The sequence below is a fragment of the Bradyrhizobium sp. C-145 genome (genome assembly GCF_023375135.1).
Taxonomy (GTDB): Bacteria; Pseudomonadota; Alphaproteobacteria; order Rhizobiales; family Xanthobacteraceae; genus Bradyrhizobium; species Bradyrhizobium zhanjiangense.
The window spans coordinates 3965661-4075961 of the sequence record NZ_CP088150.1 but is presented as its reverse complement, the minus strand read 5'-3'; the positions used below and the strand labels follow the sequence as shown (position 1 = coordinate 4075961).

Sequence of the window (110301 nt, the reverse complement as noted above, 5' to 3'; positions counted from 1 at the left end):
GCCGGTCCCCGATCTGGCGCGGCTCGCCGCGGCGCCGCCGCTGTCGACCGCACCAGGCTTCCTCGCCTGGGAATGACCCGACCTCGCCCACAACCAGCCTGACAGGAGAATTCTGCCAATGCAAAGCGCGATCGTTCTCGGCGGCGGCATGATCGGCGTCAGCGCGGCGCTGCACCTGCGGCAGCGCGGCTGGTCCGTCACGCTGGTCGACCGCAGGGAGCCGGGCCGCGAGACCAGCTACGGCAATGCCGGGATGATCCAGGCGGAAGCGGTCCGCCCCTATCCGATGCCGCGCGACCTCGCCACGCTGCTGAAGATCGCGACCGGCCGCACCAATGACGTGCGCTACAGCCTGTCGTCGCTGCATCTCCATATCGAGCCCCTGCTCCGCTATTGGTGGCATTCGGCGCCGAAGCGGCATCGCGAGGCGATCGAGGCCTGGGCACGGCTGATCGCCTATGCGACGGCGGAGCACGACATCCTCATTCGCGAAGCCCATGCCGACAATCTCATCCGCCGCACCGGCTATCGCATGCTGCATCGCGATGCTGCGTCATTCGATCTCGCGATCAAGACCGCGGAGGAAGACCAGCGCGAATTCGGCGTGAATTTCCGCGTGCTCTCCGGCAGCGAGCTTGCCAAGGCCGAGCCGATCCTGCGCGACGATCTCCCCGGCGCGATCCATTGGCTCGACACATGGACCGTGTCCGATCCAGGTGCGCTCGTCACGGCCTATGCCGAGCTGTTCGAGCGCCTCGGCGGCACCATTGTTCTCGGTGATGCCCAGAGCCTGCGGCAGACCGCGACCGGATGGTCCGTCGATACGGACCAGGGACGTCTCGACGCTCCCCACGCGGTCGTGACGCTCGGGCCGTGGTCGCCCGATCTGTTGCACAAGTTCGGCTACCGCATTCCGCTGGTACGCAAGCGCGGCTACCACATGCACTACAGCGGCGGCGCCTCGCTCGACATCCCCCTCGTCGACAAGGGCGGCGGCTACGCCATGGGCCCGATGGCCAAGGGCATCCGCATCACCACCGGCGCGGAATTGACCGGCATGGACGCGCTCGCAACACCGGTGCAGCTCGCCAGCGCCGAGGCCTCCGCACGCGAGCTGATCGATCTCGGCAAGCGGGTCGAGCCGGATCCGTGGTTCGGCACGAGGCCCTGCACGCCCGACATGCTTCCGGTGCTCGGGCAAGCTCCGCGACATCCGGGCCTTTGGATGAATTTCGGTCACGGCCACCAGGGTTTTACGCTGGGGCCTGCGACCGGACGCCTGCTCGCCGAAATCATGAGCGATGAGACGCCGGCGATCGATCCGGCGCCCTACCGGCCGGAGCGATTTTAGCGGTCGACGTTCCGATCTGAGCACGACGACGCGCGCCTTGCGCGGATGCACGCCGAAAGAAAAAGGGCTGATCGAGGATCTCGACCAGCCCTATCAGTTCGAAGCCTGACGGTGCGTCGCACCGATCAGTCCGTCGTGATTGCCGTCTCCATGTCGGTCGGATCGATCTGCTTGGAGAGGTTGGCGTTGAGCTTGTCGCGGTCGAGCTCGCGCTCCCACCAGGCGACGATCACGCAGGCGACGCCGTTGCCGCACAGGTTGGTCAGCGCGCGGCACTCGCTCATGAACTTGTCGATGCCGAGTACGATCGCCATGCCCGGCACGAGGCGCGGATCGACCACTGCGAGCGTTGCCGCCAGCGTGATGAAGCCGGCACCGGTGATGCCGGAGGCGCCCTTCGAGGTCAGCATCGCCACGACCAGGATCGTGAGCTGCTGGCTGAAGGAGAGATCGTAACCGAGTGCCTGCGCAATGAAGAGTGTCGCCAGCGTCATGTAGATGTTGGTGCCGTCGAGGTTGAACGAGTAACCCGTGGGCACGACGAGGCCGACCACCGACTTGGAGCAGCCGAGCCGCTCCAGCTTTTCCATCAAGGATGGCAGCGCGCTTTCCGACGACGAAGTGCCGAGCACGATCAGCAGCTCATCCTTGATGTAGACCAGGAACTTGAAGATCGAGAATCCCGCCACGCGCGCGATGATGCCGAGCACGACGAACACGAACAGCGCCGCGGTGACGTAGAACGTGGCGATCAGCCCGACCAGGTTGAGGATCGCGCCGGTGCCGAACTTGCCGATCGTATAGGCCATCGCGCCGAACGCGCCAATCGGTGCTGCACGCATGACGATGGAGATGACGCCGAACACCGCATGCGCGGCATCGTCGATGAAGCTGCGGATGGTGTGGCCGCGCTCGCCGAGGCTCATGATCGCGAAGCCGAACAGCACCGAGAATAGCAACACCTGGAGGATCTCGCCTTGCGCGAAGGCGCCGACCACGGTGTCGGGAATGATGTGCAGCACGAAGTCGACCGACTTCTGACCGGCAGCCTGCTTGGCGTAATTTGCGACGGCCGCCTCGCTTGCCGCGCCACTGCCGAAGCCCGCGCCGGGCTTGACCAAGTTGCCGATGATGAGTCCGATCACCAGCGCGAAGGTCGAGACGACCTCGAAATAGACCAGCGCCTTGACGCCGATGCGGCCGACCTTCTTGGCATCCTGGATATGGGCGATGCCCGAGACGACGGTGCAGAAGATGATCGGAGCGATCACCATCTTGATCAGCTTGATGAAGCCGTCGCCGAGCGCCTTGATCCACTCATTGGTGGCGAGCTGTGGCCACAGCCAGCCGACGATGGCGCCAAGCACGATGGCGATCAGGACCTGGACGTAGAGGATTTTGTACCACGGCTTGGCGGCGGGCGGCGCGACCGGCGCTTCCGCCATCGTTGTCGTCGTCATCGTTTCACTCCCCCTCAAACTATCGGGCCAGCCAAGATCAACTTGGCCGGCCCTGTCAATTGGAACTGCTCGTTACTGCGGCGTTTTACCCGCGGCGATCGACGATCCGGCGCGCTGCCGGCATCAACGCGGCGCCGAGGGCGTTCTTGACCAGCGAAGCCGCAATAAACGGCACAATGCCGACCTGCCAGGCCTTCGCAGCGCCGAGGCCAAGGCCAAAGGCCAACCAGCCAAACCCGGCAGCGAGAATGACGATATGGCCAACGGCCATCGCCGCAAACAGCAGCACCACGCTGCGATCCCAGCCGCGCTCGGCGAGCCAGCCGGTCACGAAGGCCGCGGCAATGAAACCAAACAGATAGCCTGCAGTCGGACCAATTAGCGGTGCAATGCCGCCCAACGGACCGGCAAACACCGGCAGGCCGAGCGCGCCCTCGGCGAGGTAGGCGATCATGGTTGCGCTGCCAAGGCGCCAGCCATAGGCAGCGCCGATCATCAACACCACAAGCGTTTGCAACGTCATGGGCACATAGGGCAGCGGCAGGCTGACCTTGGCTGATAGCGCCATCAACGCGGTGCCGAGCGCAATCAGCACGAAGGCGCGCACTGCGCCGACGGTCTCGCCCGGCCGGGTCGGCCACATCAATGTGGCGAGAGGAGAATGCGACGTGACGACGGGCGCAGCAGATCGGTCAGACAAGATGAACTCCGGAAGTGGATCGAAAACTGGCGGCTATTTAAGCCAGTCAGCGATCCGGTCAACTGCCTCGCGCATCTCCTCGGGCGAACGTGCATAGGAAAAACGAACGAACGAGCGTCCATGGATGGGATCGAAATCGAGGCCGGGCGTAGCCGCAACATGAGCCTGTTCCAGCATCTGCTTGGCGAACTCGAAACTGTCGGAGGTGAAGTCCGAGACGTCGGCATAAAGATAGAAGGCGCCGTCGGCCGGCAGGAACCTGGTCAGGCCGGCCTTGGGAAGTCCCTCGATCAGAATGCGCCGGTTTTCCTGGTAGCCGTGCTTGATCTCCTCCATCTCGGCCGTGCCCTCGAAGGCGGCCTCGGCCGCGATCTGCGACAGCGCCGGCACCGAGATCGAGAGGTTCTGCTGCAGCCGCTCGATCGGCCGCACCAGGATCTCAGGCACGACCATCCAGCCGACGCGCCAGCCCGTCATGCAAAAATACTTCGAGAACGAGTTGATCACGAGTGTCTGGTCCGACAGCGCCGCCGCCGTCACTGCCGGAAACGCATAATCCAGCCCGTGATAGATCTCGTCGGAAATGAAGCGGATACCTGCGTCCTGCGCGGCCGCGATCAGGCCAGTGAGCGCCTCGCGGGACATCATGGTCCCCGTCGGATTGGCGGGGCTGCCGACCAGCACGCCTTTCAGCGGCGCCTTGCGATGGGCAGCAAGCAGAGCCTCGCCGGTGAGCGCGTGGCGCGTCTCGTTGGTGGTCTCGATCAGCACCGGCTCGCAGCCGAGCGCGGTGAGGATATGACGGTATGGTGGATAGCCCGGCACGGTCACCGCGACGCGATCGCCGGGCTCGAACATCGACAGGAAGGCCAGGATAAATCCGCCGGAGGAGCCGGTCGTCACCACGATCCGCTCGGGGCTGACGTCACAGCGATATACATCGCGATAATGTCGCGCGATGCGCTCCCGCAGCGAGGGGATGCCGAGCGCGGAGGTATAATCGATCCGCCCGGCCTCGAGCGCAGCATGGGCGGCTGCGATCGCGGTGCTGGGCGCGCCGGCCGCGGGCTGGCCGACCTCCATATGGATGACATGGCCGCCGGCGGCCTCGATTCGGGCCGCCGCGGCCATGACGTCCATCACCATGAACGGGGGAACATCGCTGCGGCGGGAGGGCTCGAGCCACTGTCCCAACCGGTTCCTCAATGTCGCATCGTGCATCGATTTCTGCTATTCGCTGGCAGACCGGTCCGTCCGGTCCGGAACACGGGGGCGCTTGCGCCCCAGACTAGCCGCATTGTACGGCTCATAAGGGGTAAGGCTCACAAGGGCATATCGCGTATCCGGTCCGCCGCCAATCGCCAAAACCAATCACGAAACTGCTTGACCAAGACGTTTGACCCAGACCGCTTGATGTTGCTCCAGATCGCATTGCGCAAGAAGGCTTCCGCCCTCACCGCCCTCGTTACGGCCACGGCGATCGCGCTGACGCCGTTCTCGGCTGCGCGCGCGCAGGCCAAGGGGCCGCCGGTCCTGCGCGACACCGAAACCGAGCAGCTTCTGCGCGAATATACCCGCCCGATCCTGCGCGTCGCCGGTCTGGAGAAGCAGAACATCCAGATGGTGATCATCAACGACGGCTCGTTCAACGCGTTCGTCGCGGACGGCCGCCGCATCTTCGTCAATTGGGGCGCGATCCTCCAATCGGAGACGCCAAACCAGATCATCGGCGTGCTAGCGCACGAGACCGGGCATCTGGCGGGCGGCCATCTGTCCAAGCTTCGCGAGCAGCTCGCCACGGCGCAGACCCAGATGATCATCGCGATGCTGCTCGGCGCCGGCGCAATCGCCGCGGGCAGCACCCAGCGCAGCAGCGCCGGCAATAACGGCCTTGCCAATGCGGGGGCAGCCGCCATCGCCGCCCCGCAGGAGATGATCCGCCGTACGCTGTTGTCCTACCAGCGCCAGCAGGAGGAGAACGCCGACCGTGCCGGCGTGAAATTCCTGACCGCGACGGGGCAGTCGCCGAAGGGGATGTACGAGACCTTCAAGCGCTTCACCAGCGAGAGCCTGTTCGCCGCGCGCGGCGCCGATCCCTATCTCCAGTCGCATCCGATGCCGGCCGAACGCGTCGCCGCGCTGCAGGAATTCGCAAGCTCCAGCCCCTATTGGGACAAGAAGGACGATCCCGCGCTCCAGCTCCGCCATGACATGGTGCGCGCCAAGATCTCCGCGTTCATGGAGCGGCCGGAGACGGTGTACCGCCGCTATCCCCAGACCAACGACAGCTTGCCGGCGCGCTATGCCCGCGCCATCAGCACCTATCTGCATGGGGATTTGCGCAGCGCGCTCTCCCAGATCGACGCGCTGATCCAGGTCCAGCCGAACAACCCGTACTTCTACGAGGTGCGCGGCCAGGCCTTGCTGGAGAGCGGCAAGCCTGCCGAGGCGATCGCGCCCCTGCGCAAGGCTGTCGCACTTTCGAACAATGCCCCCCTCATCGAGATGTTACTTGGGCAGGCTCTGGTTGGAACCGATAATAAGGCCTACACCGACGACGCCGTTCGGATTCTCCGCGCCGCGGTGGCACGGGAGCCCGAGGCCGCTCTCGGCTATACCCAGCTCGCGATGGCCTATGGCCGGAAGGGAGACTATGCCGAGGCGGATCTCGCGTCGGCGCAAGCCGCCTACTTGCGCGGCGACAACAAGACCGCCCGCGAGCTCGCCACGCGCGCGAAAACCCGTTTCGCCGTCGGCACGCCCGGATGGGTCAAGGCCGACGACATCGTGGCGGCCAAGCCGCCGCGCAACTGACGCAACGCAAACGACGCCCGACACCACGACGTCACGACATCGAGCTTTGAGTCCGCCGCGACGTTTTACCGAAACCTGCTTTGGATAAGAGGATTTGACCATGCCTTCGCTGCGCCTGCTTGCTCCCGCGCTGTTTGCGCTCGCCATGTTCGGCGCAGCCGCGCCCGTGTTGGCCGAGAGCTTCTCCGACAGTCAGCGCACCGACATCGAGGCGATCATCAAGAACTATCTCGTCAGCCATCCCGAGGTGCTCGAGGAGGCCATGACCGAGCTCAGCAAGCGTCAGGCCGCGGCCGAAACCCAGAAGCACGAGGCCAGCATCGCGCAAAATGCCGACGCGATCTTCAACTCGCCGCGCCAGGTCGTGCTCGGCAACAAGGACGGCGATGTCACCTTCGTCGAGTTCTTCGACTACAATTGCGGCTACTGCAAACGCGCCATGGGCGACATGCTCGATCTCATGAAGAGTGATCCGAAGCTGAAGGTCGTGCTGAAGGAATTTCCCGTGCTGAGCCAGGGCTCGGTCGAGGCGGCCCAGGTCGCCGTGGCCGTGCGCATGCAGGATCCCTCCGGCAAGAAATACCTCGACTTCCACCAGAGACTGCTCGGCGGTCGTGGCGCAGCGGACAAGGCGCGCGCGATTCAAGCCGCCAAGGAGGCTGGTCTCGACACCGCGAGAATCGAGAAGGACATCACCAGCCCCGAAGTGCGCGCCACCATCGAGGAGAACTTCAAGCTCGCCGAAGCGATGGGCATGAACGGCACGCCGAGTTACGTGATCGGCAAGCAGATCGTGGTCGGCGCCGTCGGCGTCGAAGGCCTCAGGGAAAAGATCGGCATCGCCCGCTGCGGCAAAGCGACCTGCTGATCCCACATTTTGCGATACTGAAAACGCGAAAAAGGCCGGCAGGAAAGCCGGCCTTTTTCTTGTGCCAAATCTTGGCGCGCCTCTGCAAAATCGTTCATCCGGCGTTCAACAAACAAAGCTCGTCGGAACCTCCTGGATTTCGGAACGACCGCGCTCTCCTTTCGTTGTCGGCGCGGGCAATGACGCAAAGAAAGCACGTGAGGAGAGGTTCAAATGACTAATCGCTTTTTGGTCTCGGTTGCAGCCTTGGCGCTGATCGCCGGCACCGGTTTTGCCAATGCGCAAGGAACCGGAACCAAAGACTACGGGAGTGGCCAGCAGACCCAGCACAGCACGCAGCCTTCTGGCGAGCGCAGCGGCTCCATGGGCAAGCAAGAGTCCATGGACAAGCAAGACAAGCATGAGAAGGGAACGGTCGGTCAGGCCGGCGGCATGAAGGATCAGAAGGACCAGCCGAGCGCTCATGACAAGTCGACTCAGTCCGACAAGATGAACAAGGACCAGCCGGGTGCGACGCGTGAGAAGTCAACGCAGTCGGAGAAGTCGTCGACGGTCGGCCAGAGCCCGCGGAGCGACGAGAAGTCCAAGGGTAGCATGAGCAAGGAAACCGAGACCAAGGGCAGCAAGGACATGAAGACCCAAGGTCAGGAAGACCGCAGCGGTATGAATGCGCCTGGCCACCAGGGTTCCCAAACCCAGACCCAGACCCAGACCGGGACCGAGCGGTCGCAGACGACGACCGGCCAGGCTGGCGCGGCCGCCAAGCTCTCGACCGAGCAGCGCACGCAGATCACCTCAGTGATCCGCGAGGAGAAGGTGGCGCCCGTGACCAATGTGAACTTCAACATTTCGGTCGGCACCCGCATCCCGCGTGAGGGCATTACGCTCCACGCCCTGCCGTCGAAGGTCGTGACGATCTATCCGGAGTGGCGGACCTACAAGTTCGTCCTGATCCGCAACGAAATCGTGATCATCGATCCGGATACCTATGAGATCGTGGCGATCCTGAACGCCTAAGGCCGGATCACGGCAACCTCAGGGGGCGGGCAGCGATGCCCGCTCCTTTACGTTTGCCGGCAGCCATGCTTTGGACCGGTTAACAAGCAATTTCCGCAGCTTCCACACAGGTTTTTGCGCACTGGATGAGGTCCTTGAAGCCACCCGGGAGGCCCTTCAAGGCTTCCCCTCACGCGCTTTGTTACCTATAACCCCCGCCACGCCGAAGCACCTCTTCCGGGATTGGAATGGCTGAACCTGCAACCGACACGATCCTCGTCCTGAACGGGCCGAACCTCAACATGCTGGGGACGCGCGAGCCCGAAAAGTATGGCCATGCGACGCTGGCCGACGTCGAGGCGCTGTGCCGGGAGACGGCGGCGGCCTTCGGCCTCAAGGCCGACTGCCGGCAGTCTAACCGCGAAGGCGAGCTGATCGACTTCGTCCACGAGGCACACGTCCGCAAGATGAGGGGTATCATCATCAATGCCGGCGGCTACTCCCACACCTCGATCGCGCTGCACGACGCGCTGCTCGCGGTGCAGATCCCGACGGTCGAAGTGCACGTGACCAACATCCACGCCCGCGAGAGCTTCCGTCATCACTCCTACACCGCGCGCGCGGCCTTCGCCTCGCTGTGCGGTTTCGGCATCGAAGGCTACCGCCTCGCCATCCAGGGCCTTGCCGCCAAGCTCGGCATCAAGCCCAAAGCCTGACGCCCCCTTCCAACAGAACATTCGGATCAAACAACATGGCGCGCCAGCCAGACGACAAAGCAGCCGCAAAGTTTTCCAGCGAGGATTCCGCGCTCGTCCGCGAGCTGGCCTTGCTGCTCGATGAGACCAGCCTCACCGAGATCGAGATCGAACGTGCTGGCCTGCGCCTACGCGTCGCCCGCAACGTCAGCGTTGCCGCGACCATGCCGATGCCGGTGGCAGCAGCTCCCGCGGCCCTGCCGGCGGCCGCAGCCGCGGTCGCGCCGGCAACTGCTGCGGCCGACCTGTCGAAACATCCCGGCGCCGTGACCTCGCCGATGGTCGGTACCGCCTATTGGGCGCCGGAGCCCGGCGCAAAGCCGTTCATCGACGTCGGCACCAAGGTCTCGGTCGGCCAGACGTTGCTGATCATCGAAGCCATGAAGACGATGAACCAGATTCCGTCGCCGCGCGCCGGCACGGTGACGCAGATCCTGGTCGAGGATGGCCAGCCGGTCGAGTACGGCGAGCCGCTCGTCATCATTGAGTAACGGCCCCCGGCGGCCAACCGCCCTCACCGCTTCCTGCGCGCTATTCGTCCCTTAAGGGCACCATGTTCGACAAGATCCTCATAGCCAATCGTGGCGAGATCGCTCTTCGCATCCTCAGGGCCTGCAAGGAGCTCGGGATTGCGACCGTGGCCGTGCACTCCACCGCCGACGCCGACGCCATGCATGTGCGCCTGTCGGACGAGAGCGTTTGCATCGGGCCGCCACCTTCGAAGGACAGTTATCTCAACGTCCCCGCGCTGCTCGCCGCCTGCGAGATCACCGGCGCGGATGCGGTGCATCCCGGCTATGGCTTCCTGTCCGAGAACGCACGCTTTGCGGAAATCCTCGCAGAGCACAATCTGCATTTCATCGGCCCGAAGGCCGAGCACATCCGTCTGATGGGCGACAAGATCGAGGCCAAGAAGACCGCCAAGCGCCTCGGCATCCCCGTGGTGCCCGGCTCCGACGGCGCCGTCGGTCCCGATGACGATGCGATGGCGATCGCCAAGAAGATCGGCTTCCCCGTGCTGGTGAAGGCTGCGGCCGGCGGTGGCGGCCGTGGAATGAAGGTCGCCCACAGCGAGGCCGACCTCCAGGTGGCGCTGTCGACCGCGGCCAACGAGGCCAAGTCCGCCTTTGGCGATGCGTCCGTCTACCTCGAAAAATACCTCCAGAAGCCGCGCCACATCGAGATCCAGATTCTTGGCGACGGCCGTGGCGGCGCCATCCATCTCGGCGAACGCGACTGCTCGCTGCAACGCCGCCACCAGAAGGTCTGGGAAGAAGGCCCCTCGCCCGTCCTCGCCGCGGCGGCGCGCGCCAAGATCGGTGAGACGTGCGCCAAGGCAATGCGCGAGATGAAATATCTCGGCGTCGGCACCATCGAATTCCTGTTCGAGGACGGCGAGTTCTACTTCATCGAGATGAACACGCGCATCCAGGTCGAGCATCCCGTCACCGAGAGCATCACCGACATCGATCTCGTGCTGGAGCAGATTCGCATCGCCGCCGGCGGCGATCTGCCGGCCAGGCAGGACGAAGTCCAGGTCATCGGCCACGCGATCGAGTGCCGCATCAATGCCGAGAATCCGCAAACCTTCCGCCCCTCGCCCGGCCGGATCCTGCAATACCACTCGCCCGGCGGCCTCGGCGTCCGCATCGATTCCGCCGTCTATCAGGGCTACACGATCCCGCCCTATTACGATTCCCTGGTCGGCAAGCTGATCGTGCATGGCAAGACCCGCGCCGAATGCCTGATGCGGCTGCGCCGGGCGCTGGACGAGATGGTGGTCGAGGGCATCGAGACCACGCTGCCGCTGTTCCGCGCGCTGGTGCGCGAAGCCGACATCATCAACGGCGACTATCACATCCACTGGCTGGAACAGTATTTGGCCGGCCAGGCGGAACCCGCCCCGCGATAATCTTCCTCCTCGTGGAACCCTTTGTCCCTAATTGCGTTCAGGAGCGTTGGGGCCAGTTCCAAGGGGGGCGCTTTTGAACTCCACTGAAATAGACAGGTGAACCGTCGTGAAGGCTGAAGGCCATCGACGGCTCGCATTCTGGCAAATCCTGCTGTTCTCGGCGGGCCTATTGGTGCTGACCGTGATCAGCGCCGGCTCGGTCTACCTCGTCAACAAGGCGAGGGGAGACAGCAAATGGGTGGTCCACACCATCGAGGCGGAGAACCAGATCAACGCGTTGCTGCTCGAGGTCCGGCGCGCCGAAAGCGCCCTGCGCGGCTACCTCCTGACGCTGGGACCCGAATTCCAGACAGATTACGAAAGGTCCGTTGCGGCGATCATTCCCGCGCTCGACAGGGTAACGCGCCTGACCCGCGACAACCCCGCGCAGCGTGAGAACATCGAGAAGCTGAGCGCGGCGATTGAGACTCGTCTGGGCCAATTCGCGCGCGAAATCGCTGCCATCAAGCAAGGCCAGCCGGACATGGCGACGGCACTGTCACGGGAGGCGGCGGCCCAGGGCGCCACCACCACGATCGGCAATGTGGCGGAGGCAATGATCGGCGAAGAGGAGCGACTGTTCCGGCTCCGGTCGGCGAATGCCGACAGCAGCCAGACCCTCGCTGCATCGATGACCGGCATCGGCTCCGGCCTCGTCGTGCTACTGGCGCTGATCTCGATCTGGCTGGTGCGGCGCTCGGCGCGCGCCCGCGACGAGGCCGAAGCGCGCCTGCGCGATGCCAACGTCAATTTGGAGACCGTCGTCGATGAACGCACGGCCGACTTGCGCGAAGCCAACGACGAGATCCAGCGCTTTGCCTATATCGTGAGCCACGATCTGCGCTCGCCGCTCGTCAACATCATGGGCTTCACCAGCGAACTCGAGGAGCTCGGCGGCGACGTCTTCCGCCGCATCGGCAGCCTCACCCATGTCCCGGCCGACGGACCGCCACTGGCGCCCGGCGCCCCCGGCGAGATCGCGCTCGAAGGCGCTGACAAGCGGCTCTCGGATGACTTCTCCGAAGCGCTCGGCTTCATCAAGACGTCGATCGCCAAGATGGATCGGCTGATCTCCGCCATCCTCAACCTCACCCGCGAGGGCCGACGCGAATTCCAGCCGGTGAAGATCGACACAAGCGAGCTGATCGGAGCCATCGTGTCGACGCTGGCGCACCAGGCCGCCGAAGCGCAGGCCGAGATTCACGTCGAGCCCCTGCCCAACCTTATCAGCGACCGCCTCGCGCTCGAGCAGATCTTCTCCAACCTGATCGACAACGCGATCAAATACCTGAAGAGCGGCGTGCCCGGCGAGATCAGAATCCGCGGGCGCACCAAGCTCGGCTATGCCATCTTCGAGATCAGCGACAACGGCCGCGGCATCGATCCGAAGGATCACCAGCGGATATTCGACCTGTTCCGCCGCGCGGGAACCCAGGACAAGCCCGGCCAGGGCATCGGTCTTGCGCATGTACGTGCACTTGTGCGTCGCCTCGGCGGCACCATGTCGGTATCATCGGAACTGAACGCGGGCAGCACCTTCACGATCACGCTGCCGATCGCCTGGAACGTGAGTAACCGGAAGGCAGATCGATGACCAAGCCTGTGACCATCATCATGATCGAGGACGACGAGGGCCACGCCCGCCTGATCGAGCGCAATATCCGAAGGTCCGGCGTCAACAACGAGATCGTCTCCTTTGCCAACGGCACGGACGCGATGAAGCACCTGTTCGGTGCCGACGGCAGCGGGCTCGTGCAGAAGGGCAATGCGCTGCTGATCCTGCTCGATCTCAACCTTCCCGACATGACCGGGATCGACATCCTGAAGCAGATCAAGGAGAACAAATATCTGAAGGCTTCGCCCGTGGTGGTGCTGACCACCACCGACGACTCCCAGGAAATCAAGCGCTGCTACGAGCTCGGCTGCAACGTCTACATCACCAAGCCCGTCAACTACGAGAATTTCGCCAATGCCATCCGGCAGCTCGGCCTGTTCTTCTCGGTCATCCAGGTCCCGCCCGCCGCCTCATGAACCAGCACACGCCAACACTGCTCTACATCGACGACGACGAGGCGCTGTCGCGCCTGGTCGATCGCGGCCTGACGCGACGCGGCTACAGGGTCATTCATGCCGCGAGCGGCGAGGAAGGCCTCGAGCGGATCCGCCGCGCGGGCGCCGAGGGTGGCATCGATGTCGTCGCACTCGATCAGTACATGCCGGGCCTCGACGGGCTGGAGACGCTCGAGCAGATCATGGCGATCCCGGACGCGCCGCCGGTCGTGTTCGTAACCGCGTCCCAGGACTCCAGCATCGCGGTCACCGCGCTGAAGGCCGGGGCGGCCGACTATCTGGTCAAGGACGTCCAGGGCGACTTCATCCCCCTCCTCCACGTCGCCGCCGACGGCGCGCTGCGCCAGGCCGAGTTGCAGAGGGCGCGCGAGGAAGCCGAAGCCGAGATCCACGCCTCGCGCGACCGCTACGCCGCGCTCGCCGCCGAACGCGAGCTGCTGCTGCGCGAGGTCAACCACCGCGTCGGCAATTCGCTCCAGATCATCGCTTCGCTGCTGCATCTTCAGGCGAGCTCCGCCGCGCAGGAGGAGGTGAAGGCGGCGCTGACCAATGCCATGGGCCGCGTCGCCGCGGTCGCGCAGGTGCACCGCCGTCTCTATACCTCGCAGGACCTGAAGAGCGTGGTCCTGAACCAGTATCTGGACTCGCTGCTGGAGGACCTCAGGCGCTCGGCCGAAGGCAACCGGATGTCGCGCCTGACGCTGGAGGCCGAGCCGATCGAGATCGATCCGGACCGTGCGGTCGCCGTCGGCATCATCGTCAACGAGCTGGTGATGAACGCGGTGAAATATGCCTATCCCGACGGCGCCGGTCCGATCCATGTCGAGCTGATCTCACAGGGCGAGGATCTCCTGCTGTCGATCACCGACAACGGCGTCGGAGACAACGTCAAGGCCGATCCGCGCTCCACCGGCATGGGCCAGCGCATCGTCGCGGCCATGGCCTCCAAGCTCGACGCGTCCGTCGAGCGCGACCCCGCCCATAGTGGAACCCGCATCGTGCTCAGGTTCCGCCGCGCGCCTCCGGCCCCCGGCAAGACCAACGCCGCCGCCGCGAGCTGACGGGCGCGAGGCTTTGTGCCACCCATCGCAACCGCATTGCGATCCTGCTATTGTCGCGCGCCATGACGTCTCGCGACTCTGCCTCTTCTGAAATCACGCCGGCCGTGCTGCTGCGTGCCTATGCCTGCGGCATCTTTCCGATGGCGGAAAGCGCCGACGATCCGACCCTGTTCTGGGTCGAGCCGGAGCTGCGCGGCGTCATCCCGCTCGACGGATTCCGCGTCGCCTCGCGGCTCGCGCGCACGGTGCGTTCGGATGCATTTCGCGTCACCGTCAACACCGCGTTCAAGGCGACGATCGCCGGCTGCGCGGCGCCGCAAGCCGGGCGCGAGGATACCTGGATCAACAAGCGCATCCGCGACCTCTATGGCGGCCTGTACGAGCTCGGCCATTGCCACAGCGTCGAGGCCTGGCAGGGTGACGACCTCGTCGGCGGGCTGTACGGCGTCAGCTTGGGGCGCGCCTTCTTCGGCGAGAGCATGTTCCACACCGCGCGCGATGCCTCGAAGGTCGCGCTGGTGCACTTGGTCGCGCGGCTCATCCAAGGCGGCTTCGAGCTGCTCGACACGCAATATGTCACCGAGCATTTGAAGAGCTTCGGCGCGGTCGAGATCTCGCGGCGGCGCTACACCGCGCTGCTCGACAGGGCGCTCGCGGGCGAGCCCGGCGATTTCCTGAGGCTCTCTGCCGGTGAGGCGATTCCGGGCGCGCGCGCGCTCGAGATCATCTCTTCGCGACAATGATCGATAGCCGGACTTAGCGGCCGAACCCGGGGATACCGAACAAACCAGGCCGCTGCTCTGGTGGCGGAGGCGGCGGAGCCGGTTGCTGCTGCTGGATTGGTGGCAGAGGCTGCGGCGGACGCTGCTGCACCTGCTTGGGCGCGGCCTTCTTCTGCGCAGGCGGCGGTGGCGGGGCCGGCTTGGCCGCGGGGTCCGGCGCGGCGGTGGCAATGGTCTGCTGCGGCTCTTTGCAGTCGGTGAGCCAGATATCGTAGATCGGATGCTCGACGCCGTGCAGGCCGGGGCTTGCGGCATACATCCAGCCCGAAAAGATGCGCTTCACCTCGCCCTGCAAGGTGATCTCGTCGACCTCGACGAAGGCATCCGTGTTGGTGGCCTCCGTTGCCGGCCGCGTATAGCAGGCGTCGGTCTTGACCCGCAGCGCGCCGAACTGGACGGTCTCGCCGATCTCCTCGTCGAAATTGATGATGCGTCCGGTGATCTTGTCGAGGCCGGAGAAGGTCGCCTTCTTGTTCACGATCTTCTGGGCCGGCGGTTCGGTCACGACCTCGTCGCCCGGCTGGAGGCTCGCCGGCGTCTGCGGGACCGTGCTAGGTGCGCCCTTCTGCTGGGGCTGGCGCTGACCGGGCGCGCCTTGCGGACTGGGCGGAGCGATCGCCGCGGAGGGCGGCTGGTTTGGCGGCGCGACGCTGGAGCCCGGCGGTGGCGCCAGGGGCTGGGTCTCGACCGGCCCGGGCATCACATTGCCCTGCCGGCCCGGAGGCGGCGGCATCGGGCGCGACGGCAGCACCCGGCCCTGCGGCGGCAGCTCCGGCACCTCTTCGTCGTCGTCGGGAATCTGCTGCGGCTGCGGCTGGCCGCGCGGAATGTTGCCGGGCGGCCGCAGCGGCGGCGGATCGGAGAAAATCGTGCCGATCTGCGCCTGCGCCGGCGTCGCAACCGTGAGCGCGGTGGCGGCCAGCAGCGCCGCAAGGCCTGTCAGGGAAAGGGTTTTGAACATCTCGCGCGGCTTCAACAGCGAATCGGGCTTGTTGGACATTTTACAGGGGATACCGCCGCTCGCAGGCCCTCCGGTTAACACGGCGAATACGGCGGGGGAAGGGCGGCATCCCTGCCCCGCCCGGCGCCGACTGGCCAGACCGGCTCCCGGATGGGATAGTCGCAAAGACCCTTCCCCGGGGCCGCGGCGGGCTTCGCCCCCGAAACGACGGTCCAACCATAACTGGAAACCCTGAGGCCGCCCCCCATGCCCGTCGTGCTCGATCCCGATGCCGCCGCCGTCTACAAGGCGTTCCAGGAGGCCGGCCGGCCCGCCTATGAAACCCTGACCGCACCGGAGGCGCGCGCCTACTACTCGCAGGCGCGCTTTGCCACCAACCCCGAGCCGCCGGAGCTTGCCCGCGTCACACAGCTCGCGATCCCGGCGCCGCATGGCGTGATCCCTGCCCGCCTCTACGTTCCGAAGGAACCGCGCCGGCACGACGGCCTGTCGCCGGCGCTGGTGTTCTTCCACGGCGGCGGCTGGGTGATCGGCGATCTCGACTCCCATGACGTCGTCTGCCGCCAGCTCGCGGTCGAAGGCGCGCTGATCGTGATCTCGGTCGACTATCGCCTTGCGCCCGAGCACAAGTTTCCCGCCGCCGTCGAGGACGCCATCGCCGCGACCAAATGGGTCGCCGCGAATGCGCACGATCTCGGCATCGACGCCGCGCGCCTCTCGATCGGCGGCGACAGCGCCGGCGGCAATCTCACCGCGGTCGTGGCGCTGGCCGTGCGCGATGGCAACGGTCCCGCAATCGCGGGCCAGGTCCTGATCTATCCAGCCACCGATTTCGCAATGACGCACGGCTCCCACAGCGAGCCCGAGACTAGCGTGCTGCTGACCCATTCGGTGATCCGCTGGTTCCGCGACCACTATCTCAATGGCGCGGCCGACATCCACGACTGGCGTGCCTCGCCCGCGCGCGCTGCGAGCCTCATTGGCCTGCCGCCGGCCTATGTGCTGACCGCCGGCGCCGATCCTCTCCGCGACGAAGGCAACGAATATGCCGAGCGTCTGAAGCAGGCCGGTGTGCCCGTGACTACCAAGCACTATCCCGGTCAGTTCCACGGCTTCTTCACGATGGGAAAATTGTTGCGAGAGGCCAACGTCGCCGTGCGCGAGATCGGCGCGTGGCTGAAGGCGCTGGGCTGACGCCGTTCCGCATGCCCTCCGTTCTTCAAACCGTCTTCGCTCTCCCCCTGCGCGGGCTGACATGGCTCGGCGGTCAGGGCACGCGCGCGGTGGCGGCCATCGCCTTCATCGCGGTCGCGGTGCCGCCCCTTGGTGCGCTGCTGCGTCCCTATGTCACCGAGGCGATCTTCCTTCTGCTCTGCATCTCCTTCATGCGGGTCGATCTCGTCGCGCTGTACGGACATCTGCGCCGGCCGGCGCTGGTCGCGGCCGCCACGGCCTGGACCACGATTGGCGTGCCGCTGATCGTCGCCCTCGCCGCCTACGCGACCGGGCTCACCACGAGCTCACCCGGCTTGGCTCTCGCGCTGATGCTCCAGGGCATGGCCTCGCCGATGATGGCCGCGCCGGCCCTTGCCGCGCTGATGGGCCTCGATGCCACCTTGGTGCTGGTCACGCTGGTGACCTCGACCGCGCTCGTGCCTTTCACCGCCTCGCTGTTCGCGAGCCTCTTTCTCGGCGGCATGCTCAGCATCGCGCCGCTGACGCTCGGCCTGAAGCTGCTCGGCATCCTCGCCGCATCGCTGCTGGCCGCGACGATCATCCGCCGCCTGTTCGGCACCGCAGCGATCCAGCGTCACAAGCGGCCGATCGACGGCATCAACATCGTCATCCTCCTGGTGTTCGCCTCCGCGGTGATGGGCGACGTCGCCAGCGACCTCATCACCGATCCCCTGTTCACGATCGCCGTCGCGCTGCTGGCCTTTGCGGTCTATTTCACCCTGCTCGCCGTGACGACGCTGATCTTCCGCCGCGTCGGCATCGAGCGCGCCTTCGCGATCGGCCTGATGGTGTCACAGCGCAATCTGGGCCTGATGCTGGCGGCAACCGCCGGTGCGCTGCCGGCGACGACCTGGCTCTATTTTGCGCTGACGCAATTTCCGATTCACCTTGCGCCGTACCTGCTGATGCCGATCGCCCGACGCTTGACCGCGCGCGCAGAGACGTCGAGCGGGGCGGCGGCAAACAGCACGACCTAAGCAGTACTCATAATCCAGGATGTCTGCTTTCGAGCGTCATCGAACGGGCGGTTCCAACTCGGAATGTCGCCGATGGAACCCGAAGAGTCATGCGGCATTCAGACACAATGCCGGTTAACTTTGGTTATCTTTTTAATTTTAAATGGAAGATAAAATATTATATCTTTAATTCGCAGGCTGCTTGGCGGGGCGCAACCTAAGCGCAACCTTAGGAGAGGAGAGTATCCCATGAAGATCCCTTGGGGCGTTCTTTCCGCAGCAGCATTTGCGTTCACTCTGGCGATGACGATCGTGCCATCTGCCTCAGCTTGCAACGGCAATGGGAATTGTCCCAGTGCGCCCGGCCAGAATAAGCCGGCCCATGTCAGTGGAGCCCCCGGACCGATTGCAGGTGCCGGCCTGCCTATGCTCGCGATCGGTTACGGCGTGTACTGGCTGGTAAGACGGCGGCGGACTCGCTAGTTGCGCAGTCATCGCGATCGCTCATATTCGAGCTGATCTGATCGTCAGCTTCCGGACCCAAGGCGGACATTCGCCTTTGCCTCGTTGACATCCGCTTTTGTGAAGGGTTTCGGATGCCGGCCCAATGATTGACGGTGCCGCGGGCTCCGAGGGTCGGCGTCCGAAAGCCTCCAAGGGAGGAAACCGCGGGAGGGGATACGTTGGTGGTGCGGCGTGCGCTATGGGGATTTGAGCGCCGCGGGCGGAGCGTGCGATTGGGATCGAGCCGACGCAGCAAGCTGGCTGACGATGCCGCGGCTGATGGAAGAGCGACAGATTGCGTCGAACGCAGCAAATTGTCGGGCGATTTTAGACGACAGCTTTACATCTGAGTGCACTCTGCCGTGGCCGGTCGAGAGCCGGCGCGTGTAACGAGCAGATTTGTAGGACTTTGACGCGGTCATGAGGTGTCGATCCTGATGACGCTCTGAGGACCTGTTGGCTGGTACCGTGACGTTGCACCGCGCGCGAAGACCTCGATGACGATCATGCGACCGCCGCAGCACGGACAGCTCGGCTTGCTGGGATCGATGGCGGCAGCGGTGGGCTCATCTTGAGGTTTTGCAACGGCGAGCAGCTCACGGGCGCGGGCGATGTTATCGGCGCAAGCGCCTTTGGCGAACAGGCCGTAGTGGCGGATGCGGTGGAAGCCGCGTGGCAGCACGTGGATGAGGAAGCGGCGGATGAACTCGAAGGTCCCGAGCGTCATCTGCTTGTAGCGATCACGGCCCTCGATGCGATAGTCCTTCCACTTGAAGGTGACGCCACGCTGGTCGCAGGCAATCAGGCGGCTGTTGGCGATGGCAACACGGTGGGTGTAGCGCGACAGATAGGCCAGCACTGCCTCGGGACCGCCGAACGGCCGCTTGGCGTAGACGACCCACTCGGCCTTGCGCAGCGGGGTGAGGTAAGCTGCGAAGGATTGCGCCTCGGCGAGGTGGGCGTAATCGCCGAAGAAGCTGAGGCGGCCGGCTTGGTGGGCAGCGACGAGCTTCTCCAGGAACACGCGCCGGAACAGGCGGGAGAGTACGCGCACCGGCAGCAAGAAGCCCGGCCGGCACGATATCCAGCGCTTATTGTCCAGCGAGATGCCGCCGCCCGGCACGATCATGTGCACATGCGGGTGATGGGTGAGCGCCGAGCCCCAGGTGTGCAGCACGGAGGTAATGCCGATCCTGGCCCCCAAATGCTTCGGATCGGCGGCGATCGTCAGCATGGTCTCGGCCGAGACCTTGAACAAGAGGTCGTAGAGGACGGTCTTGTTCTGGTAAGCGATGTCGGCGATGGCCGCCGGCAGCGTGAACACCACATGATAGTACGGCACCGGCAGCAGCTCGGCCGCGCGGTCGGCAAGCCATTCCTTCGCGGCGGCGCCCTGGCACTTCGGGCAGTGCCGGTTGCGGCAGGAGTTGTAGGCGATGGTCGTATAGGCGCAGTCCTCACAGCGCGCGACATGGCCGCCGAGGGCTGCCGTGCGGCAGCGCTCGATCGCCGACATCACCTTGAGCTGGTGGAGGCTGACATGGCCGGCATGGGCCTTGCGCCATGCCGGGCCATGGTCGCGGAAGATATCCGCAACCTCCAAAGCCGGGCGCGACACCGCTTTGGCGTCAGCCGGGCGGCCGGATCTCCTTGAGTTTGAGCGCGATGTGCTCCAGCGGGCTCATGACCTCGCTGATCGTCTTGGTCGCGACGCGGGTATACAGCGCCGTGGTGTCGAGCTTGGCATGACCGAGCAGCACCTGGATCACGCGGACATCGATGTTCTGCTCCAGGAGGTGGGTAGCGAAGCTGTGCCGCAAGGTGTGCAGCGAGACGCGCTTGTTGATCTCCGCCATTTGCGCAGCGGCGTGACAGGCGCGATTGAGCTGGCGCGTGGTCATCGGCTGCGCCGGATCGCGTCCCGGGAACAGCCAACCCTGCGGACGCGCCGCCTTCCACCAGGCCCGCAGCAGGTCCAGCAGGCTCGGCGATAGCATGACGTGACGGTCCTTGCCGCCCTTGCCCTGCTCGACGCGGATGATCATGCGCTTGCTGTCGATATCGGAGACCTTGAGCGAGACCACTTCAGTGGCGCGCAGGCCAGCGCCGTAGGCCACGCTCAAGGCCGCCTTGTACTTCAGCCCCGGCGCGGCATCGAGCAGCCGCGCCACTTCCTCGACGCTGAGCACCACCGGCAGCTTGCGCGGCTCGTGAATGACATGGGTGTGTTCGACGATCTCGTGGCGCTTGAGCGTGACCCGAAAGAAGAACCGCAGCGTCGAGACGGTCTGGTTGATGGTCGGCACGCCAACGCCGCTTGCCGTCAGATGTAGCTGATAGCGGCGCACGTCCTCGAAGGTCGCCGTATCCGGCGAGCGCCCGAGAAACGCGGCGAAGTTCTTGATTCTTTGCACGTAGTCATGTTGGGTCTTCGGCGCGAGCTTGCGGATCGTCATGTCCTCGATCATGCGCCGGCGCAACGGGCTCATTGCCTCGTCGGTCATGGGGATGCTCCTGTCTTGGATGAAGGTTGCGAACCCCTCATCTCAAGACAGGACGCCCCGTCGCGCTATCGTCTTGGCTGTGTCGCCAGCCCCGGGGTCCTACCGCGCGAGCGGTTTAGTCCTCTGTGGCAAAGCGGACCTAGCCATCCCGCACAAACGAGCGCACGCCCTAGCCTGCCCGCGCCGCGCGACGCAGTGCCTGAGGCGGTTGGCCGAAGGCGCGGATGAAGGCGCGCCGCATTCGCTCGGGGTCGCCGAATCCGGTCGTTTCTGCAACGAGCTCGATCGCCTCGCGCGAGGACTGCACGCGCTCCCGCGCGACCTCGAGCCGCAACCGCTCGATGGCCTTCGACGGCGTCGTGCCGGTCTCGGCGGCAAAGGCGCGGGCGAAATGTCGTGCGCTCATGCCGGCGCGATCAGCGAGATCCTCCACCGTCAGCGGCGCGTCGAGATTTTCCCGCGCCCAGGACAACAGCGCGCCGAAGCGCCCGTTCGGCGTCTTCAGCTCCAGCAGCGAGGAGAATTGCGACTGGCCGCCGCTGCGGCGGTGATAGAGCACGAGGTGCCGCGCGGTCTGTTGCGCGATCTCCTCGCCGTGGTCCTCAGTGACCATCGCGAGCGCGAGATCGATGCCGGCGGAGATTCCCGCCGAGGTCCAGACATTGCCGTCGCGGGTGAAAATCTGGTCCGGCTCGAACTTCACCTTGGGATAGCGCGCGACGAAATCGCGCGTCCGCCCCCAATGGGTGGTGGCGCGGCGGCCGTCGAGCAGTCCCGCTTCGGCGAGCACATAGGCGCCCGAGCAGACGCTCGCGACCCGCACGCCACGCTTTGCCAGGCGCTGCACGAAGGCGCGCGTGATCTCGCAGCGCGCGGCATCCGCAACGCCCGCGCCGCCGGCCACGACCAGCGTCGTGATCGCGTTCGCCGACTTGAAATCCCGCGCCATCATCTCGACGCCCGACGAGCTGCGCACGAGTCCCGCCGTCGCCGCCAGCACGCGAATGCCAGGCGCCTTGCCGGTGCAGCGCGCGGCGACCTCGAATGCCGAGATCGGGCCCGCCGCATCGAGCAACTGGAAATCCGGGAAGATCAGGATGCCGATCATGGTCATGTCCGAAAGTGAGGGAATTATGCCATTCCGGACAGAAGGGCATCATGCCATCCTGCCGGCGTCAAGCTCATTTTTCGGAGGCTCCCATGTCGTTACCGCTTCAGATCGGACTGCTGGTGTTTCCGCGTGTCACCCAGCTCGACTTCACCGGCCCGCTGCAGGTGTTCGCCGCCGTCCCCGGCGCCAAGCTGCATTTGATCTGGAAACGGATCGAGCCGGTGCCGAGCGATTCCGCGCTCATCGTGACGCCGACCACGACATTCGCCGATTGCCCGCAACTCGACGTGATCTGCGTACCCGGCGGCCGCGGCACCGACGATCTGCTCAATGACGAGGAGGTGCTCGAATTCCTGCGCCGGCAGGCAGAAGGCGCCAAATACGTCACCTCGGTCTGCACGGGATCGCTGGCGCTCGGCGCCGCCGGCCTGTTGAAGGGCTACCGCGCCGCCACCCATTGGAGCGCGATGGAGATGCTCGGCCGGTTCGGCGCCACGCCCACCAAGACGCGCGTCTGCGTCGATCGCAATCGCGTGACGGGCGGCGGTGTCACTGCAGGAATCGATTTCGCGCTGACGCTGGTGTCGATCCTGGTTGACCGCACCGCGGCGGAGGCGATCCAGCTCGGGCTCGAATACAACCCGGCGCCGCCGTTCAATGCGGGCTCGCCCGACACCGCGCCCGCCGAGGTCCTTGCTCGCCTCAACGAGCGCATCGCGCCGAACCAGGTCCGCCGTATCGAGGCCGTCGAACGCGCGGCGGCGCGGGTGATGTAGACGTTCCGCCTTCGGTGGTGGAACTGAGTTTTTAGGGGAGGAGTTAGACCCGCACGAAACTCACAGCATCCGGAGCACAATCATGGAGCATCTCCACTACCCCAATGAAAGCACTGAGTATCGTGCCGCGCGAAATGCGCTGCTGGATGAGGAGATTGCCCTCCGAGCTCAGATTGAGGCCGTTGCCGCCAGGCGTCGCGCGCTACCGCTCGGCGGCGAGGTGCTCCAAGATTACGTCTTCGAACGCATCGGCAAAACGAGCATGCCAGAACAGGTCAGGATGTCGGAGCTGTTCGGCCCTCATGAAACGCTGGTTCTGTACAGCTTCATGTATGGGCCGGAGCGCGAGCTGCCCTGCCCCGGCTGCACCCATTTGCTTGACGGGCTCGACGGTGCCGCACGGCATGTCGGCGAGCGTGCAGCGCTTCACATCGTTGCGAAATCGCCGATCGCGCGTCTCGCAGCCTGGGCCCACGAACGAGGTTGGGAACATCTGTCGCTGCTGTCCACGGCCGGCAACACCTTTGATGCGGACTACTTCGGCGACACCTCGAAGTTCTCTAAGGATATGCGCGCGCAGCACCACGTTCCCGACGGGCAGAATTGGGACGAGACGATCTTCAACGTCTTCAGGAAGGCGAATGGCAAGATCAGGCACTTCTGGGGCTCGGAGATGAGTTTCGCGCCGCCCGCGCCGAAGCAGCATCATCGCGCCGGTGATCTGGTCGATCCGCTCTGGGGCCTGCTCGACATGACGCCTGAAGGCCGCGGCGACTTCTTCCCGAAGGTGCGCTACGACTGAGGCGCACAAACCGGCTGACGAAGTGCCTCAAAGAAAAAGGCCGCTTGGTTTCCCAAGCGGCCTTTCCTGTCTTACGGCGGCTGCACATTCCATCGGGCGATTTCGGAACTTCCAGACCGGGGGCCTATCTCCCGATCGAGTCCTTACTCGGCGGCCGCTGCATCTCGGGACAGTCGCGAACTGTTGCCCGAACCGAACGCGATGGTCTCCCATCTCCGTAAGATGGGACCATTGAGCCGCATCGCTGGCGTGAGCACAACGCCGGCGCATGCGGCATCCCCGCTGTTCCCGTTGTCCACAGCGGTTGCGAGGCGGATGCGTGTACATCCAGTGGCGAGGGGACAGACCTCAGTTAGCCGGGGTCCAGGGCTGATAGTCGCCGGTCGCCTTCGGCCGCCGGCCGCTGGCGAGCGTCGAGCCCGAGGGACGGTAGGCCTTCGCCGTACCGGTGAGATTCGGCTGGTGCGGCTTTTCCCACTCGCGCGGCTGGTAGTTGGCCTCGGTCGGCGGCACATCGACGACGTGATGAATCCAGCCGTGCCAGGACGGCGGGATGCGGCTCGCTTCGGCATAGCCGTTATAGACCACCCAGCGCCGCTCGAAGCCGAGCGTCGGATCGATCGCCCCGCCGCGGGTCCGATAATAGAGATTGCCCTGCTCGTCCTGGCCGACCAGCTCCCCGTATCGCTTGGTCCAAAGTTGCGTGCCAAACGTCTGGCCATTCCACCAGGTGAAGAACTTGAGGAAGAATTGTTTCATGCGGCAAGGGCCCTGCTTCGTCGGGTCCTGATGCCATCCGGGCGCAGAAATGTCCAGTTCGGCAGGGACAGCCGTGCTCTCCGCAAATGAGGGGCCCCCGGCACGGGCCTGCCGCAAATCGGACGCGATCTGTTCATCCCGGGTACAGCGCTCAGGTGAGACGCTTCCTGCACGCATGCAAACCGGCGTGATCCAGGAACCACTGCCATTTCGCAGGGTTGGCTTCCGGGAAAGGAGCTTGATCATGAAAAGTCTGAAAGTTTTGAGTGCCGCCGCGGCTATGGCGCTGGTTCTTCCGCTGGCGAGCCCGAGCTTTGCTCAGAATCGTCCTACCGTGGGCGGTGGCGCCCATGTCGGCGGTGGAGGCGGTGCTCACTTCGGCGGAGGCGGCGCACGCATGGGTGGCGGTGGCGGCGGCAGTTTTGCGGCTGGCCCCGCGGCGCGTCCAAGCGGTGGCAGTTTCGCAGCTGGCCCCGCGGCACGTCCAAGCAGTGGCAGTTTCGCGGCCGGCACCGCGGTACGTCCAAGCGGCGGGAGTTTCGCGGCCGGCACGGTGAGCCGACCCGCGATCTCGCCGACCTTCAGCGGCACCCGCAGCGTCGCAACCGCCCCGTCCGGCACCTGGAGCGGCGGAACTTGGAGCGGCGGCTGGCGCCATCATCATCGCGGTGGCTTCTGGCCCGGCTTCGCGGCAGGCGCCGCGATCGGCGGCCTCGGCTCGTACGCCTATTACGGCGGCGGCTATGGCTATTACGACGACCCCTACTACTACGGCGACAGCTACTATTATGATGAGCCGTCAGTGGCGGTTGTGCCGGACAGCGGCGGCGACTCCGCGGCCTATTGCGCGCAGCGCTACAGATCGTACGACCCGGCTTCGGGCACCTACCTCGGCTATGACGGCCTGCGTCATCCCTGCCCCTAAGCCGATCGATGACATTTGAAGCAAAGGCGTCGCAGCGATGCGGCGCCTTTCGCGTGTCGATCGACCCTCACGGGCTTTGCGGAAACGTTACTCGCCGACTGTGACGCCCCTATGCGACGACGCAGGCGGACCTTTATGCACTGCGCCGTGCATATCTACGTTGACCCAATCCAAAATTGACCCGACCCACGATTCGCGGATATCACAAACCACAGTGGGGACTTCGATTACTGGGAAGTGTCATGCCGCGTATTCTCGTGGTTGATGACGATCCGATGGTCGGCGCGACCATCGAGGTCCTCCTCCAACGTCAGGGCTTCGACGTCACGTTGACCGACGGCGGAGAAGCGGGATTGGCTGCGCTCGAAACACAGACTTTCGACGTGATGCTGGTCGACATCTTCATGCCGCACATGCGCGGCTTCGAGTCCATCCGCATCTTTCACGAGCGGGCGCCCGCCACGCCGCTGATCGCGATGTCCGGCTACGCCTTCGCCTCGTCCGCCTCGCCTTCCCCCGACTTTCTCCGCATGGCGCTGGAGCTCGGCGCGACCCGCTGCCTGCGCAAGCCGTTCACGCCGGACGCGCTGCTGACCACGATCCGGGAATGCCTCACCGGCGCGGGCGGGAGCGCACAGCCGAAGGACAAGAAAGAAGCCCCTTGATCCCAACGCAGCGCGTCATTCTCGGTGCTGGACTTGCCATCCTCCTGATCATCACGGCAGCCTCGATCGCCCTCGACGTCAAGTCGCGGTCCGATGCGGCATGGGTCAATCACACCGTCCAGGTGCAGAAGAAGATCTCCGATCTGCGCGTGCTGATGCGCCGCGCCGAGAGCGCAGCGCGCGGCTACGAGCTCTATCGCAGCCCGGGCTTCAACGACGAGTTTCAGGCGGTACGTGCCCAGATCGCGCCGGCCCTCGCCGACCTCAAGCGCGAAGTGCGCGATAGTCAGGATCAGGTGGCGCTATTGGAGGGCACCGAGCCGCTGGCGCTGCGCCGGGTCGAGATCGCCGCCGCAGCGATGCGCCTGCGTGCCGAGAACGATCAGGCCGGCATTGCCGCGCTCAACAGCAAGGCCGAGGGTCGCGGCCTCATGGACACGGTGATGGGCAATCTCGACCATTTGAGCGCCCAGGAAGAGCGCCTGCTCACAGCGCGCTCTCAGGATTCGCGCCGCACCGGGACCGTGCTGCTCGGCATCGACGTTGCAGGCGCCGTGCTGATCCTGCTCCTGGTCGCGCTGGTGATGCGCGAGAGCCAGCGCGCCACGGTACAGCTCCAGAGCACGCTGACAGAGACCACGGCCGCCAAGGAGGCACTCGAGGCGGCGGTGGCCGAGCGCACCGAGCATCTTGTCGCAGCCCATGACGAGCTGCGCCTGTCGGTCAACGTGCTCCAGAGCACCTTTCGCAGCATGGCGGAAGCGGTGCTGGTCATCGATACCGAGGGTGCCGTCCTGCTGTCCAATCCGGCCGCCGAGCGCATCTTGTTACATCGCGCTGGCATGAATTTGCGCAATCTGCGCGCGCTGTCCGACGTCTATCACGGCGACGGTGTCACGCCGCTGAAGGCCGACGAGCTGCCGTCGACACGCGTGCTGCGCGGCGAGCACTTCGAAGAGCTGGAGATGATCGTCCGGCCGCACAGCGGCAATCCTCCCCGCCATCTCATGATCAGCGGCCGGCCGATGCTGGACGGGCAAGGCAATATCTCGGGTGCGGTGCTGGTCTATCATGATGCCACCACCTCGCGCGAAACCGAGCGGCAGCTGTACCAGTCGCAGAAGCTGGATGCGATCGGCAAGCTGACCGGCGGCGTCGCGCACGACTTCAACAACATGCTGACTGTGATCTCCGGCAATACCGAGACGCTGGTGGAGAGCCTGAACGGCCAGCCCGAGCTCCAGCGCACGGCACGACTGATCGACGATGCCGCCGAGCGCTGCGCCGAGCTGATCCAGCATTTGCTGGCGTTCGCGCGGAGGCAGCCGCTCCAGCCGCGCAACGTCGAGATCAGCACTGCGGTCGCGGACATCGCAAAACTGCTTCGCCCTACCCTCGGCGAGCAGATCCAGATCGAGACCGTGCTGGAACAGGGGCCGATGACGACGCACATCGATCCGTCCCGGCTCACCAATGCCGTGCTCAACATGGCGATCAACGCCCGCGACGCCATGCCGAACGGCGGCAAGCTGCTGTTCGAGGCCCATCGGGTCGTGCTCGACGAGGCCTATGCGCAGAACAATCCGGACGTGCGGCCTGGTCCTTACGTGATGCTCGCCGTCAGCGATACCGGCACCGGCATGCCGGCCGAAGTCCAGCAGAAGGCGTTCGAGCCGTTCTTCACCACCAAGGAGGTCGGCAAGGGCTCGGGCCTCGGCCTGTCCATGGTCTATGGCTTCGTCAAGCAGTCCGGCGGCCACATCAAGATCTACAGCGAGGAAGGCCACGGCACCACGATCAAGCTCTATCTGCCGCCGGGCGAAGGCACGGCGGACATGGCGGCTCCCGTCGCGCCGCAGGCCGAAGGCGGCGCCGAGACCATTTTCGTGGTCGAGGACGACACGCTGGTGCGCAACTTCGTCACCGCGCAGCTCCAGAGCCTCGGCTACAAGACGGTGGCCGCGCCCGACAGCCGGGCCGCGCTGCAATTGATCGAGGCCGGCCAGCCGTTCGATCTGCTCTTCACCGACATCGTCATTCCCGGCGGCATGAGCGGCCGCGAGCTCGCCGAGGAGGTGGCCAAGCGCCGGCCGGGCCTGAAGGTGCTCTATACCTCCGGCTACACCGACAACGCGATCGTCCACCACGGCAAGCTCGACGACGGCGTGATGCTGCTGACCAAACCCTACCGCCGCAACCAGCTCGCCGAGATGATCAGAAAGGCGCTGAATGGCGGGGTGGCGGCGAGCTAGCGCGTCGCCAGCACGACGGCTCCAAGCGTGAAGATCAGCGCCGCGATCTGCCCTGGCCCGAGCGGCTCGCCGAGCGCGATCGCCGAGGTGACGACGCCGATGACAGGCACCGCCATGGTGCCGATCGCGGCGACCGAGGCCGGCAGGCGCGCCAGCGCGGCGAACCAGCTGACATAGGCGATACAGAACTGCCCGACGACCGAATAGACCAGCAGCCACCAGCCGACCGGCGTCACCTGCGAAAGATGCGTGGTCTCGACCAAGAGGCCGATGATCGAGATCGGCAGGCAGCCGATCCCGATCTGCCAGGCCGCGGCAGTGATCGGCGGCAGGTGGATCGGGTACTTCTTCGAGAACACCGTGCCGACGGCAAAGCCGAGCGCGCCGCACAGCGCCATGATGATGCCCGGCAGCTTTTCTGCGCTGGCAGCAATGCCGTTACCGCCCATGATCGAGGCAAGGCCGGCAAAGGCCATCACCAGCCCCAGCGTGCGCAAGACCGTGGGCCGCTCACCCAGCACCGGCCAGGCGATGATCGAGGCCCAGACCGGCATGGTGTAGGCGATCAGCGCCGCCTCGCTCGCCGGCAGCCAGAGCAGCGCCAGGCCCATCAGCACCATCCAGCCGGTGACGTTGAGCACGGCGGCGGTCAGCAGGCGCGGCCAGATCGCGCCTTCCACCCGCAAGCTCTGCCGGCGGATCACCGCGAGCAGCGCCAGCAGCACCGCGCCGAGCACGCCGGTCACCCCGCGTAGCGTCAGCGGCGGCAGCTCGGCGAGCAGGAATTTCGTCACCGGCCAGTTGAAGCCCCAGCCGATCGAGGTGATCGCGAGGAACATCAGGCCGGCGGGGGCGATGCGCGGTCGCTGCACCGGCCTCGTCGAATCATGCATGGGGGCAGTCCGGCAAAATCGGGCTCAGCTTGGCGCGGATTCGCTGGGCAAACCACCGCCTCGGCGGGCATGCCTGCCCTCACCTTCCGTAGGGCTACGTGAGTCCCGCTGACGCAATCCCATCGCCCAAAAATATAGCTGCCCTGTGAACAGCGGGATGAAGCGCCTGCTGCATTACGGCATGCAAATTTTTTCGGTTGGGAATCCCTGAGGACTCACTGATACTTGGCTCCACAACAGGCGCGGCCGAGACCCCTGTTATCCCCCACAATCCACCATATTTAGTATTTGATTCAGGAACTCGCACTAGTTCTTGACGGGCGCAACGGAGAGTCCTAGCTTTCGGACCGTTCGGCGCGAGTGAGTTTGCGTCCCGCCGGCACTCCCCCAAAGGGTCTCGCAAATCTCAGCTCCGCCGGCCAGCCAAAGGCAGCGGGATGAGGGCTTGTCTGCCCTCGGATAGCGGACTTTTCGGGCGCCAGAACGGGCCGGCAACAGGCTCGGAAGGCAGACTTCACGGTGGTGCGAAGTAGCACCTGCGTGAAGTGAGAGAAGTAGAGGCGGTGTGGGCGTTGAACGCATGTCGGGCGCATCCCCTTGGGGGCGGATGGGTCTGGGCATGCCGGCGGATGTGAGGTGCGTGCACCGAACAATCGCGCCGGGAGAACAAGGGCCGGGTCCACCGGCTGAACTGCGATGCCCAGAGGCCGAACGGCCAAAAGGACTCGCGAAGCGAAATGTGACCGGGACGCCTGAACGGAGGCGGTTCGGTCAAAGATAAGGACGGGGCAAGACCATGCGGATTGAGCGGCGCCACACCACGGTAGGACAGTCACCTTATGCGGGAATCGATTTCCGGCTGACCACGTCGGAGATTCGCAATCCCGACGGCTCGGTCGTGTTCAAGCTCGACAATGTCGAGGTGCCGACCGAATGGTCGCAGGTCGCCTCCGACGTGCTGGCCCAGAAATACTTCCGCAAGGCCGGCGTCGCCGCGCGCCTGAAGAAGGTCGAGGAAGAGTCCGTCCCCTCCTTCCTGTGGCGCTCCGTGCCCGACACCGAGGCGCTTAGCCTCCTGCCCGAGAAAGAGCGCTATGTCAGCGAGCTCAGCGCCAAGCAGGTGTTCGACCGCCTCGCCGGCTGCTGGACCTATTGGGGCTGGAAGGGCGGCTATTTCTCCACCGATGGAGACGCCCAGGCCTTCTACGACGAGCTCCGCTACATGCTCGCCATGCAGATGGTCGCGCCGAACTCGCCGCAATGGTTCAACACCGGCCTGCACTGGGCCTATGGCATCGACGGCCCCGGCCAGGGCCATTATTACGTCGACCCCTTCACCGGCAAGCTGACCAAGTCCAAGTCGGCCTACGAGCATCCGCAGCCGCACGCCTGCTTCATCCAGGGCGTCGGTGACGACCTCGTCAACGAAGGCGGCATCATGGACCTCTGGGTCCGCGAAGCCCGCCTGTTCAAATACGGCTCCGGCACCGGCTCCAACTTCTCGCGCCTGCGCGGCGAAGGCGAAAAGCTCTCCGGCGGCGGCCGCTCGAGCGGCCTGATGAGCTTCCTCAAGATCGGCGACCGCGCCGCCGGCGCCATCAAGAGCGGCGGCACCACGCGCCGTGCCGCCAAGATGGTCGTCGTCGACGTCGATCACCCCGACATCGAGACCTATATCGACTGGAAGGTGAAGGAGGAGCAGAAGGTCGCCGCCCTCGTCACCGGATCCAAGATCAACCAGAAGCACCTCAAGGCGGTGCTGAAGGCCTGCGTCAACTGCGAAGGCTCGGGCGACGATTGCTTCGACCCCGAGAAGAACCCGGCGCTCCGCCGCGAGATCAAGCTCGCCCGCCGCAGCCTCGTGCCCGACAATTACATCAAGCGCGTCATCCAGTTCGCCAAGCAGGGCTACAAGGACATCCAGTTCGAGACCTACGACACCGACTGGGATTCGGAAGCCTATCTCACGGTTTCGGGTCAGAACTCCAACAACTCGGTCTCACTGAAGGACGACTTCCTGCGCGCCGTCGAGACCGACGGCGACTGGAATCTCAACGCCCGCACCTCCAAGAAGGTGACGAAGACGCTGAAGGCGCGCGACCTCTGGGAGAAGATCGGCTACGCCGCCTGGGCCTCGGCCGACCCGGGCCTGCACTTCAACACCACGATGAACGACTGGCACACCTGCAAGGCGTCCGGCGACATCCGCGCGTCCAATCCGTGCTCGGAATACATGTTCCTGGACGACACGGCGTGCAACCTCGCCTCCGCCAATCTGCTGACGTTCTACAACACCACGACCAAGCTGTTCGACGTCGCGGGCTATGAGCATCTCTGCCGGCTCTGGACCCTCGTGCTCGAAATCTCGGTGATGATGGCCCAGTTTCCGTCGAAGGCGATCGCCGAGCTCTCCTACGAGTTCCGCACGCTCGGCCTCGGCTACGCCAATATCGGCGGCCTCCTGATGACCATGGGCCTGCCCTATGACAGCAAGGAAGGTCGCGCGCTCTGCGGCGCGCTGACCGCCGTGATGACCGGCATCACCTACAAGACCTCGGCGGAGATCGCGGCCGAGCTCGGCACCTTCCCCGGCTACAAGAAGAACGCCGCGCACATGCTGCGCGTGATCCGCAACCACCGCCGCGCCGCGCATGGCGAGGCCTCCGGCTACGAGGCGCTCTCGGTCAACCCAGTGCCGCTCGACCACGCCTCGTGTCCGCAGGCAGACCTGGTCGCGCATGCCAAGGCGGCCTGGGATGCGGCGCTCGCGCTCGGCGAGCAGCACGGCTATCGCAACGCCCAGACCACGGTCATCGCGCCGACCGGCACCATCGGCCTCGTGATGGATTGCGACACCACCGGCATCGAGCCCGACTTCGCCCTGGTGAAGTTCAAGAAGCTCGCCGGCGGCGGCTACTTCAAGATCATCAACCGCGCGGTCCCCGCAGCGCTGCGCGCGCTCGGCTATCGCGAGAGCGAGATCGCCGAGATCGAGGCCTATGCTGTCGGCCACGGCTCGCTCTCCAACGCGCCGGGCATCAACGCCTCGACCCTCAAGGCCAAGGGCTTCACCGATGAAGCCATCGCCAAGGTCGAGAAGGCCCTGCCGACCGCCTTCGACATCAAGTTCGCCTTCAACAAGTGGACCTTTGGCGAAGACTTCATCCGCGACCAGCTCGGCATCGGCGCTGAAGCCATTGCCGCGCCGGGCTTCGACCTGCTCCAGGCCGTCGGCTTCACCAAGCGCGAGATCGAGGCGGCCAACGTCCACATCTGCGGCGCGATGACGGTGGAAGGTGCCCCGCACCTCAAGGCCGAGCACTATCCGGTGTTCGACTGCGCCAACCCCTGCGGCAAGGTCGGCAAGCGCTACCTGTCGGTCGAGAGCCACATCCGCATGATGGCGGCTAGCCAGCCCTTCATCTCGGGCGCGATCTCCAAGACCATCAACATGCCGAACGACGCCACGGTGGAGGACTGCAAGTCCGCCTACATGCTGTCATGGAAGCTCGCGCTGAAGGCCAACGCGCTCTACCGCGACGGCTCCAAGCTGAGCCAGCCGCTCAACTCGCAGCTCATCAGCGACGATGAGGACGAGGACGAGGCGGTCGAGCAGCTCTACGAGAAGCCGATGGCCGCACGCGCGACCCAGGTCTCGGAGAAGATCGTCGAGAAGCTGGTCGAGCGCATCATCGTGATGCGCGAGCGCGAGAAGATGCCGGATCGCCGCAAGGGCTACACCCAGAAGGCGGTCGTCGGCGGCCACAAGGTCTATCTTCGCACCGGCGAGTATGACGACGGCCGTCTGGGCGAGATCTTCATCGACATGCACAAGGAAGGCGCGGCGCTCCGCTCCTTCATCAACAACTTCGCCATCGCGGTGTCGCTCGGTCTGCAATACGGCGTGCCGCTGGACGAATATGTCGACGCCTTCACTTTCACCCGCTTCGAGCCGGCGGGCCCCGTGCAGGGCAACGACAGCATCAAGTACGCGACCTCGATCCTCGACTACGTCTTCCGCGAGCTCGCGGTGAGCTACCTCTCTCGCTTCGACCTCGCCCACGTCGATCCCAACGAGACGGGCTTTGACGCGCTCGGCAAGGGCGTCGAGGAAGGCAAGGAGCCGGACGAGGACGGCGGCCACCACGCGACAAAACTGGTCTCGCGCGGCCTCACCCGCTCGCGCACGGACAACCTGTTCGTGATGCGCGGCGGCTCGACCGCGGTCTCGCAAGGCAACGACAGCGCGCCTGCCGGCGGCAATAAGGTCACCGCCCTGGCCTCGCACGGCACGTCAGCCCGCGTCGGCGACGCCCTCGAAGGCGCCGTCGCCCTGAAGCAGGAAGCCAGCCACGACCTCTCCCCGACGGAGAAGCTCGAGCAGCTGCAGTGGAGCAAGGCCGGCACCGCCGCAACCGCCGCCCCCAGCAAAGCCGAGCGCCGCGCCGAGGCCAAGGCCAAGGGCTACGAGGGCGAGATGTGCTCAGAGTGCGGCAACTTCACGCTGGTGCGGAATGGGACCTGCATGAAGTGCGATACTTGCGGCAGCACGACGGGGTGCTCGTGAGGCGTGAGCCCATCATCACAATAGTCGTTATCGAAGGGCGGCCGAGAGGCCGCCCTTTTTGTTGCTGTGACCACCTCCACATCGGAAACGTCACTTGACGTCTTGCGCCGAGACAAGCTCAACTAGAGCAAGAACATGCACGCCGACCTCAACTACATTTCGCGAAACAAGACATTACCTAAAAACGTAACTCGGCAGCACCATGATTGATCTTCCTGCTCTCAAACCCACCACGAAGCGCCGAGTCATTGATCTGGTCAGTGAGACCGGCATCGATGTAAGCGAATGGAGCAACTTCAAAGGCGACAATCCCGCTGAAAATCCGAATTTTTGCTATAACTGGTCATTCCGAAAGCCGGGCGCGCACATTGTTGCGCTGTTCTTTCATGAGGACCTGACTGTCGTCGACGATGAGATCGTTCACGACCAGAACATACGCCTCCGAGACGGACGGCTTGGTGGTAGAGGCGCCGCCCAATGGAAAAAGCGCGCAACAGAACTCGATGAAAATCTGCAGCTCGCTTATCGCGAAGGTCTGCCGGTAAGAGCAATAATTCTCGACGGCAACAAGCGCGACCATCTAGATTCTGAAGCTGAATCTTCAAAAGTCGCAAAGCGGCTACTGGACTCAACACCATGGGCTGTCACTCAGTACGACATGGCAACCGGCCGATGCGTGGTGGTTCGCGGTGCAATACCAGCGAATTCAGCCGAACAAGACGACCCTGAGATTGAAGGTTTCGAGGGTGACGAACGTAAGCGCTACATCCTTCACCGCCGAAGAGAGGCATCTCTTCGAAAGAAGAAAATCATGGCTGCGCTCTACGAAAATGGGGGAGTGCTGAAGTGCGAAGTGCCCCGTTGCGGCTTCGATTTTGCCAAACAATACGGAGTTCTTGGGAACGAGTTTGCACACGTTCATCATCTGAAGCCCCTTAGCGAGGCTCCGCCCGAAGGTCGGCCAGTAACATTGAAGGAGCTGGCGATCGTCTGCGCCAACTGTCACGCAATGATCCATCGAGGTGGAAAATGCAGGCAACTGGATGAACTGATCCCGATGGCCCAATCCCGAATATCCGACGGATGACGTCTGGTAGATCGGCTCTGTCGAAATAGTCGATTCCTCGCCCCTCGCTGCTGCTCATGCGCAACTGCGGCGACACCTGGTGGACGGCCGCCGAGATCCAGAGCTTCCTGAGCAGATCAAGGGCCGCGAGGTCCCGATGGCCAGCATCTCGCCGAGAATAACGGCGTAATCACCCGCAGCGGCCACGAAATCGCGCTGTCAGAACGCGCGAGGGAGGACGTCTTCAAGTGATTCCGGCAGTAAACCCCCAGTATCCCTGTTCATTAGTGGAGGAGAACGGCTGAGTCGCCTTCCGGTGACTCTTGTTTTCTTGATAACTTGCGTTTTGTGCGACCACCGATTCGGACTGGCCCCCTCCCTTCATCACAGGTTTGGGCGCTGCACTGCTAGGCCCCAAGGGGCGGCGGCCTATTCCGCCATCGGTGACATAGGAGGACCTGATGAAGGTTTGTCCGTTGCACATGCCCGTCCGGGTGACCGCCTACGTGCGGTTCCGGTTCGGAAGGTGGGAGCACGTTTGCTCGCACTGTAGGGGACTGCCGAGCCGTTGAAGCCGGCCCGGCAGAACTTCTCCTAAACCCAGGGGTCGCCTACGGGCGGCCCCTTCCCATTTCTGGGGGTTGCCCAGAAATCCAAGCCCCGACCAGGGAAAAGGTTCGGTCGGTAGAAACTGAGTGTGAGTTCAATGGCGAGTCGCTCTCGCCAGAGCCTCGCTGGGGACATGTTACCATCTGGTTAAGATGGACCACCGTACGTCCTCCGACTGCGTTGACTCATCGAGTCGGTCAACTTGTTGTTGACTCGTTGTAGTGCGGCTTTTCCACCGGTACAACCCCTGTACCAGCCTTTCCAGAAGCCTTTGACACCACCCATGAGACAATTATGGGCATTCTGACACCATTTGGTACCACGGCTGGTGCAACCTACCTATGAGCCCTGAGCCGCTTGATGATGTCCTTGGTGCTCTCCCCGCGGTCCTTGAACAGGTCCTCCAGAGCACGCTCGTACAACTGGTAGGTATCGAGCATTGCTGCTTGTGACACCTTGGAGCTGTGTACACCCAGGTTTCCGATAGTACGTAGTGCATGCAGGGTCTCCGAGTGCTCGGTGGTGCCAACCTTCTTTGCGAACATGTCGATGCGTGCAGAGAGATCCAGTGCACGCCGCTTACCAAGCTTCGATGGGTCCTTCTTCTGGATGCGTGTCTTCGCGACACTGAAGTGGTCCATCATTCGCTCCAAGCTGGTACGCAGGCGTGATGCACACACGCTGTAGTCCACCCAATACAGCCCGTAGGATGGGTGGAGCGTAGCGATACCCATCATTGCCCGACGCCAAGTGATGGGTTTCGCAAGGGCTCAACCCCTCCTACGCGCTGGATCGACGCCTTTTTTGCCGGATGCATCGAAGATGCAGCGGCAAAATCTCACCACACGGCCGCCACGTAAGCGACAGCCCACAATCGCGATTTCAGCGCAAACGCGACGGAGGCTCGCGGCTTCAGCGATATTCAGGAGCCATTTGCAATGTTGAGTGCGGTAGAAAACAAGCCAACGGGCAAATCCGGCCGGCGCGGCGGGAAGAAGAAGGCCAGGCAACGGTCCGGGGCCGACGAGCAACACGCAACTGCAGCGCATCAATTGCCGGATGCCTCGGCGGGGATCAGCCAAGAGAACAGGCAAGAGACCAAGCAAGAGGTAGAGGCGAGCCGACAGAGCAGTGCGGAGGTACCCTCGGCTGCCGCCTTGCCGTCCGGGATGGAGATCGTTGCCAGCGCGCCCGTCGCACCGGTGGAACCCTCCCAGGCCAGCCCGCAGGCGATTGCCGATGCCTATAGCGGCTACGTCAGGACCTCCGTTGAGCACGCCTGGGCCTTCCTGGGAAAGCTCGCGACAGCGCGCTCACCCGTCGAGGCCTTCGAGCTTCAGATGGAGTACGCGAAACAGGCGTGTGAATCGTTCGTCGCCGAGTCCCAGAAGATCGCCGGGTTGCATGAACAAATGACCAGACAAAGGGTCATGCATTTTGAGGGGTTCGTGGCCAGGCTCACCCAGACGACGCTCGAAATCCGCGCGACGCGTCACTAACGACAGCTGCGTATTTCGACGGTGCGGGGACAGGATGCCCGTACGATGGGCACGTTGATCGGCTTCGCTCCGCTCGACTCATACTGCGAACTGCGCTTTGCGCAGTCGCGGTACTAGCCCCTACGCGCTCACGCCCGCCCCGCTCCCGCGCCCGCCATAACTTTTCCTTTGCACACGCGTTGTGTTGGACAGCGGCGAGACCTATCCTTCCAGTGATCGGACTGCCTCCCATTGACGGCCGACCGGATGGAGAGCGCATCGGTGCCTGAAACGAACGACCCCAAGCCTGAGACCGACAAGCCTGATACCGCCAAGGCGGATGCGCCCAAGCCTGACACTGCCAAACCGGATGAGGTGCGCGCCGACGGCGGGCTGACGCGGGCCTACGACCGGATCAAGAGCGCAGAGGAAGACCTGGCGCGACTGGACCGGCTGGTTTCCGGAATGGAACGCGACAGCGAAGGCCAGCGCACCTCGCACGCAACCGCCGGTAGGACGGCAGCCGCAACTTCCGGAAACAAGGCGCCGACGCCGGATGCCAAAGTTCCGAATGCCGGAGTTCGCGATCAAGGCTTGAAGGGAGATCGGACCATGGTGCGCGCTTTGGTTGGCCTCGTGCTGGCGATCGGCCTTCTCGGTGCCGCCTTCGCTTCGCAATATCGCGATGAAGCCAAGTCGATCAGCCAGTCGATCATGGCGCGATGGGCTCCGCCGGCTGTAAGCCCGCCCCAGCAAGCGTCCGCGGTGGAAAGTCCGGCGCAGCCGCCGACCGTGCAACTGGCTGCTGCGGATGAGCCGAGCCCGGTGCCCGCGCCGCCGGTCGCCAAGGACACGGAAAGCGCCGCAAAGCCTACCGCCACAGCGCCAGCGCCAGACCCGTCATCGTCTGATCTCGCGCAATCGCTCAAGGCCATCACGAGCGAGCTTGCGAGCATCAACGGGAAGCTCGAGCAACTGAAAAGCCGCAACGACCAGACCCTGCGCGAGCAGGCCGACACCATTCAACAGCTCAAGGCGGCGCAGGAGAAGGATGCAGCGGACAATGCGCGCCTCGCCGCGCAGGTCCAGGCGCTGCAAACGCAACTCACCGCGTCATCCGCGGCTGCAGCCACCAAGCCCGTCGCGCGGAGCGTGATGAACAACGATGCGCATGCCCGGCCGCACGTACCGGCGGCCGAACCCCGGCGGCCCAGACCGCCACGAGGCCCCTGGATGCCTCCGCCCTATATGGCCGACCCTTACGGCTATCCGGATTGGTGAACCCGCAACGCGCGGGCTTGTTTCCCGAAGCCGCGATTGGATTTGAAGCCCGTAAGGGGGTAGAGCCCTTGCGAAACCCATCATTCGATGATCGACGTTGATGGGTTTCGCTAGAGCACACCCCATCTTACGAGCTACCGAAGCATTCGAAGCGGCTCGAATGACGTACTCAGGCTGACGAACACAGGCTCGGGAGTCAAACTGGTGACACCAATTCTGAGTTCGGGAAAGTAAATGTGAAACATGCGATCGGTCTGGCCGCTCGTGACATCCGTGAACTTGACCTCGCCGCGGTACACGGCAAGCGCACACGATCCGATCGTCGTTTCCCCGGCCGAAACGAACGTGTAGTCGACGCCCTGCTCGACCTGCCGCGCCGTGCCGTTCCGATACTTGAAGGTCCAGGAGACCTTGTATGATACGCTGTGCCGGTGATCGTTGTCCTCGATCACGATGCCGGAGTACCTGTGCTGCGCTTCCTGATCCGGTACCTTGTCCACCGTGGATGTTAGGGAGGATGCGATTCCGAATCCGTTGATGGTTTCCGCCTTGCTGATGTTGATGCCATGCGGTGTGGTCTGCCGTGTCCAGAGCACCGCCGTTTTCCCGGCTTCCCTGTAGACCTGATAGGCTTGCTCAAATCTGTCGAACCTGACGACGAGCTCAACCGGGACTGTCGTAGACTTGATCTTGCTGCAGTCCATCGACTGCGCAAGGACCACCGTCGGCACCCCGAACAGCACCAGAGCGACAACGTTTACGGCAAGTCGCCTGTGCAAATGAGCTCCGCTTCGGTTTCCGGGAATAGCGCGCAAGTCTACCTTCCAGCCGAGCGAAGGTCTTCTGCGACGCCGTCGAATGCGTTCTGACTCGCGACGGCCCCACCCTGCTGCGCATCTGGCACTGCAGATCGCCGGCGCGCGCCGACCCCGAAAATGTCGTGCACCAGCCCAAGCTTCCCCAGCCCCAGGATGATCAGGCCGTTGATGTCGATCTCGTACCAGGCGTGCGAAAGGTAGGCGTCGCGCGGAAAGCGGTGATGGTTGTTGTGCAGCCCTTCACCAAAGGTGAGGATCGTGGTCACGAATTCGTTGGTCGTGCCATCATTGGTTTCGAAACGGCGGTAGCCGTAGCGGCCGTCGCTGTGGCAGACCGAGTTCACCAGCGAGGTGGCCATGGTCATGATGTAGCTGCGGAACAGGCCGGAGAACAACACGCAGCCGATCATGCTGTGCACGCCGCCGAACGCGTAGCCGATGGCGCCGGGAATGATCACCGCCGACAGCGCGTACCAGTACCAGCGAGTCCTCGTGAAGAACATGGCGATCGGGTCGGCCAGAATATCCCTGGCGTAGTGTGCGCCATCGGTGGTGGCCTGGTCCCACACCCAGCCGCCTTGCGCATGCGACATCCCCTTGAGGAAGCTCGCATAGCGGTTGCCGAAGCCGTCATAGTAAGGGCTGTGGACGTCGCCGGGCTTGTCGGAGTGAAGATGGTGCCGGCGGTGGTTGCTCACCCACTTCAGGATCGAGCCCTGCACCGCCAGCATGGCGATCGCGGCGAGGATCGTCCGCATCACCGGACCGCAGCGAAAGCTCCGGTGCACGAAGTAGCGATGCATGAAGCCGATCCCGACCGTGGTCAGCAAGAACATGCCGACGAACACCGAAACCTCGACCCAGCCGATGCCTTGCCAAAATGCCCAGACTAGCGCCGCGATCGAACCACCGATCATGAAGCCGAACGCGATGTAGGAATCGAGAAACTTGGCGTCGACCAACGGGCCTTCGACAACCACTCCCGGTGGCATTTTCGGGTCCGCACCTGCCTCCGGCACCACGCCCTCGATTACGGTCATTTCAGCCGATCCATTTACACAAAATTAACTGTTCTGCGGCGCAACGTACAACCGGGGGTTATTTCTCGCAAGGATTGGAGCGGCCGTAGCAGCACGGAGCCGGGACCTGAAAAGGCACGGTCGCGTGAAATGAAGCGAGATTTTAGGGCGGGCGGACAGCGTTAACTAAGTCCACAGGCTCCGCAATTTACGCCCACAGCGCACATGCCAAGGAAAAGCAACAGCCTCCTCCCTCGCCTTCGCAGCGTCCGGCGGGCCGCCCGGTGGGCGCGGAAGAATTTCGCGCGCGCACCGCGGATGGTTCGGATCGCAGGCGGCGTGGCGATGCTGCTTGCAGCCATCGCGCTTCTGAACATCGTCGCTCAAATGGTCCGCAAGCCGACCGAGCTGTTTGTCCTTGTTGGCCATTCCCTCGACAAGGAGCCAGCGGAGACTTGGGCGAGATACGGGCCGCTGTTCCGCAGGCATTCCACCGCTGCGATCACGCCGGAATTGCTGGCCGCGCTGGCACAGGTCGAGAGTTCAGGCAACCCGGTGGCACGCACCTATTGGCGCTGGCGATGGAGCTTCAATCCGCTTTCGATCTACCGGCCTTCTTCCAGCGCCGTCGGTCTTTTCCAGATGACAGATCCCGCTTACGCCGAGGCCGCGCGGTCCTGTGTTCGTGGCAACGCGGTCACGGAGACCGGTTGCGGGTTCACCAGTCTCTATATCCGCACGATCCCTGGCCATGCCGTCGAGCTGGCATCGGTGTATCTGGACCGCCAGGTGGCCGACGTTCTCGCCCGCACCGGCGGTGTGAAGGCAAGCCCGCAGCAGAGGCAGGATCTGGCCGCCTTCATCCATCTCTGCGGCGCAGGTCCTGCCACAGCCTACGCACGCCGCAAGTTTCAGATGCTCGCCGGCGAGCGCTGCGGCGATCATCTGGTTGCGGCCTACGTTGCCAGGGTCAACGCGATGAAACGGCAGTTTCAGCGCCTTGCGGCGGATGACGGCGATTAGCGGCGCGTAGCCCGGATGGAGCGAAGCGAAATCCGGGGTCTTGCTCCAAGCTGCACTGGTCCCGGATTGCGCTCCGCTCCATCCGCGCTACGGGCGCTTGCCGCGAGTGACGGCGATTAGATGATGCGTTTCGCAAGACCGTAGGATGGGCGGAGCGACTTGTCCGCCGTAGCTCGACGAGCGGAAGCGATACCAACGACGCTGGCGCGCGACGACGGGTTTCGCAAGAGCTCAACCCATCCTACGAACTACGCTCTATGCCCGCCTCACCGTATCTCGCTCATCGTCACCTGGGCGGCGATCCCGCCCAGCTCGGGCTCTTGCGGCTCAAGCTCCTCATCAGAAGATGGACCGACCGAGACTTCGACCATTCTGCGCTTGACCTGTTCGCATGTCTTGCGGACGTCTTCGGTGAACAGCGCGCATTCTTCGATGCGCTTGAAGATCTTCCGACCCTCTTCACGATACCCCGCCGCCGTTTCTCGCATGAAGGCGATCGCATCATGGACCTGGGCTGTCAGCGCCTCGCATTTTTGCGCAGCGTCGATCAACTCGGTGCCCATGGCCTCGATTTCTTTCGCAGCGGACTCATAGTCGCGAATGACCGCCTCTGCGCTCAGCGCGCCGACGCGCGTCACGCCCGCGGTGTGCTCGACGTAATCAGGCAGAGCAATGGAAGTAATCGAGCTTCCCGAGCGTACCGACGATATGTCCGCCTCGAGTTGGACCAGGTTAACGCCGTCCCGTCTGCGCAATTGTTCAACACTTGCCATGATTGATCCTCTCAATACGCGCCCGTACCCCTTAACAGTATTGGGTGTATTACGGGGATAAATGCCATTCTACCCCGATGTGTCCTTGACAGTCTCAGGTTTGCCATTTTTTCCTAGCCGCTGACGTCGCACGCAGCGATGTTGGACTTGGATGCGTTCAACCTCTCCGGATGGCCAGAATGGGAGGTGCGCAAGGGCTTGAGCTATCGAGCGAAAATGAGCGCTTACGATCGGTGCAGGCGCGTAGCAAGCGTAGCCCGGATGGAGCGAAGCGAAATCCGGGGTCTTGCCTCAAGCTGCGCCAGTCCCGGATTGCGCTTCGCTTCATCCGGGCTACAGGCGCCAGTCAATTCTGCGTCCGTCGCTGGCCGAACTCCACATGCCGCAGAACGTGATGGTTGTTCACCACCAGTATGGCCACCGCCACCCTTCATAGCGAACCCACGATGAGACCAGCGGCGGACCGTAGGGATCGACCCGGTCGTCTTCAGGACGATAACGATATCGTGGAACGATATAATAATCCCACGGCGTTGGCCTGAGCACGGGCGCCGTGACGATAAGTCTCTGCTGGGGTTCGCGAACGACTTGCGCCTTGCGCGCCCGGGCTTCAGCCCCTGACATCCCAAGGCTGCTCAGCACCAGGGCCGTTCCGAGCGCACACGCGATGGTCATTTTCTTCATGCGTTGGCCTCCTTCCCATAAGAGTGCTCAAGGACGCAAAGCAAGGCAAGCCAATTCGCGCGCGACTTTGCTGGAATGACCGATGGCGGCTCCATCGTCATTGCGAGGAGCTCTTGCGACGAAGCAATCCAGAGTCCCTCCGCGGAACCAGTCTGGATTGCTTCGCTGCGCTCGCAATGACGAAGAACGCAGCGAGCGTACATCCGGGGAATGCTTCGGGGCGAGAGTCCCGGATATCGCTTCGCTCATCCAGGCTACTTGCACCGCCTACTCCCGCGCCCGACGCAGCGCCTCCTCCAGCTTCCTCCTCTGCTTGTCCCACCGGCCCTGCTCCGCCTCGGCGCGTTCATCGATCGCAGTTCGTTCTGCCTCGATCTCCTCCGCCCGCGCCTCGTGCTCGCGCTTCGCCTTGTCGAGTGTCGCCTGCGCAATCGCGACCGCCTTCTCCCGCTGCGCGCGCTCCTTGGCGCGGGTGGCCTCTTCCTTGCGGCGCTCGGCTTCGCGCCGCCGCTCTTCTCTCTCGAAAGCCGCGGCGGCCTGGCGGGCTTGTCGATCGTCGATCTTGCGGGACGGCTTCTTTGCGGTCTTCTCCGCGCGCTTGCTCGGCTTGGGCTTACGTTTGGGCTTGGCCTTGCCTTCGTCGGCAAGGTCGGTCGGCAGCTCGGCGCTTTCAGTGAACGGGCCGTTCGAGCCGACCGGACGCCTGAGCACGACGCCGGGGCTTGCCATGGTCGCCGCAACGATATCGGGATCGTCGGTCTCCTTGGCGACGCCCTGATGGAACAGATTGGAGCTGGCGCCCCAGGCCTCCAGCGCCGCCTTCATCGAGGGCGCGGCGACCGCCTGGTCGTAGAATCCGAGCGAGGTCTGGTAGGTCTTCAGTTTTCTTTTCGCTTTGATTTTCGGTTCTCTTGGCATGTCGCCCCGCGGCCCGGCGACGCATCATCTCCCCATCGCACCGGCGCCATCCTGGCATAGTGCCCCTGTTTTGCCCGACGAGTCAAACTATATTTCGGGATCACCGAAATCGGCCCGCGTCTGCGTGTCCCCGCCTTGCCCGACGGGTCACATCATTTCGGGCGCGCAGAAGTGTGAAATCTCAAGGTGTTCCCTACTGTGCATGGGGTTGTTTTCGCACTTTTGTTTTGACGGGCACTCCCGTCCTTCCACCGTCAGTGCGAGCGTAGCGAAGCAATCCAGGGTCGTTCTGCGGAGGCAGTCTGGATTGCTTCGTCGCACCAGCGCAAAATTGCTACGCAATTTTGTCGCGGGCTCCTCGCAATGACGGTGTCGCTACGCACCGAGCAACGCGTCATAGCCCTGCGCGCTGAACGCCAGCAGACAGAACCCGTGCCCGAACGGATCGGCCAGCATGGCGATCCGCCCATACGGTGCATCGCTTGCGGCAACCTCCAGGATCGCGCCGGCGCGCAGCGCGCGTTCGACGGCGGCATCGACATCATCGACGACGACGTCGACATGCACCGGCGTCCAGTGCCGCGCGTAGCGGCGGCGATCGCCGCCGGCGCCCATCGTGCCGGCCTGCTTGGTGAGCAGATACACCGGCGCCGGCCAGCCCAAGAGCTCGACGAAATCGGCGCCGAAACGGCGGCCGACCGTCAGGCCGAACGCGGCGGTGTAGAAGGTCGTCGCTCGCGCGACGTCGGGAACGTCGATGTTGAGGAGGAAGGTCATGGCGGGAAATGTAGCTCGGATGGAGCGTCAGCGTAATCCGGGATGGCACCGCACCTCCCGCCTCGGATTTCGCTGACGCTCCATCCGGGCTACGCAAGCCTCACGGGATCTCGTACACCGACACCTTGTCCGCGATCCCGCTCAGCGCGACGCTGCGGCGGGTCGGGTTGAGGCCGCCGGCGTCCAGCAGCGTCCGCGTCTCGGCGTTGTCGACCACCGCCTCCGTCACCACGATCGCGCGCGAGGCCGCCAAGCCCTGGACGCGGGAGGCGATGTTCACGGTCTGGCCGAAATAGTCCTGCTGGCCGTTGAGGGTGACGGCGAGGCATGAGCCCTCGTGGATGCCCATCTTGAGCAAGAGGCCCTGGTGCTGGCGCTGGGCGCCGAGCTCGCTCATGGCCTCGCGCATGCGGATCGCGGCCGCAATGGCGCGATCGGGCGTCTCGAAGGTCGCCATCACGGCATCGCCAATGGTCTTGACCACGGCGCCCTGCTCGGAGGCGATGATCTCCTGCAGCAGGCGGAAATGCTCGTTGACGAGATCGAAGGCGACGAGGTCGCCGACATGCTCGTAGAGCCCAGTGGAGTCTTTCAGGTCCGAGAACAGGAAGGTCAGGCTGAGGATCTTGAGGCGCTGGCCGATCGCGAGCGTATCGGTGCGGTAGAGATCGCGAAAGGTCTGGTTGGTGAGAAGGCGCTTTGCGGTGAGGCTCGGCTTGCGCCGGGTCAGGAGGTCATCGAGCCGCTGGTTCATCACCCACACCGCGGGCAGCACGCGGCCGTCGGTGCGGTTCTCGAGCGTCAGCCGCAGCGGTCCCGGGCGCAGGCTTACGGCGTCGACTGGAACCTCGGACTTGTTGAAGATCAGCGACAGCGTTTGGCGCTCGGCCGTCTCCTCGCCCTTCACCTCGATGTATTGTGCCGTATGCGTCACGGGATCGAACACGATCAGCATGCCCGGCTGCACCTGCAGGGAGAGAATGGCGCGCTCGCCCGGCGGCAGGTCGACGGATTCCAGCGTCAGTTCGCGAAGCAAGCCGTCGAGGTCGGGCGGAAGCTCGATCGCCGAACTCCAGAACACCTGACGGTAATATTCTGCGAGCGGCAGCTCGTCGGCATTATGCGCGGCGATCCTGCGCACGCGCGGGCTGACCGCGAAGGTCACCTCGACCAGATTGTCGAGCGTCGTCTCGTAGCCGGCGGCGCAGAAGGCGCAATGATATTGCGGGCTGTTGACCGTCTTCAGGCTCTTGTTGGCCGAGAGCACGCCGGCGCAGCTCGGGCACATCACGTTCCAGGTCATCTCGAGGATGCCGAGCCCGACCGCATGCAGCAGCCCCGCGATCACCTGCTCCTCGCCGAGTTTGGCCGTCCTTGCCAGATGCAGCGCGTTGATCTTGCACAGAGCATGGTCCGGCCCCTCCCGCACCATGCGCTCGAGCATGTCGACGACGGGCGCATCGGCCGACTGGCGCAGGACACCGAACAGGGTTTCGATCTCGCTCATGCCGTGACGCTACATGGAAGGGGGTGACGCGGACATCCGCTTTCCGATCAGCTATGCCTGGTGAGGCAAAGCACAAGCCATAGCCGTCAATTGCTGCGTCACGATGATGGGAGCTTGCGGGGCCGCAGCAGAGGCCGGATTTTCCTTGATTTCCCCGTCCCCGCCCCTACGGTGCGCCCGCCCACAGGGGCCGAACAGGGGATGAATCGACGATGGACGATGCCGTGAAATGTCCGAGCTGCAACTCCGAGCACGCCTATCAGGACCGCGGTCTCTGGGTCTGCCCGGAATGCGGCCATGAATGGAGCGGCACGGCCGATGCGGCCGCGCCCGAGGCAGGCGTGCGCGATGCCAACGGCAATGTGCTGGCTGACGGCGACAGCGTCATCGTGATCAAGGACCTCAAGATCAAGGGCTCCTCGTCGGTCGTCAAAGGCGGAACCAAGGTCCGCAACATCCGCCTCCAGGACGCCAGCGACGGCCACAACATCGCCTGCAAGATCGATGGCATCGGCGCGATGAATTTGAAATCGGAGTTCGTGCGGAAGGCGTAAGTTCGCGCCTAACTTTGCCGCTGCGCCAGGTAAAAGCCGCACAGCACCGTCACCAGGCCCGCGGCCTGGAGTGCCGTCGGCGGCTCCCCGAGCAAGAGCCAGCCGACCAGGAGCGTCAGCGCCGGCACAATCGCGGGGAATACCGCGGCCCGGGCGACGCCGAGACGCTGGACGGAGACCGCGTAGAGATAGAGCGCGGCGGGACCTGCGAGCACGCCCTGCGCCAGCGCCTGAATCGCGTTCTCGGTGATGTCGATTGCGGCGATGCGGGCAAGCCCGCCGGTCGCGAGATAGATCGGCAAGAGCAGCAGCGACAGCACGTTGATGACGAGCGCGGCCGACACGGCGGAGACGCGCCAGTGCCGCAGCAGCGCGCCGAAGCCCGCGAACATGAATCCGGTGAGCACGAAGATCAGATCGCCCTGCACGCCGTCGGCGCCGATATGCCCGATCGATTCCGCGCCGATCACACCGAGACCGCCGACGATGACGACAGCGCCGGCAAGTCGCGAGGCGGAGATCTTCTCCTTCAGGAACAATGCGGCGAGCAGCAGGCCGCCAAGCGTCGCGCTGGAGGGCTGGATCACGCTGCCATGGCCGAGCGGCACGAACAGGAAACCGGTGTAGGAGATCAGCGCCATCACCGGCCCACCCAGCACCATCAGCGCAAGGCCCCTGCCCCAGCCGATGCCGCAAAGATCGGAGATGCCGGCGCGGAAGACCAAAGGCAGGAACGCGATCCCTGACCAGACATAGCGATGCACGAGCAGATCGACCGGCGTAAAGCTAAGTTTGAGGCCGTGCCGCGTGCCGACGAAGCCGAGCGCCCAGAATAGCGCTGCGGCCAGCCCGCAGACGACGCCGAGCAGCGCCGGCGCCGCGTCGTTCTTCTGAATGAGAGCGTCAGCGCCGCTCGTCCGCTGATCCATGGGAGAAGCCTTATGTCAGCGGGCCAATCCGCTCAACCCATGTGGTTGCAGGGCAAGCAACTGTTAAAAGGATCACGCTCGTTATGAACGAGCACACATAACCGGCGCCTTCAAGCGAATTTGTTCGCGGCCGGTTTCTCGATCAGCGCGTCGTGGCGCAATTTTCTTGTCCGCGCGATGATCGCGGCACGAGAAGAGATCGCAGCAGCCCCCTGCGCGCAGCGCATGCGGGCGATCGTTCATGATCGCATGTGGCGGCGGGTCGCGCACACGGCGAGACCCGCCTGCCCTTCATGCGATGTCAGCTCAGCGGGCTGCGCCCGTCGTGACGTCCGCGGTCTTGACCTTGCGCGAGCTGAGCACCTTCACCTGGTGCGCCGAAGCAACCGTCGTGGGCGCCGCGACCTGCTGCTCGACATGGCCGGCCCCGAGCACGCCAACCTGGACGGGGGAGACCGGAAATCCATTGGCCTCATAGGTCGGCAGCTCAGCGGCGAAAGCCGAAGTAGCGCCCGCGATCGTCAGGACGGCGGCGGCGATCGTCAAAGTCTTGTTCATTGGTGGTGCTCCTGATGGAAGATTCGGAGCACATTTAAGCGCGTTTTGCTGCATTGCGACATTCGCCGTTGCATTGCAACATCGCATGTAGCGCATGGCGATATGTTTAACGCGTACAAAGCCTTGGCCGAATCATGCCGGCCGCGACATGGCGCTTTTTTGGGCGGTGATCAGCCACCGAGCACGTTGCCCCAGCCGTCGAAGAGGTAGGCCTTCCAGGCCACGGTTCCATCCTCGCGCGGCCGGCTGGACTGCCGGTAGTCATCGGCCTGATCGGCGGTCCAGGTGATGATCGTGTCGGACAGACGATCATGCAGGATGGCGGGCTCGGTGGGATCGAAGGCGTCCATGGGACGAAGCGAGGAATGCGTGCTCATGGGCCGATCAACGCACGGCGCTGCGCAAAGTTGCCGCGAGGCGTCAGGCAAGACACCTTGTCACAAGACACCTTGTCAACAGCCCATCGCGAAAGCCTTGTTATCGCCTATTTCAGCGCGGTCGCGAGCGACTGCAGTTTTGCGACGAGATTGGTGCCGGCGCGTAGATGATCTCGATGATCGCGAGTGCGATGCCGGCTGCGATCAGACCGTATTCGATCGCAGTGGCGCCGGATTCATCGGCGACGAATTCGGCCCATTTGCATTTCGACTTCACGAATGCGTCCTTTCCATTCTACCGGACGTTGCCGGCGGGCGAGTAGTGTCACCCTAGCAATCCACGATTGAGTAAACTCGGATCGCTCAATTTGACGACAAAATGGGCTTGCCCGCGCAGTCGCACATGGAACGCCACGGAACCCGCGTTGCAACTTCGCAACACCCCTTCGAAAAGCCTGTTTTCGTTCAACTACGCCATTGCGCCGCCACACCGTCTTCCGAACAATCGACGCGCTGCGTGCCTTTCCGTGCAAGTCTGTTCGCATCAAGACTGTTTGCATCACTGACTGTTCGAACAAAACGGGTTCGAACAGAACCGTTTGGAGGCAGGGATCATGAATGATCGGCGGTCTCTTCTGGTGGCGGTCTCATGTCCCTCGGCCGTTCTCGCCAGCTGGCTCGTGCTCTCCCTGTCTGCCTACGCGCCGGCCCTCATCGAGCACAGCGGCGCCAATGCGGCTGCTGTCTCGCGTGCGAAGGATCTCGATCGCCTCGACCTCGCCGACGTCCCACGCGCTGCGACCATCGAGGACGGCGTCGCCTTGACCGCCGAGATCGCTGCTGCGGCGGCGAGCCTGCCAACCGTTGAAACGGCAGCCGCGCCGGAGGTGCCCGTCCCCGTCGTCCAGCTCGCGTTGGCAGATCCCGCGCTAATATTGCCGGCGGAGCAGCCCGCACCTCAGATTTCACCTGAACCGGCCCCCGGCGTCAGCGAGGCTGCTAGCGTCAGCGAGGATCCGCCTGCGCCAACGCCAGAGCCCGTCAAACTCGCATCCGCCGATCCCACCGAGATCGTGGCCACGGACGCATTGTCCCCAACGGCGATCGCGAGCGGACCCGCCCCGGCCGCAAGCAAGGCGCCGCCCGCGGACACCATCGCCGTGCTCGACGAATGCTTCGTCGTGGACGCCTGCATCGACCGCTATCTCTGGGCGCTCTACCAGCGCACGCCCAAGGAGGATTCGATCAAGGTCGAAGAACGCCGCCCCGTCACCGTCAAGCGCAAGGGCAGGACCGTGACTGTGATGCGCAGCTTCACCAAGCTGGTCGACGAGGATTTCGGCTGGAAGGATCCGAAAGCGGCCGACCACGCCGGCATGTCGATGATGGATTACGTCATCGGCGGCATGGACAAGAGCTTCAAGCGAAAACTGTTTCGCACGCTGCTCGCAGCCGAGGCCGCCGGGCTCTCGCCGGGCATCACCAGCGCGTTCCGTGACGACTATCGCCAGTCGATCGCAAGCGGCCTGAAGGCCGCCTCCGACCGCTCCTATCACGGCGGCAGCACCCGCGGCGGCTACGGCCACGGCATGGCGGCGGACATCGTCAGTACCCAGGGCAGCAACCGCGCGCAGCGCTGGGTCTCAACCGAAATCCTGTGGAAGTGGGTCGACGCCAACGGCAAAGCGTTCGGTATCGGCCGGCCCTATCTCGGCCGCGATCCGCCGCATGTCGGCCCGATCGACGGCCAGGAATACATCTCGCGCCGGGGCACGGCGGACCGCAAGGAAGCTGCCAACGCGAAGCCCAGGAAGGTGCGCGCTGCGGCCCATGCAAAGCCGCCCAAAGCACAGGCCGCTCGCGAGCAGAGGGGCCCGGCAAAGCCGCAGAAGGCGGCGCAATCGGCCGGCAAGCGCGCGACCTGAAGCCGTTACGGCTCGCGGCCCGGCGGCGGTAGCGGCACGAGACGCATCTCGGCTGTGCCCGCCTTCTGCGTGCGCACCAGCACCGCGAAGGTGGTCTCCACCGCGCGCCGCACCGCCACCTCGGTCGCCTCGCCCTTGGCCAGATGCGCCGCGATCAGACCGGTGAGGAGGTCGCCGGTGCCAAAGGGACGGATCGGCAGAAGCGGCGTCGCAAAGCGCGACAACCGGCCGTCGGCGCAGAGGATCGTTTCCAACTGTCCTTCGGGCGTGTCCGCGAGCGTGCAACCGGTGGCGACGACGTCGATGCGGCCCTGTCCCACGAGCGCCCCGCACGCCGCACGCAGGCCTTGCGCATCGGCAATCGTGAGGCCCGCAAGCAGCTCGAGCTCGAACCGGTTTGGCGTGGTCAGCTTCGCGGCCGGCAGCAGCCGATGCCGGAGCACGTCCAGGATTCCCTCGGCGACATAGACGCGGCCGTCGTCCCCGATCACGGGATCGCAGAGATAGACGAGCTTCGGATTGCGGACCAAGGCCCGCTCGACGAAGTCGGCAACGACGGCGGCATTGCCGGGCGAGCCGAGATAGCCGGTGACGAGCACGGCCGCCTCGTCGACGAGATCGCGCTCTTCAATCCCCCTGAGGAGATCGGCGACCAGCTCGGTCTCCAGCACCCGCCCGCGCAGACTCGGATAGCGCGGATGGTTCGACAGCAGCGTCGTCGGCACCGCCGCGACATTCACACCCTCCGCTTGCACGGCATAGGCAGCCGCGCTGTTGCCGACATGGCCGTGGACCACCTGGCTTTGAATGGAGATGACGAGCATGAAGGAAGTCCGTAAGGTCAAACATCAGACGAGGCAAGGTTTGACGGGATCTCGTACTTGAGCTCCGGTGGCAGCGCTTGCATCCTGCGCGCCAGCCGCCGGTGCCCTGTCTCCTCCGACCGCGCCAATCGATCTGCGACTGCGACATGGTCCGCATCGCTCTTGTGCTGATTGAGCTTGGCCTGGCCCTCGACCTGATCCACCACGAGATCGATGACGCGGATCGCAGCCAGCATGCTCTCGCGCTTGCCTGGCTCCATCTGCGCGAGATCCCAAGGTTGCTTGGGCAACCGCGCCTCGGAGACGGCAAGCAGCGCATCGCCATGTCGGCGATTTTCGTCCAGCCCGCGCAGATGCGCCACGCCAGACAGGTGCACCGCCTCGTAGAGCCAGGTCGAGACGTTGTCGCGGGAGGCATACCAGTCGTTGGAGACGTAGGCATCGTCGCCAGCAACGATGAGCAGGAATCGCCTGATGCCGTCCGCGAGCGGCACGAGCGGATTTTTGGCGGTGAAATGGATCTGCACGATGGCGCGCCCGCCGCGCTCGCCGAGCACGAACGGCACGTGGGAGGCCCGCGGCCCGCGCTCGTCCGCCGCCACGATCACGCCGAAGCCGCGTCGCCCGGCAAATTCCCGCGCGCGCTGCTCCTCGATGCGGAACTGGGGACGGAGGACATGCATGGCGCGGCGCTCGGTGATTGGATGAAGGACGATACGAGGCTAACCCATGATGCGGCGAATTCCGAAGAACAATCGGCGCGCAAACGCCGATGTCAGCAACGCCTCAGCGCCGCGCCAGCCTTCTAAGATAAGAGCAGAACATGTCGGCCATGGCATCGGCATAGCCTGCGATCTCCGCCTCGCTCCGCGTCTCTTCCGAAAAACTCTTGCCGACCGCGCTGAGCGTCGTCGTGATCAGCTCGCCGGCGAGGCTGCGCGTCGCATCCGAGGCCTTGGGCAGCGCCTCCCGCATGAAGGAAGCGACGATGCCCTCGCCGGCTGCCCGTGCCTCATGCGCCTCGGGCGCGTCGCGATAGAGCGGTGCGGCATCACTGAGCGCGATGCGGATCGCAGCCTCCTCGCACTCGGAGCGAATGAAGGCATGGACCAACGCGCGTAGCCGCGCCGGCGGCGGCCTCGCCCGGTCCGCGAGGATGCCGGCGAGCATCTCGCTGGTGCGTCGCCACTCGTCGCTCTGGAGGCGGAACAGGATCGCCGCCTTGTTCGGAAAATATTGATAGAGCGATCCGACGCTCACCCCGGCCCGCTCCGCCACCCGCGCCGTCGTGAAACGCTGCGCCCCCTCCTTCGCCAGAACCTGAACAGCGGCATCCAGGATGGCCGCCACCAGCCCGGTGGAGCGGGCCTGTTGAGGCTGTTTTCGCGAGGAAATTGAACGGCTTCGACGGTCGGCCATGGCGCCTGCGAGCAATGCGAATAGGAAATGTGACGAATTAGTCGTATTTCGATCTCCGCGCAAGCACGCGCTTCGCCGCGAACTCTGGAGACACCAAATGACTACCCCAACCATCACATTGCTTGCGCCGCTGCTGGATCGACTGTTCAACGAGGCCGAAGCAGCAAGCGGCGCAACGCTGGACGCCGTCGCCGATTTGTCCGATGCCGACCGGGCGCGGATGTTGCGGAGCAAGACCGCCTACCGCGATCTCTATGGACGCCTGAAGGACGCCCCGCTCGCGGTCTCGCGCGAGACTGGTACGTTGCTCTACATGCTGGCGCGCAGCTCCCGCGCCAGGACCATCGTCGAGTTCGGCACCTCGTTCGGCATCTCGACCCTGCACCTTGCCGCAGCTCTGCGCGACAATGGCGGCGGCCGCCTCATCACCAGCGAGTTCGAGCCGTCCAAGGCGGCACGGGCGCGGGACAACCTCTCGGCCGGCGGAGTGATCGATCTCGTCGAAATCCGCGACGGCGATGCGCTGAAGACGCTCAGTACCGATCTGCCTGATACGATCGACCTCGTGCTGCTCGACGGTGCCAAGGCGCTCTACTCCGATATCCTGGATCTGCTCGAAGGCCATCTCAGGCCGGGCGCGATCATCGTCGCCGACAATGCCGACGACAGCCCCGACTATCTGGCGCGCGTACGTGCGCCCGGAAGCGGCTATATGTCGACGGCCTTTGCCGAAGACGTCGAGCTCTCGATGCGGATCGACTAAGGCCCGCATCGAACCATCAGCCCCGGGCCGCCGCGCGATCCATCGCGCGGCGGCTTCGTGTTGTCAGCGACCTGTCTTGGAAACTCCGGTCCTGGTGCGTTCCGCATCTGTCGCAGCCCCGTCACTCACACGTGATACCTGCTCCCGGCAAAAGCCATGTTCCCGCGTGCTAAACATACCTACCGCGCGGTATCTTTTCGCGCTTACGTTTGAGCTCTCATGACATCCGCCTTCAATGCTTACGCCGCGCTTGCCCTCGCCATCGTCTTCGAGGTCACCGCCTCCGCCTTCCTGCAGCAATCGGCGCAGTTCACCCGGCCATGGCCAACGCTGGCGATGGTGCTGTTCTACGTCGCCTCATTCTATGCGCTGTCGGTCGCGATCCGCGTCATTCCCCTCAGCATCGCCTATGCGATCTGGGGCGGGGTCGGCATCATCCTGACCGCCACGGTCTCCTTCGTGCTGTTCCGTCAGATGCTGGACGCCGCCGGCTTCGTCGGCATTACGCTGATCGTGTCCGGGGTCGTGATCATCAACCTGTTCTCGGAGACCACGGTGCATTGATGCCGGAAAGCCGCTACACCCGCGCTAAGCAGCCCGAGCAGGTGCGGCGCGCCCTGCTCGACCACGCTGCTGCCATTGCCATGGACCATGGCGTCTCCGGCGTCACGGTGCAGGCGGTCGCCGCGGCGGCCGGCGTCACCAAGGGCGGTCTGTTTCATCATTTCGGCAGCAAGCAGGCGCTGATCGAGGGCCTGTTCGCCGATCTCCTCGCCCGCGTCGATGCCGAGATCGACAGCGCCATCGAGTCGGATCCCAAGCCGCGCGGCAGCTTCACGCGCGCCTATGTGAATGCGGTGTTCACCGGCAAGGCCTTCGGCTTCACAACGCCCTGGGCGGCGCTGAGCATGGTCGTCGTCACAGATCCGTCGCTGCGCCGGCTCTGGAATGACTGGATCAAGGCCCGGCTGAAGCGCCATCGCGCCACCGATAGCGCGCCCGATCTTCACGTCATCCGCCTCGCCGCCGACGGCGCCTGGCTGTCCTATGTCACGACAGGCCAGACACGCATGAGCGCCGACCTGCGCGCCGTGCACGACCGCCTGATCGCTCAGACCTATCGACGCGCTTAGCCGGGATTCAGGGCGACAGCTATTGGCCCTGCACCGCTTTGGGCGGACGTGGCGATGATCGCGGCGGTTTTGCGCCGGGCTTGGCCGCAGCACGCGGCGGCGGCTCATCGACCGACTCCAGATAGGCGGCAAGCGCCTTGGCGGAATCGGAACTGGTTGCGTAGTGGTCCTTCAGGAACCAGGTCAGCGTCAGGCTGAAGCGTCCCTTGGCAAGGCCCCGAGGGGTGCGGTGACAGGTCGCGCAACCGTCGGCAAAGAGCTTTGCGGGCGACTTGCCGGCGTCGAGATTCTGCGCGGCGGCAACCGTCGCCGTCAGGACGGCGGCAAGAGTCGTCAAGGGCGCGATCAAGCCGCGCCCCGGTCGAAACAGCGAAATCAATGTTGTCCCCTAGCCCGTCTTGCGGTTACGCCGCCAATAGCTGATCGAATTCCGGCGGCGCGTAGGCCTTGCCATTCTGATCAGTGATGACGACCTGCCATCCCTCACTGGCCCACACCCTTGCCTTGGCCACGATGAGCAACCGGCTCTCGCGGGCGAAGCTGTACTTCTCGTTGTCGCGTTCTGCGACCATTTTGTAGGCCAATGCAAATCCCCTGGCGTTGCCTGCACCCGCTCCTCTCGTGGCAGCGGGCTTTGGCGGCAATTCGCCAGGAGCGTGGCAATTTGGTGCCATCCGCAGGCAGCACTGCGCCGGGCACGCTTACAGCCGGGTAACCGGATGAGCGCGCCGCGTCCGGGACGCGATCCTGCTTGTCGCGGGCTTGCTTGCCGCCAGGCGCGGAGCGCCGCAGGCGCGTCGACATATCGTGCTGAATCAGCCGCCGGCCCCGTCACGACTGTCACGGAAACCGATCGCGCCTGTCCGAGCCCCGCTAGTGGACCCGGATCACGTGCGGCCGGCCGAGATTGATCAGTCCCTGCACCGCCGAGAGGCGATCGTCGAGGGCTGCGATGGTGAGCTGCAGATTGTTGCGTCGCTCGTCGAGCATGCCTATCTCGGCGCCGGTAAGCTTTGCGCTCGCCCGTTCCTTGTGGATCGCTTCGAGCGATTTGCGCAATCCGGCAATCAGGCCGGACAGCTGCTTGGCCTCCTTGGTCATCGACCGCTTCGCGACATTTTGGCGGCGCGCCTCCGCCTGGCTCTGTCTCATCGTCATCCTCCCGTGCCCCGCTGCCCCGAGTGGATGCTTACAGCTTTCGGTAGAGATATTACGATCGATGAAATCTGCCGGTGAAGAACTGACTTAAATTGTAAGGGCCTTGCGATGGCCAAAGAAAAAGCCCGGCGCTGCGGCCGGGCTTTTTTGGCAACCCTAGTGCTTTTGATGGCCGCCGCCGGGACCGCCGGCCGGCGCATTGCCGCCGCGCGGCGCCGCATTGATGTGCGGAGCGCCGCCGCCGCCAGGGTGCGACATTGCGGGCGCAGCCGCTCGCGGCGCCGGCGTCTGCGCACGGGCATTCATCGGCGAACCGTGGCTGACGTTCGGCTGGGCGACATGCGGCGTTGCGGGCCGGGCTGCAGGCGCGGCCGCACGCGGCGCTTCATGGGCGCGCGTCATCGGCTGCGCGCGAACGGCGGCACGGCTCGCAGCACGGTCGTGCATCATGCGCGCCTGCGCCTCGCGCGCACTGCGGCTCTGCACGGCGGTTCGCTCATTCGCGATGCGCTCGCTCCGCGCGGCGCGGGTGCGGTCGATCGTAACCGCGGCGTTGCGCTTGGCGATGGCGGCGTTGGGCCGCGCGACCGCAGCATCCCGTCCGGTGACCGCGACATTGCCCCTGGCACGCACGCCGCTGCGCTCGAGTGCGACCGCCGCATCGCGCGTTGCCGCGCGACCGATGCGGGCCGCACGTGGATCAAGCGTCATCCGCGTCGCGAAGCGCTGATGCGAAGTCCAGTAACTATTCCAATAGGCATGGCGACGGTACCAGGGACGTCCCGCATAGTAGCTCGACCAGTACGAGGTCAGCACGAACGGAACGACGGGCACGTCGATCTCGTCGACATAGTCAGGGAGATAGACGTAGTGGTTGCGATAGAGATATTCGAGATATTGCGACGACACCCAGCCGCGATCGTCGGAGAAGCTCACATCGCACCAGGCATTGCCGCGCAAGCAACCATGGATGTTGACGCGGGCGCCGCCGGGGATGCGGTCGACCAGGGGAAAGCCCGTGCCCGGCCCGGCGCGCAGACCGGTCGAGACGGTGACGATGCCCGGCGCGGCCAGCGCGGCCGTCGGGGCGAGCAGCAATGCGGCAAGTAAAACGCTTTTGAGTCTCATGGCGTGTTCCTCCTCTGCCAGTCGGAACGCGCAAGCAGAACGGGCGTTCCGCGTATGGTGGTCGCATCCTTCGAAAGATCGAGATGCACACCGCGCGCGGTTCAATATTCATTCGCCGTTCATCGGCACAGCGCCCGGTCGCGCTGCCAGGCCGTCAATTCGCTGGCAACATGACGGCGTCAAAGTACGACGCAAGCGCAGCAAAGCCGTCGAGCGGCAGCACGTTCGCGACATATTGGTCCGGCCGCACCACGACCATGCAACCCGCCTTCCGGTCGATGCCGCGCATAGCGAAGACGTCGTGCCCGCTCTTGAGGTCGGGACAAAACATCTTCTCGTAGTCGATCAAGCCGTAGCTGCCTTTGCGCGGCAGCAGCAGCGACGGCATCGCCTCGACGGCAAGCTCGCGATGATCCTGCTGGAAGACCGCGCGCAGGTCGATCACGCTGTCGATGTCAGCGCCCGCGGGCGCGTATCGCCTGATCGGCGACTCCCTGGCTTCGGTGAGGAAATTGCACAGCGCGCGTATGGCCGAGCCGCCGGCGGCGGGATCTTCCGCAGGCGAAAACGCATAGATGCGGAAGCGGCCGTCGGCCTGCGCCGCATGGCCGAGATGCACCGGCTTGGCGTCCGCCAGCCGGATCACCGGCGCAGAGTGGAAGCGCTTGCCGATGACGAGACCTTGCGCAAGATGCTGATGCGCGGCCGTGCCGGTGAGAAGCGACGGACGGTAATGCGTCGCGGTCCCTGCCGTGTAACGGCCGTGCCGGACGAAATAGTCCTGCGTCTTCGCCGCATCGGCACCGCCGGCCTTCGCGGCGGAGGCGAGTATCCCGGCCCATTCACGATCGAAATCGATCAGCTCCTTGGCAACCGCCTGGCGTTCGGCCGAATAGGAATGCAGCAGGCTTGGGGCGCACTGCTTGCGCAGGACGGCGGCGAGCTTCCAGCCGAGATTGAAGGCATCCTGCATCGAGACGTTCATGCCCTGCCCCGCCTTCGGGCTGTGGGTATGGCAGGCATCGCCGGCGATGAAGATGCGTGGCAGGCGGGCGGCGACGTCGGCTTCCGGCACGTCGTCGAACTTGTCGGTGAGGCGCTGACCGATCTCGTAGACCGACCACCAGGCGATCTCCTTCACCTCGAGCGTATGCGGCTTCAAAATCCGCTGCGCCTTGGCGATCACGTCATCGGCGGTGATGTTGCGATTGGCGACGCGTTCGCCGATGTCGAGCTTGGCGAGTTCGACATAGAGGCGGACCATGTAACCGCCCTCGCGCGGGATGATCAGCAGGCTGCCGTCCTTCGCCGATTGGATCAGGGCCTTGAAACGGATATCCGGGAAGTTTGTCACCGCCAGCACGTCCATCACGCCCCAGGCGTGATTGGCGGAATCACCGTGCAGCTCACGTCCGATCGCCTTCCGCACCGTGCTGCGCGCACCGTCGCAGCCAACGACATAGCGCGCCTTGATCGTTTCGACCTTACCCTCGTTTCCGGCATCGACGCGCTCGAGGCGCACCGTCACGGCATGATCGGCGGCACCAGCGGCCGGATCGACATCGAGATCGAGCACGCGCCGGCTGTAATACGGCTCGAGCTTGGCCGGCGATTTCCGCATCACGTCGAGAAAGCCGTCATGGATGCGGGCCTGGTTGAGGATGACATGCGGGAATTCCGAAAGCCCGTCCTCGACGTCCTGCACCCGGCCGCTGCGGACGATGGTCTCTGGCTGCCGGTCGTCCGGCTTCCAGAACGTCGTCTCGTTGACCCAATAGGCCTCCTTCAGCACACGCTCGCTGAAGCCAAAGGCATGAAACATCTCCATGGTGCGGCAGGCGATGCCGTCGGCCTGGCCGACCAGCAGGCGGCCCGGCTTCTGCTCGACGATGCAGGTCTTGATATCAGGGAATTGCGCGAGCTGGGCGGCCAGCGTCAGGCCGGCGGGCCCGCAGCCGACGATGAGGACATCGACCTCTTCGGGCACGGCGCCCGCTGCACCCGAGGCCTGAACGCGCTCGGCGGGATCCGCAATCTCGGGATCGCCCGGCTGAAATCCATTCAGATGGAATTGCATGAGCACCTCTCCCGCCAAATTTCTGTCTGGATATTGCTCAGTATGCTGACTATCAGTATACTTGTCAATGATCCGCATCGTCCCTGCCAAACGGAGACCTCGGTGAAAGACAACAACGACATGCCGGGGCATCTGGCGCGCCGGTTCCAGCAGATCGCGGTCGCGGTATTCCTGGCTGAAGTCGGAGATGCCGGCTTCGATCTTACGCCGGTACAATATGCCGCGCTGGCGACCATCAAGGCCAATCCGGGGCTCGACCAGGTGACGCTCGCAGGATTGATCGCCTACGACCGCACCACCATCACCGGCGTGATCGATCGACTGGTGCAAAAGGGCCTCGTCGAGCGCCGCGCCTCCAGCCGCGACCGCCGCGCGCGCGAGCTCGAGATCACCGATGAAGGCAGGCGCACGCTGCGCAAGATCACGCCCGCCGTCGAATCTGCGCAGCGCGTCATGCTGCGCGGCCTCAGCACGAAGGAAGGCGAGGAGCTGATGCGGCTGTTGCGCAAGGCGATTGCCGCCGGCAACGAGCTCAGCCGCGCGCCGCTGCGCGATGTGCAGGCATAATAGGCCCGTCGTTTTGTACGTAATTGTCGCAGCGCCGCGAAACCTGGAACTAACGTTCGGCTGTTACGGTCGGCCCGTTCGGCGCTTAACGCGCGATTAACTTTGCGGGTCGGGAGTTTCGGATGTTCAGGTGCATTGTTGCGGCCGCGGCGATCGCGCTCTCGACCGGCCATGCGCTCGCGAATGGCCATGGCGGCGGCGACTCCCCGCCCCCGCCGAAACCCGAGGCAACGACCGCACCGGCGAAGGTGGTCCTGACCAAGCAGGGTCCCAAGCTCGTCGACCTCAAGGGCATGACGCTCTACTATTACGAGCGCGACACCACCGGCAAGACGTCGAACTGCAACGGCAAGTGCACCGAGAGCTGGGTTCCGCTCGCCGCGACGACCGACGCCAAAGCCGTCGGCGATTTCACCGTGATCAACCGCAACGACGGCAGCAAGATGTGGGCATACCGCTATCGCCCGCTCTACACCTCGCCCGCCGACAAGGCGCCGGGTGATGCCAACGGCAATGCCACGACTCTGCAATGGCGGATCGCCAGGCCGGACGAGTAGGACGAGAACGCGCCGCGTGCGCGAGAATCAGATGTGCTTCCGGTGCCGCAGATGCCGGACACATCACGCCCGAGTGAGCTTTCCTCACCCGCGCCAGAACGCGCCGGTCACGGCCTGCGCGTTTTGCCCAGGCGGCAGCACCACCACGGTCGAGCCCAGCTTCACCCGGTCATAGAGATCGATGACGTCCTCGTTGCGCATCCGGATGCAGCCCGACGAGATCGCCTGCCCGATATATTCGGGCTGGTTGGTGCCGTGGATGCGATAGAGCGTGTCCTTGTTGCCGGCATAGAGATAAATCCCCCGCGCGCCCAGCGGATTGGCGGGGCCGCCGGGAACGCGTGCCGGATACGGCCCGAGCCGCGCCTGGATGTCCGCTGTCGGAATCCAGTCCGGCCATTCCGCCAAGCGGCCGACCCGCGCGACGCCTGAGAACGCCATGGCTTCCTCGCCGACCGCGACGCCGTAGCGGATCGCCTTGCCCTCGGGCAGCACGAAATACAGGTAGCGCGCGTCGGTATCGACCAGGATGGTACCGGGCTGCTCCTTGCGATGGTAATCGACGATGTGGCGTAGATACTGCTCAGGTACGTTGGCCTTTGCGTAAGGCGTGTGCGCGAGCAACTGCCGGTCGCGAGCCGTCATGCTCGCATCCGTCGATGGCGAAAGCGTCGTCTGCATGCAGCCGCCGAGCGGCAACAAGGCGACGACGAACAAACAGAGAAGAGATTTTGGCACCACCGGCCCCCCGATAGCGCCCCCAGCCCCGCCAGATGCTGCCCAAATCGTGCTGAAAACAAGGCAAACCGGAACACGTGCGCGTGTTCGACAAAGCGGGTTCCATCACCACAAACGGCAGAAGAGCGTCGCATCATCTCCATCTCCTTGCCTTGCTTTGGTCAAACCCGGCTGGACTCGTGCGTCCCAGGGATTTGGGATGGGCCCGCCTCAACAGATCGGCTCCGCGCCAATGCGGAGGACCAAAACTTAAACATCTGGGCTTCAAAAGGAGCTGCGATGCTCGCGACGCTCAACAGCAAGCAAATCGTCGATGAGATCGTGAAGGACACGGTCAAGGACAACGACCCGCACGACGCGGTTCAGATTTCTCCCGAGATCGTGCTGGTCTCGCGCCCGGGGAGCACGGCGCCAGCGCTGGCGCCGGAGGTCGCACCCCGTCCGGAGCCGAGGTTCGCTCCGAATCCCGCGCGTGCGCCGGAGCCCACGATCAACGTCGTTTACGGCAAGCCCGCTGCGGCACCTTCGGTCGACACGGCGGTCCGTGTGACGGCCAGCGATGGTCCGGGCCATCGCAAGCGATCCGCGGTCGGCAAGTGGCTGCGCGGTGCGTTCGTCACGTTCCTGTTCGCGGGCGGCAGCGCGGCTGCCGCGATTGCCTGGGAGAAGCACGGCGATACCGCGAAGCAAATGCTCGCCGAATGGACGCCGGTAGTGACGTCGTTGATGCCTTCGATCTCGCTGATGTCTTCGACGTCGCAGACGACGCCCGTCGCGGCAGCGGAAGCCGCCCCGCCCGCAGCACCAGCGGCAACCGAACCAACGGCCGATCAACCCGCGACGCCACCTCCGACCCAGCTTGCCGCCGCGCCCGCAACGGCGCAGCCGGACACCGCGCAAACGGTGCAGTCGATGACGAACGATCTCGCCGCGATGGCGCAGCAGATCGAGCAGCTCAAGGCCAACATCGCCGAGCTGAAGGCCGGACAGGAGCAGATGGCGCGCGAGATGGCGAAGCCGCCTGCGCCGAGGCCAGTGGCTGTCGAGACCAAGCCGGTCGATCCGCGCCCACGCGCCTCTGCGCTTCCGCCGCGGCCTGCGCCGCCGGTTCGCAAGCCCAAGCCGGCCGTCACGCAGACCTACATGCCGGCCTATACCCCAGCGCCGCTTGCACCACCTCCGCCGCCATCGCAGGCTGTCGCAGTCCCGCCGTCAGCTGCTCCGGCTGCGACGACGCAAGCCGTTGCCGATGACGATGGACCAGTCGTGCGTCCGCCGATGCCGCTGCGCTAACGCAGCGCCAGGCTACACCACAGCGTCGCAACGTCGTACGCTGTCCGAGTCGATGTGATGCGTTGAGTCCGGGCGATTACGGGAAGCGATGCTTCGATCGTCTTCCGCTCAAGAGAAAAGGCCGTCGGGATTTATGCCGGCGACCTTCTCTTGCAACTGCCGGTTCCCGGAGCCCGGTTCTGTTGCGATTCCATGCTTCATGGTCGCGCCGCATGTTTAATAAAATCTTAATGAGCTCGCATGCTGCACATCATTTCTGCGCCATAAGCACAGAGATTGCGCGGCCGGATCATTCGATAAATATCGACTCGTGATACCATCCCGGATGTGTCGAGATTTCCATTGAAGACTTGTTTTTCAAACTTGGGTCATCACACCGGGGAAGTCGGATGCCATACTATTCCTTCGATCTTGTGGTTGGTGAAGAGTTCAGGAACCAGGGCGGAATCATCCTCGAAGACATCGAGGTCGCCTCCGATCGCGCCGATCAATTGGCATGCGAGCTGTCGCAGGTGAAGCCGGAGCTCCAGCAGAAGGGTTGCTCGGTGCGCGTCACCGATCGCGATCACAACGAGGTCTATCGCACGCCGCTCGATCCCGTGCCGGCCTGGCAACGCTAAGCTAATCTAGCACCGGCGGTTCGAACCAGTTCGTCAGCGACAATCCGCCGTCGACGACGAAGGCTGCGCCAGTGACATAAGCGGAGAGCTTGTTCGACAAGACGGTGAGCGCCATCGGCGCGAGATCATCGGCCTCGCCGAGACGCCCGAGCGGAATGTGCCGCGCCAGCGAGGCATCCGCGACGAACCCGCCGGCTGCGATCGCGCCGGGCACCAGCGCGTTGACCCGGATGTCGTGCTGGCCGAACGTCTTGGCGAGCTCCTTCACCAGTATCGCCATTGCCGCCTTCGCCGTCGAATAGTGCGGCAGGTTGCGCGGCGTGCCGGCATGCAGCGAGGTGAGAAACAGGAACGAACCCGGCCGCTTCGCCGCAATCAGCCGCTTCGCGATCTCGCGCGCCAGGTGAAAGCCGGCATCGAGATTGACGGCATGCATATCCTGCCAGGTCTTGCGATCGACCGCGAGCGCATGATCCGCCTCTCGCCGCGGCGGAGACGCGCTGTGGACGAAATGCGTGACGTCCCCGAGCGCCCCCTGTGCGGCGGCCAGCAGCTCATCGCAGGCTTCGAGCCTGGCGAGATCGCCGATCCAGGGCACCGCCAGCTCGGGCCTCCTGCTCGCGCCGATCGCGACCTCCACCCGCTCGGCACTGATATCGGCGAAGACGGTCCGCACGCCCTCGCCAACCAGGGCCTGCGCGATCGCGCGGCCGATGCCGTTGCCTGCGCCGGTGACGAGTGCGGTGTCGCGTGCGGGATCAAATGGCGTGCTGAACAGGCTCATGTCGCGCTCCGAGGCCGGAAAGCGCCAGGTTAGCGCACCGCACGGAGGGACGACAATTGCACTCCGGTCCCATTGCAGAGCGGCGCGCCGGACGCTAGCCTCTCAAAAAACGGAGGAGATACCAAGGATGCGCACTGGTTTTCTGATGACGGGCCTGTTGCTGCTGGCTGCACCGGCCCACGCGGCCGACGCGCCGCCGCGGTCGACCTATGTGACGATGGTGTTGCAGGCCTTCGCCGCCAAGGTCGAATGTCCGGGCACGGACCTCGTCTATCAGGACCTCGTGCAGAAGGCGCAGCAGATGCACCTTCCCGACGGCACCACCGAGAAGGTGCGTAAGGCGATCGCCTGGATGCACACCGGGGGCAAGATGGGCGAGAAGCAGGACGACGATTTGATGGCCGAGGTCGCAGTTGCGACCCAGGCGACCGATATGGACCAGCGCCGGCTCGGAATGCAAGGCTGGTGCGAGGCCCAGAAGACCAACCTCGCCGGATTGATCCGCAGCAAGGGCGGCTAGCAGGCGGCCGTTGCAGCGTTAAGCACGCTGCGACGAACCGCTGCTTCGGCTAACAATCGTCATAATCCTCCACACCATGCCGCTCTTCGAATTCGAACCGGAGAGCCCTCATGCGGAGTATCCATTTCGTTTTCGCCGGCGCAATTGCGGCCGCCGCGGTGCTGACCGCGCCCGCCCTGGCGAAGAATTCCGACGCCCAGAAAGGCGAGGAAAAATCCACCTCGTCGTCATGCAGTGCCTATCAGCAGGCGCCGGACGGATCGTGGGAACCCCTTCCCTGCAAGGAGACGGGCGAGCGCGCGCAGCCCCAGACACAGCATCGCACTCCGCAGCGAGGCGCTGACCGCGAGGAGCGTTGAGCGCGCCCAGGCCCTACGACTATCAGCTCTGGTGCGGACCGCGCATGATCTTCATGGCGTCGACAATGTGACGCCATTCCTTGGCCTCCTCGGCCTCGCCGCGGCCCTCGCAGGCTTGCGCCTGCTCGGCGGCCTTCGCAATCGCAGCGAATCCGTGCTGTTCCAGCATCTGCCGCGCGACGGTGTGGACCTGGACCTCGGACATCATGGGCGCTCTCCCGGTGGACGGAAACCGCGGTGCATCGCTCCCGCGAGTCTCTCACAACGATTGAGCCCGGGGCCTCGTTCCGTGCCGCCACCTGAGCGCACGACAAAGGCGGCCCGCCATGCCCGGCGGACCGCCTTCTCACCCACCCCAATTTGGACGCGTCGGCCGTGTCCCCTACGCGACCGCCACGCGCTTGCGCTCGATATCGTTGGGCACCTCGATATCGACTTCCAGGGTCGATACCTCGTCGCCGCGCTCGAGCCGGACGATGACCTTGGTCGGGTCCAGCGTGACATGCTTGGACACGACGGCGAGAATTTCCTCACGCAGCACACCGAGCAGATCAGGCTGGCCACGCATTCCGCGTTCATGGGCAAGCAGGATCTGCAACCGTTCGCGAGCGACGGGTGCAGTGGCTTTCTTGCCGCGGAGAAGTCGAAGCAGACCCATGCTCATGCAGCCCTCCGTCGCAGCAGGCGGTCCATCAGACCTCTGCGCTCGGCGGGAACGTGCATCGTCACGTTCTCGCCGCAGAGGCGCTTGGCCGCGTCCATATAGGCTCGCGCCGGCGCTCCATCCGCGTTCGACAGCGTCACCGGCGTGCCGACGTTGGAGGCCTTCAACACGTCCTGGCTCTCGGGGATGATGCCGAGCAAGGGTGTTGCGAGGATTTCGAGGATATCGTCGATGGTCAGCATCTCGCCGCGCGCGGCGCGGGAGGGATCGTAGCGGGTGATGAGAATGTGCTTCTCGACCCGCTCGCCCTTCTCGGCCCGCACCGTCTTGGAATCGAGCATGCCGATGATGCGATCGCTATCGCGCACCGACGAGACTTCCGGATTGGTGACGATCACGGCCTCGTCCGCGAAGCGCATCGCCATGGAGGCGCCGCGCTCGATGCCGGCCGGGCTGTCGCAGATCACCCAGTCGAACCGGCTGCGCAGGTCGGCGATGACCTTGCCCACGCCCTCTTCCGTCAGCGCGTCCTTGTCGCGGGTTTGGGAAGCCGGCAGCAGCCAGAGATTCTCCAGCCGCTTATCCTTGATCAGCGCCTGCGGCAGCTTGGCCACCCCCTGCACCACGTTGATGAGGTCGAACACGACGCGGCGCTCGGCGCCCATGACGAGGTCGAGATTGCGCAGGCCGACGTCGAAATCGACCACGACGACCTTGTCGCCGCGTTGCGCGAGCGCAGCCCCCAACGCGGCGGTCGTCGTGGTCTTGCCGACCCCGCCCTTGCCTGATGTCACGACCAGTACCTTACTCATCTGAAATGTCTCCTTTGCTGGTCAGTTCAGTGCTGTAATTCGCATGGTATTCCCCTGCAGCCAGGCCTGCGCCGGCTTGCCACGCAAGGCGGCGTCGATGTCGTCGGCAGTCTGATAAAATCCATCGATCGCAAGCAGTTCGGCCTCGATCTTCTGACAATAGATGCGCGCGCTGGTGTGACCGTTCACGCCCGCCATGGCGCGGCCGCGCAGCGCGCCGTAGACGTGGATGGAGCCGCCGGCGACCACCTCGGCACCGGAGCCGACCGAGCCGAGAATGGTGACGTCGCCTTCGGGGAAGATCACGGTCTGGCCCGAGCGCACCGGGTTTTCGAGCAGCAGCGAGGTCGGCTTGGCTGTGACTTTGTCAGCCTTCTTGGGCGCGCTCGGCTCGACCACGCAGCTGCGCCCGCCCGAGAGCAGCGGCGGCATGGATGGCGTCAGCCGGCCGTCCTCCACGCCCTCAATGCCGAGCACGCGGATGTTGCGGTCCTGCAGGCTGGTCAGCAGATGGGTGATGCCGGCTTGGCTGAGGTCGACCGAGGACAGGTCGATCACCACGGGCCGGCCGGCAAAGAAGCCCGGAGAGCGCGCAATCGTGGCATCGATCTCCTGGAGCCAGTCCTGGATCGGGACCGTGGGCACGAACACGAAGGCCACGTAGGAGCGCCCGCGCAGGCGCACCATCTGGCGTTGGACTTTTGCTGCAGCCTCCATAGCGGCCGACTCGTTCCCCGTTATTGAATGGTTAACGATGCGGCGGATATGGTTAACGGCGAGTTAATTTCTCTCGGGTCATGTGGAAGGGCGCGGCATTGGGCGGATGCGCCCGCCCCAACAGCGCTGTCATGCCCAGGCTTGCCGCCTTCGCTAAAGCTTCGGCGGCCGAGCACCCCCGTGGCCCCGGCGTAGCCTTGGCGGAGCCGGGACCGGGGCATCCAGTACGCCGCAGCTTCTCGGCTCTAATTCAGACGTCTCTGGAATACTGGATCGCCCGCCTACGCGGGCGATGACAGAGAGTATGGGGCAAGCCCCTTACTTCTTCACCTTGCTCGCATCCATCTTGATGCTCGGATCCAGCATCTTGGTCGTGAACGCCGTCGTCACGTCGAACGGCTTCTCCATGCCGAGATAGGTCTGGACCAGCTCGTAGTCCTTCTTCATCCGCTCGCCGTCGATCCAGCCGAGCGCCTTCGTCGTCGTGAACTCGTCGGTCATCAGGAACTTGATGCGTTCCCACTGGCGCTCCTGGTTCTCCTTGTCGAGACCGGAGACCTGATCGAGCAGCGCTTTCAGGCATGGCGTGACGTCGGCGACGCAGGCCGCAAAGGCCTTCTGCGTGACGCGCACGAACGCTTCGACCACCTTCGGATTCTTCTGGAGATAGGCGCCGTTGACGATCAGCGAATTGCCGTAGGGGTTGAGCCCGATGTCCTTCCAGTTGACGTAGCCGAGATCGGGCCCGAACTCGATCACCTTCAGATCATGCTCGTTGTAGAAGTCGCTGATGATGTCGACGGTGTGGCTCTTCAGCGCCGCGATCTTCGCGGTCGGCCCGACATTGACGAAGCCGACGGAGTCGGGCGCAAGGCCTGCGGCCTTGGCGAAGGCCGGCCACATCACGCGCGAGGCATCGCCTGGCGGATTGCCGATCTTGTGCCCGGCGAAATCCTTCACCCCGTTCACGCCGTAGCTTTTCAGCCAGTAGAAGGTCTGGCCGGTATTGGCGTAGACGCTCATCACCGCAACGGCGTCGGCGCCCTTGCTCTTGGCCACCAGCATGGTGGCGAGATCGGCGACGCCGAACGGCGAGCCGCCGGAGCCGACCTTGGCGGCGGAGACACCGGAGCCCTTGCCGGTCTCGATCGTCAGGTCGATCCCGGCCTTCTCGTACCAGCCTTGCGCCTTGGCGTAATAATAGGGCGAGTGATCGGCCGTCGGCGTCCAGTTCAGGATCAGATTGACCGCCTCGCCCGCGCTCGCGGACACCGCCGACACACCGAGCATCAGGGCCAACACCAGGGCAGAGCCCGCCGCCTGCAAATGCTTCATCGCACCTCTCCTCATTGCCGCGACCCCGGCTTGTCGCTCTCCCCATGTGAGGATACCAATGCAACAAGCCCGCCCTCAACTTGTCAACTGTTTGGTTGGAAATGCCCGCAAAACGATCTGGCGACACCGTGCCGCAGCGCCGCGATCCCGTCGCCACCCGCAACAAGCTGCTGACGGCGGCGCGCCTGGAATTCGCCCGGCACGGCTTTGCGGGGGCCCGCGTCGACGAGATCGCCGAGCGTGCCGGCGTCAACAAGCAGCTCGTCTATCACTACTTCGGCGACAAGGACGCGCTCTACCTCGCCGTGCTCGAATGGGTCTATGAGGACATTCGCGAGCAGGAGCGCAGGCTCAATCTCGAAGGCCTGCCGCCGGAAAAGGCGATCCGCAGGCTGATCGAAGCCTCATTCGACCACCTCGCGGCAAACCCTGATTTCATCGTGCTCTTGAACGACGAGAACCGCGGCGGCGCCCGCCACGTCCGCGGCTCGAGGCGGCTGGAAGCGATGCATTCCCCGCTGGTGAGAAGCGTCTCCCACATCCTCAACGAGGGGGTGCGCGCGGGCGTGTTCCGCAAGGGGATCGATCCCGTCCAGCTCTACATCTCGATCGCGGGCCTCAGCTATTTCTTCTTCTCCAACACGCCGACGCTGTCGGCGATCTTCGGCAAGGACCTATCGAGCCGCGCCCAGCGCCGCGCCCGCCGCAGGCACGTCGCCGATCTGGTGCTGCAGTCGCTCCGGCCATAATCAACCAACTGGTTGAAACTCCCCTGAAGGCCGGTTAGGCTCGTCGCAGCGGCAGATGACCGCGGCAACAGGGAGCAACCGGTGACAGCAGACGCGGCCCGCACCTCGCGCAGCTTTGCGATCATCCTGATCGTGCACCTCGCCGTGCTCGTGCTCTGGCAGGTCATGGTCGATGCCTTCCACGTGCCGAAATTCATCCTGCCGTCGCCGCTTGCCACCGTGCAGACGCTGGGAACCGCAGGCTATGCCTGGGGCGCCAACACGCTGGTGACCGCCATCGAGATCCTCGGCGGCTTCGCACTCGGCGCCTTCGTCGGCGTCGCGCTCGCGGTGATCTTCAGCTGGGCGCCGTTGCTCAGTCTCGTGCTGCTGCCGCTGTTCGTGACGCTGAACATGATCCCGAAGGTCGCGCTCGGCCCGCTCGTCATCGTCTGGTTCTCCTACGGCATCGTGCCGAACATCCTGATCGCCTTCAGCATCTGCTTCTTTCCGATCCTGCTCACCACCGCGCGCGGCCTGCGCGAGGTCGAGCCTGACCTGCTCGATCTCGTCAAATCGCTGCGCGGCTCGCGCTGGACGCTGTTCCGCAAGATCCAGCTGCCGGGATCGCTGCCTTACATCTTCTCCGGCATGAAGGTCGGCGCCATCCTTGCGGTCGCCGGTGCCATCGTCGGCGAGTTCATCGCCTCAGAGCGCGGGCTCGGCTACCTCATGATCCAGGTTCAGTCCTCGCTCGATACGCCGGCGATGGTGATGGCGGTCGTGCTGCTGACGCTGCTCGGGGTCGCTCTCTATGGCCTGGTGCTCGCCCTCGAACGCATGTTCGTGGTCGGCGACGCCAGGCAGAACTAAGACCAAGGACCAAATCCATGCTGCTCACCCGCCAGACGCTGCCGAAGACCATTCCGGATGTCGCCGCGCTCGACGAGCTCCTGTGCCGGCCGACGCAGGCGCTGATCGATGACCTCGCCAAGGTCGAGGGCGACATCATGATCCTCGGAGTCGCCGGCAAAATGGGGCCAACGCTGGCGGGGCTCGCGAAAGCCGCCGTGCCGGATCGCCGCATCATTGGCGTCGCGCGCTTCAGCGATGCCAGCGTCAAAGACTGGCTGCATGCGCGCGGCGTCGAGACCATCAATTGCGATCTGATGGACGACAGCGCGATTCAAGCGCTGCCCAAGGCGCCCAACATCATCTTCATGGCCGGCCGCAAATTCGGCGCCGAGGGCGATCTGTCGCTGACCTGGGCGATGAACGCGCATGTGCCGGCCCTGGTCGCGCAGGCCTTCCCCTCGTCCCGGATCGTGGCGTTCTCGACCGGCTGCATCTATCCCTTCGTCCCCGTCATCGGCAAAGGCTCGACCGAGGACATGGCACCGAACCCGCCCGGCGAGTACGCCCAATCCTGCGTCGGACGTGAGCGCATGTTCGAGTATTTTTCGCGCAAGTTTTCGACACCGGGCCGCCTGTTCCGGCTCAATTACGCGATCGACATGCGCTATGGTGTGCTGCACGATATCGCCACGAAGGTGCTCACGGGCACGCCGATCGACGTCAGCCTGGGCCATGTCAACTTCATCTGGCAGGGCGATGCGTCCTCCCAGGCGCTGCGCTGCCTTGCCCATTGCACGACGCCGACCTCTCCGATCAATGTCAGTGGCCACGAGATTCTGGCGGTGCGCGATCTCGCGCAAAAATTCGGCGCAAGGTTCGGCCGCGCGCCGGTGCTGACAGGCAAGGAAGAGCCGACGGCATGGCTGACCGACACGTCGAAGGCAGTCGAGCTGTTCGGCTTGCCCGTCGTCGACACCGAGCAGTTGATCGCCTGGACCGCGGATTGGGTCTCCCGCGCAATGCCGAGTCTCGGGAAGCCCACCAAATACGAGGTGCGCGATGGACGCTACTGACGGCCCGCCCATCATCAAGCTCGGCGTCGAGGACGCGATCGCCGGGCTGGCGCTGTCGACGGAAGCGCACTGGAACCAGACCGAAGAGGACTGGCGTGTTTTCCTGCGCGACGGCGTCGTGTTCGGCATCCGCGACGGCGCGCGACTGGTGGCGACCGCAGCACTGCTGCCCTATTCCGGCAACAACGCCTGGATCAGCATGGTGCTGGTGTCCGCAACGCATCGGCGCCGCGGCCTTGCAACACGCCTCGTCGATGCCTGCCTGGAAACAGCGCGCAGGAATGGCCTGACGAGCTGGCTCGATGCGACGCCCGACGGCGCCAATGTCTACGGGCCGCTCGGGTTCACACCGACCCTGCAGTTGCGCCGGCTGAAGCTGAAGAAATCTGCGCAGGCGTCCGCGCCGGTACCATCCGCCGCAACGCTCGAGGCGCTTTGTGCCCGGGACCGGCGCGCCACAGGGTTCGACCGGACCGCTCTGCTGACCGCCTTTGCACAGCGCTCGGGGTCACGCATCGTCACTGCAAACGGATGCATCGCGTTGGTCCGCGACGGCAGAACCGCGCGCCATATCGGCCCCTTGTTCGCAAATCATGCAGCCGAAGCGCTGGCTCTCATTCACGCGATCGCGGGGTCCGAGGACCGGCCGCTCCTGCTCGACGCCATCGCCTCGCAGGGCGCGTTCCTGGAGGGATTGACCGCCTCGGGCTGGACCATCGAGCGGCCGTTCCAGCGCATGCGGTTCGGCCCCGCCACCATCGCTGCCGAAGAAACGCCATTCGCCGTTGCGGGCCCTGAATTCGGATAGGACATCATGCACCACAGCCAGATCAACAGCGACATCCGCAAGCTGATCGCCGAGGGCACAGTGCTGCCGGCACATCCCCTCGCCCTCACTGCCGAGCGCCAGCTTGACAAGACGCATCAGCGCGCGCTGACGCGCTATTACATCGATGCCGGCTCAGGCGGCCTTGCCGTCGGTGTGCACACGACGCAGTTCGCGATCCGCGACGTCGGCCTCTACCGTCCCGTGCTCGAGCTCGCTGCCGAGACCGCCGCGAGCTGGACCACGCGGCCGCTAGCGCTGGTCGCTGGCCTTGCCGGCCCAACCAGCCAGGCAACCGCCGAAGCCCGCACTGCACGCGACATCGGCTATCACGCCGGCCTGCTCAGCCTCGCCGCGATGAGGAACGCCTCCGAGGACGAGATCATCGCGCATTGCACCGCGATCGCCGCCGAGATTCCACTGGTCGGCTTCTACCTCCAGCCGGCCGTGGGCGGCGTCATTCTGTCGAGCCGGTTCTGGCAGCGCTTCGCTTCGATCGACAACGTCATCGCGATCAAGATCGCGCCGTTCAACCGCTATCGCACGCTCGACGTGCTCCGCGGTGTCGCGGCCGCCGGCGCGCTCGACCGCGTTGCGCTCTACACCGGCAATGACGATCATATCCTGCTCGACTTGATGCTGCCGTTCGACCTGCGCGACAACGGCGTCACCACACGCACCTATTTCAAAGGCGGCCTGCTCGGCCATTGGTCGGTGTGGACGGCGAGCGCCATCAAACAGTTCGAGCGCTGCAAGGCCGCGCGGCACAAGGACAGCGTGCCGGCCGACCTGCTCGCACTCGATGCTCGCGTCACCGACTGCAACAGCGCGTTCTTCGACGTCGCCAATAATTTTCACGGCTGCATCGCGGGCTGCCACGAGGTGCTGCGACGCCAGGGCCTGATGAAAGGTTTGTGGTGCCTCGATCCGAACGAGGGCCTCAGCCCCGGCCAGAAGCAGGAGATCGATCGCGTCACTCGCGAGCACGCCGATCTCAGCGACGATGCCTTCGTCGCCGCCAACCTGAACAAATGGCTGGCATGACCGAAGAACCCTTCATCAGCCTGCAAGGCGTCCGGAAAGTCTACCGCAGCGGCGGTGCCGAATTCCTGGCGGTTTCCGACGTCACCATGGACGTGCAGGAAGGTGAGCTCGTCTCGCTGGTCGGCCCGTCCGGCTGCGGCAAGACCACCGTGATGAAGATTTTGGCCGGCCTGCATGGCGCCGACGGCGGCACCGTGAGAATAGGCAATGCCAAGAGCCCGTTCGATCCGACCCGCGACATCGGCATGGTGTTCCAGCAGGCGCTGCTCTTGAAGTGGCGCACTATCCTGGACAACGTGCTCTTGCCGGCCGAGATCGTCGGCCTGCCGATGAGAGCCGCGCGCGAGCGGGCGCGCGACCTGCTCAATCTGGTCGGGCTGGCCGGCTACGAGCAGAAATATCCGCAGCAGCTCTCCGGCGGCATGCAGCAGCGCACCGCGATCGCGCGCGCCTTCATCCACGATCCGAAGCTGATCCTGATGGACGAGCCGTTCGGCGCGCTGGATGCGCTGACACGCGAGCAGATGAATCTGGAGATGCTCCGGATCTGGCGCGAGAGCGGCAAGACCATCATCTTCGTCACCCATTCGATCCAGGAGGCCGTCTTCCTGTCCTCGCATTGCGCCGTGCTGACCGCGGGACCTGCGAAGATGGCCGATTATTTTGCAATCGACCTGCCCTTCCCGCGTGATCTTCCGCTGAAGACCACGGATGCGTTCGGCGCCTATGCGCGAAGGATCTATGCGAAGCTGGGGCTGGGGGCGGCGTAGACCGCTTGCTCAGGTCCCGTAGGGTGGGCAAAGCGAAGCGTGCCCACCAGGGCCAGCCGAGCAAGTCGTGGTGGGCACGGCGCAAGTGCGCCTTTGCCCACCTTACGGGAGCGCGGCGCAATCGCGGCACCGCGCCCCTCAAGCTCAGGTCTTGCGCGTCTTGCTGAGCAGATAGTTGTCGTAGAAGTTTTCCGCGATCTGCGTGTAGAACAGCAGCTCCTTCATATAGGCGTCGTGGCTGTCCTTGGTCCGCTTGAACAGGTCGCTCTTGGCGGCGAGCTCGTTCAGATGCTCCTGGGTCGCGTTGTAGCAGGCTTCCAGCACCGGCTGCGGGAACGCCCTCAGCTCCGCGCCGTTGGCGATCAGGCGCTTGAGCGCCGCCGGATTGACGCTGTCGTATTTCTCGAGCATCCAGGCGCCGGCCGCCGATGCGGCCTGGTTGACGATCGCCTGGTATTGCTTGGGCAGCGAGGCCCATTTCTCGTCGTTGACGACCATGTGCAGCATGGCACCGCCTTCCCACCAGCCCGGGAAATAATAGTATTTGGCGACCTTCTGAAAACCGAGCTTCTCGTCGTCATAGGGACCGACGAATTCCGCGGCATCGATCGTGCCCTTCTCGAGGGCGGGATACACATCGCCACCGGCGATCTGCTGCGGCACGACGCCGAGCCGCGCCAGCACATGGCCGCCCATGCCGGCGATGCGGAATTTGAGGCCTTTGAGGTCGTCGACGGTCTTGATCTCCTTGCGGAACCAGCCGCCCATCTGGGTGCCGGAATTGCCGCACAGGATGGCGTGCGCCTTGAAGGGCTTGAGCGCTTCGTTGGTGAGGCCGGCGCCGCCGCCGAAGTGCCACCACGACTCCTGATGGCGATGGTTCATGCCGAAGGGTGCGCCGGTGGCATAGGCCAGCGCGGGCTCCTTGCCGATGTAGAAATAGAGCGGCGTCTGCGCCATCTCCACCGAAGCAGTGCTGACGGCATCGAGCGCCTGCAGGCCGGGCACGAGCTCGCCGGCGGCGAAGGTCTGGATCTGGAATTTGTTGTCGGTGGCTTCCGCGACGTATTTCGCAAACGTCTGCGCCGTGCCGTAGATGGTGTCGAGCGATTTGGGGAAACTCGAGGTCAGGCGCCATTTGATCTCGGGCGCGCCTTGCGCGATCGCAGGGGCCGCAACCAGCGTCGTTGCGCCCGCGACCGCGCCGCCCTTGAGGAATGTACGGCGTTCCATGATGGGGTCTCTCCCTTGAAGTCAGTTTTCAAACATATTGGTTTGGAGCTACGGTCTTCGCGGACCGTTTGCCCGTTCCGATGGCGGAGTTCAAGCTGGGACAGAAAAGGTCTGTAGCCCGGATGGAGCGCAGCGCAATCCGGGAAGGTGCCACTGACGCGCACGACCCGGATTACGCTTTCGCTCCATCCGGGCTACGAAGCTGTCGCTAGAGCAGCTTCGCGCTGACGAACAGCGCACGCACGGCGTTGGTCGCCTGCACTGCCAGCATGGCGTTACCGGCAGCGCCCTCCAGCGCCTCAACGGCGTCCTCATGCAGGGAGCGGAATTCCATCCATTCCACCGACTTGAAGTTGGTCAGGAACTGGTAGGCTTGGCCGACGGTCGCAATCGCCAGCGTGTCACCGTTCAGCTTGATCTTGAACGTCGTGCGCAGCGGGGTCTCGGAACTTGATGGATCACTCATGGGCTGCTTCTGGACGAGGACGATTTAACGAAGGGGAAACGGCAGCCCCGCCGCGGCAGGCAAATATCAGGAATCGGTGCTCGCGCGCTGCGAGGCGGTCGCAGACCCGCGCAGATTCGGCACCACGACCAGACGGTTGAACTCGCCATTGTCGTAGGCCTTGATGAAACGGTCATAGTCCTTGATCGAGACGCAACCGTTGGAATCGCCGCGGGGTCCGAGCATGTAATTGTGGGTGAGCAGGCCGACGCGGCCGAGCGCGCTGGTGCCTTCGACCGGAGTCATGCGCAGCGCCCGGACGCCGTGGAACAGCTTTTCGCGCGGCTTCAGATCGTAGGTCGCCGGCGGCGTCGCACCGACCATCCGGCGGTCGACATGGTCGGGATTGTCCATCATCGGGCCGAAGCCGGAATGGGCCTCGAGCGCCACGCCGCCCGGCAGGTAAACCGCCTTGGCCGAGATGTCATAGACCGCGGTCCGCGAATCGTAGCCGAGGGCCGCAAGATCGGGCGCCTTGTTGAACAATCCGCTGTCGGGCGTCAGCGAGGCCAGCTTGATCTTGTCGGTGAATTTTTCGAAGAAATTGCGGTTATCGACCCGGGGGCTGGTATCGGCATACGCTTGGCTGGATGCGATCTGGGAGGCGAGATCGGCCTGGACCGGGCGCGAGCGCGGCATCGGGACGGCGTCGGCGCGCTGCGAGGGCCTCGCCTCCTCGGCCGGGGGCTGGTCGTCCTCGGTCAAGGTCGAGCGCCAGTCATCGCCCTGCAGCTTCTCGGCAAGCATGGCCTTGGCATCGCGAAGCTTGAGCTGGACCGCGTTCAGGGCGGAGCGCTCCAGCGTCCGCAGGCCGAGTTCGCGGGCCGGCGGATTGGCGGAGGCCAAAGCGAAACGGTCCTCGAATGAAGGGGCATTGGCCGGCGGCAACGCGGCGGAGACCAGCGGTGTCGAATCGCCCATATCCGCAACCCACGCGGCAGCGCCAAGCGCCAGCGCGATCGCTGCCAGCGACAGCAAAGTCTTTTCGGCTCGCCCGACACGGCGGCGCGACAACAGCCTCTCGGCATGTGCTGCGTCGGAAACCATCAGATCCCCAAATCGACCCCCGGGGGCGCCCAACCCCCACCCGGAGACTCTATACCAGCTACCACATTGGGAGCCAAAAGTTAGGCATAATCGCGGCCGGCAAGGGGTCCGGTGAGGCTTCCTGAGGTATCCAATGACCGATCCGTTCGATCTCAACCGCTTTGTCCAGGCCCAGGACCCGGTCTATCGCGACGTCCAGGGCGAGTTGGCCCGGGGCCGGAAGCAGACTCACTGGATGTGGTTCATCTTCCCGCAGGTCGCAGGCCTCGGCTTCAGCGCCATGTCGCAGCGCTATGCCATAGGCTCCCGCGCGGAGGCCGAGGCCTACCTCGCCCATCCCGTCCTCGGGGTGCGCCTGATCGAATGCACGAGGCTCGTGCTCGCCGTTCAGGGGCGGACCATCAACGCAATCCTGGGCGCGCCGGATGATGCGAAATTCCGCTCGTCGATGACGCTGTTCGGTGCGGTATCCCATGAGCCCGTCTTCGATCAGGCGATCGCCCGATATTTCGCGGGCGAACGCGACGGCGCCACGCTGAAGATCCTCGCCAAGCTTGACCGGGCATCCGGCTGAGTTGCGCGGCCACCAGCGTAAACCCGGGATTAACATCGCCTGCCTATCTTTCGTGCACAATAATTCTCCCGCGCCAATTGCCGGACAGATCATGAAAATCGGTACGCTCCTGACCACCGCCATCGTCTCGCTCTCGACCGTCGGCGGCGGCCTCGCCGTCTACGTCGCCGTGACGAAATATCAGACGATGGAGCGGATCAGCGAGGCGCAAGGTCGCCTGGCGATCGTCCGCGCTGCCAGCGACATCCCGCGCTATCTCAATCCCGAGCGCGGCTTTTCCACCAACATCCTGTACGGCCCCGCCACGATCGATCCTGCGCTGCTCGCCGAGCAGGAGAAGCTGCGCAAGCAGACCGACGGAGCCCGCGACAGGATGAACGCGCTGCGCAAGGAGCTGCCCGGCTCCTTCGACGACGGCAGCACCATCGGCAGCAACATCGACGGCATCAATGCGAAATTCACCGCGCTACGCGAGGCCATCGACAAGGCGCTCGCGGGGCCTGCGGAGGCGCGCAAGGACGCCGCCAAGAAGATCGTCGCCGACAATGCCGTGCTCAACAGCGGCGTGACCGCGCTGCTCAACGAGCAGGTCCGCCGCATGGCGATTCTCAACGGCGACGCCTACCGGCAGGCCAGCTACGCCAACATCGCGATGACGCTGCGCGACGTCGGCGGCTTCAATTCCAGCCTGCACAAGAATCTCGTTGGCGGCAAGAAGCCGGCGACCGACGCCGAGAAGGCCGAGATCAGCCGCTCGCAAGGCCGCAACGATCAGATCGTGATGGCGCTGCAGGAATTGCGCGGCAATCCCGCCACTCCGGCGAACGTCGCCGCTGCACTGGAGAAGTTCAACGCGATCTATGTCGAGGATTTCGGCCGCGAGCTCAAGCTGGTGAAGGACGGCGCGGTCAGCGGCAAGTACGAGCACGACATGGACACCTATTACGCTGCCACGCAGCGCGGCCTCGGCACCATCATCGGCGTCCGCGACGCCTTCTACGACAACGCCGAAGAGATCCTCGCCGGCGCGTCTTCGGGCGCGCGCACCAGCTTCACCATCGCGCTTGCAGGCCTTGCCGCCGTGCTGATCGCGAGCGCCGGTCTCATCGTGACTGTGCTCCGCCGCGTCTGCGCGCCGATCGTCAGCCTGACCACGCGGATGTCGCGGCTCGCCGACGGCGAAGTTGCGGAAAGCATCCCCGGCGCCGAGCGCTCCGACGAGATCGGGGCGATGGCCGCCGCCGTCCAGGTGTTCAAGGACAACATGATCCGGGCCGACCGGCTTGCGGCCGAGAAGCAGGCCGAGAACGACGGCAAGATGCGCCGCGCCCAGGCGCTCGACGACCTCACCCGCGCCTTCGAGGCCAAGATTACCGAGCTCGTCGGCGGCCTCTCGCGGGCCTCCTCCACGATGGAGACCACCGCGCAGTCGATGACGTCGACGGCGGCCCAGACCAACAGCCAGGCCGCCATCGTCGCCGCTGCCTCCGAACAGACCTCGACCAATGTGCAGACGGTTGCCAGCGCCACCGAGGAGCTGACCTCCTCGATCTCGGAGATCGGCCGTCAGGTCGCGCAATCCACCGAGATTGCCGCCCGCGCCGTCGACAATGCTCGCCGCACCGGCGATACCGCGCGCGCGCTCGCAGAGGGCGCGCAGAAGATCGGCGACGTCGTCACGCTGATCCAGAGCATCGCCGAGCAGACCAACCTGCTCGCACTGAACGCGACCATCGAGGCAGCCCGTGCGGGCGATGCCGGCCGCGGCTTTGCGGTGGTTGCTTCCGAAGTGAAGTCACTGGCCGGCCAGACCGCCAAGGCCACGACTGAAATTTCCGAGCAGATCACGGCGATCCAGTCCGCGAGCGACCAGACCGTGGCCGCGATCCGCAACGTCGCCGACGTCATCGCCGAGATCGACCAGATCGGCATCGCGATCGCGGCTGCGATCGAGGAACAGGGCTCGGCGACCAAGGAGATTGCCCGCAGCGTCCAGGAGGCCGCGCGCGGCACCCAGGAGGTCAACAGCAACATCTCCGGCGTGCAGCGCGCCGCCGACGACACGGGAGCCGCCGCCAGGGAGGTACTGGGCGCCGCCGAGCAGCTCTCAACCCAGTCGCGCGATCTCGCCGGCCAGTTCGACCGCTTCCTCGGCGAGGTCAGGGCGGCGTAAAGAGGCTCAATAAGGCGGCGCCTTGCGCGCCCGCTGTGCTTTCGCCGCCTCGATCCACCACAGCAAATCGTCGGCAAAGCGCGGGAACGAGCGCTCCAGGGCCTTGCCGCCGTCGCCGATCGGTTCGGCGTCGGCCGATAGCGTCTGCGCGATCGGGCCGACGCCGATGGTACTCGACACCACCACCATGCCCATTTCCGACAGCGTGCCGTGCCAGGCGGTCGCGGCGCGTGCGCCGGACAGTCGGCCGGCGGAATAGCTCGCGATCGCGGCCGGGCGCCAGAACCACTCTTCGAGGAAATGGTCGGTCAGGTTCTTCAGGCCGGGCTGGATGCCCCAATTGTACTCGCCAGTAACAAAAACAAATCCGTCGGCGCCGCGGATCTGTCCGGCCAGCTTCTCGAGCGCCTCGGGCGCCGAGCCCTCGGGATATTCCTTGTACATGCGGTCGAGCATCGGCAGGCCGATTGCCTTGGCGTCGATGAATTCGACGTCCTCGCCGCGGCTGCGCAGACGATTGATGACGAAATTCGCAAGGCGGATGCCCATGCGGTCGGAACGGTAGGAACCGTAAAGGACGAGAATGCGATTGCTCATGGTCGAACGGTAGCACGAAACCGGCGTTCGGCCCTACTCGATTTGTCAGATTATCGCCCGCGTCCGCGCTCCAGCGTTTGCGATGGCGTCTCGCCGAACTGGTCACGGTAGCTTCGGGAAAAATCGCTGAGATGCCAGAAGCCGAAGGCGAGCGCCACGGCCTTGACGCTGTCCGCCCCGGCGAGCAGACGCCTGCGGACCAGCCATAGCCGGCGCAGCCGCAAATAGCGGTGCAGGCTCATGCCGCGATAGCGCCTGACCACGTCATGCATGGTGCGGACGGACAGGCCGAGCTTGCGCGCAATCTCCTCGCTGTAGATCGGCTGTGAGAGATCGTCGGACAGCAGCGCGCGGATTTCCTGGAACATCTTGAAGTGCCGCTCGTCATTGGGCAGCGCGGTCCATCGCGCGCGGACCACACTCTCGAATGCGCCGTCAACGGCCGCAAGCAGGGATTCTTTCATTGCGGCTGCCTTGAGCGGCACGTCTGATGCGTCGATGGGCTCTGACGCCGCGACCAACACCTCGCGAACCACGCTGCGCAATCGGGCGAGGCTCGCGGCGCTCGTTTCGAAAATCTGGAAGCTCAGGGTTACTCGTGGCCAGCCGCGGTCCGTCACCTCCGGCCTGAACATCACCGAGGCAATTTGCCGCTGCACCTCCTCGATGCTCGTGTAGGCGGCTCCGCCGCTGCCAATGACGACGACTGGGCGCGCGCGCTGCGCGCCATTGAATCGAATAGGGACATCGAGGTCGTCCATCGTGAACCCGATCGCCGTGCAACTCTCGACGAGTTGTCCGTCAACCACGCGCGGAAATGCGCGCGTCAAATTTACGTCGCAACCGGGCAGCGACAAAATGGTCTGCTCAGCAGAAATCCTTCGTACGAAAGGCGTGAACTCGAAATCCAGGCCTCGTATGGCGTTCCGAAATTCGTCGACGTCTGAAAAGCGAAATATTTTTGGTGCCAACCTTGGCACGTCATCGATGCTGTTCATGGCAATATGGAATGCAACGTCGCAACCGACGCACATCCGGCAACTGTGCCGGTTCGCTTCTCCCTTTGATTCGCCGTTGGACCTGATGAGTAAAGCCTAACGGGTCCTGTTCAGTTGAGAAGAGTCCAAGTGAAAGGACAAGTCGAAGGCGTCAAATCTTGCCAAATTTCGATAGCATTTTCCCGGAACTGCGGCGGTGCATTAATACCCCGACATTTAATTTCTAAAATCAAAAATTAAGAATTTTGAGGCGCAATAACGTTCGTTAAATTGTCAAAGTTATTTCGATTCAGGCTCCTGCCATGATGGCAAATTCGCCTGCTGATATTTTGGTCGAGTTGGAAGATGCGGTCGCCTCCTGTCCGCTGGACCGCTGCGCTCGGATCCTTGCGGGCATTGTGCAATTGCTCACCGGCAGTCGCCACCGGCGTCAGGAGCTGCTTGCCAATGTGGTCGACGGCGTTTTGCTGCGCTTGGCGGATCGCGTCGACACCAGTGCGCTAATTCAGCTCAGCACCGCGCTTGCCGAACTCAATGTGGCCCCGCCGAAGACCTCATTGCGTCTTGCCGCACACCACGATCCGGACATCGCGTGCTCTATCCTGCTCAAATCGCAGACCCTCTCCAGGGTCGATCTCGAGACGATCGCCGCCTCGGGCGGCGAACGGCAACAATGCGCCATCGCCGCCCGCGAGCGCATCGAGCCGCCGCTGACCGAGGCGCTGATCAAGAGCGGCAGCCGCGCCGTCTACCTTGCGTTGATCGGTAATCCCGGGGCCAAGCTCTCGGAGGCCGCCTATTCCACGCTGATCGCCCGGGCCGGGCAGGACGACGAGATCACGAAGGCGCTCGCGCTCAGGCCAGATACGCCCGAGCTCATCGTGCGAAAACTGCTGTCCGCCTCCAACGGCCAGGAAAGGCCGGCGAAGCTCAACGCCTCGTCAACGCCGCCGCACAACGCGACATCGAGCGCAACTGCCACCTTGGCACCGCCCAAGCTGCCCTGCCAGGCGGCCTATGCGAGCGCGAGGCCGGAGATCGTTGCCCTCAACCGCGTCGGCAAGCTCAACGATTCCACCGTCAACCGCTTCGCGATCCGTGGCGAGACCGCCAATCTCTTCACGGCGCTGTCGGTGCTCTCAGGGGCGCCGCTCGACATCATCGAGCACGTCATGGCCGATGAGGATTGCGAGGGTCTGGTCATGGCCTGCCGTGCTTCGCGGCTGAATTGGCAGACCACGCTGGCCATCCTGAGCAACCGCAGTGGTCGACGGCTTTCCTTTGCCGAGCGCGAACGCGCGCAACGGATCTTCGACACGCTGCTTCTGTCGACCAGCCAATGGACGGTGCGCTGGGGGGAAATCACCGCAAACGCCAAGACAAACGATAGGGCACATCGCAGCGCAAGATTGGGGGACAAGCAATGAGATTCGATGGCCGCAAGGCGGGGCGCGTTCGGATGGATCACCGGCAGCCCGTCAACCTGATGGGCTCAGACGGCACTTGGCGGCGCAGCTGTGTTCTGCTCGACGTATCGCAGACAGGTGCGAAGGTCGAGGTCGAGGGTACGCTGGACGTGCTCCAGGCCAAGGAATTCTTCATGCTGCTGTCGTCGACGGGGCTCGCCTTTCGGCGCTGCGAACTGGTCTGGATCGATGGCACCACCGCCGGGCTCCACTTCGTCACCGCAGGCGGCAAGAAGAAGCCGGCGAGCGCGCCGGCAACCGCTACACGGAATTCCGCCGAAAGCAAATAAGCCGAGAATTCATCCCGCACATTGGACCCCACGACATCGAAGGTCAAACCGTGCTGAACCCGCGAACCACGCTCAGGCCGCTCGATCGTGACATCCGGGATACCAAGGCGGCCCGCCCCTTCGTGCATGTGCTGGCCGACACGTCCGACAAGCTGGCGCGTGTCTGCTCGATTCTCGAGGAGCGTTTCGCCATCGCGGGCGAACGGCTCGACGCCGAGGCCAAGCTGTCGCAGGTTCCGTTCGCCATCGTCATCCGCGCAGAGCTTCGCGACCTCGACAACATCGCGGCCATCAAGAAACGGGCCGGCAAATTGGCCAAAGCGAAGAAGCGGATCTTCCTCATCGAGGACACGTCTCACATCGGCGTTTCGCAAGCCTATGCGCTTGGAGCGACGCTCGTCCTGCCCGGCACGATCAGCCGGGCCAAATTGCTGTTGGCGCTGGCTGATCCGGCCGATCCGTCCTCTGCCTCGTCAGGCGAGACTGCACAGTTTGACGACGCGGTTGAGATCGGGGCAACCGCGTTCGCCTCGATGTTCACGGCGGTCACCCTCGACCAACCGCTCGACGTGGACGGCACCAAGGAAGCCGGCCGCCAGATTGCCGATCGCATCACTGAGCATGGTCTGTCGGAATGGCTCACGACGGTGCGGCGCCATCACGAAGGAACCTATCAGCACTGCCTGATCGTGACCGGAGTCGCCATCGACTTCGGCCTGAGCCTCGGCGTCGGAAGAGCCGATCTGGAGCGCCTCTACTCGGCGGCCATGTTCCACGACATCGGCAAGGCGCAGATCCCGCTCGCCATCCTCGACAAGCCGGGTCGTCTCGATTCCGAGGAGCGCGCCCTGATCGAGACCCACCCGGCCGCTGGCTACGAGTTTCTGAAGGGGCACGCCGAGATTTCGCCGGAGATCCTCGATGCCGTGCGTCATCATCACGAATATCTCGACGGGAGCGGGTATCCGGATGCCCTCTGCGCCGAAACCATTGGCGACATCGTGCGAATTCTCACGATTTCCGACATCTTCGCAGCGCTCATCGAGCACCGGCATTACAAGCCGACCATGCCGCGCGTGGAAGCCTACGACATACTGCGCGGGATGGCCGGAAAGCTGGAAAAGGCGCTGGTGACCGCGTTCAAGCCGGTCGCGCTCACGAGGTGAGCGCGTCGACGGCGCCGCGAACCGGCTAGTGCGTCGCGCGATATTTGGCGCGGTGCGGAATAGAGCGGCAGGCCAGCCCGTCAGCCAGCAGCTTCATGTCCTCGTGCTTGCCGCTGCGGATCAGCCGGCCAAACTCTTCGGGTGTGAAAGGAAGACTTGGATCATCATCGATCGGGCGCCGCACTCGCGGACCGAAGAACCATCGAACCAGGCTAGCCAGCCGCCGCATCTCAATTCCCTCGCGCCAGCAACAAACCTCTCAGTCTGCATATTGTTCCTCCCGCCCCTTCGAGATTGCAAGAGCTTGCCAGCGACTCCGCACCAAAAAAATTTTCACCAGAGAACAATCTCCTCTTCATCGTGCTAATCGGCAAAACCCACGTACCGCACGAACTCCTCGTTTAGTTCGCGGTCCGAGCGAACGGCATTCGCGGCAAAGCCGTCGTCGGGATAGCCCATCGCGACGCAGGTCATGATCACCTCGTCCTGCGGAATCTTCGCGACCTCGCGCACGATGTCGGAGCGCATGATGCCTTGTCCGTTGATCACCGAACCGAGGCCGCGATCCCACGCCGCGAGCACGATGCCGTAGCAGAGCGCGCCGAGATCGAAATGGCAGACCGCGCCGGGATCGAGCACGCGGTCGTAGGTCAAGACCAGCGAGACCGGCGCGTCGAACTGGCGGAAGCCGCGCAGCACCCAGTCCTGGCGCATCGGCTTGTCGTCGCGCGCGATCCCCATCGCGCCGAACAGCTTCTTGGCGATGTCGACCTGCCGCGTGCGATGCACGCCCTGGTACTCGCCATGGCTGACGATGTCGCGCTTGACCTTGGCGCCGGCGATCATCTCCTCCATGTTGCGGCGGCGCACCTCCTCCAGCGGGCTGCCGGTGAGCACGTGGACATGCCAGGGCTGGGTGTTCATCGATGACGGCGCGCGCTTGGCGCTCTCGATGATCGCCTCGATCACCGCGCGCGGCACCGGCTCGTTCCTGAAGCCGCGCACGCTGCGGCGCGACTGGACCAGCGTTTCGAATTCCACCTCAAGACCTCCCTGCCCGTTCGTCCGGCGTTGCGCGAGAACCGCCGGTTGCCGATGCGGCGCGCAAAATCTATGCTAACCCGCAAGCAAGACCAAGAACCCTGGAGGACCTGTCATGGCCGCGCCGCTCGATCCCGTGATCGCCGAGATCATTCCGCTCATGCCGATGCGCGATCCCGCGGTCATGACGCCACAGAGCGCCCGTGATTCCTTGCGCGCACTGGCTGCCTCGCGCGCGGCCATCCCGCCACCGCCCGTCGACAGCGTACAGGATATCGAGGTGAAAGGCGGCGCCGGCCCGCTCGATGCACGCGTCTATCGGGTCGGCACCACGCCCGCTCCGACCGTGGTGTTCTTCCATGGCGGCGGCTGGGTCGCGGGCGATCTGGAAACTCACGACCGGCAGGCGCGCAACCTCGCGATCGAGACCGGGGCGGTCGTCGTCTCCGTCGACTATCGCCGCCCGCCCGAGACGCGCTTTCCCGGCGCCTTCGAGGACGCCTTTGCCGCGGTGAGTGACATCTTCAACCGCGTCGCGGAATTTGGCGGCGATGCAAAGCGCTTCGGCGTTGCCGGCGACAGCGCCGGCGGCAATCTCGCGGCGACCACCGCGATCGCGTGCCGTGACGCCGGCATCAAGCTCGCCGCGCAATTGCTGGTCTATCCCGTGACCGACGTCCTCGGCAGCTATGCGGATGCGCGCGAGAACGCGCGCTATCCCTCGCGCGCCGAGAATGCCGACGGCTACTTCCTCTCCCGCGCCGTGATGGAATGGTTTTGCGGCCATTATCTCGCCGATGCCGGCCATGCGTCGGACTGGCGAGTCTCACCACTGCGCGCGGCATCCCTTGCCGGCGTCGCGCCGGCGGTCGTGACCACCGCCTGGTTCGATCCGCTGCGCGACGAAGGCGCGGCCTATGCGCGGGCACTGGAGGCCGCCGGCGTCCGCGTCAAGCACCATGAGGGCCCAGGCCTGATCCACGGCTATTTCGGCATGGGCGACGCCTCAGACGTCGCGCGCGCCGAGGCGCAGCGTGCACGCGCCGACTTCAAGGCCCTGCTCGCGCGGGGCGTATGAGATCGCTAAATGCTCCGCGCCCGCTGCGCGTCGGTGTGCCCCCACGTCTCGTCCCAATCCTGACCGGCGGCATCGACGACACGGCCGTCGGCTTCGAAGAACTTGTTCGGCACCTGGAAGATCGCCAGGATCAAGGCCCCGTCCGGGCACCAGGCGGCGTGCCGGCTGCCCGCCTCGCGCCAGATGAATTCCCCGGCCTTGCAGGCGATCCCCTTGGCCGGCCCTTCCTTGTCGACGAGCGCGCCCTCAATGACGTAGCTCTGCTCGATGCCGACATGCTCGTGATCGGGCAGCACCGATCCCGGCGCAAAGCGCATCAACGCGGTCATCAGACCGCTGCTGCGATCGAACAGCAGTGTCTTGGCCTCGCAACCTGGAAACCGCGTCTTTTGCCAGTCCATCTCTTGCGGCTGAACCAGGTGAGAATGCCGGTCGGCGGCTTCCCAGTCTATCGGGATCACGGCGTCCATCACGATGCTCCCTCTCTATCTCAACCGTCCGAAGCTAGCAGGATCGCCCGGCCTGGTCAGCGAGCAGTGCAATAAGTGGGGGCGTTTGCCGATCGCGCCCGAAAAATCGGCAGGCCGAACCGACTACGCCCGCTCATCCTGCTTGATTGCGCCACGATTCCCGGCTCCAATCCTCCTGCCATTTCTGGTTTAGGGAGACACCCATGATGAAGCGGATTTTCCTGGCGGCGATCGTTGCCACCTTTGCAGCGGGCTCGGCCTTCGCGCAAGAAACGTGCGAGAGCAAAGCGATCGGCAAGGACGGCAAGCCCCTGGCCGGTGCCGCCAAGACCTCGTTCCTGAAGAAGTGCAAGGCCGACGCCTGCGCGCCCAAGGCCGTCGGCTCCGACGGCAAGCCGCTCGCCGGCGCCGCCAAGAACAGCTTTATGAAGAAGTGCGAGACCAGCGCGTAGTGGCGCGTATTGCAAGAAGCTCGTGCCCCGGACGCAGCGCAGCGCTCTCAGCGATGCGCTGCAGAGCCGGGGCCCATGTTTCCACACGCAGTCCGAGAGATCGGTTCCGGCTGAGCGGCGCGTCACTGCGTGCCGCACCGCGTCCGGGACATGAGCCTCGCGACTAGTTCGCTGCCTCACTCCCGCTTGAACTTGTAATCAAACGCCCCATCCAGCGGCTTGATCAGTCCGGCCGTCGGCGCCGGAAAGTGCACCGGCAGGATCAACGTGTCGGTGTCCGCAACCGAAGCGAAGAACTTTCGCCGCGACACCGCCGACTGCTTCGGATCCCAATCCGGCTTCGCCGACCAGTCCGGTTCGCGGCACTGGATCTGATGATGCATGAGATCGCCAGCGACCACCGCGCGCTGGCCCTTCGAGACAATGTTGACGCAGCAATGACAGGGCGAATGCCCCGGCGTCGGCGTCAGCGTCACGGTGTCGTCGAGCGCGTAGTCGTCATCGACCAATAGCGCCTGTCCCGCTTCGACGATCGGCAGGCAATTGTCGCGAAACACGGTGCCGGGCGGGTTGTTTCCCTTGGCGTGCTCGGCCTCCCAGGCCGCGTACTCGCGCTTGTGGAAGACGTACTTCGCGTTCGGGAACGTCGGCACCCAGCGCCCATCGCGCAAGGTGGTATTCCAGCCGGTGTGGTCGATATGCAGATGCGTGCAGAACACGTAGTTGATCTGCTCGAAGCCGATGCCGAGCGCGAACAATTCGTTGCGCCAGCGCTCCTTGCCGGGAAAATCAAACGGCGGCGGATGGCCCTTGTCCTCGCCGGTACAGGTGTCGACCAAAATCGTGTAGCGCGGCGTGCGGACCACGAAGGTCTGGTAGGTGATCACCATCATGCCGCGCGCGGCGTCGAACACCTCCGGCTCCATCGTCGGCAGATGACGGGCGAACACGCCCTCGTCATAGGCCGGGAAGAAATCCTGCGGCCGCCGCCATGGCCCTTCCCGCTCGATCACCGCATCGATGGTGATGTCGCCGATCCGCAGTTGCTTCATGGTTTTTCGCTCCCTTTTTGCGAAAGGGTAGCGAGAGCGGCAGAGATCTTCAAGTAAGCGAGTTCATTGAAACTCTCTCGATTTGGTTGTAGCCCGGATGGAGCGAAGCGTAATCCGGGAAAGCTCCTCGCATGGTCCGCTATCGTCGCAATTTCGTCCCGGCCGGGACCTTCTTCTTCACCGCAACGCTGGATGATCGACGATCATCCGTGCTGATCGACCATGTCGACAAACTACGCGGCGCATTCCGCATGACGCGCGTCGAACGACCATTCGAGATCGACGCGATCGTGATCCTGCCGGATCACCTCCACGTCATCATGACGCTCCCGAACGATGACGCTGATTTCTCCGGGAGATGGCGACGTATCAAAAGCCTGTTCACTCACCGGCTCGCAGCTTCCGGCGCCCCAATCTCCCGCAACCATCGCGGCGAGTTCGCCCTATGGCAGCGGCGATTTTGGGAGCACACAATTCGCAACGATGCTGATTTCGAGCGCTGCGCCGGCTACATCCACTTTAATCCAGTCAAGCACGGCCTTGTCTCATCGCCGACAGATTGGCCCTATTCTTCGCTCCATCGCTACGTCCGCGCTGGCTTGCTACCCGCCGACTGGGGCGGCACCGGCGAGATAGACGGCAACTTCGGTGAACGCGGAGAGTGATCCCGGATTACGCTGACGCTCCATCCGGGCTACGAACGATATCAAGCGGCCTCTTGTAGCCTGGATGGAGCGAAGCGCAATCCGGGGCACAATAACCACACCGTGCGACCGCGCGCGTGGCACGAACCCCGGATTGCGCTGCCGCTCCATCCGGACTACCGCCCACCTACGACCGCAACCCCGGCGCCTCCTGCCCCGTGCGCGCGACATACTCCGTGTAGCCGCCGCCATACTGGTGGATGCCCTCCGGCGTCAGTTCCAGCACGCGGTTCGACAGCGTCGCCAAGAAATGCCGGTCATGCGAGACGAACAGCATGGTGCCCTCGAAATCCGACAGCGCCGTGATCAGCATCTCCTTGGTGGCGAGGTCGAGATGGTTGGTCGGCTCGTCCAGCACCAAAAAGTTCGGCGGATCGAACAGCATCTTGGCCATCACCAGGCGCGCCTTCTCGCCGCCCGACAGCACCCGGCAGCGCTTCTCGACGTCGTCGCCGGAGAAGCCGAAGCAGCCGGCGAGCGCACGCAAGGAGCCCTGCCCCGCGGTCGGAAACGCGTCTTCCAGCGACTGGAACACGGTGCGTTCGCCGTCGAGCAAATCCATCGCGTGCTGGGCGAAATAGCCCATCTTGACGCTGCCCCCGAGCGCCACCGTGCCCTCGTCCGGCTCGCTCGCACCGGCAATGAGCTTGAGCAAGGTCGATTTGCCGGCGCCGTTGATGCCCATCACGCACCAGCGCTCGCGGCGGCGGATCATGAAATCGAAGCCGTCATAGATGCGCTTATTGCCGTAGCCCTTGTGGACATTCTTCAGCGCGACGACATCCTCGCCCGAGCGCGGCGCCGGCGGGAAGTCGAACGCGACGCTCTGGCGGCGGCGCGGCGGCTCGACCCGCTCGATCTTGTCGAGCTTCTTGACCCGGCTCTGCACCTGGGCCGCATGCGAGGCGCGCGCCTTGAAGCGCTCGATGAACTTGATCTCCTTGGCGAGCATGGCCTGCTGGCGCTCGAACTGGGCCTGCTGCTGCTTCTCGTTCTGCGCCCGCTGCTGCTCGTAGAATTCGTAATCGCCGGTGTAGGTGGTGAGCGAGCCGCTATCGATCTCGATCACTTTGGAGATCACGCGGTTGATGAACTCGCGGTCGTGCGAGGTCATCAGCAGCGTGCCTTCGTAATCGTGCAGGAATTTTTCCAGCCAGATCAGGCTTTCGAGATCGAGATGGTTGCTCGGCTCGTCGAGCAGCATCACGTCGGGGCGCATCAGGAGGATGCGGGCCAGCGCCACGCGCATCTTCCAGCCACCGGAGAGCTTGCCGACGTCGCCGTCCATCATCTCCTGGCTGAAGCCGAGGCCTGACAGCGCTTCGCGCGCACGGCCGTCGAGCGCGTAGCCGTCGAGTTCCTCGAAGCGATGCTGCACCTCGCCGTAGCGGGCGATGATCTCGTCCATCGCGTCGGCCTTGTCGGGATCGGCCATCGCGGCCTCGAGCTCGCGCAGCTCGGCCGCGACCTCGCTCACAGGACCTGCGCCATTCATCACCTCGGCCACGGCGCTGCGGCCGCTCATCTCGCCGACGTCCTGGTTGAAATAGCCGATCGTGATGCCGCGATCGGTCGAGACCTGGCCCTCGTCGGGCAGTTCCTCGCCGGCAATCATCCGGAACAATGTGGTCTTGCCGGCGCCGTTCGGACCGACAAGGCCGATCTTCTCACCCTTGTTGAGGGCCGCGGAGGCTTCGATGAACAGGATCTGGTGGCCGGCTTGCTTGCTGACGTTGTCGAGGCGGATCATGGGGTCATTTGGGGGATTTTTGCGTTGCAGCGTCATAGGCTATGCGAGCCGTCAGGGGAAGCCCGGCGGGGCCCGGATTCAGTCCTACCGGATGCCAATTCGATCGTTTCACCCCGCAGCTTAGGGCTCGTGGTCCTCGACGGTCTGCATCATTGCGATCTCATGGTTGGGAGCGGAGGTGATCAGCTCGCCTAGCGCGTCGATTGTGCGGAGATGCGCAATCGGTGCGCAACACGACCGAGCACCGAAGCATTCGAAACTGATGCGAAGCCAAAAGCGAAATTCATTTCATTCAGGCGCGCCGCCGGAACCTAATTAACTGCCAACAAACGACAAATTTAGTTATTTCCGATAATCATGATGACTCCATCATAAAATACAAAAATATGTTGGGGAAAACATGGGAGGTTTGGAATGGAAGCTGCCCGCCGCTTTCGCGCAATGGCGTCACTTTGCCGGCAGACTGCCGCGCTTCATCCTGACAGAAGCTGGAAACTGCTCGCAGAGGCAGAGTACTGGGAGCATCTGGCGACTGCAGCTTTAGCCCACTGACTTCGGCCTAGCGAATATTCACTTCCTTGGTCTTTTCGTCGACTTCTTGGTTCAAATCATATTCTGAGGCAGGGATGTCCAGTACTGGTCAGGTTTATACTTGCGCTGTCCTGCGCGAACGTGTGCAAGCGATTGTGGCGGGGCTTCGAGAAGTGGAGACGCTTCGAAGCAGGCTCCGAAACGCAGAAGCGAGAACAATCGGCCGAAGACGGCGTGCCAAAGTGGGCCGCAGAGCAAGAGCCGTTTGAGGGCGCCCGGTCACCTAAATATCGACCCGCATTGGGCTCACTCGCACGTCTTCGACGTGTGCCATCAACGGAACATCGCGAGCTCAGCGCGCATTGAAGGACCATCAGAATACGCTCGATGGAGGCCCTCATGATTGGGACAACGCGGAACGAAACAAGGCTGACCAATTTGGCGACAGCGTGCGCGGCCCTGGCTCTCGTGCTCGCCACGGTTCCGGCAACGGCGCAGGAGACCGGACGACCGAGAGTCGGCACGCTCACGTGCAACATATCGCCCGGAGTCGGCATGATCGTTGCTGGACAACGGCAGTTGAGCTGCATCTATGCATCGGCGAGAGGCAGGGCGCGCGAGGCTTACGAAGGCACCGTCAGCACGCTTGGTCTCGATATAGGAGCCACGTCCGGCGGTCAGCTCGTTTGGGCTGTTTATGCTCCGACCGCGGTTCGCCACGCCGCGTTGGCCGGAACCTATGCCGGCGCGACCGCCGGCGGCACAGTTGGTGCCGGAGTTGGCGCCAACCTCCTGGTGGGCGGCTCGGATCGCACGATCGCCTTGCAGCCGGTATCCGTCCAGGCGCAAACAGGTATGAACATCGCAGCAGGCATATCGAGAATGGAATTGCGGCCGGCCGCTGCGCCTTTGCGCCGCAGATGACCGCCGTCGTCGGCGAATTGAAGTAGAAATGGCGCTTGTCGGTGAGTCCGGGTCCGCAGTGGCCACCGGTGCCCTCAGGGAAGTTGAACCGCTCGTTCCTGCGCGCAATGGCGGAGGATTGATTAAAATTCGCTCGCCCCGGAACGGTCGAGAAATGCCCACGTTTGCTCGCGTAGGATCGCACCTGTGACGGAGGGCATAGGATCCGACCTCACCAACAACAACGATGGAGCAACTAATGGCCAATCCACGCCAGGAGGAAAAGTCTACCCAAAGCCCTGAGGACACAATCCGCCGCGCTGCCGAGAGGACCGCGGAGCAGACCAGACGGATCGGCCTAGCTACCGCTGAGGCCGGCGAAGAGGTCGCCCAAGCCAGCAGCCATCTAATGCAACAAAATGCCGAGATGCTGCAAAACACTTGGCGCTTCGGTGTCGACATGGCCACCGCGATGATGGGCCGCTCGACTGATCAGCTTGGTCGCACGTTCGGTTTGACGGGCAATGAAGCACAGCGGGCAACGGAACGCTCGGTCCGCAACGCCGAAGCCATCATGTACTCTACGACCGCAGTCGCCAAAGGAATGAATGGCGTGTCACGCGAGTACTTTGATTTCGTTCGACAGCAGATCGATCGGACCATGGATCGCATGAACGAACTCTGGCGCTGCCGAACTCCTCACGATTTGGCGGCCGTGCAGACTGATCTGATGCGCGACACGATCAGTAGCGCCCTGGACACCAGCCGCCGGATGGCGGACATGTCTCTGAAGGTGGCTGACGATGCCGGAAACCATATAACCCAGAGTATCGAACGCATGCGGCACGCAGCCTAGCGCGCTGGCATAATCATGGCGCACGTGCGCGGCTGAACCTCAGCCGCTCACCGCGCCGCTAAACCTGACGGCCTTGTTCTCTCGCAGAGCTGAGGGCAGAAACAATGAGGGCCCCGACGTATTGGACGCGTCGGGGCCCAACTCACTGCGGTCAGTCGCAGATGCGGCGGCGAACCACAATATCCTCACCGAACCGGTTGATCCGGTGTTCGACGATGGTGCGGCAACCGCCGTAGTATTCGTTACCGTAGTCACGGTAGTATCGGTCCGGGCCGACATAGACGCCGCCGGGACCGATGCCAAACTCAACAGCGTTTGCTGTTGTTACCGCTCCCGCAGCTAGAGCAGCCACTGCGGCGAGCGCGAGGATCGTTCGCTTCATTTGGCACTCCTCTCGCAAGTGACGGAGCATTGGGCCAACGATCGGGCCGGAGATTGGTTTCGTGACAATGAGCGGGGACCAATGCAGAAAATCGTCGTTCCACTATGAACAGCACGTTCACGAAGGAACGCAGGATCAACGCAGAAGCAAATCTGGTCCGCCATGTCTCAACGAACGGACCTCCGTTAGACGACGGGTTGCTTCGCTGATGGACCAAACCCGCGTGGCCTTTGTGCCACGGCTGGGGGCGATGCACGCCGACAACTGTGCGATCGCCTCCCCCATCAAGACCGGACCGGCTGCCCGATTCCAAGAAGATTGCCTTCGCTGTCGCGGAACCACGCGCCTCGCTCACCGATACCCTTGCTGGCGTAATTCCCGGCTATCTCGGCGATCCCCTCAACGGTCTTCAGACCGGGCAGGTCGTATTCCTCGAACTTGACTCCCCGCGCGCGAAGCTCGCACACCGTTGCCTCGATATCCTCAACTTCCCAGCCCATCTGCGTGTGCGTGCCGGATTGCACTCCGGCCGAGATGAATATCGCAAACTCGCCACTTGCGCAGATGTAGCGCAGTCCACCTTCGCGTTGTTCGACAGGGTCGAGCCCGAGTTTTTCGGAATAGAACGCCCGCGCCCGATCTAGGTCCTTGGCTGGAAGACGGGTGGCCACCTTCGCGTTCGCTAGCATCCTTCTCTCCCTCTGAGTTTAATAAGAGTTGGGCGCGTCGCATCCTCAGTCAAGCCAAAGTCCGCTCAGGGTCCAATCGGCGACATAGAGGCGTCCACTGAACAATCGGTCAGAGCAGCTAACGTTTTAATGATGGGACCGCTCAGGGTGGACATCGCATGGTTGGCACTGTCACGCATCCGTCGTAAAAATGAGCGGGTTGGAGAGCCGGCCATGGTGCAGGAGCGGCCAGCCCGGATCGCGCGCAGGCTGTCGGCGATATTGGCCGCCGACGTGGCCGGCTATTCGCGGCTCATGCACAATGACGAAGAGGCAACGCATGCCAAACTGACTGCGCTTTTGACGGACGCAGTCGGCCCGGCAGTTGCCGACCACGATGGCCGCATCGTTAAGAACACCGGCGATGGCTTCTTGGCGGAATTTCCGAGCGCGGTCGAAGCGGTTCGAGCTGCGGTACAATTTCAGACCCGTGTCAAGGAACTGACAATCGATGATCCAGACGCCAAGCGCATAGTCTTCCGCGTGGGAATTAATATCGGCGATGTGATTGTCGAGCCGAATGACATCTTTGGCGATGGCGTGAATGTCGCGGCGCGGCTTGAAGGCATCGCGAAGGCCGGGGGCATCTGCATATCTTCGGCCGCCTACGATCAAGTCCGTGGCAAGGTCGGGGTCGAGTTCGCCGATCTGGGCGAGCAGAACCTCAAAAATATCGCTCTCCCAGTCCGAGTCTATGCTTCGCAGCTCTCCGATACGCTGCCGGTCATTTCGGGCTTTCCGTTTGTCCAGTGGCCTGCGCATAGCCGGCGAGCTCGGATGGGTCTTACAATGGCGCTTCTCCTGCTCATGGCTGGCGGCGGTCTTGGTTACTGGTACATGCGATGGAATGAGCCACAATTGGTGAAGCATCGTCTATCGATTGTCGTGCTGCCATTCACGAATTTGAGCAACGAACCCGAGCAGGAGTACTTTGCGGAAGGTGTTGCTGATGATCTAAGCTCCGATCTCTCGCGGATCGAGGACAGCTTCGTGATCGCGCCGAGTACAGCCCGTGCCTATAAGAACGTTGACCCAAAGCGCGTTCGCCGCGAACTCGGCGTCCGTTATATCCTCGACGGTAGCTTGCGCCGAACGGAGTCGATTGTCCGGATCAACGCCCGGCTGATCGATACGCGAACCGGCGCCCAGATCTGGTCGGAGAGCGTCGACGGTGAGTGGTCCAAATCGTTGCAGCTTCAGGATGTCATCACGGGTGGATTGGCGCGGCGGCTTGATCTCGAGTTGACTAACCACGAAAGCCGCGACGCGGAGGTCGCGCGGCCCAACAATCCCGACGCGGTCGATCTTACAATGCAGGGCCTGGCCGTGCTCAATCGTCCCTATTCGCGCGAACAGGTAGCCGAGTCGGGTGCCCTCTTCGAGCGCGCACTGCGGATCGACCCCGGCTACCCTAAGGCCCTCGTGGGGTTGGCAGATACTTTGGCAATACAAGTCAATTATCGTTGGACCGATGCACCCGCCGATAAGTTACGGCGCGCTGAGAAAACGGTGGATCAGGTTCTGTCCCAGTTTCCCAGCGACGCAATGGCACATTTTGTAAAGGGCGAGATCCAACGCGCCAAGGGCAGGAATCTCGACGCTGCTGTCAGCGAGTATATGGCCGCAATCGGGATAAATCCTAGTCTCGCCCCGGCTCATGGCGCGCTGGGCGCTGCCAAGATACGTGTTGGCCGATCTGCGGAGGCATTTGCCCCACTCCAAATGGCCATCCAGCTCAGCCCCCGCGATCCGCTCCTAAGCACGTGGTACTTCTACGCCTGTCATGCGCACAGCCATCTCGCTCAATATGATGAAGCGATAGACTGGTGCAGCCGCTCCATTACAGTGAATCCCTTTTGGATTGCCTATGCAGATCTCGCCGCGGCCAACGCATTGACGGGACATGAGCCCGAAGCTCTTGCCGCCGTCGGCGAGCTTCGTCGGCTCATGCCCAACTACACCGTTGCCCTTTGGTTGCAGGATGGGTCTGAGTGGTCTGATAACGTCGTTTTCCTTGCCGAATTTCAGCGCATCGCTGAGGGTCTGCGTAAGGCGGGCCTTCCTGAACGGTGAACGAGCAAAGGACCGAGCCGATCCCCATGCTCGCGGCGTGCCGGATAAGAGCTCGCCGGATCTCGCTCAGGCATATTAGAAGTGGCCCGGAAGTCTGATCCGGGTCCACAACCGGACTACCAATTACCCTGAGGTCCAGAATGCCGTTCCGTCCACGGGGGCGAAAGTGCGGCTGCCTTCTCAAGTTCGTTGTTGGGTGCAGGTTCGTTGGATCGCGCGAAAACAAAACGGGACGTGGCGGCACTTTCCGCTTCGTCCCTCCCGTCTTGGCCGATCAGGATCAATCCAGCTCCGCCATTCGCGACGTTCAGAATAGTCGGTTCGCCGCCCCACGTCTTGATTGGCTTCATTGCGATGGTGAGAAATTCGCCCATAGGCTGGTCCAGATACTGAATCCGCAATTGCGGACCGACCTCCGCGTCGGCGAGCTTGAAGCCGATCTGCATGGCGCGCGCGTAAATAGCAGCCAAAGTCACGGTATCCGTCTTGAACCCAAGCTCGGCTACTCGCACAACGACAAGCTTCACTTCGGCTGCCTTAGAAGCAACGGTGAAGGTCGGTCGAGCGAGGATTTCGGCAGCCGTGCCGCCGACACCGCACCGCATGGCGTCCAGCACGTTACGCAGCGCAACAGAATTGGCAAAGGTGCCGACCCTAATTGTCTTCCACGTCGGAACATCGCGCGCGGACTTGAGCTGTTGGAGCGCATAGGATGGACGCGGCTTGTGCGCCTTCATCTCGTTTTGCAGGACATCGCGAGCTGCACATTGAGCCCACGCATCCTCTGCCAATGAAACGATGCAAGTGGTGCACACTATCGAAGCGATCAGGTGACGACGGTTGCGCCCTGCAGAACGCTGATTGACCGCGCCGCGATCGGCTCGACTTTCCAGAATCGACATGTCGAAAATCGATTTGTTGGTTACGCCTGACCTAAAATGCCCGCCTCCGAGTCAAGGGGAATGTCGGAGGGTAACGCGTCAAGAAACATTGCCCGGCCGACTTTGAAATGGGTCCGGAGGCGGGGCACCAGCTGAAGTATTCCAATTACAAATGGCAGGCGGCAGTCCGTAAGCCTGATCGCGCCCGCACCATCATACCAACGAGGAATGATGTCGTTGAACGATAGCACCGTCATTCCCTTGGTTCAATTCTGATTCAAGGGCACGCTGGCCATCCAGACTTGTTCGACGGCTTTGGGGCAAAGCGTCACTCGGACGATTGGCCGGCCGCTTCCGCTCGATCCCGATGGGCCGACAATTTGACGCTACGCTTGGAGTTCGTATTCGGGCCACAACCTGACCCTGCATGTTATTCGATCACTTCGTCGGCCCGTCGAGCATTATGACGGCTTAAGGCCAGGGGCAAACGTGGTGATTTTGACCGGCACTGGGCTATAGTTCCCAAGGTCAGCTTATGCCGTCCTTTTCGTCAGCCCGTGCGTAGAGGATTTGATCAATGACCAACGGATATTTTGAAGACGTCGAGGTCGGTGACAGCCAGAAGGCTGGGCCCTATTCTGTCTCCAAGGAAGAAATCATTCAGTTCGCCAAGCAGTATGACCCGAGGCCCTTCCATATCGATGAGGCAGCCGCTGCTCGTTCCGTTTTTGGAGGACTGTCGGCATCCGCCGCCCACACGTTCGCGATCTTCATCTCGCTAACTAACGAATTACAGCCTCCGGTATGTGCCATTGCGGGGTTGGGCTATGATGAGTTGCGGCTGCCCAACGCAGTGCGTCCCGGCGACGAACTCTATCTCGAAGCGATCACGTTGGAAAAGCGCGAGTCGAAGTCGAGGCCCGATAGTGGAGTCGTTCGCGGCCAGTTCCGCTTGCGTAACCAAAAAGGCGATACGGTGCTGCAATGCGTCGGCAACGGTCTCGTTGCGAGGCGACCGGACGCGAAAGCATCAACGTAAGCCATTATCGGCTCGGTGTCTGATTTTTGGGTCAATCGCTTCGGTTTGCTCCTCTGCGATGGCTTGCGGTCTACCGCGGCGAGCGGACATCTTCAGTGCCCATCGTGAGGTCTCAAACGGGCCACAGGACATCCGATATGGCAACGCGCGGGATGCGAGGACTTCGGGGCCGTATTCGACTCCAACTTTCTGCAACTTGCCATGTCGGAAAGCGCTAAGCTGGTGCCGCTCATTCTACCGCCTGGTGGTATACCGCTTCTCTGTTCTACCGCTCGGTTGGGGGAGAACGGCTGTGGCCGCAATGCCGTTCCTTCCACGGGGGAGACAAAACGGGACGAGGCGGCACTTTCTGCTTCGTCCCTCCCGTCTTGGCCGATCAGGATTAATCCAGCTACGCCATTCGCGACCGCGCCGCAATCGGTGATCGTCTCGCGATCCGGACAGTGCCGAATAGTCTACGAACAGCACACCCCGCTCGTTTGGATCGGGGGGCATGGAACGGTCCCGTAGGAACAGAAGACGCAGCAGTCGCCCGACTTGGGCTTTAGCCGTAGGCCGCACCTCCTGCAGTCGTAAAAGAACTGGCAGGCATCCGTCGGCATGGTCTCGATCTGTTGATGGCCACACGCCGGACACGTGAGGGTCGACTCTAGCTGCATTTGTTGCCTGCGGTTCAAGCGTTGTCCGAGATCCTCGCGTCATTCTGCCAGCCGCGCGCCGCAGCGGCAACGACGGCAAGCGTGGCCTTGGCGCCGTCGGCCTCGCCCTTCTCGAAGTCGCCCTCGGTCTGCGCCATCGAGTTCGTGACGTGGGCGAAGCAGACGATCGAGTTGCCGCTCGTCGTGCCGAAAGCGTAGAGCGCCGCAGCTTCCATCTCCACGGCGAGCGTCCCCAGCTCGCGCGCTCGCGAGATCGCCGCTTCGGTCTCGCGATAGGGAGCATCCGTCGTCCAGGTCGAACCGCGATGCAGTTTCTCCGGCAGCGATCGGCCCGCCCGCTCGACGCGATCCAGAAGCGACATGTCGGGTGCTGCCGCGAAAGTCGAGCCAGCCAGGTAGTGATAACTCGTCCCCTCGTCGCGCAGCGCGCGGTCGATCAGGACGAAATAGGGAGTAGGTCCGATGGGATTGATCTGGCCCGCCGAGGTGACGCTGACGAGCAGTCGGCAGTTCGACGCGAAGAGCTGCTCGGCGACCAGGACGGCGAAGGGTGCCCCGACCGCGCAGCCGACGATCCCGACCTCGCCGATGTCGTCGAGATCGAAGGCAAGAAGCTCGGTGTGGTAGCAGGCCCAACCTTCATGGATGCGGCCGGCGCCGGTCCGCTTGAGGTGACGAACGACGTCACCATCCGGATCGAGCACGCGGATTTCGGGCACAGCTACGAGCGGCAACTGTCTCTGCCGGCGCGCCTCCCTCAACAGGGATTCAGGCCGGAACACGGAGGGCGCCTTGTGATCCTTTACGCCAACGATCGGCCACGCGGGTTCCGCGCGATGAGGCTTATCATCCATGATGCACCTGATCGACCTGCTTCAAGCAACGGATTCGACCGGCAGGCCGGCGGCCTTCCACTCCGGGTAACCGTCCTCAAGGCGGCGAATGCGATAGCCGCGCGCCCGCAGCGCCGCCACGGCCTCGAACGAAAGAACGCAATAGGGCCCGCGACAATACGCAATCACTTCACGGCCTTGCGGCAACTCGCCCAAACGTCTTTCCAGTTCAGCCAGAGGAATGTTGAGCGCCCCCGGCAGATGGCCCAGCGCGAACTCATCCTCGGGCCGCACATCGAGCAACGTAACCAGATCGTCCCGCAATCGCGCGACCAGGTCGTCGCGCGAGACGGGCTCAAGCGCATCACGGGCTTGGAAGTAATCGGTCACAACACGACCGATCTCGGCGACATTCCGTTCACCGACCCGACCCAGCGCCTTGATCAGCGTCACTACTTCGGCATCGCCAGCGAGGCGATAGAGAATGTGCTTGCCACGACGCTCCGTTTCGACGAGGCGCGCGCGCCTCAGTATCTGCAGATGCCGCGACGTGTTGGCGAATGTCAGATGTGCCCGAGCCGACAGCTCCTCGACGGTGCGTATCCCCTGCGCAAGGTGCTCCAGCAGCTCAAGCCGGTGAGCATGGCCGAGCGCCTGCGCCACCTCGGCAAGGTTTTCATAGATCTCCTGTTTCGGTCCTGAGCTTGACACGGCGGTCCTTCAATATATCATTCAGCAGATTGATTGAATGTATCTAGCGTTTCTCTCGAGGGAGTGCAAGTCCATGATTCTCCGCCAGTTCTTGCATAGCGATCCAGTCGGTATCTCCTACCTTTTCGGCTGCGGCGGCAAAGCTGCCGGCGCGGTCGTTGATCCGGTCGGCGATATTCAGCCCTACCTGCAGGCGGCCGACAATACCGGCATGCGGATCCATTTCGTCATAGACACTCATGTCCATGCCGATCACCTGTCAGCGGGCCGGGCGCTCGCCGCCGCAGCGGGAGCTGAGTACGTGCTCTCGACGGAGGCTGGTGTATCGTTTCCCTACAAGGGTGTGCACGACGGCGAAGTTCTTCCCCTCGGCAACGTGTCGGCGACGGTGATGCACACGCCGGGTCATACGCCCGAGCACATCTGCATCCTTGTTACAGACCAAACACGCGCCAACGAACCCTGGTTCGTCTTCACCGGTCACACGCTCATGGTCGGTGATCTCGGCCGCACCGAACTTGCCGTGAGCGCGGAGGAAGGCGCCAGGCAACTGTTCCGAAGCGTGAGCAGGCTGAAGGAGCTTCCTGACTACGTCGAGGTGCTGCCGGGCGCCTATGCGGGCTCGGTTTGCGGTCGGCGCCTGAGCGGCAAACCATCCTCCGCGATCGGCTTCGAGAAGCGGCACAATCAGGCGTTCAAAATCGAGGATGAAGCCGAGTTTGTTCGGTTCATGGTCGCCGAGATTCCGCCGGCGCCGCCAGAGGCCGCGCGGATCAGGGCGGCAAACTCAGGCATGGCGGCGGCCGCGGCCTGAACTAATGACCGAAGCTGTAACTGGTCCACAGATTGCCTCGTCTGTCCAACTGGGGCTGAAAGAGAACTGGCCGCAGTTCGCATTGCTCGTCCTGATCAACGCCTTCGTCGGCGGGATGGTCGGGATCGAGCGCACGGTCGTGCCGTTGATCGGCTCCGAGGAATTCAGGATCAGTTCGACGACGCTCGTCGTTTCCTTCATCGTCAGCTTCGGCGTCGTGAAGGCTTGCGCCAATCTGATCTCCGGCCAGCTCGCCGACGCCTGGGGACGCAAACGTGTTCTGATCCTCGGCTGGCTCGTCGGCCTGCCGGTGCCGCTCATGATCATGTGGGCGCCGAGCTGGGGATGGGTCATCGCAGCAAACGCCCTTCTCGGCATCAACCAGGGTCTTGCCTGGTCGATGACGGTAATCATGAAAATCGATCTCGTCGGACCGAAGTCGCGGGGACTTGCCGTGGGCCTGAACGAGTTCGCCGGTTATCTCGCGGTAGGCGTGACCGCTTTCCTCACTGGATATCTTGCCTCGAAATACGGACTGCGGCCGGCACCGATCTACCTCGGCGTTGCCTATGCGATCCTAGGCACAGTGCTCTCGATCCTGCTGGTGCGCGACACACGCGAGCACGTTCGGCTGGAGACCGCAGCGCATGCGCGTCAAGCGTCCCCGATCAGCTTCAGGGAGATATTCGTCCTCACATCGTTCGGAGATCGCAATCTATTCGCCGCGTCGCAGGCTGGGCTCGTCAACAATCTGAATGATGGAATGAGCTGGGGCATCTTTCCGCTGTTCTTCGCCTCGTTCGGCCTCCCCGTCGACCGGATCGGCATACTGAAGGCCGTCTATCCGGCCACTTGGGGCATCCTGCAGATCGCCACGGGCTCTCTTTCTGATCGGTGGGGCCGCAAGGGCTTGATCGTGGCCGGCATGTGGGTCCAGGCCGCCGGTCTATTCTTGAGCGCTGCAACAAGCCATTTCGAATGGTGGCTGGTCGGCAGCCTGCTTCTCGGACTTGGTACGGCCATGGTGTACCCGAGCCTGATCGCTGCCGTGTCCGACGCTTCGCATCCAAGCTGGCGCGCACGCTCACTCAGCGTCTATCGCTTCTGGCGCGATCTCGGTTACGCGATCGGGGCGCTATCGGCCGGCATCATCGCCGACCTGTTCGGCATGGCCTGGGCGATCGGAGCGATCGGCGCGCTCACTTTCGTCTCGGGGGCGATAGTATTCGTCGCTATGGAGGTCAGGCCCGGAGCACGAACGTGAGCGAAACCTTTTCAGGACGTTGCCTTTGGGGGGCGGTGCGTTTCGAGGCGCGAGGCCGGCCGAAGGGAATCTTCTGGTGTCACGGCGATAGCTGCCGCCGCCATTCCGGCGCGCCCGTAGCGTGTTCGTCCGGTTCGAGAACGACTCTGTCACGGTGACCGAAGGCGCCATCACCACGTTTAAATCATCGCCGGGAACGACGCGCGTTTTCTGTGCCCGCTGCGGCTCGACGCTGACCTGCGCTACCGTGCACTTTCCAACGGAGACGCACTATCACGTCGGTGCCTTCGACCGGGCGGCGGAGCTTCAGCCGAGGAAGCATTTTTTCGCCAACGAGCAATTGCCCTGGCTGAAGCTTAGCCACAACGAGCAAGGTAAATGACTGCGACGATGCGGCCGATCTATCCGGATTTCAACGCGAGCACACCGGTTGATCCAGCCGTGGCGCTGTGAGTAGACGCCCTACGCCCGCCGCATCAGCTTGAGCGAAGCTGCAAGGCGCAGGCTGCGCTTGCCGGCGAGCGCGAACGTCGTCGTCCAATTTACCTGCTTTGGGTCATCAGCGCCGATTGTGCCCTGCACTCGATTGAGCCCGGTCTGACCCTGCCATCACCGTCCAAGAACCGCTTAGAGTCAGAAGCGGTCCATCGATCGGCAGCAGCCAGGGTGTTTCTGCAGCAACTTAGGGAGCAATGGATAGAGCCAGCCCGCTGCGGCAGATGGCTACTGCCGCAGCGATCGAGAGCAACATTCAATTAGGCCGAACTGTCGCGACTAAACTATTGCCGAAAGCTTTGCCGCCTCGAGAGCAGGATCAAGGTCGTCGTCACCATCGAGGACAAGGGCTCCGTCGTAGGTGACCCTGTCCTGCTCTATCTCAACGACCTTTTTGCCGAAGCTCAAGTAGCTGAACTTCCAGGGACGCTCATGGTAGTCCCGCCGGAGGTGATACAGGACGCTCGTCGCGATCCGCTGCCCTAGAAGCATGGACGCGCTGTAGTCGGTACGCCAGTGAACGCCCGCCATGTTGCGTCCGATTGCAATGTTGGACGCGACCTTGTCGAGTTCGCCTGCAATCGTTAGCTGGTCAGCATCTGGCACTCCGACAGTTGTCAGGTCTGTTCCTTGGGACGTCGGGATAACCGGCGTAATCCCAACATCCTTGAGCTTCTGTGTTCCTGCAAAATAAGCCTTCAGCGCGGTGACGCATGCGCCGGCGACAGTGGCATGGCCCGCACCGTAGGAGCCGTGGGCCGGTGAGCCGTCGGCGAAACACATCGGCAGCAAGTAGCTGTCGCTGTTGGCGCCGTGAGCGGCGTTCGCTTGCCTGATTCTTGCAACCGCGCCGCCCGAGGCGTTGGACGCCTGCAACACCGCAAGCCCGTTTGAGAGCGCCAATTGCGCCTCGGCGGCCTTCAAACCCGTGGGGTGCAGCGCACGGTGGACCAAACCGCCATAGGCTTCCGGGCGCAGGCGCAGGTTTCCGATAAATTTCTGGTACCACACCGCCTTCAACGCACATGTCGCCACCTCGCAGACCAGCGAAAGTATGAACGGCGAGCCAAAGGTGCCGAAGCCCTCCTCATGCGGGAAGACCGGCGCATCCCGGTTGTAGGGATTTCCCGCATCCAGCTTAACGCCAGGGCTACCGAGCAAGATCAGGGCAGCGTTCAGGTAGGCTTCATACAGTGCGTCAAGATGGACGTATCGCGCGATGTCGCCCGCGTTCTGAATGTACCGCGGGGTGGCCGGGAGCTCGATCGATGACGGAAAGGCTTTTCCTCTCTGCACGTCGAGCCAATCGGCCCATGCGATCATGTGAGGGACGCCTCCAGACTGATAGTCGGTGTTTACAACCCGCCCTTCAGTTTGCTTGATCCGCAAAGACCCATACGGCACGTCAAGCCAGAGAAATTGTGAAACGAGCGGCCCAAGGTGCTCCTGGTTCGTTTGTCCCGCTGGCGTCCATTCGCCGCCTCGAAAAAGCGTTGCCGGCGTGACGGGCCGGGCAGTGTAGTTGGGATGATTACTCGAGTCGGGATGGGCATATAGCTTGAGAGCGCTCAGTTCGCTGGCTGCGGCTTGTGCCAGGGCGTTGCTCGGATAATCCAGAAAATTGACGTCACGGAGCAATGCCATCCAGTAAAGCTCGATCATCTCCGCGGCTGCAGTCTCATGCTTCCCGTCCTGCTCCGGTGGTTTCGGAATGCGGAAATGCCAACCAGCCAAGGTGAGTCGATCGGCGGCCAGACCTGCTTGCGGATTTACGAGCGGACGGAGGCCGGCTGACTCGATGTTCTGAAAATCCGCCGGGCGATGCTCATTCAGAGCTGCTAAAAATGATTTGAATGAGCTCGGGATCACTCGCCCGTCGTCGTCGTGCTTTAGCGACTTGTGAAAGTGCAACTCCGCTGCCTGGACAAGATCATTGGGTGGAGTGTGGACCAGCTTATGTACAGCAGTATTAGCTGGAGCAGGTGATGGTGGATGTGGCTTTGGATAAGAAATTGCCATTTGAATTTCTCCTATAGCCATCCCGCCACAATTGACGAGACCGGGCATCGGTGCCCTTGCGGAGTCGTATCGTGAATACTACACAACCTTTGTGGGATACCTCACACGAGCACTTTTTCAATTGGATCGAATACGGCAGCCGGACTCACCAAGTTGTGCTGAGCACTCAGAAAAGAGTAACGGCTAGGCAAAATGGCCGCAGATTGTTCTGCGGCCTTAGATTGTCGCGCGCCGCCTCAGTTCAGCGATCACCGGCAGCGAGCCTGGAATCTTTCGGAAAGCGGTAGCGCTAACGTTTGAGCCTGCGGATCGAGACGGGCTCAACGTCTTAAATCGCGCCGTTATATTCTCCTCTGGCTGGATAGTCGTTCTTGATGACGAAATCCAACGCCTGGACCATTTCAGAGAAGTTGGGCCTGACGAACGGCATGGATTGGACGGAGAGATAGTAGATCGTTTGATCCGGTCTGATCAGAAACACGCCGGGTTCAGAGAACAAAGAAGGTTCTTCGATTCCGATCGAGGTCTTTCCCCGAGATGTCGATATATACAGACCCCAATTGCGAGCATCGCTCAGTCCTAGACCATATCCGACACGCAAATTCTTGGCTTGGATCTTGTCCGCCATCTGGCGAGCTCGCTCCTCCCCATCTGAACTAATAGCGACGGTGGTGACGCCGCGGATGGCAAATTCCGGCGTCAGGCGTTCTAATTCCTTCAGGTAGTTGGCACAGATCGGGCAATGCAAGCCGCGATAGAAGCAGACGAGCGACATGCGCTCTGGGCTCTCGGTTGCCAGGTCGAAGGGACCATGGTCGAGCGTGTTTACGACAAGGGGCGGCGCTTTCTGGCGAGGTATAAGCATTTGGATTCCTTTCACGGACCAAGGGGCAGCACAGGACCGGTTGCTCCCAGATCCAGCTCATGCCACACTGGAGAGCATGAATGGTCCCCGAAACATGATTGAGAGTCCTGTGACGGCCAAGCGCGACAGGCTTTCCGCCTTCTTCGACGCCTTCCAAATGTCGGTTACGGTCGCTGCGAAAGATGCCCGAGACGCGGTCGCAAACCTTGTTGTTGTTGGAGAGGGTGGCTGCGCAAGGAGCGTCGTCTTCTGCCCCCACCGTGATGCGATGCCCGATCGCGGCGGCGATATCCTGGCTGCGGCGACCATCGAGTTCGGGGGCATCACAAACCCGCTCATGAATGCAATGCCCGAGCGGATCGTGATCCCCCTCGGCGAATCCCCTACCCTACAAGCTCTGACTGCAGCCTTTGTAACTGAGGCCTCGGACATGCGATGCGGCAGGCAAGTCGCTCTCGACCGCTTGTGCGAGGTGATCATCTTGCTTGTGCTTCGGAGAGCAATCGATATCGGCTCAACGCGACCAGGACTTCTTGCCGGCCTATCCCATCCAGCGATCCACAAGGCTCTGGTCGCTATGCACGATCAACCCTCTCGCCCGTGGCACACCGAGGAGCTTGCGAGTATCAGCGGACTCTCGCGGAGCCGCTTCATGACTCTGTTTCCCAAAGTGACCGGCACTACACCGGCTGCCTATCTTAAGGCGTGGCGGCTGACACTTGGCCAGCGTGAGCTCCAGCGCGGCGAGCGCGTCAAGTCGGTCGCGAGGCGCGTGGGTTTTGGCAGCGCAGCAGCGTTCTCGCGCGCATACGCATTGGCATTCGGCCATTCACCGATCTCTTTGCGTAAGCCAGGTCCTGCGTCGCGGGATGTCGCTGCTGCCAATTAGCTGCTACCGCCGACAGATCGTCAAGCGTCAGGCGAAAAGGTCCGTCAAGCGGTCGTCTATGCGTGAAGGCGTAATCTCGAGGATCTCGGCAGTAACAACTTCCGCCGCGACAAATGGATCGAGAGCGACGCACTCCTCGACCTGCGAACGAGAGAGGCGACCGCTCAGGAGTATGGCTCCGCCAAGGTTCGGCTGAAGACTCCCTGCCATCAGGAATGCGCCGTCGTCGAAGCCGCGCTTGAGCCAATCGTTGTGGCCTTGCATGAACTGGCCGGCTTGTGCCTTGTTAGATCCAAATTTCAGAAGAGCAATAAACATCGCGGTCCCTTTTATGAGTGATGTATGGCACGCCGGCGCCCGAGCATACGCTGACGACCCGGCTGCGTTGCAGCGGTTTCTAGGTCGGTGAGCCACGCGGACATGGCCTGGATTTCATTTCGGACAAATCGTTCGTCGTGAAGGGCGTTGGCTAGGACGTTCTGAAAAAGACAAAAGCCGCAGTGTCACGGGAGCGCAGCGGAGCGTGCGTCGACTCAACGCCCTACGCCCGCCGCATCAGCTTGAGCGAGGCCGCAAGGCGCAGGCTGCGCTTGCCGGCGAGTGCGATGCCTTCGAGCTCACCGCTATCGGCCGTGCAGGTGCCGGAGAAGCCGATCCCGACCTCGAGGCCGCCAAAGACGGGATTTTCGCCCTTCGCCGGCGTGTGCTCCTGGTTCAGCATCTCGCCCTTCCAGCGGCCGTCCGCGGAGGAATAGGAGCCGAGATAGTAGAAGAACGCATCGCCGCCGAGGATGCGGCCGTCGATCAGCAGCATCACGCCGGAGAGTCCGGCATCCACGCCATCGAGCGCGCGCAGGCTCATCCCATAGAGCCCGTTGGCGATCCCGCCCGGACCGACGGCTCCGCTCGGCGGCAGCGCCTCGTCGTCGAGCGGCGTGAGATTGGCCCAGAAATTGGCGCCCGGCATCGTGTCCGCGCTGCCCTGAAGGCGGATCTGGTTGCCGTACAGCCGGCCGCGTGCTCCGATCGAGGCGACGTCGGCGCCCATCAGCGGCTTGTAGTTGGGATCCTGGTTATGCCGCTCGGTGATGACCTCAGCGATGATCTCGCCGTCGCGCTCGACATAGGTGCCAAGATGCGCAAAGCCCGAATTGCCGCCCAGCATCTTGCCGTCGTGCAGGCACATGATGCTGCGGCCGAACGCATCGTTGACGCCGTATTCAACCTTGTACAGTCCGTCCAGCAACGTCTTGAACCTGCAAAATCGGTAAAAACTGGGGGCTACCTAGCACCGTCGCCGCATTGAAACCACCCGGCTTTCGCGCAGGGCCGCTTACGGGGCGTTCGCTGTCATGATACATTATGCCCCTGTTTTGCCCGACGGGTCAATTTGAATTTCGATTAATCCGCAATGCGTGCGATTTCAACCCCTTGGCTACTGTGCATGGGGTTGTTTTCGCAAGTTTTGTTTTGCCGGGCTCCTGGACGGCATTCGCCGTCCATCAGTGCCGCTTGAAGTACTGCACCTCGCGCTCGTGCTTCTCGGCCGCCGCGCGGCTCTTGAAGGTGCCGAGATTGCGGCGCTTGCCGGTCTTCGGATTCACCTTGCGTGAATAGAGGCGGTATTCGCCCGATGCCAGTTTGCGGATCATGATCGCGCTCCGTTGTGTCTTGATATCAACGGCGTAGGCGCGAGCCAGGTTCCGGCAGTGCGGGCTCAGAAGCACAGCGTTGTGACGAGCTTGCCCTGCTTGTCCTTGATGGCATAGGGGCAGCGAATGCGCTCCAGCGCCTTCTTGGCGTCATCGTCGCCGAGCGCTGCGGCGCGCTCGTAATAGGCCTTGGCAGCGTCCTTGTCCTTCGGCCCGCCGCGGCCGCCTTCCGCGAAGGCGCCCATCCGCTCCAGCGCGCCGGGATGGTTCTGCGCGGCCGCCTTCTCGAACAGCGCGCGCGCCGCGGCGTCGTCCCTCTCCCCGCCATTGCCGCTCGCAAGCATCAGGCCGAGCTGGTACTGCGCTTCCGCGTTGGTCTCGGCGGCCTTGCCGAGCAGCGCGCGCGACTGCGCGGGATCGGCCGGCGCAGCGCCACCTGCGCCTCCGAGCGCGGCGAGATTGCTGACGCCGCGGGGATTGCCTGATTGCGCCGCCTTCTCGAACAGCTTGCGCGCTTGTGCTTCGTCCTTCGCAACGCCGGAGCCGGTGCCATAGGCGACGCCGAGCTCGACCATCGCAGAGCTCGATCCCTTGTCGGCAGCCTTGCGCCAGGCGGCGATCGCCTCGCTCGTCTGCCGGTTGGCGGCATAGGCGCGGCCGAGCGCGAACATCGCGCGGCGCGAGGAGGAGGCGGCCTGCTTGCAGAACTTGATGGCGGTCGCGACGTCGGAGGAAGCTATCTCCGTCACGCCCTTCACGTCGGCCGGCTTGTCGGGATCGCTGGGATCGGCCGCCACCCGGTCGCACAGGACGAGATCAGCCGATTGCGCCTGCGCCGCCAAGGGCGCGGCGAGCGCGAAGAGGATGGCAAGGAGGTAAGTCCGCATGGCCACTACGTTGCGTCCCCGCCCCGGCAAATTCAAGGCTCGAGTCCCGATTGGCGCAGCACGGGCACGACCTCCGGCGAGGCCAGATAGCGCAGCAGCCTGTCGGCGGCCTCGGCGTGTGTCGCATTCGCCATGCGGCCGACGGAGAACACGGCCGGCGTCTGCAAATCATGCGGGATCGGGCCGACGACCTCGATGCCGCCAACCTGCTTCAGCTCGCTGATCTGCTGTACGGCGAGATCAGCCTCGCCGTTGACGAGCCGCTCCGCCGTAAAGCCCTGCTGCACGATGGTGGCCTTGGCGTTGATCTCGACCGCGATGCCCAATCGCTGGATCAACTGGGCAAAGTAGATTCCGCTGGCGCCGAGCCGCGAATAGGCGACGGATCGCGCCGCAAGCAGCGTTGCGCGCAACGCGGCTTCGCTGGTGATGTCGGGATGCGCCTGCCCTGCCCGCACGGCAATGCCGACGTAGGAACGTGCGAGGTCAGCCGCGCTGTCGGCGACCACGCGGCCCTCACCGATCACCGCGTCGAGCCCCTCGCGGGTGAGGATGACGAGATCGGCCGCCTCGCCATCGCGGAGCCGTTGCAGCAGCGCCTGGGTCGGCGCGAAATCGGCGTCGATGCGCACGCCCGTCGCAGCTTCATACGCAGACGACAGGCTGCGCATCGCACCCATCAGGCCGAGCGTCGAGAGCATGCGAATGTTGTCCATATGCAATTCCTGTCGCGATCAGGCGCGGTGCATCAGCTTGAGCGCGGCGGTCAGGCGCAGGCTGCGCTTGCCGGCGAGAGCCGTTGCCTCCAGCACCGCCTCTTCCGCGTCATAGCGGCCGGAGAATCCGATGCCGACCTCGTGGCCGCCGAAGATCGGATCGTCCTTGGCCGGCGTGTGCTCCTGATTGAGGATCTGGCCTTTCCAGCGGCCCTTCGCGGCGGTGTAGCTGCCGAGATAGTAGAACGCCGCATCGCCGCCGAGGATGCGGCCCTGGTTGAGCAGCATCACGCCGGTGAGGCCGCCATCGAGGCCGTCGAGCATCCGCAGATGAATCGAATAGAGGCCGTCGGCGATCCCGGCTTCACCAACGCCGCCGACGATCGGCACCTCGTCTTCGGTGATCGGCGTCATCAGCGACTGGAAGGGTACGCCCGGCAGCTCTTTCAGCTCGCCCTTGAAGCGATAGAGATCGCCATCGGCCCAGCCCTTCGCGATCAAGGTCGCATCGTCGGTGCCGGCCATGGCGCGGTAGCTCGGATCGGGGTTATGGCGGACGGTCTTGATCACGACGTCGACGCCGCTGTCGGTCTTGTCGTAGGTGCCGATATGGGCGAAGGCCGAATTGCCGCCGAGCATCTTGCCATTGCCGGCATGCATCACGCTCCGGCCGACCGCGTCGCCGAGCTGAAATCTCACCTTGTAGAAGCCTTCAAACACCCGCCGTGTCCCCGGACCTGCGCGCATCCGGGGGCACTCTCCCGCATTCGAACGCAATCGACAAGCTTCGCGCGGGAAGAGGCCGGCGGGTCACAGGAACAGCTGCCATCAGAATGCAAAAATCCGCCGGAGCCTTGCAGCTCAGGCGGATTTGAGACCAACCCGGGTCAGCCCCCCAGGCCCGGGCCGGGAGGATCTTAGGCCGCGGCCTTCTTGTCGGTCGGCACGGACGCGATCGTCTTCAGGATCTGCGAAGCGATCTGGTAGGGGTCGCCTTGCGAGTTCGGACGGCGGTCTTCCAGATAGCCTTTGTAGCCGTTGTTGACGAAGGAGTGCGGAACGCGGATCGAAGCGCCGCGGTCGGCCACGCCGTAGCTGAACTTGTTCCAGGGCGCGGTCTCGTGCTTGCCGGTCAGACGCTTGTCGTTGTCCGGGCCGTAGACGGCGATGTGGTCCATCAGGTTCTTCTCGAAGGCCGCCATCAGCGCCTCGAAATACTCCTTGCCGCCGACTTCGCGCATATAGGCGGTCGAGAAGTTGGCGTGCATGCCCGAGCCGTTCCAGTCGGTGTCGCCGAGCGGCTTGCAGTGGAACTCGATGTCGATGCCGTACTTCTCGGTGAGGCGCAGCATCAGGTAGCGAGCCATCCACATCTGGTCGGCAGCGGTCTTGGAGCCCTTGCCGAAGATCTGGAATTCCCACTGACCCTTGGCGACTTCCGCGTTGATGCCTTCATGGTTGATGCCGGCAGCGAGGCAGAGGTCGAGATGCTCTTCGACGATCTTGCGGGCGACGTCGCCAACGTTCGAGTAGCCGACGCCGGTGTAGTACGGACCCTGCGGGGCCGGATAGCCGGCAGTCGGGAAGCCGAGCGGGCGGCCGTCCTTGTAGAAGAAGTATTCCTGCTCGAAGCCGAACCAGGCGCCGGCGTCGTCGAGGATGGTGGCGCGCTTGTTTGACGGATGCGGGGTCTTGCCATCGGGCATCATGACTTCGCACATCACGAGCA

The 110301-nt window shown here is 63.8% G+C and carries 117 protein-coding genes and 1 pseudogene (2 of these 118 running past the window's edge); 57 read left to right on the top strand and 61 right to left on the bottom strand.

Features of this window, described 5'->3' with window-relative positions; translation table 11 throughout:
* Positions 1–76 carry the 3' portion of an amidase family protein gene (locus LRP30_RS18960; RefSeq protein ID WP_249761339.1) on the top strand. 1421 nt of this gene lie to the left of the window's left edge, so the window shows 76 of its 1497 coding nt (coding positions 1422–1497); its start codon lies beyond the left edge, outside the window; the stop codon is at positions 74–76.
* 42 nt (positions 77–118) lie between these two features.
* Positions 119–1351, top strand: coding sequence for an FAD-dependent oxidoreductase (locus LRP30_RS18955; protein ID WP_249761338.1), 1233 nt, complete (start codon positions 119–121; stop codon positions 1349–1351).
* A 125-nt stretch (positions 1352–1476) separates the two neighbouring features.
* Here LRP30_RS18955 and LRP30_RS18950 read toward each other — a convergent pair whose 3' ends face one another.
* The 3 genes from LRP30_RS18950 to LRP30_RS18940 all read right to left on the bottom strand — a co-directional run bounded on the left by LRP30_RS18950 (position 1477) and on the right by LRP30_RS18940 (position 4732).
* Complete coding sequence (locus LRP30_RS18950; RefSeq protein WP_249761337.1) at positions 1477–2811, bottom strand: dicarboxylate/amino acid:cation symporter; 1335 nt, start codon at positions 2809–2811, stop codon at positions 1477–1479.
* 85 nt (positions 2812–2896) lie between these two features.
* A complete protein-coding gene (locus tag LRP30_RS18945; protein ID WP_128942300.1) occupies positions 2897–3454 on the bottom strand; it encodes a biotin transporter BioY in 558 nt (185 codons plus the stop codon).
* Positions 3455–3544: 90 nt separating this feature from the next.
* Entirely contained in the window at positions 3545–4732 is a 1188-nt protein-coding gene (locus tag LRP30_RS18940) for an aminotransferase class I/II-fold pyridoxal phosphate-dependent enzyme (protein ID WP_249761336.1), read from the bottom strand.
* Positions 4733–4924: 192 nt separating this feature from the next.
* Between LRP30_RS18940 and LRP30_RS18935 the strand changes: the two genes are divergently transcribed.
* The 10 genes from LRP30_RS18935 to aat all read left to right on the top strand — a co-directional run bounded on the left by LRP30_RS18935 (position 4925) and on the right by aat (position 14769).
* The gene (locus LRP30_RS18935) at positions 4925–6325 is read left to right on the top strand and encodes a M48 family metalloprotease (RefSeq protein WP_128937428.1); all 1401 of its coding nucleotides are present in this window, start codon (positions 4925–4927) and stop codon (positions 6323–6325) included.
* Positions 6326–6425: 100 nt separating this feature from the next.
* Entirely contained in the window at positions 6426–7193 is a 768-nt protein-coding gene (locus tag LRP30_RS18930; RefSeq protein WP_249761335.1) for a DsbA family protein, read from the top strand.
* A 213-nt stretch (positions 7194–7406) separates the two neighbouring features.
* Complete coding sequence (locus LRP30_RS18925) at positions 7407–8210, top strand: DUF1236 domain-containing protein (protein WP_249761334.1); 804 nt, start codon at positions 7407–7409, stop codon at positions 8208–8210.
* Positions 8211–8437: 227 nt separating this feature from the next.
* Entirely contained in the window at positions 8438–8905 is a 468-nt protein-coding gene (aroQ, locus tag LRP30_RS18920) for a type II 3-dehydroquinate dehydratase (RefSeq protein ID WP_249761333.1), read from the top strand.
* A 35-nt stretch (positions 8906–8940) separates the two neighbouring features.
* On the top strand, positions 8941–9435 hold the full coding sequence (gene accB / locus LRP30_RS18915) for an acetyl-CoA carboxylase biotin carboxyl carrier protein (RefSeq protein ID WP_091888034.1): 495 nt from the start codon (positions 8941–8943) through the stop codon (positions 9433–9435).
* Positions 9436–9497: 62 nt separating this feature from the next.
* Positions 9498–10856, top strand: coding sequence for an acetyl-CoA carboxylase biotin carboxylase subunit (gene accC / locus LRP30_RS18910; RefSeq protein WP_091888036.1), 1359 nt, complete (start codon positions 9498–9500; stop codon positions 10854–10856).
* A gap of 106 nt (positions 10857–10962) precedes the next feature.
* Positions 10963–12489 (top strand): CHASE3 domain-containing protein, encoded by a 1527-nt coding sequence (locus tag LRP30_RS18905; protein WP_249761332.1) that lies wholly within the window; start codon positions 10963–10965, stop codon positions 12487–12489.
* Positions 12486–12926 (top strand): response regulator, encoded by a 441-nt coding sequence (locus LRP30_RS18900; RefSeq protein WP_091888040.1) that lies wholly within the window; start codon positions 12486–12488, stop codon positions 12924–12926. The genes LRP30_RS18905 and LRP30_RS18900 overlap by 4 nt, the downstream gene beginning before the upstream one ends.
* Positions 12923–14026 carry a histidine kinase dimerization/phosphoacceptor domain -containing protein gene (locus LRP30_RS18895; protein ID WP_128934119.1) on the top strand — a complete coding sequence of 368 codons (1104 nt, stop codon included), beginning with the start codon at positions 12923–12925 and terminating at the stop codon, positions 14024–14026. The genes LRP30_RS18900 and LRP30_RS18895 overlap by 4 nt, the downstream gene beginning before the upstream one ends.
* 62 nt (positions 14027–14088) lie before the next feature.
* Positions 14089–14769 carry a leucyl/phenylalanyl-tRNA--protein transferase gene (gene aat / locus LRP30_RS18890; RefSeq protein ID WP_249761331.1) on the top strand — a complete coding sequence of 227 codons (681 nt, stop codon included), beginning with the start codon at positions 14089–14091 and terminating at the stop codon, positions 14767–14769.
* 13 nt (positions 14770–14782) lie between these two features.
* Here the strand turns inward: aat and LRP30_RS18885 are convergent, their stop codons facing one another.
* A complete protein-coding gene (locus LRP30_RS18885; protein WP_249761330.1) occupies positions 14783–15808 on the bottom strand; it encodes a DUF2155 domain-containing protein in 1026 nt (341 codons plus the stop codon).
* A 207-nt stretch (positions 15809–16015) separates the two neighbouring features.
* On the opposite strand from LRP30_RS18885, the gene LRP30_RS18880 reads away from it, so the two are divergent.
* Both LRP30_RS18880 and LRP30_RS18875 read left to right on the top strand, forming a co-directional pair.
* A complete protein-coding gene (locus tag LRP30_RS18880; RefSeq protein WP_249761329.1) occupies positions 16016–16963 on the top strand; it encodes an alpha/beta hydrolase in 948 nt (315 codons plus the stop codon).
* An 11-nt stretch (positions 16964–16974) separates the two neighbouring features.
* Entirely contained in the window at positions 16975–17982 is a 1008-nt protein-coding gene (locus LRP30_RS18875; RefSeq protein ID WP_249761787.1) for a Na+-dependent transporter, read from the top strand.
* Positions 17983–18883: 901 nt separating this feature from the next.
* On the opposite strand, the gene LRP30_RS18870 is transcribed toward LRP30_RS18875, so the two are convergent.
* The 3 genes from LRP30_RS18870 to LRP30_RS18860 form a co-directional block, all read right to left on the bottom strand.
* Complete coding sequence (locus LRP30_RS18870; protein WP_249757957.1) at positions 18884–20083, bottom strand: IS91 family transposase; 1200 nt, start codon at positions 20081–20083, stop codon at positions 18884–18886.
* A 10-nt stretch (positions 20084–20093) separates the two neighbouring features.
* The gene (locus LRP30_RS18865; protein ID WP_249757956.1) at positions 20094–20969 is read right to left on the bottom strand and encodes a site-specific integrase; all 876 of its coding nucleotides are present in this window, start codon (positions 20967–20969) and stop codon (positions 20094–20096) included.
* Between the two features lie 169 nt (positions 20970–21138).
* On the bottom strand, positions 21139–22077 hold the full coding sequence (locus LRP30_RS18860) for a GlxA family transcriptional regulator (RefSeq protein WP_128934124.1): 939 nt from the start codon (positions 22075–22077) through the stop codon (positions 21139–21141).
* Between the two features lie 92 nt (positions 22078–22169).
* Between LRP30_RS18860 and LRP30_RS18855 the strand changes: the two genes are divergently transcribed.
* Positions 22170–22856, top strand: a complete 687-nt coding sequence (locus tag LRP30_RS18855; RefSeq protein ID WP_249761328.1) for a DJ-1/PfpI family protein — start codon at positions 22170–22172, stop codon at positions 22854–22856.
* A gap of 82 nt (positions 22857–22938) precedes the next feature.
* The gene (locus tag LRP30_RS18850) at positions 22939–23658 is read left to right on the top strand and encodes a DUF899 family protein (protein ID WP_249761327.1); all 720 of its coding nucleotides are present in this window, start codon (positions 22939–22941) and stop codon (positions 23656–23658) included.
* A 348-nt stretch (positions 23659–24006) separates the two neighbouring features.
* Here the strand turns inward: LRP30_RS18850 and LRP30_RS18845 are convergent, their stop codons facing one another.
* Positions 24007–24417 carry an NADH:ubiquinone oxidoreductase subunit NDUFA12 gene (locus tag LRP30_RS18845; protein ID WP_128934126.1) on the bottom strand — a complete coding sequence of 137 codons (411 nt, stop codon included), beginning with the start codon at positions 24415–24417 and terminating at the stop codon, positions 24007–24009.
* 244 nt (positions 24418–24661) lie between these two features.
* Between LRP30_RS18845 and LRP30_RS18840 the strand changes: the two genes are divergently transcribed.
* The 3 genes from LRP30_RS18840 (at position 24662) to LRP30_RS18830 (ending at position 28259) form a co-directional block, all read left to right on the top strand.
* Positions 24662–25342: a BA14K family protein gene (locus LRP30_RS18840; RefSeq protein WP_249761326.1), complete on the top strand. Its 681-nt coding sequence runs from the start codon at positions 24662–24664 to the stop codon at positions 25340–25342.
* A gap of 242 nt (positions 25343–25584) precedes the next feature.
* Entirely contained in the window at positions 25585–26007 is a 423-nt protein-coding gene (locus LRP30_RS18835; RefSeq protein ID WP_091888060.1) for a response regulator, read from the top strand.
* Positions 26004–28259 (top strand): CHASE3 domain-containing protein, encoded by a 2256-nt coding sequence (locus LRP30_RS18830; protein WP_249761325.1) that lies wholly within the window; start codon positions 26004–26006, stop codon positions 28257–28259. The genes LRP30_RS18835 and LRP30_RS18830 overlap by 4 nt, the downstream gene beginning before the upstream one ends.
* On the opposite strand, the gene LRP30_RS18825 is transcribed toward LRP30_RS18830, so the two are convergent.
* Complete coding sequence (locus LRP30_RS18825) at positions 28256–29152, bottom strand: DMT family transporter (RefSeq protein WP_249761324.1); 897 nt, start codon at positions 29150–29152, stop codon at positions 28256–28258. The two genes, LRP30_RS18830 and LRP30_RS18825, sit on opposite strands and share 4 nt — an antisense overlap.
* Positions 29153–29948: 796 nt before the next feature.
* Between LRP30_RS18825 and LRP30_RS18820 the strand changes: the two genes are divergently transcribed.
* Positions 29949–33719, top strand: coding sequence for a vitamin B12-dependent ribonucleotide reductase (locus tag LRP30_RS18820; protein ID WP_249761323.1), 3771 nt, complete (start codon positions 29949–29951; stop codon positions 33717–33719).
* 202 nt (positions 33720–33921) lie between these two features.
* Complete coding sequence (locus LRP30_RS18815) at positions 33922–34806, top strand: HNH endonuclease (RefSeq protein WP_249761322.1); 885 nt, start codon at positions 33922–33924, stop codon at positions 34804–34806.
* Positions 34807–35729: 923 nt separating this feature from the next.
* On the opposite strand, the gene LRP30_RS18810 is transcribed toward LRP30_RS18815, so the two are convergent.
* Positions 35730–36131, bottom strand: coding sequence for a DUF4145 domain-containing protein (locus LRP30_RS18810; protein ID WP_249761321.1), 402 nt, complete (start codon positions 36129–36131; stop codon positions 35730–35732).
* Between the two features lie 201 nt (positions 36132–36332).
* On the opposite strand from LRP30_RS18810, the gene LRP30_RS18805 reads away from it, so the two are divergent.
* Together LRP30_RS18805 and LRP30_RS18800 are read left to right on the top strand one after the other, a co-directional pair.
* The gene (locus LRP30_RS18805) at positions 36333–36893 is read left to right on the top strand and encodes a phasin family protein (RefSeq protein ID WP_249761320.1); all 561 of its coding nucleotides are present in this window, start codon (positions 36333–36335) and stop codon (positions 36891–36893) included.
* 246 nt (positions 36894–37139) lie between these two features.
* Positions 37140–38153: a hypothetical protein gene (locus LRP30_RS18800; protein ID WP_249761786.1), complete on the top strand. Its 1014-nt coding sequence runs from the start codon at positions 37140–37142 to the stop codon at positions 38151–38153.
* Positions 38154–38287: 134 nt separating this feature from the next.
* Here the strand turns inward: LRP30_RS18800 and LRP30_RS18795 are convergent, their stop codons facing one another.
* Together LRP30_RS18795 and LRP30_RS18790 are read right to left on the bottom strand one after the other, a co-directional pair.
* The gene (locus LRP30_RS18795; RefSeq protein WP_249761319.1) at positions 38288–38968 is read right to left on the bottom strand and encodes a hypothetical protein; all 681 of its coding nucleotides are present in this window, start codon (positions 38966–38968) and stop codon (positions 38288–38290) included.
* Between the two features lie 2 nt (positions 38969–38970).
* Complete coding sequence (locus LRP30_RS18790) at positions 38971–40011, bottom strand: acyl-CoA desaturase (protein ID WP_249761318.1); 1041 nt, start codon at positions 40009–40011, stop codon at positions 38971–38973.
* Positions 40012–40215: 204 nt separating this feature from the next.
* On the opposite strand from LRP30_RS18790, the gene LRP30_RS18785 reads away from it, so the two are divergent.
* Positions 40216–41013 (top strand): transglycosylase SLT domain-containing protein, encoded by a 798-nt coding sequence (locus LRP30_RS18785; protein ID WP_249761317.1) that lies wholly within the window; start codon positions 40216–40218, stop codon positions 41011–41013.
* 266 nt (positions 41014–41279) lie between these two features.
* On the opposite strand, the gene LRP30_RS18780 is transcribed toward LRP30_RS18785, so the two are convergent.
* From LRP30_RS18780 to LRP30_RS18760, 5 genes are all read right to left on the bottom strand, one after another.
* Positions 41280–41786, bottom strand: a complete 507-nt coding sequence (locus tag LRP30_RS18780; protein ID WP_128934136.1) for a hypothetical protein — start codon at positions 41784–41786, stop codon at positions 41280–41282.
* A gap of 402 nt (positions 41787–42188) precedes the next feature.
* The gene (locus LRP30_RS18775) at positions 42189–42470 is read right to left on the bottom strand and encodes a hypothetical protein (protein WP_128941963.1); all 282 of its coding nucleotides are present in this window, start codon (positions 42468–42470) and stop codon (positions 42189–42191) included.
* Between the two features lie 267 nt (positions 42471–42737).
* Entirely contained in the window at positions 42738–43388 is a 651-nt protein-coding gene (locus LRP30_RS18770) for a cell envelope biogenesis protein TolA (RefSeq protein WP_249761316.1), read from the bottom strand.
* A 375-nt stretch (positions 43389–43763) separates the two neighbouring features.
* The gene (locus tag LRP30_RS18765) at positions 43764–44165 is read right to left on the bottom strand and encodes a VOC family protein (RefSeq protein WP_249761315.1); all 402 of its coding nucleotides are present in this window, start codon (positions 44163–44165) and stop codon (positions 43764–43766) included.
* Between the two features lie 100 nt (positions 44166–44265).
* Entirely contained in the window at positions 44266–45672 is a 1407-nt protein-coding gene (locus tag LRP30_RS18760) for an adenylate/guanylate cyclase domain-containing protein (protein ID WP_128941960.1), read from the bottom strand.
* Positions 45673–45884: 212 nt separating this feature from the next.
* Between LRP30_RS18760 and LRP30_RS18755 the strand changes: the two genes are divergently transcribed.
* On the top strand, positions 45885–46226 hold the full coding sequence (locus LRP30_RS18755) for a zinc ribbon domain-containing protein YjdM (protein WP_249761314.1): 342 nt from the start codon (positions 45885–45887) through the stop codon (positions 46224–46226).
* 8 nt (positions 46227–46234) lie between these two features.
* Here the strand turns inward: LRP30_RS18755 and LRP30_RS18750 are convergent, their stop codons facing one another.
* The 4 genes and pseudogenes from LRP30_RS18750 to LRP30_RS18735 form a co-directional block, all read right to left on the bottom strand.
* Positions 46235–47155 (bottom strand): DMT family transporter, encoded by a 921-nt coding sequence (locus LRP30_RS18750; RefSeq protein WP_249761313.1) that lies wholly within the window; start codon positions 47153–47155, stop codon positions 46235–46237.
* 306 nt (positions 47156–47461) lie between these two features.
* A complete protein-coding gene (locus LRP30_RS18745) occupies positions 47462–47713 on the bottom strand; it encodes a hypothetical protein (RefSeq protein WP_249761312.1) in 252 nt (83 codons plus the stop codon).
* Between the two features lie 170 nt (positions 47714–47883).
* Positions 47884–48090 carry a hypothetical protein gene (locus tag LRP30_RS18740; RefSeq protein WP_091888093.1) on the bottom strand — a complete coding sequence of 69 codons (207 nt, stop codon included), beginning with the start codon at positions 48088–48090 and terminating at the stop codon, positions 47884–47886.
* A gap of 107 nt (positions 48091–48197) precedes the next feature.
* Positions 48198–48367, bottom strand: a pseudogene (locus LRP30_RS18735) (Flp family type IVb pilin).
* A gap of 337 nt (positions 48368–48704) precedes the next feature.
* Between LRP30_RS18735 and LRP30_RS18730 the strand changes: the two are divergent.
* Positions 48705–50015 carry a hypothetical protein gene (locus LRP30_RS18730; RefSeq protein WP_249761311.1) on the top strand — a complete coding sequence of 437 codons (1311 nt, stop codon included), beginning with the start codon at positions 48705–48707 and terminating at the stop codon, positions 50013–50015.
* A 5-nt stretch (positions 50016–50020) separates the two neighbouring features.
* Here LRP30_RS18730 and pdxY read toward each other — a convergent pair whose 3' ends face one another.
* The 3 genes from pdxY to LRP30_RS18715 form a co-directional block, all read right to left on the bottom strand.
* Positions 50021–50839 carry a pyridoxal kinase gene (gene pdxY / locus LRP30_RS18725; RefSeq protein ID WP_249761310.1) on the bottom strand — a complete coding sequence of 273 codons (819 nt, stop codon included), beginning with the start codon at positions 50837–50839 and terminating at the stop codon, positions 50021–50023.
* A gap of 17 nt (positions 50840–50856) precedes the next feature.
* Complete coding sequence (locus LRP30_RS18720; RefSeq protein WP_249761309.1) at positions 50857–51522, bottom strand: FMN-binding negative transcriptional regulator; 666 nt, start codon at positions 51520–51522, stop codon at positions 50857–50859.
* A 103-nt stretch (positions 51523–51625) separates the two neighbouring features.
* The gene (locus tag LRP30_RS18715) at positions 51626–52258 is read right to left on the bottom strand and encodes a TetR family transcriptional regulator (RefSeq protein ID WP_249761308.1); all 633 of its coding nucleotides are present in this window, start codon (positions 52256–52258) and stop codon (positions 51626–51628) included.
* A gap of 97 nt (positions 52259–52355) precedes the next feature.
* Here LRP30_RS18715 and LRP30_RS18710 point away from each other — a divergent pair, with 97 nt between their 5' ends.
* From LRP30_RS18710 to LRP30_RS18700, 3 genes are all read left to right on the top strand, one after another.
* Positions 52356–53021 carry a class I SAM-dependent methyltransferase gene (locus LRP30_RS18710; RefSeq protein WP_249761307.1) on the top strand — a complete coding sequence of 222 codons (666 nt, stop codon included), beginning with the start codon at positions 52356–52358 and terminating at the stop codon, positions 53019–53021.
* Between the two features lie 219 nt (positions 53022–53240).
* On the top strand, positions 53241–53585 hold the full coding sequence (locus LRP30_RS18705; RefSeq protein ID WP_249761306.1) for a multidrug efflux SMR transporter: 345 nt from the start codon (positions 53241–53243) through the stop codon (positions 53583–53585).
* The gene (locus tag LRP30_RS18700; RefSeq protein WP_249761305.1) at positions 53585–54154 is read left to right on the top strand and encodes a TetR family transcriptional regulator; all 570 of its coding nucleotides are present in this window, start codon (positions 53585–53587) and stop codon (positions 54152–54154) included. The genes LRP30_RS18705 and LRP30_RS18700 overlap by 1 nt, the downstream gene beginning before the upstream one ends.
* Positions 54155–54173: 19 nt before the next feature.
* On the opposite strand, the gene LRP30_RS18695 is transcribed toward LRP30_RS18700, so the two are convergent.
* From LRP30_RS18695 to LRP30_RS18675, 5 genes are all read right to left on the bottom strand, one after another.
* Entirely contained in the window at positions 54174–54491 is a 318-nt protein-coding gene (locus LRP30_RS18695; RefSeq protein ID WP_249761304.1) for a hypothetical protein, read from the bottom strand.
* Between the two features lie 67 nt (positions 54492–54558).
* Positions 54559–54738 (bottom strand): hypothetical protein, encoded by a 180-nt coding sequence (locus LRP30_RS18690; protein WP_249761303.1) that lies wholly within the window; start codon positions 54736–54738, stop codon positions 54559–54561.
* A 289-nt stretch (positions 54739–55027) separates the two neighbouring features.
* On the bottom strand, positions 55028–55306 hold the full coding sequence (locus LRP30_RS18685; protein ID WP_249761302.1) for a hypothetical protein: 279 nt from the start codon (positions 55304–55306) through the stop codon (positions 55028–55030).
* 162 nt (positions 55307–55468) lie between these two features.
* The gene (locus LRP30_RS18680) at positions 55469–56440 is read right to left on the bottom strand and encodes an SH3 domain-containing protein (RefSeq protein ID WP_249761301.1); all 972 of its coding nucleotides are present in this window, start codon (positions 56438–56440) and stop codon (positions 55469–55471) included.
* A gap of 154 nt (positions 56441–56594) precedes the next feature.
* Positions 56595–58517 carry an FAD-binding monooxygenase gene (locus tag LRP30_RS18675; protein ID WP_249761300.1) on the bottom strand — a complete coding sequence of 641 codons (1923 nt, stop codon included), beginning with the start codon at positions 58515–58517 and terminating at the stop codon, positions 56595–56597.
* 102 nt (positions 58518–58619) lie between these two features.
* Between LRP30_RS18675 and LRP30_RS18670 the strand changes: the two genes are divergently transcribed.
* Together LRP30_RS18670 and LRP30_RS18665 are read left to right on the top strand one after the other, a co-directional pair.
* Positions 58620–59084, top strand: a complete 465-nt coding sequence (locus tag LRP30_RS18670) for a MarR family winged helix-turn-helix transcriptional regulator (RefSeq protein WP_249761299.1) — start codon at positions 58620–58622, stop codon at positions 59082–59084.
* Positions 59085–59206: 122 nt separating this feature from the next.
* The gene (locus tag LRP30_RS18665) at positions 59207–59641 is read left to right on the top strand and encodes a hypothetical protein (RefSeq protein ID WP_249761298.1); all 435 of its coding nucleotides are present in this window, start codon (positions 59207–59209) and stop codon (positions 59639–59641) included.
* Between the two features lie 84 nt (positions 59642–59725).
* On the opposite strand, the gene LRP30_RS18660 is transcribed toward LRP30_RS18665, so the two are convergent.
* Positions 59726–60322: a L,D-transpeptidase gene (locus tag LRP30_RS18660; RefSeq protein WP_164939878.1), complete on the bottom strand. Its 597-nt coding sequence runs from the start codon at positions 60320–60322 to the stop codon at positions 59726–59728.
* Between the two features lie 336 nt (positions 60323–60658).
* Here LRP30_RS18660 and LRP30_RS18655 point away from each other — a divergent pair, with 336 nt between their 5' ends.
* Positions 60659–61672, top strand: a complete 1014-nt coding sequence (locus LRP30_RS18655) for a hypothetical protein (protein WP_128941943.1) — start codon at positions 60659–60661, stop codon at positions 61670–61672.
* 389 nt (positions 61673–62061) lie between these two features.
* The gene (locus LRP30_RS18650) at positions 62062–62292 is read left to right on the top strand and encodes a hypothetical protein (protein ID WP_091888123.1); all 231 of its coding nucleotides are present in this window, start codon (positions 62062–62064) and stop codon (positions 62290–62292) included.
* Between the two features lies 1 nt (position 62293).
* Here the strand turns inward: LRP30_RS18650 and LRP30_RS18645 are convergent, their stop codons facing one another.
* Complete coding sequence (locus LRP30_RS18645) at positions 62294–63076, bottom strand: SDR family oxidoreductase (RefSeq protein WP_128934159.1); 783 nt, start codon at positions 63074–63076, stop codon at positions 62294–62296.
* 127 nt (positions 63077–63203) lie between these two features.
* On the opposite strand from LRP30_RS18645, the gene LRP30_RS18640 reads away from it, so the two are divergent.
* A complete protein-coding gene (locus tag LRP30_RS18640; RefSeq protein ID WP_128934160.1) occupies positions 63204–63596 on the top strand; it encodes a hypothetical protein in 393 nt (130 codons plus the stop codon).
* 110 nt (positions 63597–63706) lie between these two features.
* On the top strand, positions 63707–63955 hold the full coding sequence (locus LRP30_RS18635; RefSeq protein WP_128934161.1) for a hypothetical protein: 249 nt from the start codon (positions 63707–63709) through the stop codon (positions 63953–63955).
* Positions 63956–63977: 22 nt separating this feature from the next.
* On the opposite strand, the gene LRP30_RS18630 is transcribed toward LRP30_RS18635, so the two are convergent.
* From LRP30_RS18630 to LRP30_RS18610, 5 genes are all read right to left on the bottom strand, one after another.
* Positions 63978–64163 carry a hypothetical protein gene (locus tag LRP30_RS18630; RefSeq protein WP_027572193.1) on the bottom strand — a complete coding sequence of 62 codons (186 nt, stop codon included), beginning with the start codon at positions 64161–64163 and terminating at the stop codon, positions 63978–63980.
* A 174-nt stretch (positions 64164–64337) separates the two neighbouring features.
* Entirely contained in the window at positions 64338–64619 is a 282-nt protein-coding gene (gene minE, locus LRP30_RS18625; RefSeq protein WP_091888131.1) for a cell division topological specificity factor MinE, read from the bottom strand.
* Positions 64616–65431, bottom strand: a complete 816-nt coding sequence (gene minD, locus LRP30_RS18620; RefSeq protein ID WP_018644673.1) for a septum site-determining protein MinD — start codon at positions 65429–65431, stop codon at positions 64616–64618. The genes minE and minD overlap by 4 nt, the downstream gene beginning before the upstream one ends.
* Positions 65432–65452: 21 nt before the next feature.
* On the bottom strand, positions 65453–66148 hold the full coding sequence (gene minC / locus LRP30_RS18615; protein ID WP_128941940.1) for a septum site-determining protein MinC: 696 nt from the start codon (positions 66146–66148) through the stop codon (positions 65453–65455).
* 318 nt (positions 66149–66466) lie between these two features.
* Positions 66467–67483: an ABC transporter substrate-binding protein gene (locus tag LRP30_RS18610; protein ID WP_128934163.1), complete on the bottom strand. Its 1017-nt coding sequence runs from the start codon at positions 67481–67483 to the stop codon at positions 66467–66469.
* A gap of 101 nt (positions 67484–67584) precedes the next feature.
* On the opposite strand from LRP30_RS18610, the gene LRP30_RS18605 reads away from it, so the two are divergent.
* The 6 genes from LRP30_RS18605 to LRP30_RS18580 all read left to right on the top strand — a co-directional run bounded on the left by LRP30_RS18605 (position 67585) and on the right by LRP30_RS18580 (position 72779).
* Positions 67585–68232, top strand: coding sequence for a TetR/AcrR family transcriptional regulator (locus LRP30_RS18605; protein WP_128934164.1), 648 nt, complete (start codon positions 67585–67587; stop codon positions 68230–68232).
* 81 nt (positions 68233–68313) lie between these two features.
* Positions 68314–69084: an ABC transporter permease gene (locus LRP30_RS18600; protein WP_128941939.1), complete on the top strand. Its 771-nt coding sequence runs from the start codon at positions 68314–68316 to the stop codon at positions 69082–69084.
* A gap of 17 nt (positions 69085–69101) precedes the next feature.
* Entirely contained in the window at positions 69102–70139 is a 1038-nt protein-coding gene (locus LRP30_RS18595) for an NAD(P)-dependent oxidoreductase (protein WP_249761297.1), read from the top strand.
* The gene (locus tag LRP30_RS18590; protein WP_128947728.1) at positions 70126–70947 is read left to right on the top strand and encodes a GNAT family N-acetyltransferase; all 822 of its coding nucleotides are present in this window, start codon (positions 70126–70128) and stop codon (positions 70945–70947) included. The genes LRP30_RS18595 and LRP30_RS18590 overlap by 14 nt, the downstream gene beginning before the upstream one ends.
* 6 nt (positions 70948–70953) lie before the next feature.
* The gene (locus tag LRP30_RS18585) at positions 70954–72009 is read left to right on the top strand and encodes a dihydrodipicolinate synthase family protein (protein ID WP_128947729.1); all 1056 of its coding nucleotides are present in this window, start codon (positions 70954–70956) and stop codon (positions 72007–72009) included.
* Positions 71997–72779: an ABC transporter ATP-binding protein gene (locus LRP30_RS18580; RefSeq protein ID WP_091888147.1), complete on the top strand. Its 783-nt coding sequence runs from the start codon at positions 71997–71999 to the stop codon at positions 72777–72779. The genes LRP30_RS18585 and LRP30_RS18580 overlap by 13 nt, the downstream gene beginning before the upstream one ends.
* Positions 72780–72923: 144 nt before the next feature.
* Here LRP30_RS18580 and LRP30_RS18575 read toward each other — a convergent pair whose 3' ends face one another.
* The 3 genes from LRP30_RS18575 to LRP30_RS18565 all read right to left on the bottom strand — a co-directional run bounded on the left by LRP30_RS18575 (position 72924) and on the right by LRP30_RS18565 (position 75495).
* The gene (locus tag LRP30_RS18575; protein WP_249761296.1) at positions 72924–74012 is read right to left on the bottom strand and encodes a substrate-binding domain-containing protein; all 1089 of its coding nucleotides are present in this window, start codon (positions 74010–74012) and stop codon (positions 72924–72926) included.
* Between the two features lie 208 nt (positions 74013–74220).
* On the bottom strand, positions 74221–74478 hold the full coding sequence (locus LRP30_RS18570; RefSeq protein ID WP_018322933.1) for a hypothetical protein: 258 nt from the start codon (positions 74476–74478) through the stop codon (positions 74221–74223).
* A 66-nt stretch (positions 74479–74544) separates the two neighbouring features.
* Positions 74545–75495 carry a DUF2778 domain-containing protein gene (locus LRP30_RS18565; RefSeq protein WP_128941969.1) on the bottom strand — a complete coding sequence of 317 codons (951 nt, stop codon included), beginning with the start codon at positions 75493–75495 and terminating at the stop codon, positions 74545–74547.
* Between the two features lie 202 nt (positions 75496–75697).
* On the opposite strand from LRP30_RS18565, the gene LRP30_RS18560 reads away from it, so the two are divergent.
* Both LRP30_RS18560 and LRP30_RS18555 read left to right on the top strand, forming a co-directional pair.
* Positions 75698–76138: a DUF1810 domain-containing protein gene (locus LRP30_RS18560; RefSeq protein WP_249761295.1), complete on the top strand. Its 441-nt coding sequence runs from the start codon at positions 75698–75700 to the stop codon at positions 76136–76138.
* Positions 76139–76229: 91 nt separating this feature from the next.
* Positions 76230–78311 (top strand): methyl-accepting chemotaxis protein, encoded by a 2082-nt coding sequence (locus LRP30_RS18555; protein ID WP_249761294.1) that lies wholly within the window; start codon positions 76230–76232, stop codon positions 78309–78311.
* A gap of 6 nt (positions 78312–78317) precedes the next feature.
* Here LRP30_RS18555 and LRP30_RS18550 read toward each other — a convergent pair whose 3' ends face one another.
* Together LRP30_RS18550 and LRP30_RS18545 are read right to left on the bottom strand one after the other, a co-directional pair.
* Entirely contained in the window at positions 78318–78908 is a 591-nt protein-coding gene (locus LRP30_RS18550) for an NAD(P)H-dependent oxidoreductase (RefSeq protein ID WP_249761293.1), read from the bottom strand.
* Between the two features lie 50 nt (positions 78909–78958).
* The gene (locus LRP30_RS18545) at positions 78959–79906 is read right to left on the bottom strand and encodes an AraC family transcriptional regulator (RefSeq protein WP_249761292.1); all 948 of its coding nucleotides are present in this window, start codon (positions 79904–79906) and stop codon (positions 78959–78961) included.
* A gap of 302 nt (positions 79907–80208) precedes the next feature.
* Here LRP30_RS18545 and LRP30_RS18540 point away from each other — a divergent pair, with 302 nt between their 5' ends.
* The 3 genes from LRP30_RS18540 to LRP30_RS18530 are packed head-to-tail and all read left to right on the top strand — an operon-like array spanning position 80209 to position 82828.
* Positions 80209–81333, top strand: a complete 1125-nt coding sequence (locus LRP30_RS18540) for a DUF2336 domain-containing protein (RefSeq protein ID WP_249761291.1) — start codon at positions 80209–80211, stop codon at positions 81331–81333.
* Positions 81330–81662, top strand: coding sequence for a PilZ domain-containing protein (locus LRP30_RS18535; RefSeq protein WP_249761290.1), 333 nt, complete (start codon positions 81330–81332; stop codon positions 81660–81662). Before LRP30_RS18540 ends, LRP30_RS18535 begins: the two co-directional genes overlap by 4 nt.
* A gap of 50 nt (positions 81663–81712) precedes the next feature.
* On the top strand, positions 81713–82828 hold the full coding sequence (locus tag LRP30_RS18530) for an HD domain-containing phosphohydrolase (RefSeq protein ID WP_249761289.1): 1116 nt from the start codon (positions 81713–81715) through the stop codon (positions 82826–82828).
* A gap of 25 nt (positions 82829–82853) precedes the next feature.
* Here LRP30_RS18530 and LRP30_RS18525 read toward each other — a convergent pair whose 3' ends face one another.
* Together LRP30_RS18525 and LRP30_RS18520 are read right to left on the bottom strand one after the other, a co-directional pair.
* Positions 82854–83057, bottom strand: a complete 204-nt coding sequence (locus LRP30_RS18525) for a hypothetical protein (protein ID WP_128934178.1) — start codon at positions 83055–83057, stop codon at positions 82854–82856.
* A 134-nt stretch (positions 83058–83191) separates the two neighbouring features.
* The gene (locus LRP30_RS18520; protein WP_249761288.1) at positions 83192–83869 is read right to left on the bottom strand and encodes a nitroreductase; all 678 of its coding nucleotides are present in this window, start codon (positions 83867–83869) and stop codon (positions 83192–83194) included.
* Between the two features lie 115 nt (positions 83870–83984).
* Here LRP30_RS18520 and LRP30_RS18515 point away from each other — a divergent pair, with 115 nt between their 5' ends.
* Positions 83985–84947, top strand: coding sequence for an alpha/beta hydrolase (locus tag LRP30_RS18515; protein ID WP_249761287.1), 963 nt, complete (start codon positions 83985–83987; stop codon positions 84945–84947).
* A gap of 5 nt (positions 84948–84952) precedes the next feature.
* Here the strand turns inward: LRP30_RS18515 and LRP30_RS18510 are convergent, their stop codons facing one another.
* Positions 84953–85417 carry a cupin domain-containing protein gene (locus LRP30_RS18510; RefSeq protein WP_249761286.1) on the bottom strand — a complete coding sequence of 155 codons (465 nt, stop codon included), beginning with the start codon at positions 85415–85417 and terminating at the stop codon, positions 84953–84955.
* Between the two features lie 203 nt (positions 85418–85620).
* Here LRP30_RS18510 and LRP30_RS18505 point away from each other — a divergent pair, with 203 nt between their 5' ends.
* Complete coding sequence (locus LRP30_RS18505) at positions 85621–85869, top strand: hypothetical protein (RefSeq protein ID WP_128934182.1); 249 nt, start codon at positions 85621–85623, stop codon at positions 85867–85869.
* A 176-nt stretch (positions 85870–86045) separates the two neighbouring features.
* Here LRP30_RS18505 and LRP30_RS18500 read toward each other — a convergent pair whose 3' ends face one another.
* Entirely contained in the window at positions 86046–86921 is an 876-nt protein-coding gene (locus LRP30_RS18500; protein ID WP_249761285.1) for an MBL fold metallo-hydrolase, read from the bottom strand.
* A gap of 131 nt (positions 86922–87052) precedes the next feature.
* On the opposite strand from LRP30_RS18500, the gene LRP30_RS18495 reads away from it, so the two are divergent.
* Positions 87053–87586 carry a transposase gene (locus LRP30_RS18495; protein WP_249761284.1) on the top strand — a complete coding sequence of 178 codons (534 nt, stop codon included), beginning with the start codon at positions 87053–87055 and terminating at the stop codon, positions 87584–87586.
* Between the two features lie 166 nt (positions 87587–87752).
* On the opposite strand, the gene LRP30_RS18490 is transcribed toward LRP30_RS18495, so the two are convergent.
* Positions 87753–89375 carry an ABC-F family ATP-binding cassette domain-containing protein gene (locus tag LRP30_RS18490; RefSeq protein WP_249761283.1) on the bottom strand — a complete coding sequence of 541 codons (1623 nt, stop codon included), beginning with the start codon at positions 89373–89375 and terminating at the stop codon, positions 87753–87755.
* 918 nt (positions 89376–90293) lie between these two features.
* On the opposite strand from LRP30_RS18490, the gene LRP30_RS18485 reads away from it, so the two are divergent.
* Positions 90294–90830, top strand: a complete 537-nt coding sequence (locus LRP30_RS18485) for a DUF992 domain-containing protein (RefSeq protein WP_249761282.1) — start codon at positions 90294–90296, stop codon at positions 90828–90830.
* A 238-nt stretch (positions 90831–91068) separates the two neighbouring features.
* Positions 91069–91665, top strand: a complete 597-nt coding sequence (locus LRP30_RS18480) for a phasin family protein (RefSeq protein WP_249761281.1) — start codon at positions 91069–91071, stop codon at positions 91663–91665.
* A gap of 151 nt (positions 91666–91816) precedes the next feature.
* On the opposite strand, the gene LRP30_RS18475 is transcribed toward LRP30_RS18480, so the two are convergent.
* A complete protein-coding gene (locus LRP30_RS18475; RefSeq protein ID WP_128934188.1) occupies positions 91817–92047 on the bottom strand; it encodes a hypothetical protein in 231 nt (76 codons plus the stop codon).
* A gap of 284 nt (positions 92048–92331) precedes the next feature.
* Positions 92332–92736, bottom strand: a complete 405-nt coding sequence (locus tag LRP30_RS18470; protein ID WP_091892982.1) for a VOC family protein — start codon at positions 92734–92736, stop codon at positions 92332–92334.
* A gap of 147 nt (positions 92737–92883) precedes the next feature.
* Here LRP30_RS18470 and LRP30_RS18465 point away from each other — a divergent pair, with 147 nt between their 5' ends.
* A complete protein-coding gene (locus tag LRP30_RS18465; RefSeq protein ID WP_249761280.1) occupies positions 92884–94848 on the top strand; it encodes an adenylate/guanylate cyclase domain-containing protein in 1965 nt (654 codons plus the stop codon).
* Between the two features lie 116 nt (positions 94849–94964).
* On the opposite strand, the gene LRP30_RS18460 is transcribed toward LRP30_RS18465, so the two are convergent.
* Complete coding sequence (locus LRP30_RS18460; RefSeq protein ID WP_249761279.1) at positions 94965–95750, bottom strand: hypothetical protein; 786 nt, start codon at positions 95748–95750, stop codon at positions 94965–94967.
* Between the two features lie 556 nt (positions 95751–96306).
* On the opposite strand from LRP30_RS18460, the gene LRP30_RS18455 reads away from it, so the two are divergent.
* Positions 96307–96768 (top strand): MaoC/PaaZ C-terminal domain-containing protein, encoded by a 462-nt coding sequence (locus LRP30_RS18455; protein WP_249761278.1) that lies wholly within the window; start codon positions 96307–96309, stop codon positions 96766–96768.
* Between the two features lie 455 nt (positions 96769–97223).
* On the opposite strand, the gene LRP30_RS18450 is transcribed toward LRP30_RS18455, so the two are convergent.
* From LRP30_RS18450 to LRP30_RS18440, 3 genes are all read right to left on the bottom strand, one after another.
* Positions 97224–97427 carry a GDCCVxC domain-containing (seleno)protein gene (locus LRP30_RS18450; RefSeq protein WP_128934191.1) on the bottom strand — a complete coding sequence of 68 codons (204 nt, stop codon included), beginning with the start codon at positions 97425–97427 and terminating at the stop codon, positions 97224–97226.
* 14 nt (positions 97428–97441) lie between these two features.
* Positions 97442–98161 carry a nucleoside phosphorylase gene (locus LRP30_RS18445; RefSeq protein WP_346016221.1) on the bottom strand — a complete coding sequence of 240 codons (720 nt, stop codon included), beginning with the start codon at positions 98159–98161 and terminating at the stop codon, positions 97442–97444.
* A 141-nt stretch (positions 98162–98302) separates the two neighbouring features.
* Positions 98303–98971: a metalloregulator ArsR/SmtB family transcription factor gene (locus LRP30_RS18440; RefSeq protein ID WP_128934193.1), complete on the bottom strand. Its 669-nt coding sequence runs from the start codon at positions 98969–98971 to the stop codon at positions 98303–98305.
* A gap of 73 nt (positions 98972–99044) precedes the next feature.
* Between LRP30_RS18440 and LRP30_RS18435 the strand changes: the two genes are divergently transcribed.
* The 3 genes from LRP30_RS18435 to LRP30_RS18425 all read left to right on the top strand — a co-directional run bounded on the left by LRP30_RS18435 (position 99045) and on the right by LRP30_RS18425 (position 101431).
* Positions 99045–99785 carry an MBL fold metallo-hydrolase gene (locus tag LRP30_RS18435; protein ID WP_249761276.1) on the top strand — a complete coding sequence of 247 codons (741 nt, stop codon included), beginning with the start codon at positions 99045–99047 and terminating at the stop codon, positions 99783–99785.
* Between the two features lie 4 nt (positions 99786–99789).
* Positions 99790–101049, top strand: a complete 1260-nt coding sequence (locus LRP30_RS18430; RefSeq protein WP_249761275.1) for an MFS transporter — start codon at positions 99790–99792, stop codon at positions 101047–101049.
* 121 nt (positions 101050–101170) lie between these two features.
* Positions 101171–101431, top strand: a complete 261-nt coding sequence (locus LRP30_RS18425) for a GFA family protein (RefSeq protein WP_249761274.1) — start codon at positions 101171–101173, stop codon at positions 101429–101431.
* A gap of 392 nt (positions 101432–101823) precedes the next feature.
* Here the strand turns inward: LRP30_RS18425 and LRP30_RS18420 are convergent, their stop codons facing one another.
* Entirely contained in the window at positions 101824–103563 is a 1740-nt protein-coding gene (locus LRP30_RS18420) for a vanadium-dependent haloperoxidase (RefSeq protein WP_249761273.1), read from the bottom strand.
* Between the two features lie 328 nt (positions 103564–103891).
* Positions 103892–104428, bottom strand: coding sequence for a peroxiredoxin-like family protein (locus LRP30_RS18415; RefSeq protein ID WP_128934198.1), 537 nt, complete (start codon positions 104426–104428; stop codon positions 103892–103894).
* Between the two features lie 109 nt (positions 104429–104537).
* Here LRP30_RS18415 and LRP30_RS18410 point away from each other — a divergent pair, with 109 nt between their 5' ends.
* The gene (locus LRP30_RS18410) at positions 104538–105317 is read left to right on the top strand and encodes an AraC family transcriptional regulator (protein WP_245508814.1); all 780 of its coding nucleotides are present in this window, start codon (positions 104538–104540) and stop codon (positions 105315–105317) included.
* A gap of 27 nt (positions 105318–105344) precedes the next feature.
* On the opposite strand, the gene LRP30_RS18405 is transcribed toward LRP30_RS18410, so the two are convergent.
* The 7 genes from LRP30_RS18405 to LRP30_RS18375 form a co-directional block, all read right to left on the bottom strand.
* Complete coding sequence (locus tag LRP30_RS18405) at positions 105345–105635, bottom strand: hypothetical protein (RefSeq protein WP_128934199.1); 291 nt, start codon at positions 105633–105635, stop codon at positions 105345–105347.
* 223 nt (positions 105636–105858) lie between these two features.
* Positions 105859–106563 (bottom strand): hypothetical protein, encoded by a 705-nt coding sequence (locus LRP30_RS18400; RefSeq protein WP_128934200.1) that lies wholly within the window; start codon positions 106561–106563, stop codon positions 105859–105861.
* A 256-nt stretch (positions 106564–106819) separates the two neighbouring features.
* Positions 106820–106969: a hypothetical protein gene (locus LRP30_RS18395; RefSeq protein ID WP_007609497.1), complete on the bottom strand. Its 150-nt coding sequence runs from the start codon at positions 106967–106969 to the stop codon at positions 106820–106822.
* Positions 106970–107034: 65 nt separating this feature from the next.
* Complete coding sequence (locus LRP30_RS18390; RefSeq protein WP_249761272.1) at positions 107035–107856, bottom strand: tetratricopeptide repeat protein; 822 nt, start codon at positions 107854–107856, stop codon at positions 107035–107037.
* A gap of 32 nt (positions 107857–107888) precedes the next feature.
* Entirely contained in the window at positions 107889–108572 is a 684-nt protein-coding gene (locus LRP30_RS18385; RefSeq protein WP_249761271.1) for a substrate-binding domain-containing protein, read from the bottom strand.
* Between the two features lie 18 nt (positions 108573–108590).
* Positions 108591–109292, bottom strand: coding sequence for a GrlR family regulatory protein (locus LRP30_RS18380; protein ID WP_249761785.1), 702 nt, complete (start codon positions 109290–109292; stop codon positions 108591–108593).
* Positions 109293–109489: 197 nt separating this feature from the next.
* Positions 109490–110301, bottom strand: the 3' portion of a protein-coding gene (locus tag LRP30_RS18375; RefSeq protein WP_249761270.1) for a glutamine synthetase beta-grasp domain-containing protein. 223 nt of this gene lie beyond the right edge of the window; 812 of the gene's 1035 nt are visible here — the last part of the coding sequence; the start codon falls outside the window, past its right edge — the gene reads right to left on this strand; its stop codon occupies positions 109490–109492.

Excerpts from the sequence above, each read along its gene's own strand:
- LRP30_RS18705 (WP_249761306.1), top strand. The coding sequence starts at position 53,241 with ATGACATCCGCCTTCAATGCTTACGCCGCGCTTGCCCTCGCCATCGTC.
- LRP30_RS18490 (WP_249761283.1), bottom strand. The coding sequence starts at position 89,375 with ATGATCCGCCTCGACAACGTCAGCAAGCAAGCCGGCCACCAGATCCTG.
- LRP30_RS18540 (WP_249761291.1), top strand. The coding sequence starts at position 80,209 with ATGATGGCAAATTCGCCTGCTGATATTTTGGTCGAGTTGGAAGATGCG.
- LRP30_RS18755 (WP_249761314.1), top strand. The coding sequence starts at position 45,885 with ATGGACGATGCCGTGAAATGTCCGAGCTGCAACTCCGAGCACGCCTAT.
- LRP30_RS18595 (WP_249761297.1), top strand. The coding sequence starts at position 69,102 with ATGCTGCTCACCCGCCAGACGCTGCCGAAGACCATTCCGGATGTCGCC.
- LRP30_RS18515 (WP_249761287.1), top strand. The coding sequence starts at position 83,985 with ATGGCCGCGCCGCTCGATCCCGTGATCGCCGAGATCATTCCGCTCATG.
- LRP30_RS18505 (WP_128934182.1), top strand. The coding sequence starts at position 85,621 with ATGATGAAGCGGATTTTCCTGGCGGCGATCGTTGCCACCTTTGCAGCG.
- LRP30_RS18385 (WP_249761271.1), bottom strand. The coding sequence starts at position 108,572 with ATGGACAACATTCGCATGCTCTCGACGCTCGGCCTGATGGGTGCGATG.
- LRP30_RS18715 (WP_249761308.1), bottom strand. The coding sequence starts at position 52,258 with ATGGCCGACCGTCGAAGCCGTTCAATTTCCTCGCGAAAACAGCCTCAA.
- LRP30_RS18730 (WP_249761311.1), top strand. The coding sequence starts at position 48,705 with ATGAATGATCGGCGGTCTCTTCTGGTGGCGGTCTCATGTCCCTCGGCC.
- LRP30_RS18555 (WP_249761294.1), top strand. The coding sequence starts at position 76,230 with ATGAAAATCGGTACGCTCCTGACCACCGCCATCGTCTCGCTCTCGACC.
- LRP30_RS18770 (WP_249761316.1), bottom strand. The coding sequence starts at position 43,388 with ATGCCAAGAGAACCGAAAATCAAAGCGAAAAGAAAACTGAAGACCTAC.
- LRP30_RS18720 (WP_249761309.1), bottom strand. The coding sequence starts at position 51,522 with ATGCATGTCCTCCGTCCCCAGTTCCGCATCGAGGAGCAGCGCGCGCGG.
- LRP30_RS18875 (WP_249761787.1), top strand. The coding sequence starts at position 16,975 with ATGCCCTCCGTTCTTCAAACCGTCTTCGCTCTCCCCCTGCGCGGGCTG.
- LRP30_RS18820 (WP_249761323.1), top strand. The coding sequence starts at position 29,949 with ATGCGGATTGAGCGGCGCCACACCACGGTAGGACAGTCACCTTATGCG.
- LRP30_RS18570 (WP_018322933.1), bottom strand. The coding sequence starts at position 74,478 with ATGAGTGATCCATCAAGTTCCGAGACCCCGCTGCGCACGACGTTCAAG.
- accB (WP_091888034.1), top strand. The coding sequence starts at position 8,941 with ATGGCGCGCCAGCCAGACGACAAAGCAGCCGCAAAGTTTTCCAGCGAG.
- minC (WP_128941940.1), bottom strand. The coding sequence starts at position 66,148 with ATGGAGGCTGCAGCAAAAGTCCAACGCCAGATGGTGCGCCTGCGCGGG.
- LRP30_RS18850 (WP_249761327.1), top strand. The coding sequence starts at position 22,939 with ATGGAGCATCTCCACTACCCCAATGAAAGCACTGAGTATCGTGCCGCG.
- LRP30_RS18930 (WP_249761335.1), top strand. The coding sequence starts at position 6,426 with ATGCCTTCGCTGCGCCTGCTTGCTCCCGCGCTGTTTGCGCTCGCCATG.
- LRP30_RS18470 (WP_091892982.1), bottom strand. The coding sequence starts at position 92,736 with ATGCTAGCGAACGCGAAGGTGGCCACCCGTCTTCCAGCCAAGGACCTA.
- LRP30_RS18700 (WP_249761305.1), top strand. The coding sequence starts at position 53,585 with ATGCCGGAAAGCCGCTACACCCGCGCTAAGCAGCCCGAGCAGGTGCGG.
- LRP30_RS18450 (WP_128934191.1), bottom strand. The coding sequence starts at position 97,427 with ATGCAGCTAGAGTCGACCCTCACGTGTCCGGCGTGTGGCCATCAACAG.
- aat (WP_249761331.1), top strand. The coding sequence starts at position 14,089 with ATGACGTCTCGCGACTCTGCCTCTTCTGAAATCACGCCGGCCGTGCTG.
- LRP30_RS18580 (WP_091888147.1), top strand. The coding sequence starts at position 71,997 with ATGGCTGGCATGACCGAAGAACCCTTCATCAGCCTGCAAGGCGTCCGG.
- minD (WP_018644673.1), bottom strand. The coding sequence starts at position 65,431 with ATGAGTAAGGTACTGGTCGTGACATCAGGCAAGGGCGGGGTCGGCAAG.
- LRP30_RS18630 (WP_027572193.1), bottom strand. The coding sequence starts at position 64,163 with ATGATGTCCGAGGTCCAGGTCCACACCGTCGCGCGGCAGATGCTGGAA.
- LRP30_RS18860 (WP_128934124.1), bottom strand. The coding sequence starts at position 22,077 with ATGATCGGCATCCTGATCTTCCCGGATTTCCAGTTGCTCGATGCGGCG.
- LRP30_RS18645 (WP_128934159.1), bottom strand. The coding sequence starts at position 63,076 with ATGAGCCTGTTCAGCACGCCATTTGATCCCGCACGCGACACCGCACTC.
- LRP30_RS18560 (WP_249761295.1), top strand. The coding sequence starts at position 75,698 with ATGACCGATCCGTTCGATCTCAACCGCTTTGTCCAGGCCCAGGACCCG.
- LRP30_RS18750 (WP_249761313.1), bottom strand. The coding sequence starts at position 47,155 with ATGGATCAGCGGACGAGCGGCGCTGACGCTCTCATTCAGAAGAACGAC.
- LRP30_RS18575 (WP_249761296.1), bottom strand. The coding sequence starts at position 74,012 with ATGGAACGCCGTACATTCCTCAAGGGCGGCGCGGTCGCGGGCGCAACG.
- LRP30_RS18825 (WP_249761324.1), bottom strand. The coding sequence starts at position 29,152 with ATGCATGATTCGACGAGGCCGGTGCAGCGACCGCGCATCGCCCCCGCC.
- LRP30_RS18900 (WP_091888040.1), top strand. The coding sequence starts at position 12,486 with ATGACCAAGCCTGTGACCATCATCATGATCGAGGACGACGAGGGCCAC.
- LRP30_RS18640 (WP_128934160.1), top strand. The coding sequence starts at position 63,204 with ATGCGCACTGGTTTTCTGATGACGGGCCTGTTGCTGCTGGCTGCACCG.
- LRP30_RS18390 (WP_249761272.1), bottom strand. The coding sequence starts at position 107,856 with ATGCGGACTTACCTCCTTGCCATCCTCTTCGCGCTCGCCGCGCCCTTG.
- LRP30_RS18685 (WP_249761302.1), bottom strand. The coding sequence starts at position 55,306 with ATGAGACAGAGCCAGGCGGAGGCGCGCCGCCAAAATGTCGCGAAGCGG.
- LRP30_RS18800 (WP_249761786.1), top strand. The coding sequence starts at position 37,140 with ATGGAGAGCGCATCGGTGCCTGAAACGAACGACCCCAAGCCTGAGACC.
- LRP30_RS18940 (WP_249761336.1), bottom strand. The coding sequence starts at position 4,732 with ATGCACGATGCGACATTGAGGAACCGGTTGGGACAGTGGCTCGAGCCC.
- LRP30_RS18590 (WP_128947728.1), top strand. The coding sequence starts at position 70,126 with ATGGACGCTACTGACGGCCCGCCCATCATCAAGCTCGGCGTCGAGGAC.
- LRP30_RS18710 (WP_249761307.1), top strand. The coding sequence starts at position 52,356 with ATGACTACCCCAACCATCACATTGCTTGCGCCGCTGCTGGATCGACTG.
- LRP30_RS18745 (WP_249761312.1), bottom strand. The coding sequence starts at position 47,713 with ATGAACAAGACTTTGACGATCGCCGCCGCCGTCCTGACGATCGCGGGC.
- LRP30_RS18865 (WP_249757956.1), bottom strand. The coding sequence starts at position 20,969 with ATGACCGACGAGGCAATGAGCCCGTTGCGCCGGCGCATGATCGAGGAC.
- LRP30_RS18765 (WP_249761315.1), bottom strand. The coding sequence starts at position 44,165 with ATGACCTTCCTCCTCAACATCGACGTTCCCGACGTCGCGCGAGCGACG.
- LRP30_RS18460 (WP_249761279.1), bottom strand. The coding sequence starts at position 95,750 with ATGTCGATTCTGGAAAGTCGAGCCGATCGCGGCGCGGTCAATCAGCGT.
- LRP30_RS18480 (WP_249761281.1), top strand. The coding sequence starts at position 91,069 with ATGGCCAATCCACGCCAGGAGGAAAAGTCTACCCAAAGCCCTGAGGAC.
- LRP30_RS18760 (WP_128941960.1), bottom strand. The coding sequence starts at position 45,672 with ATGAGCGAGATCGAAACCCTGTTCGGTGTCCTGCGCCAGTCGGCCGAT.
- LRP30_RS18835 (WP_091888060.1), top strand. The coding sequence starts at position 25,585 with ATGCCGCGTATTCTCGTGGTTGATGACGATCCGATGGTCGGCGCGACC.
- LRP30_RS18430 (WP_249761275.1), top strand. The coding sequence starts at position 99,790 with ATGACCGAAGCTGTAACTGGTCCACAGATTGCCTCGTCTGTCCAACTG.
- LRP30_RS18855 (WP_249761328.1), top strand. The coding sequence starts at position 22,170 with ATGTCGTTACCGCTTCAGATCGGACTGCTGGTGTTTCCGCGTGTCACC.
- LRP30_RS18895 (WP_128934119.1), top strand. The coding sequence starts at position 12,923 with ATGAACCAGCACACGCCAACACTGCTCTACATCGACGACGACGAGGCG.
- LRP30_RS18550 (WP_249761293.1), bottom strand. The coding sequence starts at position 78,908 with ATGAGCAATCGCATTCTCGTCCTTTACGGTTCCTACCGTTCCGACCGC.
- LRP30_RS18545 (WP_249761292.1), bottom strand. The coding sequence starts at position 79,906 with ATGAACAGCATCGATGACGTGCCAAGGTTGGCACCAAAAATATTTCGC.
- LRP30_RS18665 (WP_249761298.1), top strand. The coding sequence starts at position 59,207 with ATGTTCAGGTGCATTGTTGCGGCCGCGGCGATCGCGCTCTCGACCGGC.
- LRP30_RS18885 (WP_249761330.1), bottom strand. The coding sequence starts at position 15,808 with ATGTCCAACAAGCCCGATTCGCTGTTGAAGCCGCGCGAGATGTTCAAA.
- LRP30_RS18805 (WP_249761320.1), top strand. The coding sequence starts at position 36,333 with ATGTTGAGTGCGGTAGAAAACAAGCCAACGGGCAAATCCGGCCGGCGC.
- LRP30_RS18815 (WP_249761322.1), top strand. The coding sequence starts at position 33,922 with ATGATTGATCTTCCTGCTCTCAAACCCACCACGAAGCGCCGAGTCATT.
- LRP30_RS18845 (WP_128934126.1), bottom strand. The coding sequence starts at position 24,417 with ATGAAACAATTCTTCCTCAAGTTCTTCACCTGGTGGAATGGCCAGACG.
- pdxY (WP_249761310.1), bottom strand. The coding sequence starts at position 50,839 with ATGCTCGTCATCTCCATTCAAAGCCAGGTGGTCCACGGCCATGTCGGC.
- minE (WP_091888131.1), bottom strand. The coding sequence starts at position 64,619 with ATGAGCATGGGTCTGCTTCGACTTCTCCGCGGCAAGAAAGCCACTGCA.
- LRP30_RS18500 (WP_249761285.1), bottom strand. The coding sequence starts at position 86,921 with ATGAAGCAACTGCGGATCGGCGACATCACCATCGATGCGGTGATCGAG.
- LRP30_RS18950 (WP_249761337.1), bottom strand. The coding sequence starts at position 2,811 with ATGACGACGACAACGATGGCGGAAGCGCCGGTCGCGCCGCCCGCCGCC.
- LRP30_RS18955 (WP_249761338.1), top strand. The coding sequence starts at position 119 with ATGCAAAGCGCGATCGTTCTCGGCGGCGGCATGATCGGCGTCAGCGCG.
- LRP30_RS18935 (WP_128937428.1), top strand. The coding sequence starts at position 4,925 with ATGTTGCTCCAGATCGCATTGCGCAAGAAGGCTTCCGCCCTCACCGCC.
- LRP30_RS18435 (WP_249761276.1), top strand. The coding sequence starts at position 99,045 with ATGATTCTCCGCCAGTTCTTGCATAGCGATCCAGTCGGTATCTCCTAC.
- LRP30_RS18675 (WP_249761300.1), bottom strand. The coding sequence starts at position 58,517 with ATGCAATTCCATCTGAATGGATTTCAGCCGGGCGATCCCGAGATTGCG.
- LRP30_RS18605 (WP_128934164.1), top strand. The coding sequence starts at position 67,585 with ATGCCCGCAAAACGATCTGGCGACACCGTGCCGCAGCGCCGCGATCCC.
- LRP30_RS18585 (WP_128947729.1), top strand. The coding sequence starts at position 70,954 with ATGCACCACAGCCAGATCAACAGCGACATCCGCAAGCTGATCGCCGAG.
- accC (WP_091888036.1), top strand. The coding sequence starts at position 9,498 with ATGTTCGACAAGATCCTCATAGCCAATCGTGGCGAGATCGCTCTTCGC.
- LRP30_RS18485 (WP_249761282.1), top strand. The coding sequence starts at position 90,294 with ATGGAGGCCCTCATGATTGGGACAACGCGGAACGAAACAAGGCTGACC.
- LRP30_RS18405 (WP_128934199.1), bottom strand. The coding sequence starts at position 105,635 with ATGTTTATTGCTCTTCTGAAATTTGGATCTAACAAGGCACAAGCCGGC.
- LRP30_RS18945 (WP_128942300.1), bottom strand. The coding sequence starts at position 3,454 with ATGTGGCCGACCCGGCCGGGCGAGACCGTCGGCGCAGTGCGCGCCTTC.
- aroQ (WP_249761333.1), top strand. The coding sequence starts at position 8,438 with ATGGCTGAACCTGCAACCGACACGATCCTCGTCCTGAACGGGCCGAAC.
- LRP30_RS18655 (WP_128941943.1), top strand. The coding sequence starts at position 60,659 with ATGCTCGCGACGCTCAACAGCAAGCAAATCGTCGATGAGATCGTGAAG.
- LRP30_RS18680 (WP_249761301.1), bottom strand. The coding sequence starts at position 56,440 with ATGAGACTCAAAAGCGTTTTACTTGCCGCATTGCTGCTCGCCCCGACG.
- LRP30_RS18455 (WP_249761278.1), top strand. The coding sequence starts at position 96,307 with ATGACCAACGGATATTTTGAAGACGTCGAGGTCGGTGACAGCCAGAAG.
- LRP30_RS18420 (WP_249761273.1), bottom strand. The coding sequence starts at position 103,563 with ATGGCAATTTCTTATCCAAAGCCACATCCACCATCACCTGCTCCAGCT.
- LRP30_RS18780 (WP_128934136.1), bottom strand. The coding sequence starts at position 41,786 with ATGGCAAGTGTTGAACAATTGCGCAGACGGGACGGCGTTAACCTGGTC.
- LRP30_RS18740 (WP_091888093.1), bottom strand. The coding sequence starts at position 48,090 with ATGAGCACGCATTCCTCGCTTCGTCCCATGGACGCCTTCGATCCCACC.
- LRP30_RS18660 (WP_164939878.1), bottom strand. The coding sequence starts at position 60,322 with ATGCAGACGACGCTTTCGCCATCGACGGATGCGAGCATGACGGCTCGC.
- LRP30_RS18510 (WP_249761286.1), bottom strand. The coding sequence starts at position 85,417 with ATGGACGCCGTGATCCCGATAGACTGGGAAGCCGCCGACCGGCATTCT.
- LRP30_RS18395 (WP_007609497.1), bottom strand. The coding sequence starts at position 106,969 with ATGATCCGCAAACTGGCATCGGGCGAATACCGCCTCTATTCACGCAAG.
- LRP30_RS18880 (WP_249761329.1), top strand. The coding sequence starts at position 16,016 with ATGCCCGTCGTGCTCGATCCCGATGCCGCCGCCGTCTACAAGGCGTTC.
- LRP30_RS18790 (WP_249761318.1), bottom strand. The coding sequence starts at position 40,011 with ATGACCGTAATCGAGGGCGTGGTGCCGGAGGCAGGTGCGGACCCGAAA.
- LRP30_RS18650 (WP_091888123.1), top strand. The coding sequence starts at position 62,062 with ATGCCATACTATTCCTTCGATCTTGTGGTTGGTGAAGAGTTCAGGAAC.
- LRP30_RS18635 (WP_128934161.1), top strand. The coding sequence starts at position 63,707 with ATGCGGAGTATCCATTTCGTTTTCGCCGGCGCAATTGCGGCCGCCGCG.
- LRP30_RS18925 (WP_249761334.1), top strand. The coding sequence starts at position 7,407 with ATGACTAATCGCTTTTTGGTCTCGGTTGCAGCCTTGGCGCTGATCGCC.
- LRP30_RS18785 (WP_249761317.1), top strand. The coding sequence starts at position 40,216 with ATGCCAAGGAAAAGCAACAGCCTCCTCCCTCGCCTTCGCAGCGTCCGG.
- LRP30_RS18535 (WP_249761290.1), top strand. The coding sequence starts at position 81,330 with ATGAGATTCGATGGCCGCAAGGCGGGGCGCGTTCGGATGGATCACCGG.
- LRP30_RS18810 (WP_249761321.1), bottom strand. The coding sequence starts at position 36,131 with ATGATGGGTATCGCTACGCTCCACCCATCCTACGGGCTGTATTGGGTG.
- LRP30_RS18415 (WP_128934198.1), bottom strand. The coding sequence starts at position 104,428 with ATGCTTATACCTCGCCAGAAAGCGCCGCCCCTTGTCGTAAACACGCTC.
- LRP30_RS18475 (WP_128934188.1), bottom strand. The coding sequence starts at position 92,047 with ATGAAGCGAACGATCCTCGCGCTCGCCGCAGTGGCTGCTCTAGCTGCG.
- LRP30_RS18525 (WP_128934178.1), bottom strand. The coding sequence starts at position 83,057 with ATGCGGCGGCTGGCTAGCCTGGTTCGATGGTTCTTCGGTCCGCGAGTG.
- LRP30_RS18840 (WP_249761326.1), top strand. The coding sequence starts at position 24,662 with ATGAAAAGTCTGAAAGTTTTGAGTGCCGCCGCGGCTATGGCGCTGGTT.
- LRP30_RS18495 (WP_249761284.1), top strand. The coding sequence starts at position 87,053 with ATGGTCCGCTATCGTCGCAATTTCGTCCCGGCCGGGACCTTCTTCTTC.
- LRP30_RS18610 (WP_128934163.1), bottom strand. The coding sequence starts at position 67,483 with ATGAAGCATTTGCAGGCGGCGGGCTCTGCCCTGGTGTTGGCCCTGATG.
- LRP30_RS18775 (WP_128941963.1), bottom strand. The coding sequence starts at position 42,470 with ATGAAGAAAATGACCATCGCGTGTGCGCTCGGAACGGCCCTGGTGCTG.